The 115343-nt window shown below is 39.5% G+C and carries 100 protein-coding genes, 1 tRNA gene and 1 pseudogene (1 of these 102 running past the window's edge); 59 read left to right on the forward strand and 43 right to left on the reverse strand.

What is annotated here, in order from left to right; translation table 11 throughout:
- The 3 genes and pseudogenes from EHQ62_RS07165 to purM all read left to right on the forward strand — a co-directional run.
- Positions 1–279: pseudogene (locus EHQ62_RS07165) on the forward strand (pyridoxal phosphate-dependent aminotransferase); the annotation flags it as partial.
- A complete protein-coding gene (gene murI / locus EHQ62_RS07170; protein ID WP_135641523.1) occupies positions 280–1092 on the forward strand; it encodes a glutamate racemase in 813 nt (270 codons plus the stop codon).
- The gene (gene purM / locus EHQ62_RS07175; protein WP_135641524.1) at positions 1085–2113 is read left to right on the forward strand and encodes a phosphoribosylformylglycinamidine cyclo-ligase; all 1029 of its coding nucleotides are present in this window, start codon (positions 1085–1087) and stop codon (positions 2111–2113) included. Before murI ends, purM begins: the two co-directional genes overlap by 8 nt.
- Here purM and EHQ62_RS07180 read toward each other — a convergent pair.
- The 10 genes from EHQ62_RS07180 to EHQ62_RS07225 all read right to left on the reverse strand — a co-directional run bounded on the left by EHQ62_RS07180 (position 2103) and on the right by EHQ62_RS07225 (position 14227).
- Positions 2103–4613, reverse strand: a complete 2511-nt coding sequence (locus EHQ62_RS07180; protein WP_244241674.1) for an ATP-binding protein — start codon at positions 4611–4613, stop codon at positions 2103–2105. The two genes, purM and EHQ62_RS07180, sit on opposite strands and share 11 nt — an antisense overlap.
- Positions 4576–4956, reverse strand: coding sequence for a response regulator (locus tag EHQ62_RS07185; protein ID WP_135641526.1), 381 nt, complete (start codon positions 4954–4956; stop codon positions 4576–4578). Before EHQ62_RS07185 ends, EHQ62_RS07180 begins: the two co-directional genes overlap by 38 nt.
- A 4-nt stretch (positions 4957–4960) precedes the next feature.
- Complete coding sequence (locus tag EHQ62_RS07190) at positions 4961–5320, reverse strand: response regulator (RefSeq protein WP_015678528.1); 360 nt, start codon at positions 5318–5320, stop codon at positions 4961–4963.
- Between the two features lie 10 nt (positions 5321–5330).
- A complete protein-coding gene (locus EHQ62_RS07195) occupies positions 5331–6578 on the reverse strand; it encodes a hybrid sensor histidine kinase/response regulator (RefSeq protein WP_135641527.1) in 1248 nt (415 codons plus the stop codon).
- The gene (locus tag EHQ62_RS07200; RefSeq protein ID WP_135641528.1) at positions 6575–7618 is read right to left on the reverse strand and encodes a protein-glutamate methylesterase/protein-glutamine glutaminase; all 1044 of its coding nucleotides are present in this window, start codon (positions 7616–7618) and stop codon (positions 6575–6577) included. The genes EHQ62_RS07195 and EHQ62_RS07200 overlap by 4 nt, the downstream gene beginning before the upstream one ends.
- Positions 7615–9534, reverse strand: a complete 1920-nt coding sequence (locus EHQ62_RS07205) for a chemotaxis protein CheA (RefSeq protein WP_135641529.1) — start codon at positions 9532–9534, stop codon at positions 7615–7617. The genes EHQ62_RS07200 and EHQ62_RS07205 overlap by 4 nt, the downstream gene beginning before the upstream one ends.
- Before the next feature lie 3 nt (positions 9535–9537).
- Positions 9538–10038, reverse strand: coding sequence for a chemotaxis protein CheW (locus EHQ62_RS07210; RefSeq protein WP_135641530.1), 501 nt, complete (start codon positions 10036–10038; stop codon positions 9538–9540).
- An 8-nt stretch (positions 10039–10046) separates the two neighbouring features.
- A complete protein-coding gene (locus EHQ62_RS07215; protein ID WP_135641531.1) occupies positions 10047–11795 on the reverse strand; it encodes a HAMP domain-containing methyl-accepting chemotaxis protein in 1749 nt (582 codons plus the stop codon).
- A 124-nt stretch (positions 11796–11919) separates the two neighbouring features.
- A complete protein-coding gene (locus EHQ62_RS07220) occupies positions 11920–13191 on the reverse strand; it encodes a hypothetical protein (RefSeq protein WP_341866970.1) in 1272 nt (423 codons plus the stop codon).
- 10 nt (positions 13192–13201) lie between these two features.
- The gene (locus EHQ62_RS07225) at positions 13202–14227 is read right to left on the reverse strand and encodes a hypothetical protein (protein WP_135641533.1); all 1026 of its coding nucleotides are present in this window, start codon (positions 14225–14227) and stop codon (positions 13202–13204) included.
- A gap of 19 nt (positions 14228–14246) precedes the next feature.
- Between EHQ62_RS07225 and EHQ62_RS07230 the strand changes: the two genes are divergently transcribed.
- Genes EHQ62_RS07230 through EHQ62_RS07265 form a run of 8 tightly spaced genes read left to right on the forward strand, consistent with a single transcriptional unit; the run spans position 14247 to position 21923 of the window.
- Positions 14247–14591, forward strand: a complete 345-nt coding sequence (locus tag EHQ62_RS07230; protein ID WP_015678529.1) for a hypothetical protein — start codon at positions 14247–14249, stop codon at positions 14589–14591.
- Positions 14588–15955 (forward strand): PP2C family protein-serine/threonine phosphatase, encoded by a 1368-nt coding sequence (locus EHQ62_RS07235; RefSeq protein WP_135641534.1) that lies wholly within the window; start codon positions 14588–14590, stop codon positions 15953–15955. Before EHQ62_RS07230 ends, EHQ62_RS07235 begins: the two co-directional genes overlap by 4 nt.
- A gap of 11 nt (positions 15956–15966) precedes the next feature.
- On the forward strand, positions 15967–16731 hold the full coding sequence (locus EHQ62_RS07240) for an enoyl-CoA hydratase-related protein (RefSeq protein WP_135641535.1): 765 nt from the start codon (positions 15967–15969) through the stop codon (positions 16729–16731).
- 9 nt (positions 16732–16740) lie between these two features.
- Complete coding sequence (locus tag EHQ62_RS07245) at positions 16741–17208, forward strand: DUF192 domain-containing protein (protein ID WP_135641536.1); 468 nt, start codon at positions 16741–16743, stop codon at positions 17206–17208.
- Between the two features lie 52 nt (positions 17209–17260).
- On the forward strand, positions 17261–19774 hold the full coding sequence (locus EHQ62_RS07250; RefSeq protein WP_135641537.1) for a glycogen/starch/alpha-glucan phosphorylase: 2514 nt from the start codon (positions 17261–17263) through the stop codon (positions 19772–19774).
- Positions 19775–19823: 49 nt separating this feature from the next.
- Positions 19824–20294: a response regulator gene (locus EHQ62_RS07255; RefSeq protein WP_135641538.1), complete on the forward strand. Its 471-nt coding sequence runs from the start codon at positions 19824–19826 to the stop codon at positions 20292–20294.
- A complete protein-coding gene (locus EHQ62_RS07260) occupies positions 20275–21354 on the forward strand; it encodes a HEAT repeat domain-containing protein (protein WP_244241676.1) in 1080 nt (359 codons plus the stop codon). Before EHQ62_RS07255 ends, EHQ62_RS07260 begins: the two co-directional genes overlap by 20 nt.
- Positions 21351–21923, forward strand: coding sequence for an LIC_11959 family protein (locus tag EHQ62_RS07265; protein ID WP_244241677.1), 573 nt, complete (start codon positions 21351–21353; stop codon positions 21921–21923). The genes EHQ62_RS07260 and EHQ62_RS07265 overlap by 4 nt, the downstream gene beginning before the upstream one ends.
- Positions 21924–21931: 8 nt before the next feature.
- Here EHQ62_RS07265 and EHQ62_RS07270 read toward each other — a convergent pair whose 3' ends face one another.
- Positions 21932–23461, reverse strand: coding sequence for a hypothetical protein (locus tag EHQ62_RS07270; protein WP_208720642.1), 1530 nt, complete (start codon positions 23459–23461; stop codon positions 21932–21934).
- 303 nt (positions 23462–23764) lie between these two features.
- Here EHQ62_RS07270 and EHQ62_RS07275 point away from each other — a divergent pair, with 303 nt between their 5' ends.
- The 4 genes from EHQ62_RS07275 to EHQ62_RS07290 are packed head-to-tail and all read left to right on the forward strand — an operon-like array spanning position 23765 to position 27343.
- On the forward strand, positions 23765–23980 hold the full coding sequence (locus tag EHQ62_RS07275) for an LIC12298 family protein (RefSeq protein WP_135641540.1): 216 nt from the start codon (positions 23765–23767) through the stop codon (positions 23978–23980).
- Positions 23981–24036: 56 nt separating this feature from the next.
- The gene (locus EHQ62_RS07280; RefSeq protein WP_135641541.1) at positions 24037–24786 is read left to right on the forward strand and encodes an ABC transporter permease; all 750 of its coding nucleotides are present in this window, start codon (positions 24037–24039) and stop codon (positions 24784–24786) included.
- A 6-nt stretch (positions 24787–24792) separates the two neighbouring features.
- Complete coding sequence (locus EHQ62_RS07285; RefSeq protein WP_135641542.1) at positions 24793–25980, forward strand: ABC transporter ATP-binding protein; 1188 nt, start codon at positions 24793–24795, stop codon at positions 25978–25980.
- A gap of 58 nt (positions 25981–26038) precedes the next feature.
- The gene (locus EHQ62_RS07290) at positions 26039–27343 is read left to right on the forward strand and encodes a UDP-glucose dehydrogenase family protein (RefSeq protein ID WP_135641543.1); all 1305 of its coding nucleotides are present in this window, start codon (positions 26039–26041) and stop codon (positions 27341–27343) included.
- A 42-nt stretch (positions 27344–27385) separates the two neighbouring features.
- On the opposite strand, the gene EHQ62_RS07295 is transcribed toward EHQ62_RS07290, so the two are convergent.
- The gene (locus EHQ62_RS07295; protein ID WP_135641544.1) at positions 27386–28207 is read right to left on the reverse strand and encodes a thioredoxin fold domain-containing protein; all 822 of its coding nucleotides are present in this window, start codon (positions 28205–28207) and stop codon (positions 27386–27388) included.
- Positions 28208–28305: 98 nt separating this feature from the next.
- Between EHQ62_RS07295 and hisE the strand changes: the two genes are divergently transcribed.
- Both hisE and lpxK read left to right on the forward strand, forming a co-directional pair.
- Positions 28306–28584, forward strand: coding sequence for a phosphoribosyl-ATP diphosphatase (hisE, locus tag EHQ62_RS07300; protein WP_015678552.1), 279 nt, complete (start codon positions 28306–28308; stop codon positions 28582–28584).
- A 19-nt stretch (positions 28585–28603) separates the two neighbouring features.
- Positions 28604–29743, forward strand: a complete 1140-nt coding sequence (lpxK, locus tag EHQ62_RS07305) for a tetraacyldisaccharide 4'-kinase (RefSeq protein ID WP_135641545.1) — start codon at positions 28604–28606, stop codon at positions 29741–29743.
- Here the strand turns inward: lpxK and mnmC1 are convergent.
- The gene (gene mnmC1, locus EHQ62_RS07310; protein ID WP_135641546.1) at positions 29679–30932 is read right to left on the reverse strand and encodes an FAD-dependent 5-carboxymethylaminomethyl-2-thiouridine(34) oxidoreductase MnmC1; all 1254 of its coding nucleotides are present in this window, start codon (positions 30930–30932) and stop codon (positions 29679–29681) included. The genes lpxK and mnmC1 overlap by 65 nt on opposite strands.
- Positions 30933–31667, reverse strand: a complete 735-nt coding sequence (gene mnmC2 / locus EHQ62_RS07315; protein WP_135641547.1) for a tRNA (5-methylaminomethyl-2-thiouridine)(34)-methyltransferase MnmC2 — start codon at positions 31665–31667, stop codon at positions 30933–30935.
- Between the two features lie 334 nt (positions 31668–32001).
- Between mnmC2 and flhF the strand changes: the two genes are divergently transcribed.
- From flhF to EHQ62_RS07360, 9 genes are all read left to right on the forward strand, one after another.
- Entirely contained in the window at positions 32002–33354 is a 1353-nt protein-coding gene (gene flhF, locus EHQ62_RS07320) for a flagellar biosynthesis GTPase FlhF (protein WP_135641548.1), read from the forward strand.
- Positions 33355–33388: 34 nt separating this feature from the next.
- Complete coding sequence (locus tag EHQ62_RS07325) at positions 33389–34312, forward strand: MinD/ParA family protein (RefSeq protein WP_015678483.1); 924 nt, start codon at positions 33389–33391, stop codon at positions 34310–34312.
- The gene (locus tag EHQ62_RS07330; RefSeq protein ID WP_135641549.1) at positions 34313–34786 is read left to right on the forward strand and encodes a hypothetical protein; all 474 of its coding nucleotides are present in this window, start codon (positions 34313–34315) and stop codon (positions 34784–34786) included.
- A gap of 97 nt (positions 34787–34883) precedes the next feature.
- Complete coding sequence (gene whiG / locus EHQ62_RS07335) at positions 34884–35684, forward strand: RNA polymerase sigma factor WhiG (RefSeq protein ID WP_012387953.1); 801 nt, start codon at positions 34884–34886, stop codon at positions 35682–35684.
- Positions 35685–35690: 6 nt separating this feature from the next.
- Entirely contained in the window at positions 35691–37682 is a 1992-nt protein-coding gene (locus EHQ62_RS07340) for a FapA family protein (protein WP_135641550.1), read from the forward strand.
- Positions 37683–37694: 12 nt separating this feature from the next.
- Complete coding sequence (locus EHQ62_RS07345; RefSeq protein ID WP_135641551.1) at positions 37695–37985, forward strand: hypothetical protein; 291 nt, start codon at positions 37695–37697, stop codon at positions 37983–37985.
- Between the two features lie 45 nt (positions 37986–38030).
- Entirely contained in the window at positions 38031–38906 is an 876-nt protein-coding gene (locus EHQ62_RS07350) for a hypothetical protein (RefSeq protein WP_135641552.1), read from the forward strand.
- A gap of 12 nt (positions 38907–38918) precedes the next feature.
- Positions 38919–39203 (forward strand): DUF370 domain-containing protein, encoded by a 285-nt coding sequence (locus tag EHQ62_RS07355; RefSeq protein ID WP_015678489.1) that lies wholly within the window; start codon positions 38919–38921, stop codon positions 39201–39203.
- Positions 39200–39757 carry a guanylate kinase gene (locus EHQ62_RS07360; protein ID WP_135641553.1) on the forward strand — a complete coding sequence of 186 codons (558 nt, stop codon included), beginning with the start codon at positions 39200–39202 and terminating at the stop codon, positions 39755–39757. Before EHQ62_RS07355 ends, EHQ62_RS07360 begins: the two co-directional genes overlap by 4 nt.
- Positions 39758–39840: 83 nt before the next feature.
- On the opposite strand, the gene EHQ62_RS07365 is transcribed toward EHQ62_RS07360, so the two are convergent.
- Together EHQ62_RS07365 and fliJ are read right to left on the reverse strand one after the other, a co-directional pair.
- Positions 39841–40491, reverse strand: coding sequence for a periplasmic-type flagellar collar protein FlbB (locus tag EHQ62_RS07365; RefSeq protein ID WP_135641554.1), 651 nt, complete (start codon positions 40489–40491; stop codon positions 39841–39843).
- Positions 40491–41090, reverse strand: coding sequence for a flagellar export protein FliJ (fliJ, locus tag EHQ62_RS07370; RefSeq protein WP_135641555.1), 600 nt, complete (start codon positions 41088–41090; stop codon positions 40491–40493). Before fliJ ends, EHQ62_RS07365 begins: the two co-directional genes overlap by 1 nt.
- An 82-nt stretch (positions 41091–41172) precedes the next feature.
- On the opposite strand from fliJ, the gene EHQ62_RS07375 reads away from it, so the two are divergent.
- A complete protein-coding gene (locus EHQ62_RS07375; RefSeq protein ID WP_167482856.1) occupies positions 41173–44319 on the forward strand; it encodes a SpoIIE family protein phosphatase in 3147 nt (1048 codons plus the stop codon).
- A gap of 151 nt (positions 44320–44470) precedes the next feature.
- Here EHQ62_RS07375 and EHQ62_RS07380 read toward each other — a convergent pair whose 3' ends face one another.
- The 5 genes from EHQ62_RS07380 to murA all read right to left on the reverse strand — a co-directional run bounded on the left by EHQ62_RS07380 (position 44471) and on the right by murA (position 49335).
- A complete protein-coding gene (locus EHQ62_RS07380) occupies positions 44471–45835 on the reverse strand; it encodes a FliI/YscN family ATPase (protein ID WP_135641557.1) in 1365 nt (454 codons plus the stop codon).
- An 89-nt stretch (positions 45836–45924) separates the two neighbouring features.
- Entirely contained in the window at positions 45925–46704 is a 780-nt protein-coding gene (locus EHQ62_RS07385) for a hypothetical protein (RefSeq protein WP_135641704.1), read from the reverse strand.
- A 140-nt stretch (positions 46705–46844) separates the two neighbouring features.
- Complete coding sequence (locus EHQ62_RS07390; protein ID WP_015678495.1) at positions 46845–47159, reverse strand: LIC10235 family protein; 315 nt, start codon at positions 47157–47159, stop codon at positions 46845–46847.
- Positions 47160–47331: 172 nt separating this feature from the next.
- Entirely contained in the window at positions 47332–48030 is a 699-nt protein-coding gene (locus tag EHQ62_RS07395) for a 4Fe-4S dicluster domain-containing protein (RefSeq protein WP_135641558.1), read from the reverse strand.
- A complete protein-coding gene (murA, locus tag EHQ62_RS07400) occupies positions 48031–49335 on the reverse strand; it encodes a UDP-N-acetylglucosamine 1-carboxyvinyltransferase (RefSeq protein ID WP_135641559.1) in 1305 nt (434 codons plus the stop codon).
- 44 nt (positions 49336–49379) lie between these two features.
- Here murA and EHQ62_RS07405 point away from each other — a divergent pair, with 44 nt between their 5' ends.
- Complete coding sequence (locus EHQ62_RS07405) at positions 49380–50522, forward strand: hypothetical protein (RefSeq protein ID WP_135641560.1); 1143 nt, start codon at positions 49380–49382, stop codon at positions 50520–50522.
- 29 nt (positions 50523–50551) lie between these two features.
- Here the strand turns inward: EHQ62_RS07405 and EHQ62_RS07410 are convergent, their stop codons facing one another.
- Positions 50552–52318, reverse strand: a complete 1767-nt coding sequence (locus EHQ62_RS07410; protein WP_135641561.1) for a glycoside hydrolase family 3 protein — start codon at positions 52316–52318, stop codon at positions 50552–50554.
- Positions 52319–52409: 91 nt separating this feature from the next.
- On the opposite strand from EHQ62_RS07410, the gene EHQ62_RS07415 reads away from it, so the two are divergent.
- On the forward strand, positions 52410–53579 hold the full coding sequence (locus tag EHQ62_RS07415) for a DUF3095 domain-containing protein (protein WP_135641706.1): 1170 nt from the start codon (positions 52410–52412) through the stop codon (positions 53577–53579).
- A gap of 73 nt (positions 53580–53652) precedes the next feature.
- Here EHQ62_RS07415 and EHQ62_RS07420 read toward each other — a convergent pair whose 3' ends face one another.
- The gene (locus EHQ62_RS07420) at positions 53653–56403 is read right to left on the reverse strand and encodes a hypothetical protein (RefSeq protein WP_135641562.1); all 2751 of its coding nucleotides are present in this window, start codon (positions 56401–56403) and stop codon (positions 53653–53655) included.
- 301 nt (positions 56404–56704) lie between these two features.
- Here EHQ62_RS07420 and EHQ62_RS07425 point away from each other — a divergent pair, with 301 nt between their 5' ends.
- From EHQ62_RS07425 to bla, 9 genes are all read left to right on the forward strand, one after another.
- Positions 56705–57394, forward strand: coding sequence for an OmpA family protein (locus EHQ62_RS07425; RefSeq protein ID WP_135641563.1), 690 nt, complete (start codon positions 56705–56707; stop codon positions 57392–57394).
- Positions 57384–58688, forward strand: coding sequence for a hypothetical protein (locus EHQ62_RS07430; RefSeq protein WP_425269533.1), 1305 nt, complete (start codon positions 57384–57386; stop codon positions 58686–58688). Before EHQ62_RS07425 ends, EHQ62_RS07430 begins: the two co-directional genes overlap by 11 nt.
- 147 nt (positions 58689–58835) lie before the next feature.
- A complete protein-coding gene (locus EHQ62_RS07435; protein ID WP_135641564.1) occupies positions 58836–59498 on the forward strand; it encodes an arylesterase in 663 nt (220 codons plus the stop codon).
- A gap of 11 nt (positions 59499–59509) precedes the next feature.
- Positions 59510–60208 (forward strand): TenA family protein, encoded by a 699-nt coding sequence (locus tag EHQ62_RS07440; protein ID WP_135641565.1) that lies wholly within the window; start codon positions 59510–59512, stop codon positions 60206–60208.
- A gap of 211 nt (positions 60209–60419) precedes the next feature.
- Positions 60420–60491 (forward strand) — tRNA-Gly (locus tag EHQ62_RS07445).
- Positions 60492–60553: 62 nt separating this feature from the next.
- The gene (gene tig, locus EHQ62_RS07450; protein WP_135641566.1) at positions 60554–61900 is read left to right on the forward strand and encodes a trigger factor; all 1347 of its coding nucleotides are present in this window, start codon (positions 60554–60556) and stop codon (positions 61898–61900) included.
- A 3-nt stretch (positions 61901–61903) separates the two neighbouring features.
- Positions 61904–62506 (forward strand): ATP-dependent Clp protease proteolytic subunit, encoded by a 603-nt coding sequence (locus EHQ62_RS07455; RefSeq protein WP_015678494.1) that lies wholly within the window; start codon positions 61904–61906, stop codon positions 62504–62506.
- A 15-nt stretch (positions 62507–62521) separates the two neighbouring features.
- On the forward strand, positions 62522–63802 hold the full coding sequence (clpX, locus tag EHQ62_RS07460) for an ATP-dependent Clp protease ATP-binding subunit ClpX (protein WP_135641567.1): 1281 nt from the start codon (positions 62522–62524) through the stop codon (positions 63800–63802).
- 13 nt (positions 63803–63815) lie between these two features.
- On the forward strand, positions 63816–64592 hold the full coding sequence (gene bla, locus EHQ62_RS07465; protein ID WP_244241681.1) for a subclass B1 metallo-beta-lactamase: 777 nt from the start codon (positions 63816–63818) through the stop codon (positions 64590–64592).
- Here bla and rktP read toward each other — a convergent pair.
- The 3 genes from rktP to EHQ62_RS07480 all read right to left on the reverse strand — a co-directional run bounded on the left by rktP (position 64569) and on the right by EHQ62_RS07480 (position 66724).
- Positions 64569–65669 (reverse strand): Arg-Lys translocation region protein phosphatase RktP, encoded by a 1101-nt coding sequence (rktP, locus tag EHQ62_RS07470; RefSeq protein WP_135641569.1) that lies wholly within the window; start codon positions 65667–65669, stop codon positions 64569–64571. The two genes, bla and rktP, sit on opposite strands and share 24 nt — an antisense overlap.
- On the reverse strand, positions 65666–66382 hold the full coding sequence (tatC, locus tag EHQ62_RS07475; RefSeq protein ID WP_135641570.1) for a twin-arginine translocase subunit TatC: 717 nt from the start codon (positions 66380–66382) through the stop codon (positions 65666–65668). The genes rktP and tatC overlap by 4 nt, the downstream gene beginning before the upstream one ends.
- Before the next feature lie 72 nt (positions 66383–66454).
- Entirely contained in the window at positions 66455–66724 is a 270-nt protein-coding gene (locus EHQ62_RS07480; RefSeq protein ID WP_135641571.1) for a Sec-independent protein translocase subunit TatA/TatB, read from the reverse strand.
- A 23-nt stretch (positions 66725–66747) separates the two neighbouring features.
- Between EHQ62_RS07480 and EHQ62_RS07485 the strand changes: the two genes are divergently transcribed.
- Entirely contained in the window at positions 66748–68649 is a 1902-nt protein-coding gene (locus tag EHQ62_RS07485; protein WP_135641572.1) for a hybrid sensor histidine kinase/response regulator, read from the forward strand.
- On the opposite strand, the gene EHQ62_RS07490 is transcribed toward EHQ62_RS07485, so the two are convergent.
- Complete coding sequence (locus EHQ62_RS07490; RefSeq protein ID WP_135641573.1) at positions 68629–69648, reverse strand: alpha/beta hydrolase; 1020 nt, start codon at positions 69646–69648, stop codon at positions 68629–68631. The two genes, EHQ62_RS07485 and EHQ62_RS07490, sit on opposite strands and share 21 nt — an antisense overlap.
- Here EHQ62_RS07490 and EHQ62_RS07495 point away from each other — a divergent pair.
- Positions 69617–70093 carry a copper chaperone PCu(A)C gene (locus EHQ62_RS07495; protein WP_244241682.1) on the forward strand — a complete coding sequence of 159 codons (477 nt, stop codon included), beginning with the start codon at positions 69617–69619 and terminating at the stop codon, positions 70091–70093. The two genes, EHQ62_RS07490 and EHQ62_RS07495, sit on opposite strands and share 32 nt — an antisense overlap.
- Positions 70090–70671, forward strand: coding sequence for an SCO family protein (locus EHQ62_RS07500; RefSeq protein ID WP_135641574.1), 582 nt, complete (start codon positions 70090–70092; stop codon positions 70669–70671). The genes EHQ62_RS07495 and EHQ62_RS07500 overlap by 4 nt, the downstream gene beginning before the upstream one ends.
- Here the strand turns inward: EHQ62_RS07500 and EHQ62_RS07505 are convergent.
- Entirely contained in the window at positions 70642–72588 is a 1947-nt protein-coding gene (locus tag EHQ62_RS07505; protein ID WP_135641575.1) for a M3 family metallopeptidase, read from the reverse strand. The genes EHQ62_RS07500 and EHQ62_RS07505 overlap by 30 nt on opposite strands.
- A gap of 67 nt (positions 72589–72655) precedes the next feature.
- On the opposite strand from EHQ62_RS07505, the gene EHQ62_RS07510 reads away from it, so the two are divergent.
- A complete protein-coding gene (locus EHQ62_RS07510; RefSeq protein ID WP_135641576.1) occupies positions 72656–73060 on the forward strand; it encodes a thiol-disulfide oxidoreductase DCC family protein in 405 nt (134 codons plus the stop codon).
- Here EHQ62_RS07510 and EHQ62_RS07515 read toward each other — a convergent pair.
- The gene (locus tag EHQ62_RS07515) at positions 73057–74385 is read right to left on the reverse strand and encodes an ArnT family glycosyltransferase (RefSeq protein WP_244241683.1); all 1329 of its coding nucleotides are present in this window, start codon (positions 74383–74385) and stop codon (positions 73057–73059) included. The two genes, EHQ62_RS07510 and EHQ62_RS07515, sit on opposite strands and share 4 nt — an antisense overlap.
- Before the next feature lie 253 nt (positions 74386–74638).
- Here EHQ62_RS07515 and EHQ62_RS07520 point away from each other — a divergent pair, with 253 nt between their 5' ends.
- Complete coding sequence (locus EHQ62_RS07520) at positions 74639–75784, forward strand: phosphoesterase (protein WP_135641578.1); 1146 nt, start codon at positions 74639–74641, stop codon at positions 75782–75784.
- A 197-nt stretch (positions 75785–75981) separates the two neighbouring features.
- Here EHQ62_RS07520 and EHQ62_RS07525 read toward each other — a convergent pair whose 3' ends face one another.
- From EHQ62_RS07525 to EHQ62_RS07540, 4 genes are read right to left on the reverse strand one after another with little or no spacing between them, the layout of a single operon-like run.
- The gene (locus EHQ62_RS07525; protein ID WP_135641579.1) at positions 75982–77187 is read right to left on the reverse strand and encodes an LIC_12337 family protein; all 1206 of its coding nucleotides are present in this window, start codon (positions 77185–77187) and stop codon (positions 75982–75984) included.
- A 3-nt stretch (positions 77188–77190) separates the two neighbouring features.
- Positions 77191–77394, reverse strand: coding sequence for a hypothetical protein (locus EHQ62_RS07530; protein WP_135641580.1), 204 nt, complete (start codon positions 77392–77394; stop codon positions 77191–77193).
- A 41-nt stretch (positions 77395–77435) separates the two neighbouring features.
- A complete protein-coding gene (locus tag EHQ62_RS07535; protein ID WP_135641581.1) occupies positions 77436–78353 on the reverse strand; it encodes a DUF4384 domain-containing protein in 918 nt (305 codons plus the stop codon).
- Between the two features lies 1 nt (position 78354).
- Positions 78355–79077: a FecR family protein gene (locus EHQ62_RS07540; RefSeq protein WP_135641582.1), complete on the reverse strand. Its 723-nt coding sequence runs from the start codon at positions 79075–79077 to the stop codon at positions 78355–78357.
- Between the two features lie 224 nt (positions 79078–79301).
- Between EHQ62_RS07540 and EHQ62_RS07545 the strand changes: the two genes are divergently transcribed.
- From EHQ62_RS07545 to EHQ62_RS07590, 10 genes are read left to right on the forward strand one after another with little or no spacing between them, the layout of a single operon-like run.
- Positions 79302–80753: a TolC family protein gene (locus EHQ62_RS07545; RefSeq protein WP_244241684.1), complete on the forward strand. Its 1452-nt coding sequence runs from the start codon at positions 79302–79304 to the stop codon at positions 80751–80753.
- On the forward strand, positions 80740–82101 hold the full coding sequence (locus EHQ62_RS07550; protein WP_135641583.1) for an Ig-like domain-containing domain: 1362 nt from the start codon (positions 80740–80742) through the stop codon (positions 82099–82101). Before EHQ62_RS07545 ends, EHQ62_RS07550 begins: the two co-directional genes overlap by 14 nt.
- Entirely contained in the window at positions 82098–82625 is a 528-nt protein-coding gene (locus EHQ62_RS07555; RefSeq protein ID WP_135641584.1) for a hypothetical protein, read from the forward strand. Before EHQ62_RS07550 ends, EHQ62_RS07555 begins: the two co-directional genes overlap by 4 nt.
- Positions 82622–83131 carry a hypothetical protein gene (locus tag EHQ62_RS07560; protein WP_135641585.1) on the forward strand — a complete coding sequence of 170 codons (510 nt, stop codon included), beginning with the start codon at positions 82622–82624 and terminating at the stop codon, positions 83129–83131. The genes EHQ62_RS07555 and EHQ62_RS07560 overlap by 4 nt, the downstream gene beginning before the upstream one ends.
- On the forward strand, positions 83131–83748 hold the full coding sequence (locus tag EHQ62_RS07565) for a hypothetical protein (protein ID WP_167482857.1): 618 nt from the start codon (positions 83131–83133) through the stop codon (positions 83746–83748). Before EHQ62_RS07560 ends, EHQ62_RS07565 begins: the two co-directional genes overlap by 1 nt.
- Positions 83745–85145 carry an efflux RND transporter periplasmic adaptor subunit gene (locus EHQ62_RS07570; protein ID WP_135641587.1) on the forward strand — a complete coding sequence of 467 codons (1401 nt, stop codon included), beginning with the start codon at positions 83745–83747 and terminating at the stop codon, positions 85143–85145. The genes EHQ62_RS07565 and EHQ62_RS07570 overlap by 4 nt, the downstream gene beginning before the upstream one ends.
- Positions 85142–88114 carry an efflux RND transporter permease subunit gene (locus EHQ62_RS07575; RefSeq protein ID WP_135641588.1) on the forward strand — a complete coding sequence of 991 codons (2973 nt, stop codon included), beginning with the start codon at positions 85142–85144 and terminating at the stop codon, positions 88112–88114. Before EHQ62_RS07570 ends, EHQ62_RS07575 begins: the two co-directional genes overlap by 4 nt.
- Before the next feature lies 1 nt (position 88115).
- A complete protein-coding gene (locus EHQ62_RS07580) occupies positions 88116–90794 on the forward strand; it encodes an efflux RND transporter permease subunit (protein WP_135641589.1) in 2679 nt (892 codons plus the stop codon).
- A 29-nt stretch (positions 90795–90823) separates the two neighbouring features.
- A complete protein-coding gene (locus EHQ62_RS07585; protein WP_135641590.1) occupies positions 90824–96715 on the forward strand; it encodes a TIGR04388 family protein in 5892 nt (1963 codons plus the stop codon).
- Positions 96705–97352: a hypothetical protein gene (locus EHQ62_RS07590; protein ID WP_135641591.1), complete on the forward strand. Its 648-nt coding sequence runs from the start codon at positions 96705–96707 to the stop codon at positions 97350–97352. The genes EHQ62_RS07585 and EHQ62_RS07590 overlap by 11 nt, the downstream gene beginning before the upstream one ends.
- Positions 97353–97374: 22 nt before the next feature.
- Here the strand turns inward: EHQ62_RS07590 and EHQ62_RS07595 are convergent, their stop codons facing one another.
- Genes EHQ62_RS07595 through EHQ62_RS07605 form a run of 3 tightly spaced genes read right to left on the reverse strand, consistent with a single transcriptional unit; the run spans position 97375 to position 102537 of the window.
- The gene (locus EHQ62_RS07595) at positions 97375–99231 is read right to left on the reverse strand and encodes an adenylate/guanylate cyclase domain-containing protein (protein ID WP_135641592.1); all 1857 of its coding nucleotides are present in this window, start codon (positions 99229–99231) and stop codon (positions 97375–97377) included.
- Positions 99228–101204 (reverse strand): glycoside hydrolase family 5 protein, encoded by a 1977-nt coding sequence (locus tag EHQ62_RS07600; protein ID WP_135641593.1) that lies wholly within the window; start codon positions 101202–101204, stop codon positions 99228–99230. The genes EHQ62_RS07595 and EHQ62_RS07600 overlap by 4 nt, the downstream gene beginning before the upstream one ends.
- A gap of 4 nt (positions 101205–101208) precedes the next feature.
- A complete protein-coding gene (locus tag EHQ62_RS07605; protein WP_135641594.1) occupies positions 101209–102537 on the reverse strand; it encodes an O-antigen ligase family protein in 1329 nt (442 codons plus the stop codon).
- A gap of 49 nt (positions 102538–102586) precedes the next feature.
- On the opposite strand from EHQ62_RS07605, the gene EHQ62_RS07610 reads away from it, so the two are divergent.
- Positions 102587–103876: a glycosyltransferase gene (locus tag EHQ62_RS07610; protein ID WP_135641595.1), complete on the forward strand. Its 1290-nt coding sequence runs from the start codon at positions 102587–102589 to the stop codon at positions 103874–103876.
- Entirely contained in the window at positions 103873–104466 is a 594-nt protein-coding gene (locus EHQ62_RS07615) for a hypothetical protein (protein ID WP_135641596.1), read from the forward strand. Before EHQ62_RS07610 ends, EHQ62_RS07615 begins: the two co-directional genes overlap by 4 nt.
- Positions 104467–104488: 22 nt before the next feature.
- Here the strand turns inward: EHQ62_RS07615 and EHQ62_RS07620 are convergent, their stop codons facing one another.
- From EHQ62_RS07620 to EHQ62_RS07630, 3 genes are read right to left on the reverse strand one after another with little or no spacing between them, the layout of a single operon-like run.
- Positions 104489–105544 carry a hypothetical protein gene (locus EHQ62_RS07620; protein ID WP_135641597.1) on the reverse strand — a complete coding sequence of 352 codons (1056 nt, stop codon included), beginning with the start codon at positions 105542–105544 and terminating at the stop codon, positions 104489–104491.
- Between the two features lie 43 nt (positions 105545–105587).
- Complete coding sequence (locus EHQ62_RS07625; RefSeq protein ID WP_135641598.1) at positions 105588–106646, reverse strand: glycosyltransferase family 9 protein; 1059 nt, start codon at positions 106644–106646, stop codon at positions 105588–105590.
- A complete protein-coding gene (locus EHQ62_RS07630) occupies positions 106643–107254 on the reverse strand; it encodes a DUF4254 domain-containing protein (protein WP_135641599.1) in 612 nt (203 codons plus the stop codon). Before EHQ62_RS07630 ends, EHQ62_RS07625 begins: the two co-directional genes overlap by 4 nt.
- 104 nt (positions 107255–107358) lie before the next feature.
- Between EHQ62_RS07630 and EHQ62_RS07635 the strand changes: the two genes are divergently transcribed.
- Positions 107359–108150, forward strand: coding sequence for an NRDE family protein (locus EHQ62_RS07635; RefSeq protein ID WP_135641600.1), 792 nt, complete (start codon positions 107359–107361; stop codon positions 108148–108150).
- Between the two features lie 4 nt (positions 108151–108154).
- Here the strand turns inward: EHQ62_RS07635 and glyA are convergent, their stop codons facing one another.
- From glyA to EHQ62_RS07650, 3 genes are read right to left on the reverse strand one after another with little or no spacing between them, the layout of a single operon-like run.
- Positions 108155–109405, reverse strand: a complete 1251-nt coding sequence (gene glyA / locus EHQ62_RS07640) for a serine hydroxymethyltransferase (protein WP_135641602.1) — start codon at positions 109403–109405, stop codon at positions 108155–108157.
- Positions 109402–110271 carry a lipoate--protein ligase family protein gene (locus tag EHQ62_RS07645; RefSeq protein ID WP_135641604.1) on the reverse strand — a complete coding sequence of 290 codons (870 nt, stop codon included), beginning with the start codon at positions 110269–110271 and terminating at the stop codon, positions 109402–109404. The genes glyA and EHQ62_RS07645 overlap by 4 nt, the downstream gene beginning before the upstream one ends.
- On the reverse strand, positions 110268–111092 hold the full coding sequence (locus EHQ62_RS07650) for a rhomboid family intramembrane serine protease (protein ID WP_135641714.1): 825 nt from the start codon (positions 111090–111092) through the stop codon (positions 110268–110270). Before EHQ62_RS07650 ends, EHQ62_RS07645 begins: the two co-directional genes overlap by 4 nt.
- A gap of 58 nt (positions 111093–111150) precedes the next feature.
- On the opposite strand from EHQ62_RS07650, the gene EHQ62_RS07655 reads away from it, so the two are divergent.
- The 3 genes from EHQ62_RS07655 (at position 111151) to EHQ62_RS07665 (ending at position 115281) form a co-directional block, all read left to right on the forward strand.
- The gene (locus tag EHQ62_RS07655) at positions 111151–112104 is read left to right on the forward strand and encodes an MBL fold metallo-hydrolase (RefSeq protein WP_425269534.1); all 954 of its coding nucleotides are present in this window, start codon (positions 111151–111153) and stop codon (positions 112102–112104) included.
- A 5-nt stretch (positions 112105–112109) separates the two neighbouring features.
- The gene (locus EHQ62_RS07660) at positions 112110–114527 is read left to right on the forward strand and encodes a penicillin-binding protein 1A (protein ID WP_135641607.1); all 2418 of its coding nucleotides are present in this window, start codon (positions 112110–112112) and stop codon (positions 114525–114527) included.
- Positions 114528–114840: 313 nt separating this feature from the next.
- Positions 114841–115281 carry a tetratricopeptide repeat protein gene (locus tag EHQ62_RS07665; RefSeq protein WP_135641609.1) on the forward strand — a complete coding sequence of 147 codons (441 nt, stop codon included), beginning with the start codon at positions 114841–114843 and terminating at the stop codon, positions 115279–115281.
- Between the two features lie 58 nt (positions 115282–115339).
- Here the strand turns inward: EHQ62_RS07665 and EHQ62_RS07670 are convergent, their stop codons facing one another.
- On the reverse strand, positions 115340–115343 hold the 3' end of the coding sequence (locus tag EHQ62_RS07670; protein ID WP_208720645.1) for a hypothetical protein. The gene runs 710 nt beyond the window's last position; 4 of the gene's 714 nt are visible here — the last part of the coding sequence; the start codon falls outside the window, past its right edge; its stop codon occupies positions 115340–115342.

A 115343-nucleotide genomic window follows, 5' to 3' on the forward strand; every position in this document is an offset into this window, starting at 1 on the left:
GTTTTGTTTGAAGATGATGTTTTAAAATCTCACATGACATTGCCAATTCAAAATGAAAAGGTAAAAAACTTTGTAGCTCCCCTTATGGAGAAAGCAGCACTAGATCGCCGATTTGTATTACACCTTTTGGCATCCGCTGGAATTTGTGTGGTTCCACTGAGTTCGTTTTGTTGTAGTCGAAATGGTTTTCGGGTCACCTTACTCGAAGAAGACGACGCAAAGTATGAGTGGATCTATAAGACTTTAGCAGAGAATATTAAACAGTATTTAGCATCTTAAATGAATTCACGTGGCAGATACAAAATAGGCATCTTTGACTCAGGATTAGGTGGGTTGTCTGTATTACGTACTTTATGGAAAGAAACATCCAATATTGACTTCATCTATTTTGGAGATTTAATCCACGCACCTTATGGACAAAAATCCAAAAAAGAAGTCATAGAGTTATCAAAACACGCGTTTGAATATTTGATCGAAAAAGATTGTGAAGCTGTGTTGTTTGCGTGTAACACGGCTACTTCAGCTGCTGCCGATTTTTTGAGGAAACAACATTCAGTTCCAATTTTTGGAATGGAGCCTGCCGTAAAACCAGCGCTAGTTGAAAATCCTGGTGTTAAAATTGCAGTTTTTGCAACTGAATTAACGCTGAAAGAAGAAAAGTTCAAAAATCTAGTGTCAGGACTTGCAATTGGAACAGAAATTCTTCCCATACCTTGTGAAGGGTTAGCAAAATTGATCGATTCTGATAACTGGGAAGAAGCATGGAATTATTTAGATGCCAAGATAAAGTTTGTTTTATCTGAAACAGAAATCATAGTTCTCGGTTGTACTCATTATGTATTTTTGAGAGAAAGGATCAATTACCATTATCCAAATTTAAAAGTATATGATGGGAATTTGGGTACATCCCTTCATATGAAACGAGTTTTACAGTTACCTGATGGATGTAAGGAAAATAAAAATCAATTGGATATTCTTTTGAACACTCCTGAATCCGATTACGTTCACCTTGCAGGTAGAATTGCAAAAACAATTACTCCGAATCATACCTTATCGCTCATTAATACCACAATAGGAAAACTCCATGTCTAACCAAAACAAAGTCACATATAAAGATGCTGGAGTTGATACAGAAAAAGGACAAGAGTTTGTCCAAAGAATCAAAACGAATGTTGCTTCCACTCATAATCAAAATGTATTAGGTGGACTTGGTGGATTTGCCGCCTGTTACGATGTTAGTTTTTTAAAATCCTACCAAGAACCCATTTTATTGTCTGGAACCGATGGTGTCGGCACAAAACTTCAAATTGCCAGATTACTTGGTATCCACAATACAGTTGGGATTGATTTGGTAGCAATGTGTGTGAACGATATTTTGGTAAATGGTGGAAAACCACTTTTTTTCCAAGACTACATTGCCTGTGGCAAACTTCATTTGCCAACGATGGAAGCAATTGTATCCGGCATTGTTAAAGGTTGTACTTTAGCAGATTGTGCCCTTGTCGGCGGGGAAACAGCAGAACATCCTGGAGTCATGCCAGATGATGAATACGATTTGGCTGGCTTTGTTGTGGGTGTTGTGGAAAAAAATAAGATGATTGATGGGAAAACCATCAAATCAGGGGACACAATCATTGGTCTACAATCATCAGGTCCACATAGCAATGGTTTTTCGCTCATTCGTCGATTGTTACTTAAAGATGGTAAATTGCCAACGAGTGAAAATGATTTAAAATTTTTAAAAGAACATGTATTCCTCCCAACTCAAATTTATGTAAAATCGATATTGGCTCTCACCCAGAAAGTTTCCATTAAGGGAATGGTACATATTACTGGTGGTGGATTCTACGAAAACATTCCAAGGGTATTGCCAAAAGGAATTGGTGCTGAAATTTTTTCCCTTCCAGAGTCATATGTTTTTTCAAAGTTAGAAAAAGACCACTCATTGGATCGAAACGATATGTATGGCACTTTTAATATGGGTATTGGCTATATTTTGGTGGTTGATTCTAGTTTGGTGGATACGGCGATGTCAACTTTGGAATCACTTGGTGAAACTCCATATGTGATTGGAAAAACAAATGATTCTGGAAACGTTTCAATTACGATTTAAAGGGGAATACCACTTTAAATAAAGTCCTTCCTGGACTCGAATCAAAACTGATGTTGGCGTTGTGACGGTTTACAATTTCTTTCACTAGATAGAGTCCAAGTCCTAAACCATCTCCCGATGTTTTAGTTGAGAAAAATGGCATAAATACTTTTGGTTGTTGTTCGTAAGGAATTCCAATTCCAGAATCTTCTATTTCAACTACAACAGAATCTCCCATTTGGTAACTTCGAATCCAAATTGTACCTTTCGATGAAACAGCTTGTATGGCATTCCAAATCATCTGGCTCCAAAGTTGGACCAGGTCTCCTTGGATACAACGTATCTTACCTTCAAACTCTAAATTTAATATTAAATTGATATCACGTAAAAAGAATTCTTTATACAATGATACAGCAGAATGGATTGTATCCTTTAAAGAAAAATCAATGAGTTCTAAGTTGGATTGTAAACCTGCAAAGTTTTTTAATGTGAATGTTATTTTGGAAAGTCTTCTAATCGAATAGTGAATGTGTTCTGCAGACTGTTTCATAAGAAGGAATTTCTTTAATTTTTTAAAGTCATCAAAATCATGGACACTCGCTTTGATTTTATTTAGGATCGAAGGAGATAAATTTCGGATTCCCGAATCAACAAAAAGTTCTGCTAGTTCTTCTGGATAAATAATTTGGTTTTGTTTTAGTAATTCAGATAAAGATTTCCTTGTTTGGCGATTGGAAAGCCCAGTAAGTATCCTGAGACCCGATTCATTCGAATTGATAATTAAATTTAATATTTCAATGAGTGGTTTATTGTTTTCTTCTTCCGTTTCGTCTTCCCATTCAGATACCAATGTTTCCACAGAAGATTTGATCATTCCAATTGGATTGTTGATTTCATGGGCCAGCCCAGAGACAAGTTGTCCCAGAGATGCAAGTTTTTCATTTTGGATCAATTTTTCTTGGGCTTCTCGTAAGGCGAATAAAGCAGAGTTTAGTTCTGTATTACTCGTTTGAAGTTCAACCGTTCTCGCTTTTACTTTTTCCTCAAGAGATCTGTTTAACTCTTTTAATTCAAGTTCGGCTGTACGTTTTGATGTTTGGTCAATACCAATCCAAATGATTTTGGCGGGTTCATTTTTGTTGTCACGAATGATCCCAAGCCTCCATTCTAAATACAAAGTCTGTTTTTGTTTGTTGACAAATCGTAAGATTAGGCTTTCGGCTATGTTTTGGATTTCATTGATATCATCCAAAACTTCTTTTAAAAATTCTTTATCTTCTTGGACCAATATTACATTTTGAATGTATTCACCGATCACCTCTTCTTTGGACAATCCAAGAATTTTTAGAGCTGCAGGATTGATGTTTTCTAATAAACCTTTGGAGTTGGTCAAAAGAATTAAATTTGCCGCATTATCGAATATAGTAGAGTTTAGATTCTTTTCTTGTAGCAGTGAGATTTCAATTTTTTTTGAACTTGTGATGTCTAAAGCCACCACATCAATTCTTTTTTTGATTCCTAAAATATCATTGGATATGTTAACATAATGTTCTGTCCAAACAATTGATCCGTTTGCATGAATCATACGTAAGATGATTGGTGATTTTCCTTCATATAAATCCTTTATTTTGTGTTGGTCTTCAGGAATGACAATGTCTCGAAAAAAATCAGAATTTTCATAGAAGAAATTAATTCCATAACCTGTAATTTCTTCCATTTTTGAACTGATGTAAGATGTTCTTGGCTCAGGCAAAAACTCGATATTATAAATAATAGCTGGAAGTTGGTTGTACATGATAAGCAAACGTACGTTAACATCTTTAATGGCTTTTTGTAAGGTTTCTAATTCGAAAAGTGATAAATTGAGTTTTTTGGTTTGGACTTGGAAACTAAAGAGGATGCAGCCAACTCCGAATAAAAACATGAGCAATGTATTGATCGTGTAACCTAATGGTCGATACCAATCAATTGTGAACAAAATCGGAAAAAATAGTCTTTGTATTGAAAGTAGAAGGCAAATGGCTAAGATATAAACCCGGAAGGGGTTATCGTATTCTCTTAACCGATAGATGGTGATTCCAAATAATAAAAGTGTGAAGCTATTGAATAGTGCTGAAGGTAATGAAAAATAAAAAAATTCAGTATTGGCAAGTAATAGAGAAACAAAAGAGATATAAACAATGACAAAGGAAATGTAAATCCACTTTTTGTAATTGGGTTTGGTGAATGTCGAGTTAATTGATAATACAAGCAGGTAAGAGCTAAGTAAAGTAAGTGATTCCGAAAAGAAAAAATAAAGTTGGTTTTTGGTTGAGCCATACAAAAAGAGACTATAGTTTCGTATAACAAGTATAGCTAAAAAGAAAGATGTGTAAGTGAGTTTGATTTCGGACTTTGAATTTTTGGATAAAAAGAAAACAATGATTGCGATGACTGAATTGACAACAACAGATAGAGTAGTGACAGCGAATATAATATCGAACTCAAACGGAAACATCGGGTTCGACCAATTCAGTAACATTTTTGATTAATTCTTCGTTTTTGAAAGGTTTTACAATCCAACCATCCGCACCTTCAAATAACGCCTTTGAAATCACCTCTGGTTTTTTTTCAGATGATAAAACCAAAATTTTAAACTTTGGATTTTTGATGATTTTTTTCGATTCTTTGATGAGTTCGTTCCCACTGATGCCTGGCATGTTAAAGTCAAAAATGCCAAGATCTATGTTTGGATTTGTCTTTAATGTTTCTAAGGCAGATTCACCCGAAGAAGAGATGAGAATATTGTGACCTTGGCTACTCAAAGCAAGGCGCACAATTTTTAAAACTGCAGGTGAATCATCGACAACTAAAATTGACGCCATAGACCTAAATCAGTTGGGTGATTAACTTTGTGAGTGACTCATTTGCAAATGGTTTTACAAGCCAACCAACAGCACCGGCGGCTTTCCCTTTGTTTTTCATCTCATCACTTGACTCAGTGGTTAACATAACAATTTTCATCGTTTTTCCATTTTCAGTTTTCAGAGCTTTTTCTGTTAACTCGATCCCTGTCATACCAGGCATATTCACATCAAAAATTCCAATATCAAATTTAGAATTTTCAATTTTTTCCAATGCTTCCATGCCATTGGAGGCAGAAACAACTTCATGGCCTTCCGTTGTTAAAACCAAATTTAGAATTTTTAATACCGCGGGTGCATCATCGACGGTTAGTATCTTTGCCATTTTATTTCTCCTATTGTACTAATGGTATTCGTATCGTTAAACAGACATCTTTTGTATTTTCGTTTCTTAAATTGCTATCAATATTATAAATTTGAACATTCGCTTGGTGTTGGTCCATAATCTTTTTTACCAAAGTTAATCCTAATCCAAAGCGAAACTGTTCAAATTTCGCATAACTATCATCGACAACGGAAGAAATACGAAAAAAAGGTTCAAAAACATAGGTTTCATATTTTTCAGGGATCCCAAAACTATCATCTTCGTTTGGATAGGCGGGGTTAATGATTTTAATTTCTAAAAAATTTTCTCTATGAAAGAAGATCACATAGATTTCATCACCTAATTTGGAATATTTGATTGCGTTTAATAATATCTCTCGAATCACATAAGAAAACTTTGTTTGTTCAAACTTTATTTTGCGATCGATTGCTGAGTTTGGAATTTGGCTTAAATTTATTTTTTGTTTTTTTAGAGAAAGTGCTTCCTCTAAATTTTTGATTTCTTCATCAAAAAGCGGTAACAATTCCTGAGTTGCAGCATTTGATTCTACAATTGAGTCATCATCAATTACTGACTGCGAAATGGACATGCTATCAAACATACTTTTGGCAGCATCATAGTTTTCAGAAACTAAATCTAGAATTGGTTTTGGGACTAGGTAAACATTTTGTTCTGGATCCAGTTTACTTTTCGAGATGAGGATGCTAACAACACTCATGAGTGTACCTATCCCACTTCCCTGAAATAAACTAATATTCATTTGGTGGATGATATCGGCCGAAATATTTTCGTTTTCTTTATGGGTTAGAGATTTTTTCCAATCAAAGATATCGATCACGCGTTTGAAGAGTTGGTTTTCTGCTTCATGAATGAATTGAGATTTCATTTTCGTATTTAGATATTGAAGGGAGCGATCTAAGGTAAACTTTAAGTGTTCGGAGTCAATTGGGGATTGTAAAAAATCATAGGCATTGTGTCGTTTTAAGAGAGAAGCTGTTAATGCCCAGTTTGACGAATCAGTGATCAAGATGATCAAAACATTCGGAAAAGAAGCAGCAATTTTGGAAAGGACTGCTTCTGATCCATTTTCCTTCAGATTTGTCACATGGATGATGATGAAATGGAATTTTTGGTTTTCCAAACTGGAAAATACTTCGTTGAGTTTGGAGACACGTTCATATGTGTAATTGATTTCGTTTAAACAGGAAATCAATTCATTGGCTTCGTGGGTATCTAATAGCAAACAATGTGGAATCATTTCGTACCTATTTCTCTGATTTTGTCACAGAGGGAACCGAGTGGTAATTGGAACATCACAGCCCCCATTTCAAATGCTACTTTTGGCATTCCGTAAACAACACATGTTTCTTTGTTTTGGCCAAGTGTCATACATCCATTGTTCTTTAAATTGAGTAATCCTTTGGCACCATCACTTCCCATGCCGGTGAGGATGGCTGCAATTGAGGAGCTTGCGAGTTCATTCTGCACGGCAGATTCAAATAACACATCCACAGAAGGTCTGTGTCCATTGACCTTATCTGTTTGTGTTATTTTTGTATACAGTTCACCTGCAAATTTTTGAACATTTAAGTGGTAATTCCCTGGGGCAATATAAACTGTCCCGTTTTGTAATGGCATTTTGTCTTTTGCTTCTACCACATTTACTTTTAACTCGGAATTTAATCTGCCGGCAAATAATGCGGTGAAATTTTCTGGCATATGTTGCGCAACAAGAATTGGAGGGAACGTTTCATCAACCTCATCAAGTAACTTACGTAAAGCAGTTGTTCCTCCAGTGCTTGATCCAATTAAAATCAATTTTTTCTTAAATGGGATCTGTTTTTTCTGTAACGTAAGATCTTTGGGTATCGATTTTTTGAAACTATGTTCGTTCGAAAAATTATAATTTAATGCTTCGTTTAGTTTGCTTAATAATTCTTCTTTTGCTTCGATTAAACTTTCGGGAGTACCTGACGGTTTCGTAACATAATCAAAGGCTCCGGCATCCAATGCTTCAAGAGTAATGGATGTGCCTTCGATAGTGGATGAGCTAATCATGATGACGGGCATTGGGTGTTGGGGTAAGAGTTTTTTTAAAAACTCAATGCCATCCATTTCGGGCATATGCACATCGAGTGTCATCACATCCGGTTGTTTGTCGATGATAAGGTCCCTCGCTTCAAATGGATTGGATGCTTCTCCTACGACTTCCCAACTAGGATCGGATTCAATCCAACGTTTGATCATACTTCGAACGCTTCTTTGGTCATCAACTATGATTACTTTGTGTTTTTTCATGAGGATACAATTGCCATGTGTTGGTTGATGAGTTTTCTAACATCTAAGATAAGTCCAGCATGCCCATTTCCAAGGATTGTACACCCAGCAAGACCATTGATGTTTTTAAAAATTGGAGAGATTGGTTTGATGACAATGGATTGGTTTCCTAAAATTTCATCGAAGACGATCCCCATTTGTTTTTCATGGGATTCTGCAACGATGACATATTTTTTTTCCAACTGATTTTGTGAGTTTAATTCTGAATCTTTTCCGAATAACAAGTCTATGTCGACTACAGAAATTTGGTTCTCTCTGTATTGGAAACTGTGATTGTTTTTGTACAATTCATGAATGGGTTCTTCTTGGATGTATAATGATTCTTTTACATCAATGGAAGGGATGATGAAATAAGTTTCAGCCTTTCTTACGACGAGGCCTTCGATAATGGCAAGGGTCAATGGAACTCGGATTAAAAAAACGGTGCCTTGCCCATATACAGAACTAACATCAACAAATCCTTTGAGTGTTGATACATTTTTTCGAACCACGTCAAGGCCCACACCTCTGCCAGATAAATCTGTAACTTCTTTTGCAGTGGAAAAACCAGGATGGAACAAAAATTCCCATACGTTTTCATCACTTAAAGTTTCAATTTCACTTTGGTGGACGAGCCCTAATGATAAGGCTTTGTTAAGGATCCGATCACGATTTAAACCTTTCCCATCGTCACGAACTTCTATCCAAACTTCTTTCCCAGATTGGATTGCCGATAATTGGATTTTTCCTTTGGGCGATTTTCCGGATTCTTTTCTTTCTTCGGGAGTTTCTAATCCATGATCGATCGCATTCCGTATGATGTGTACGAGAGGATCATACATCTCTTCTATGATGGATTTGTCTATTTCTGTATCTTCACCAGATATAATGAGTTCAACTTGTTTGCCTGTTTTTTTTGCCGTGTCTCGGACAAGTCGTTCCATCCGAGAAAACACTCCTGCGATGGGAACCATTCGTAAGCTCAATGTGATTTCTTGTAAATTGCGAATGAGTTTTTTTAATTGTAGGGCTGCTTTCTGATAGTTGTCTAACTTTAGGTGTTTTAATTCAGGGTGTTCGGTGACCATTGGTTCGTTGATCACAATTTCTCCCACAATATCCAGTAGTGAATCCAGTTTGTCCGTATCGATGCGGATGTCTTTTTTTTGGATGGGTTTCTTTTCGGATTTTGTCTGTGTATTTGTGTTTGTTAGTGACTCTGGTTTGGTTGAAGATTCTCCTCTGTTAGGCGTTATGAATAATCCAAACCCTTCATTTGGTTCGGTTGTCTTTTCCGTAAACAAACCAAACTCTTCATTCGTTTCTTTTTCGTTAGATGGAGTGAAAAGGCCAAATTCTTTTTTTTCTTCCTGTGAATCAGTGGTAAACAAACCAAATTCTTCTTGTTTCGCTTCCGTATCATTGAATAAACCAAATTCAGGGGTAGTCGTGCTTTGATTGGGAGTAATTTGGTCCTGGACTTGCGAATGTTTCAGTGATTCCAATTTTTGGTTGGTGCGAGTGATGAGTTGGTGTTGTTCTTCATTGTACAAATCACCACCACTGGGTTCGTTTTCTTCATGAATAACCAGTTCATTTAAATGATCCAATGCAGTTAATAAAATTTCTAAGGTCTCTTCATCCTGTGCTTCTGGCGTTTTTCTCAGAAAGTCTAACAAGTTTTCAGCGGCATGGGCAACCTTTACAATGCCAGACAATCCAAAAAAACCAGAACTACCTTTTACTGTATGGAAATGTCGAAATAAAGTATCAAGAAGATCCCTGTCTACTAAACTACCATCTAACGTAGTTTTTTCGAAGTTGAGAAGGCCTGTTTCGATGTTCTCCAAACATTCTTTTGCTTCAATTAAGTATTCTAATACATCCTCTCTTTCCATGAATTAAGTCCCTGGAAGCTCTTGTAACATTAAATTCTCTTCTTGTGTGAGCAGGCGATCTAAGTTGATTAAAATTTTGACCGTATCACCAACGCGACCAGTTGCATAAATAAACCTAGATGATTTGGATTCTCCAATTTTAGGAGCCAGGTCAATGTTTTCCGGAGGAATTTTTACAACGTCATTTACCTTATCAACTGCAAGCCCAAGTGGATTCCCGTCGAGTTCTACAAGTAATACACAAGTCCTCTCATGGTAAGGTAGGAAAGGCATATCAAAACGGAGGCGGACATCCATGATCGGAATGATTTTGCCACGGATATTGATCACACCTTTTAAAAATGGGGCAGTGCCAGGGATGGTAGTGATCGCAGGTAAGGCTAAAATTTCTGTGAGATACCTTACTTCAAATGCATAAAAACGTTCATCTAAACTAAAACAAAGATACAAATCTTTCATTGTATCTTCTTCGATTGATTCCCATGACTTAGGTGTTGTGTTCATAGTGAGGCCTATAAAACAATTCTTGGTTTTTCAATGCGAGTGAGTGCCGTTGACTTGGATCCTTCCTCTTTTAGTTTGAAACCCATTATCACAGTACGCATAATTTCCACTTGTCGTTTTAAGGTTTCGCTAGAAGCAGCAACTTCCTCGGCAGACGCGGCGGTTGTGCTTGTAACTGTTGTTACTTGGTCAATACCTTGTGTGATTTGTAATACTGCGGATTTTTGTTCATTAATTGAAAGTGCTAAGTCTTTTGTGAGGTTACTTACATTGTCTGCACTTTCAGAAATTTGTCCAAGGACTTCTGCTGTTTTTTCCGTTGCATCATTTCCCAGTTTTACTTTTTTCATCGATGATTCGATGAGTAAGGTAGTTTCGTCAGCTGCATTGGCACTTTTTTGTGCAAGATTTCTTACTTCTTCTGCAACAACGGCAAAACCTTTTCCATGTTGGCCTGCCCGTGCTGCTTCCACTGCTGCATTTAAGGCAAGGATATTGGTTTGGAAGGCAATGTCATTGATGACCTTATTGATTTTGGAAATTTGTTCGAAGGAATTGCTGATCTCACCCATGGCAGATACTAAATCTTTCATCCTGGAATTACCTTCTATTGCTTGTTTGGCGGTAGACTCTGAGAAGACAGTCATTTGTTCTGCATTTTCAGCATTGGATAAAAAACTATTGCTAATTTCTGTTAGGGTTGCCGAGATTTCTTCGACGGCACTTGCTTGTTCACTTGCAGCTTCAGAAAGAGAGGTGCTCGCATCTGCCAATTGTTGGGCTCCAAGATCCACTTCTTGGGAAGTGAAGTAAAGTTTTTCCACAACTTCTGAAAGATTGATTAACATTCGTTTTAAGCTGAGTCCCAATTGGTCTCTATCTGATTTTAAGGTGACATCGGAACTGAGGTCTGAGTTGGCAATTCTTTCTAAGTGGTCGGCACGTTCTTTGATGAACTCAACTAACTCCATAAAGGCTTCAGAGAGTTGTTGGATTTCATTGCCAGGAAGTTGCCTTGCATTGTTTACTTGTTTTTGTTCCGTTTCTAAATTGACATTTAAGTCCCCAATGGAAATGGATTGGGCAACAGAAACAATTCGTTTCATAGGTCGGGCAATGGCATCTGAAAAATAGATCGCTATGAAAAATACCAAAACAAAAGAAGCGATGACAACGGAAGTCACGATGACAAGGGATTGTTGGAACTGTTCCTCCGATTTATGGTATTCTTCTTTGGCGACCTTCAATTGCACTCGGATCAAATCATCTAAGTGGTGGGTGAGTGGTTCAAAGATAGGATACATCTCAGTGGATACAAATTTTTCAATTTCAACTTCATTACGGGTTTCTAATAAGAGGCGGAGTTTTTTGACCCCAGCTTTTAAAGGAGGGAATTCTTTTTCCATTTCGGCAATGATGGCTTTTTCTTCCGGCACTAAGTAGGTCGACAAATACACCTTCCAAACTTCATCAGCCTTCGCTTCTGATTGCCGGATGGATTCCAATGCCTCTTCAATGGTCAATTTTCTATCTCGGACTTTGTTTGCGGAATCCACCATACCAATGAGGTAGGCATCTGATACCTCTTTGATTTGGCTAATGGGAACAACCCTGTCTTCAAAAACAGTATGCAAAGAAGCTAAAATTTGATTGGCGGAATAAAAGCTGGCAGCTGCCACAACGATCATTAAAAGGATGGTGACCATAAAGGCCAAAAGTAGTTTTGCTCGTATTTTAAGATTTTGAATCCATTTCATAATTGGTACCCTAGAGGTGGGGCAAAGTATGGATTCATTTTTTAGATAGTCAAGCCTTTCCTAATATTACGATGTAAATTCCTTCGATTCTTTGGTGGATTATGACAAAATGATTTAGAACGATTTAAAAAGATTTTGTATACCCTAAACTAACATAAAATAAATGGACTGGGATTTTTTGGAGTGTGTACGATTCACGCAAACTTGTTTTGACAAGGCTGTCATTTAGTGAATTCCCTGTATTCACTCCTTCAATCGCATTGAGGATTGCGGAATTGTACGCACCATAGATACGAGAGGGGTTTGGCACTTTGCCATCCTCTGAAGTGCGGTTCCAACTCGCTTTGTCAGGATCCCCACCTGCATACCCAAAATAATTATTGGTATCGTAGAGATAGGCATTCGGGCGGAGGATATGGGCTCCCTTCACAAAAAAATCACCAAAGAAAAAGGAAATTGCTGATGTTATGTCTTGTATCCCATTCCGGTTATTCACCATATTATTGCTCATGGTATAACCGATATTCCCTTGGGGTTGGATGCGAAAAAAATTTCCTTCAAAGAACGTGTAACTGGCACTGAGGGAAAGGTAGTTTTTCCCAGCCATAAGCCCACCGTTCTCTGTGGAGAATTGTGTGAAATAGGAAAGAGTTGGTTTGACAATCCGTACAAAAGGTAACTTCCAATGGAAAAAATACTCATGCCACGAAAGTCTTGTTTGGGCATCGGGGTTGTTTGCATTGAAGGCATTGGCAGCTCCCCCAGAAACAACTGGATTTGGTCTTTGTGTGGAGGGGAGCATAAGGGAGTTTGGTGTTTTTTGGAAGGTATTATAAAACCAAATGCCCACACTAAAGTCCCCAAGAGCACTCGGGTCAAAATGGTAAGTCATGGAAAAAAACATCCCATCGGCTCTTTTGTTTCCGTTCGGTTCTCGTTTGGGCCCATACCCGTTGTTTGGGACGAATCCAGAGCAGGCTGGGTTTGCCGCGTCTCTCCCTGAGATTTGGTTTTGGACAGATTGTACGCATGGGTCTTGGTTGTAGGGGTCATAAAAACGAGGGTCTTCCCCGAGGTAAGACGGTCCTACCGCACCTGGACTTGTTTGTAACATTCGTTTGTCGGAATCTCGGTCTTCTCTGTTTGTCAGTTGGAAATTCCCAAATAACATCCATTCAAATTTTTTATCAGCAGACCAAACATTGATCGTTGGTTGTAAGGCTGGTGCATAGGTGAAACTTTGGTAAGCCTGTCCATTCCTTCGGTTTTGTCCTTCACCGGTAAAGGAATACCCCCTCCAAATAAAATCAGACACTATTTCCGTACTTGTATCAATGGTAATCGACTTTGTTTCTTCCACTTTGGGTTCGGAGGAGACAACAGTCGGTAGGACCAAAACAAATGCATTAAGGAGAATGAGAATAGAGAATCGTTTGGAATAATTCACGGAATTTCCTTCCTCCTTCTTTATGGATTGGTTCCGACAAAAGCATCTCACGTTCTGAATTTGTCCTTAGATAAACCTTATACTCATTCTGCAAAACAGTTACGTGTATGTATTGGGCAAATGCTTCAGCAAAGGTATCATCCGCATTGGTCGCTGCATATAGGGACAGAAATTGTGTATTTGTCAATTTTTTATATAAAAACTTTCCATCTGGGAAAATGGGAATTGTCGGATTTTTTTGATAAAATTTGATCTTGGGTCTTTCTGGAAAAAAACTGTTTTCGTAAGGCGAAAAGGTTTCCGACCACCATACACCTTGGAAGTATGGATATCCTCGGAAGTCCCTTGTTGTTTCCGCATAATCGGGAACATAATGTTTGACGATGGCAAGAATGTGCCCAAGTTCATGCAATAAGATAAAGGATAAAGCGGTTTGTAAGGAATTGGAATTGTCTAAATGGACTTCGATGGACCTAGTATCCGATTTTTGGAAGGCACTATTTTCTTTTTTTGTGGCCCAATCATTCCCTCCCTCACTCAGTAATCCGGAATCTAAAAAAATAATCCCACCAATTGGGATACCTTCTTTATCTCGTATAATCCCTGTTAATCCGGTAGATCCTAAATTTGTAATAAAATAAATTCCGTATACCAATTCATCTGCTAAAGCATTCACTTCTTTTGGATAAAGATTGTGTAAGTCCAATAAACGATTTTTCCAAAGGGTAAGGTCTTTTGTCGGAGAGGGTACATCTTTGATCCCATCAATTCCATTGACCTCAAGCAATGTTTTTGTCCTTTCAACATCCATTTGGTACACGCGGTCACTCCAAACACCTGCTTTTTTTGGCATTGTTTTTTCTTGAAGGCCCATACTTGTTTTTGCCCAGTTGGCATAAGGGTTGTTCGGTAAGGTGAATTCTTTTTGTGAACAATTCACAAAAAGGCAGATTAGAAAAGATATCAAGTAAGGAATTGGTTTCATTTGCCGATGGTATTTCTATATGAAAGGATTTGTTGGTCTATGCTTTTTTTTACCAGGAATCATTTTCGCAGAGATCAATCCTTGGAATCTTAGGCCTGATGTTCGGATCTTAACTAGAAAAGAAGTTTCTCATATCGTATTTGAGAAAAGAGAAGATCATTTTCGTGTGACTCTCATCGTTTCGGAACGATTTCCCTACAATTATAAAGCTTTGTCACATCCATTTTTCTTTCGGATGGAAGATGAGAAAAAAGCAATGGAACTTGCGAATCAAATGGACAAGTTTTTGGACACAGGAAAAAGTTTCACCATCACCTTGAATGGATCTGAGATCCAAACTTTGGTATGGGGAGAACCCGATTGACGCGTTCGTTTACTATCTACTTCAAAGAAATTTTTCGCAAACCAACCAGGCAAGAATGGGATATCTTAAAACTGGCAGAACCTCGGTTTGAGAAAGAATACACGTACTCCATCTTTTTAACTCATTTCATTGTTTATAGTTTGCTTCTCGTTCCACCTTTTTCAGAGATTCGGGGTGAGATATTGCCCTACTTACTTGGTGTCACCATTTTACGGTTTATTTTATTATTACAATTTTATACCAAATCCATCCCTTTCGATAAAGTCATTTATGTTAGTGGACTACTAGCTGATGGATTGGTATATTTGGTTTTTTTTAAAGGGATCCAATCTTACCCTACACTTGGGAATTTTTATTTGTTAAATTCCTATCTCATGTCATTCATCATTCCTATTTTATTGTACAGCACGCGGCTGAGTCCTATGGGATGTATCATCAGTGCTATTTACTTATCAATCTTTCATATCTCTTATACACTCCAACTTCCGAAAGAAATCTTTTCCGATACTTCATTTTTCAGTCAGTACTTTGTATTGTTCGTTTATTCTGGGAGTGCATTCCTTGGAGTGATCTTTGTATTCAACAAACGAAAGGACACAACTAATATGTACAGTTTGTCCGAAGAAAAACGATTTATGTTACAGGAATTGGAACTTGCCAAACGAGTACAAGATGCACTTTTCCCAGGCAATATCAAAATTCCAAACCTAACGTTTACCTTTTATCGAAAAAGTCCTAACGTAATCGGTGGGGACTTTTTTGATTTTGTACAACTCAGGGAAGGAAACGTAGGAGTGTTTCTCACAGACGTTGCAGGTCATGGAATTTCATCTGCTATGGTTGCTTCCATCATGAAGGTCCTTGTATCCACAATTCCTTACCGCTTCAAAACAGCACCTGCAAGACTCATGGATTATTTGGATGATCGATTGGCCAATGATCTCAACAAATACCATGCTTCTGCGATTTATCTTTTTTTTGATTTTATCGAAAAAAAACTCATCATTGGAAATGCGGGCCATCCTTATTTGATCTTAGCAAAAAAAGATGAGGAATTTTCTGAGTTGGAAACACAAGGCGCCATTCTCGGCTTCAATATCAAAATCCCTCCCATCTCGGAAAAAACCCTTCCCATCGCCAAAGGGGACCGCTTTTTCATATATACCGATGGTCTCATTGAATCGATGGACCACGAAGGGAATTGTTTGGGAACGGAAGGTTTACTTGCCTTACTCAACCGCCATCGAAATAGTGCAAACGTCAAAGAACTGGAATCCAATCTCTTGTATGAACTGAAAACCAAGTTCGGTTTGGATACTTTTTCTGATGACACCATGTTCCTGATATTGGAAGTAGAAGAATAAGGAGAAATCATTTGTCTTTTTTAGAGATCCAAATCAAATCCAATTTTGCCCTTGTCACCATCAAAAGACCAGAGGCTCTCAATGCTTTAAACGATGTCGTCATCACTGAAATCGGTGAGATGGTGGACAGTTTAGAATCCAACTCCCAAGTAAGAGGATTTATTTTAACTGGTGAAGGTAAGGCTTTTGTCGCAGGTGCAGACATTGCCAAAATGAAAGAGTTCAATGTCAATGAAGGCCAGGCATTTTCGGAACTTGGACAAACAGTATTTCGTAAAATGGAATTATCGGGGCTGATTTCAATCGCAGCCATCAATGGATTTTGTCTTGGTGGAGGAATGGAACTCGCAATGGCTTGTGACATTCGTTATGCGTCGACTGCTGCCAAATTAGGTTTACCAGAAGTGACTTTAGGTTTATTACCTGGTTTTGGTGGTTCCCAAAGATTACCAAGACTCATTGGAGTGGGAAGGGCAACGGAACTCATTTTATCTGGGGATATGATTTCCTCCGAGGAAGGATTTCGACTTGGGCTAGTGAACAAAGTTTGTGATCCAGCCGAATTATTAAACGAATCCGAAAAAACTCTTTCTACGATTCTGTCAAGAGGGCCTAACGCAATTAAGGCGGCCAAAATGGCAATCCGACAAGGTTTAGAAACCAATATGGAACGTGGCCTTGAGTGGGAAAAACAATTGTTTGGTGGAAGATTCGCAGACAAAGAAACAAAAGAAGGGCTTTCTGCTTTTCTCGAAAAACGAAAACCCAATTTTTAAGGATAACCTATGATCATCACACGGTTTTGTATACTTTTCATCTTAATTTTAGGACTTTTTTGCAAACAGGCGGAATCTTTTCCGTCTCAAACCAATACTCCTGAAATTATCTTTGGAAGTGTGGCTGACCGTGTTTTGAAATTGGAAATTGCAAACACTCCTTCCACTCGCGCGACGGGACTTATGTACCGCACAAAACTTGGGGAAGATGAAGGTATGTTATTTGTATTTCCAAAGGCTGAATATTTAAACTTTTGGATGAAAAACACGCTCATCCCACTCTCAATTGGTTATTTTTCAGAAGATATGCGACTTTTAGAATCATTCGATATGAAACCGAATCAAACCGAAGAGATGTACAACTCAAGAAAACCAGCGATGTATGCACTTGAGGTCAACCAAGGTTGGTTTGCCAAACATAAAATTGGAAAGGATGCCGTCCTTACTTTAGAAAAGAAAGTTTCCGCAAAAGACTAAATTTTCTCTTTTTACTTGAATCCTCTTATCAGGTTGTTTACCATTTCGAAGCATGGTAGTCAACAACCCTCGTTTGATCAATTTATTATCCGAAGAACAAAAAGCCGATTTGGCTTCGATGGAAAAACAATTTGCTCACCACTTAGAATATACCATTGGAAAAAATCGTTATAATCTAAAAAACGAGGACATCTACAAGGCTCTCGGTCATACCATACGCGACTTTCTCATCGACCGACTGAATTTTACACACGAACGATATAGAGAACAAAATCCTAAAAAAGTATTTTATTTTTCCTTAGAGTTTTTAATGGGACGAACTCTAATGAATGCTCTCATCAATCTTGGTTTATATGAAACCATCCAAGAAATGTTACGTGGGATTGGCTTTGAACTAACAGATGTTTTAGAATTTGAAACAGATGCAGGCCTTGGGAATGGGGGACTTGGTCGTTTAGCCGCTTGTTTTTTAGATTCCATGGCCACTCTCAATGTACCAGGATTTGGGTATGGGATTCGTTATGATTATGGAATCTTCAACCAAATCATCGCAAATGGAAGCCAACTCGAAATGCCAGACCATTGGGATGCAGACGGTGTTCCTTATGAAGTGGTGAGGTCTGATATTTCATTTTCCGTTGGTTTTTTTGGACATACTGAAACAAGAGTTTCTGGAAAAGGAAAAATCCAACATGATTGGGTGCCAGACGAAACGGTTTTGGCTTCTGCACATGACTATCCGATTCCAGGTTTTAACACGAGTACGGTGAACTACTTAAGGCTTTGGGCTGCAAAATCATCTGAAGAATTCAATTTAGATTATTTTAACCACGGCGATTATATGAAAGCCGTACAAGACAAATCGATTTCTGAAAATATTTCAAAAGTATTGTATCCCAATGATACCACCGAACAAGGAAAGGTGTTACGCCTCAAACAACAATACTTTATGGTGTGTGCTTCCCTCCAAGACATACTCATCCAATTCCGAGAGTTTAAATACAATTTGAAAGAACTCCCGGATTATATCGCCATCCAATTGAATGATACTCACCCAAGCATTGGCATTGCAGAACTGATGAGAATCTTATTAGACAATGAAGAAATGGATTGGGAACCAGCTTGGGAAATTGTCACAAAAGTATTTTCTTACACCAACCATACCGTATTACCTGAAGCTTTAGAGTCATGGAGAGTGGAATTATTTGAAAAATTATTACCAAGGCATTTGGAAATCATCTTTGAGATCAACCATCGTTTTTTAACTGAGGTTCGTAACAAAGGGATTTTATCTGAAAACGAAATCCAACAAGTGAGTATCATCGAAGAAGGCAATGAAAAACGAGTGCGAATGGCAAACTTAGCCGTTATCGGATCCTATCGTGTGAATGGAGTTGCTGCCTTACACTCTGACCTGATCCAAAAAACGATTTTCCAAGCCTTTACCAAAGTGTTCCCTGAAAAATTTAATAACAAAACCAATGGAATCACGCCGAGGCGTTGGTTGTTACAATCCAACCCAAGTCTTGCCAACTTGATTTCCAAAAAGATTGGAAACGAATTTACAACCAATTTATACAAATTAAAGGACCTTGAGTCCTTTGTGGATGATGCTGATTTCCAAAATGATTGGAAACAGGTGAAATTCACCGCGAAAAATGAATTGGCTCGTATCATAAAAAGTGAAACGGGTATCACAATTGATCCCAATTCACTTATCGACGTACAAATCAAACGATTCCATGAATACAAACGACAACTTCTCAATATTTTACGAGTGATTGCCTTATACCGTAGAATCAAAGAAAATCCCAATACGGAAATCACACCCCGTACTGTTGTATTTGGAGGAAAAGCTGCTCCAGGTTATTATATGGCCAAACTCATCATCAAACTCATTAATAATGTTGCTTGGGTTGTGAACCGAGATAAAGATGTGGCGGAACGATTAAAAGTGGTTTTTATCCCGAACTACCGAGTGAGCCTTGCCGAAAAAATCATCCCAGGTAGCAATTTGTCCGAACAAATTTCCACTGCAGGGACAGAGGCATCTGGCACCAGTAACATGAAATTTATGTTAAACGGTGCTTTGACAATCGGAACTCTTGATGGAGCAAACGTTGAGATTTTGGAAGAAGTAGGGGCAGAAAATATTTACATCTTTGGGTTGCATACAGAAGAAGTATTTCGCATAAAAGAAGCAGGTTACAATCCAGCAGATTTCATCCATAAAAATGAAGACTTGCACCGCATCCTCCTCATGATCCGTGAAAACTTTTTTTCGATGGGGGAACCAGGGGTATTTGGTCCCATTTATGATAGTTTGTTTTACACGGACAATTACCTACTCATGGCTGATTTTACTTCTTATGACGAAACCCAAAACCGTGTGGCACATGACTTTTTGGACGAGACCACTTGGACTAAAAAATCCATCCTCAATGTGGCAAGATCGGGCAAGTTTTCCTCGGACCGAACCATCCGGGAGTATGCCAAGGAGATTTGGAAGGTCCCCCTACTTGACACAATTCCACCTCAAACTATCTACAAATTGCCACAAAACTGAATCGACAACAGAGAAGAGAAGGATTATCATTCCAAGGAAAGGGTTTCAAATGAGTAAAGGTTATATTATATGTGTCGATGATGAAGTATCAGTGTTGGAAACGCTTGCGGAGCAACTACTGGCACGGTTTGGGGAATCCCATATCATCGAAACAGCGAGTAGTGCAGAAGAAGCGCTTTCTCTCATTGATGAAATCATAGGCAGTAACGATATCGTAGAACTCATCGTTTCCGACCAAGTGATGCCAGGAATGAAAGGGGATCGATTTTTGGAACAGGTACACCAACGCCTCCCAGATGCGATCAAAATCCTTCTTACGGGACAAGCGGGACTTGATTCGGCAATTTATGCCATCAACAATGGGGGACTCAGTCGGTATGTCGAAAAACCTTGGAACATTGAAGAACTCTCCAAAGACATCAAAGACCTACTTGATAAATTTCGCCAAAATTTGGAAAACCAACACCTTATCCAAGCACTCAACCGTAGGATCCTCGAACTTGAGGCAAAACAAACGTAATCAATTTTTTGGTTCCCTTTTCCTAATCTTCCTTTCTCTTTCGCCAGTCCTTGGGAAAGAGAAAGAACTCTCTCCTGAACAAATTTCCAAAAAAAAAGATGTACTTTCCAAAATGATACGTTATGGCACAAGCCAAGAACGAAAACAGGCATTAGGTGAACTTGTTCGTTTTCCAAAAGAAAGTGCAAACGACCTTTATGTTTTAGTTGGTGAACAATTAAAAACGGAAAAGGACATGGGGATGAAGATTGTCCTACTCAAAACGGTAGGAGACCTCGATTTAAAAGAAAACCATGAGACCATCATTTCTCTTTTTGAAGATACAAATGAAGATGTGAACAAACAAGCTGTGACATCTGCCAAAAAAATGAAACTCACCGAAGCAACGAGTCCCCTCCTTGAAAAAGTAAAAAAAGAAGACTTCACTAAAAATTCCAATTCACTTGCTTTGTACATAAGCGCCCTCGGTGAATTGCCTGAAGGCAAAATGGCAGCTCCTTTTTTAGAAACAAAATTTCGGGAGAAGTTTAATAATCCTGACATTCGTGGTCAGATTGCACTTTATTTCGGAACTGTACTTTACCATGAAGCAGAATCTGCTCTCCTTGAAGTGGCGTTTGATGACATCCAACCAACAACCCTTCGTTGTTATTCAATGAATACTTTAGGTAAATTAAAATCCGACACAGCAAAACCTAAGTTATATGAGCTTCTTGATTCACTAAAAAAAACATCAGGTAAATTGGACGCAAAAAAAGCCCAATCACTCAAAATTTATGCCATTGGTGCGTTAGTGACGATGGGAGACAAAGAAGTATTCCAAGAACTAAATGAATTTGCTCGCGATGATGATAGTATGGTGAGGCTTCGTGCCATTGAATTTATGGGAAGTCTTAAAGACCCCAAAGCATTGGAACTTTTGGAATACAAACGGGATCGGGATCCAAGTCCCAAAGTTCAAAAAGCGGCTAAAAAAGCCATTGATATGATCAATGGAAAAGACAGTCCGTCAGAAGAAGAAAAACCAAATGAAGATAAGGTTGAAGAAGAACTCAAATGAAGTGGGAAGAGAACCAAAGAAAAAAAGGTTTTGATTGGCGATTCCATCACTTGAGGAATGCCTTTCCTCCTTTCCAATACAAAGTTCCTTTTTTATTGTATTTTTGCTTTTTTGTTTTTTTTACGACTGTCATCCATTCAGAAACAGATTCTAAATACACTGGACCAATTTCGAGATCCGAAAAACGCATCTTAGATGGAAAATTAGAGTATGAAAAAACAGGCAATTTCCCTTTGGAATGGAAATTGTATTTTAAGGCCAAACAAGGGGACTTTGTTGTATTTTATGATCTCAATGGGGATGAAATCCATTTCCGATACAGACGTAATAAATTTGATTCGGATGGAGAATTTTTTGTGAAGGATCTTTTTGTAGGGAATCCATACCTTGTGAAAGGGAAATGGATTGGGTATTATTTTTATGCCGTAGATGAAAGGGGAAAACGTTCCTCACTCCCCACACCCAAAAAACTTCCTGGAGAAAAAAAAGAAATCATTGAGAAACAATCGATACCCATCTTCCAATTAAAAGAATACACTGAAATCAGAACGGATGATTTGTTCTATTAACCAATTGATTATATCTCGAAACGTTGTAAAAACTGAAAATTGATAAATAAAATAGGATTTGGACTTTCTTCTTTTTTCGAATAACTCACATTCAGCGACATAAAAGAACTTACGAATTTTATTTTTAGAATCTCTTCTCTATCTGATAAATTGATATTGAAGTCTGATGCATATGTCCAGTTTTCAAACCAAGATCGTGTATAGAAGTTTCCTTCCCGAAAGAGTGCACTCAGTTCTATGAGTTGACCAGAGGAGATTGGAATGGCAATTTTCCCTTCCCACTGGCCTCTTTTTTCTCTTGCTTCAAAACCGATTGAAATAACTGTTTTTTCTTTCCTCCATTCATAAATAACAGCCCTTCCCAGTTCCTCAAACTGGTAATTCCCACGTTCACTATATTTCCGGTACCGGTACAAAAGATTCCCCCAATTTGAGGCGAACAATGGGAAAAAAACAGAAGAACCTGTTTCATAACGATGGCCTTCCAAGGAAGAAAGTCCTTCGCCACCAAATAGGTGTTTGTAACTTCCTCTCGCATATCCCAAAGTTTGTGGAATTTCAGGTCTCAATTCACCATTGGCGACATTCCCATACAGTAGAGGAGAGTCTCTGTAAATTGTAGAATCAAAAAAATAAACAGAGTCTTTGGATTCTGATTTTATGTACAAAAATCCCACAGTTTCTTTTTTATCAAAAATAGATTCGGATTGGATGCGATGGTTTCCAAAGGATTCAAATTGATATGTATCGTTCACAAACAAACTAGATTTTTGACCACCGGGTGACCAAACTCCCGCGTAACTATTATTCGGTGAATTGAAATAGAAGCCCGGATGATGAGAAAAACCATTCGCAAAAAAACTACCGAACTCTCTTTTTTTCCCTTCATAGGGGAGTTTGATCCCAAAGAAATGAGAACTTTGTAGGGGTTGGGGGAGGGGGGATCCTGGTCTGTCCAACTGCGAATAAAAATTTGGATCTTTGTCGAAGTAAAAATGTGGGATGGGTTTGTAACGACTGCCGGAAGTGAACCGGTAGGATTGTTTTGTGAAATCAACCCCATACAAAAACTGTTCATCCCGTTTTTCTAAAACATACCTGTTACCGTTTTGATTTCCACCGACGCAAACCGTAGAATGATTTTTTTCCTCAATTGGCAAATTGCGGACATCAAGGTTTTGGGTACCTAGGCCTACAAAGACTCCATCAGTCGGCGTTTCGTTCGTTTGGTTCGGATGCAGGTTTCCTTTTGTCGTTCGAGCCAATTCGTTCTTCGTAGGTTTTTTCGGCGGTGGTTCGGATTTGGGTGACTTTGGGTAACTCAAACGAAAGACTTTCCAAACTTTGGAGACAAGTTTTGCATCATTTCCCTTTAGGGAACGTTTCCAATCGAGAAAGGATTCGCGGGAAAGCTTCAGATTTTCCTTCCATTCGGCTACCAATTTGGGAGAGAGACCTTGTGTGAGTAATTCCTGAACGGAAACGTCTTTTGGAGTTTTTTCGCCAGCAAACAATGACTGTACGAAGAATAACCACAAAAAAAGCGTTTTTTTCTGCCAATCCACCAGGATGGGGGTCAGATTTTTTGGATTTTTTCCTTCATTCCGTTTGCTTTTTTTCTAAAAAGGGACATATTCCTTAGGAAGAGCGAAAAAAATTCCAACTTGGGGCGGGTTTTGTCCCATACGAATGCTAAATTGTTAATACAAACCGATAAAAGCGTGAAAAAAACATTGACTTAACTTCTCATATGTTAAGTAGTGTAAACAAGCGTTTAGTATATTATTGGTATTATTTTTTAGTTTTATGTCGTCTAACTAGATGACGGGGAGGAAAAACCTATGATCGTTCGATCCATCCAACAACCCGCTTATAACCGCCACAAGGATACTGGGCTTCCAGGCCAAGGTCCTAAAAAGGGATTTGCCCAAAACCAATCGGAGAAAACTTTCGAAGAGTACCTTATGGAAGCATTCCAAGGAGAGGTAGTCCAAAAAGGAAATTGGGTATCACCCCAACTCTCTGACTTAGGGAAAAAGAACCTAAAGAAGATGTGATTCCCATTCCCTGGTTTCTGGTCTAGAATCAGTTCCCAGGGGCCGACAATCAAAGTATGGAGAAACTTTCCATACTTTGGGCCCTCGTTCGGCGTGACTATGCTCTGCAATATGCAGGTTCCTTTTTGGGAATCTCCTGGATGTTTTTGCAGAACCTAGTACTGATTAGTTTGTACGCCCTCGTCTTCCTTGTCCTCAATCTCAAAGAACCCTCCACCCAAGAGGACTTCACCGCCTATTTACTCACAGGCCTTCTCTTTTGGATCCCCATCCAGGAACTCCTCGTCCGAGGCACAGGCATCCTCACGGACAATCGTTCTTTACTCAAACGGTCAAGCCTTGGCATCAATTTGTTTTTGTGGATACCGTATGTCCAATTTTTGATCCATAGTTTTGTCACGTCCATCCCAGTGTTTCTCTATTTGGCATATTCTGGAAAACTTAGGTTTTCAGGAGTTGTATTTGGTTATTTGGTCCTTGTGTCATCGGGATTGTATCTGATGTTACTCCTCCATTATCTTTCTCGTTTAAATATTTTATTAAAAGACATTTCGCCTTTAATTCGTTTGGTGAGCCAATTGATTTTTTGGGGTATCCCTGTATTGTACTATCCCACTGGTTATTTGAAACAATGGAATGAATGGAACCCTTTCACCATTCCCTTGGATGTATTTCGTACGTCGGTGATCTTTGGGTTTCAGGCACAATTTGATTGGTTTCACATCCTTCCGTTTCTATTTTTCTTTTTTCTTGTTTATTTACTTGCGAAAAGAAAATTCCAATCTGTGATTTTGGACCACCTCTAATCTAAGATGGTTTCCGTTTTCATTGAAAATCTTTCTAAGGATTACCATGGATTTTCAAAACCTTGGAAAAGGATCATTGCTGGACTCAGTTTTGGATATTTTGGCGTAGATTCTAAATTCACCGCCATACGTTCGTTAGACTTAAAAATCAAACCAGGCGAAATTGTTGGAATCATTGGTCGAAATGGAGCAGGGAAATCCACTCTGTTAAAACTGATCACAGGAGTGATCCAAAAAGACAAAGGTACCCTGCAAGTGAATGGAACCGTGCGCGCCCTTTTGGAACTTAGCGTGGGTTTTAATCCGGAACTTTCTGGTGAGGAGAATGTGTACTTTAATGGTCTTGTTTGGGGATACAAACCTTCCGAAATCAAATCACTTGCGGATTTTATTTTTGCTTTTTCCGAATTAGAAGAGTTTCGGAATACACCTTTAAAAAATTATAGCTCTGGGATGGCGATGCGACTCGGATTCAGTTTGGCAACAGCCAAACGCCCCGATATCCTTATCGTCGATGAAGCGTTAGCCGTTGGTGATGCCAGTTTCCAACAAAAATGTTTGAAACGGATCAAAGAATTTTCAGACAAAGGATCTTCCATTTTGGTTGTGAGCCATGACTTAGGGCTTGTCTCCTATTTTTGTACCCGCGCTGTCCTTTTGGAGAAGGGGGAACTTCTGTATGACGGACAACCAAAAGACACCATTGAAAGATACATGTTTGTCCTTTCAGGCGATGCAAAACGTATTGAGACAAACTCTAGCCATCCCAATCTCAATTTGTTTGTACAAATGCAAAATGAAACCGGTGTTCGGTCCGAGATTTTTTTCATCGGAAGAAAGGCAGAGCTCCTCGTTGCCTTCGAACCCCATTTTGATACGGAAGGGGCAACGGTTGGATTCCATATCGACAACGAAAAAGGAATTCGGATTTTCGGGACCAATACCCATCTTTTGGGGAACCGCCAATGGAGCCTGCAAAAAGGGAAACGTTATTCTGTGCGATTCCAATTCCCCATCCAATTTGGACCTGGAAAATACAGTGTGGGCATTTCGATCCACAAGGGTGAGTCTCACATCGAAGGAAGTTTTTTCTGGAGTGAGTCGATTTTAGATTTCGAAGTCGAACAAGGCCAAATCCAAAAATTTGTAGGGGTTTGCCACCTACCTACCGAATTCCAAATCCAAGAAGGTTAGAGCGAGTCAAAAGAAAAACAGTTTCCTTTTCGGTGAAAATTGAAACTCTGGAAATCCTATGAAAGTTTGTGTCGTCGGAACCGGATATGTGGGCCTCGTTGCAGGTACCTGCTTTGCTGAATATGGCAATGATGTGATTTGTATTGATAAAGATGAAAAAAAAATCAGCGATTTAAAAAAAGGGATCATTCCCATTTATGAACCGGGTCTCTCCGAACTCGTAGAACGTAATTATAAGGAAGGAAGGCTTAAGTTTTCCACATCCTTGAAAGATGGAGTGGAATCTTCGGAATTCGTTTTTATCGCGGTGGGAACTCCCACATCTGACAATGGTTCTGCGGACCTTCGATTTGTATTCGCCGTTGCTGAAGAAGTTGGAAAAACGATGAACGGTTACAAAATCATCGTAGATAAATCAACGGTTCCAGTTGGCACAGCGGATAAAGTCAAAGAAATTGTATCAAAAAACACAAAACATCCGTTTGATGTAGTTTCCAATCCAGAGTTTTTAAAAGAAGGGGCAGCAATCGAAGATTTTATGCGCCCAGAACGAGTTGTGATTGGAGCAGAATCAGAAAATGCTGCTAAAAAAATGAGTGAGTTATACTCTCCATTTGTCCTAAACGGAAACCCAATCATTACGATGAGCATTCGTTCCGCAGAACTTACTAAGTATGCATGTAATGCCTTCCTCGCGACCAAAATTTCCTTTGTGAATGAAATTGCCAATTTGTGTGATGCGTTAGGTGCGAATTATGATGACGTCAGGAAGGGAATGGGAACGGACTCAAGGATTGGTCGCCAGTTTTTATATGCAGGGATAGGTTACGGTGGGTCTTGTTTTCCAAAAGATGTGCGCGCCCTTCTCAGGACGGCAGAAGAAGTTAACGCTCCCATGCACATCATCCAATCTGTGGAAGACGTAAACGAAAAACAAAAAACTCGTCTGACAGATAAAATTTTTGAACATTTTAAATCCACTGATATGAAGGGTAAAACTTTCGGAATCTGGGGACTTTCATTTAAACCAGGAACCGATGATATGCGTGAGGCACCTTCCATTCCTTTGATTTATGAACTTCATAAAAATGGAGCAAAAATTCAAGTTTTTGATCCTGCAGCCATGGAAACTTCCAAATACTATTTTGATGGAAAGGTGGAATACAAAAAGGACGCCTATGCAACGTTAGAAGGTGCGGATGCGATGTTACTCTTAACAGAGTGGCGTGAATTTCGTGAACCAGATTTTAACAAAATTAAATCCTTATTAAAGTCCCCTCTCATCTTTGATGGAAGAAACCAATACAAACCAAGCCTGATGAACGAACTAGGATTTACCTATTATTCTATTGGCAATCGATAGGTTCAAAAATTCCGTAAATTCTTTACTAGACCTAGAGAGGATTTAAAATCCTCTCTCAATTTCAGACAAGGCTTCTTCACATAAAGATTTGTCTGCATCAGAAACCAGTTTTGGTTTGATATCAGATAAAACTTCTTTTGCTTGTTTCCTCTCCCCAGCTTCCTTTAAGGCAATCCCATAATACAGTGTCGCAGTGATGATGCGTTTGGAATTTGGATAGAGTTTGATGAATTCCTTCCAAGAAACGACTGCTGAATCCTTGGATTGATTCACTGATTTGACTAAATTTAGATTGAAATGTGAATTTTCACGAACCAAAGGTTGGTCTTTTGATTTTTGCATCGATTCCATAAATTGGATTTCAGCTTTGTCATATTCTTTATTTTGAAAATACAAAAGTCCCAAACGAAAATGGTAGTTTGGGTTTTGGATGTCCTTTCGTTGTTCTGTTTTGAGATAGGATTCTAAGTTAGGTTCTTGTAATATCCTTTTGGAGACAGTGAGTATATCTTCTTTGGTGGCAAGGCCTGCAATCTTTGTAACAAAGTTTCCTTCTCCATCTAAAAATAAAATGGTAGGATAACCTTCGATATTGTATTTTTTCCGTAGATTCGGAAACTCTTCCCCATCCAACCTAACACGTACAAACTGATCCAAAATCCGGCTGACTTCTGGGTCCGGGAAAATTTCTTTTTCCAACACCAAACAATAGGTGCACCAATCGGCAAAAACATCTACGATGAGGAACTTTTTTTCTTTTTTGGCAGTTTCAAATCCCTTTTGGATGGAGTTTCCCCACTTAGCATTGGCAGAAACTGTAGACACTTGCAGAAACAATAAAATGAATAAAATGACTCGATTCATCTGCTCCCATTCTACTGCTTTTGTCCGCTGGCAAACAACCAATTTTCGCTTTTTCGAAATGGAATAGGCCATTTCCATGGTAGTGGGAAGGCCAAAACATGGAATTTTTACTCAAATTGGAAGATTTACTCCGCAAACGAAAAGAAGAATTACCTGAAAAATCCTACACTGCGGAATTGTTTCGCGACGGGGTTGATCGGATCTTAAAAAAAATTGGAGAAGAGGCAGGGGAAGTCATCATTGCTGCAAAGAATCCAAATGAAAAAGAACTCATCCATGAAATTGCCGATTTGGTTTTCCACTTGGAAGTTTTGATGGTCGAAAAAGGAATCAGTTTATCTACCATCGCCAAAGAATTAGAAAAACGACATAGCTAACGTTTCCATTGGGAAACAAATGAAAGTCATCCTCTTACTTTTTTACCCTCTCACATGGGTGTATCGGTTTTTGTTTTGGTTGAACCAAACCAATATCACACCTTCTCGAATCCCCCAAGTGATCGTGATCAGCGTGGGAAATATTACTGTTGGTGGGACAGGGAAAACTCCCTTTGTTCAATATTTAGTTCGTTACTTCCAAGAGCATAACAAAGACTATGCGATAACAATCCTCTCTCGGGGATACAAAGCAAAAAAAACAATTGAAGGTGCCATTTTGCCAGATGGAAAATCTCCGGATCTATATGGCGATGAACCAAGCCAACATAAGGAAAGATTTCCAAACTTACAGGTGATCATTGGGAAAAATAGATGGGAAAGTTTTTTGACGCATAACCGAATCCAATCACCGAAACACATTGTGATTTTGGATGATGGTTTCCAACACAAACAAATCGTAAGAGATTTAGACATTGTCTTGTTAGATGCCAATTCTCCCTTTGGGAATGGATTTACCCTACCACTTGGTTTTTTAAGAGAACCAATCAACGAGCTGCGAAGAGCGAGTGCGGTCGTTTTCACAAAGTTAGTAGAATCAAATAAAGAAAAATTCCAAACCGCAAAAAAACTTTTAATTAAAAATGGAATCCAAGTCCCGATTTTTTCTTCCACTTTGGAGACGGATTTAATAGAAATCAATTTAGCACCAATTACAAATTTTAGCGAAATTGTTCCTAAGGCAGAACCAAAGGTTCGAGATGGAAATCCTTCTCTCTTAAAAATGCCACTAAATGCCAGTTACTTTCTCTTTACAGGAGTGGGAAATCCAAAACAAGTATTGGAAACTGCAAAAGATATTTTAGGAAATTCTGAAATCAAATACAGATTTTTTCCTGACCACTATCCCTTTACAAAACAAACTTTGTTTTCCCTTCTTTCTGATTGCCATGAAAACACTGTATTGTTAACAACGGAGAAGGATTGGGTGAAGGTGCGAATACAAACTCAATTTTTGAAGGAACTAAACGAAAGAAAGATCAAACTTTTCCTTATAAGCATTGATGTGGTTGTGGCAGAAAGTGTTGAATTCGAATCTATGTTAGCTGGTCTCGTTTCCACATACGAAGCAAAAAACGGTCTGGTTTCAAAGACTGGATGATGTGTTCAGGAATTTCCATGGTTAATTGGGAGTTGTCCAACGTTTGGTTTGTGATTTGATTCACTAAAATCTCTCCCGCAAGGAGAGCATGTGTGAGACCACGAGACCCAAGTCCATTCAAAATCCCAACGGATTCAAAATAGGGAATTTGGAAGGGTTTTCCATTTTTCCGGAATAGGTTTTGGTATTTCACAGTTGTATCTAACTCCGAGACATTTGGGAGTTTCCCAACCACAGGGTGGCGGTCTTGGGATTGTGTTCTGTAACTCACTCGGGTCCCAAAGTTTTTTAAATCAATTGCCTGGTCTTCGCTTATGACATTTGCCAAATGTTTTTGCAAGCCTTCCCACATCATGATGGTTTCTTTGGTCCGTGGTTCTTTTTCTAAATGGAACTCATCAAAACTTGCACCTAATACACGTTCTCCATTTAATTCTGCCGTGATATAATCCCCATATAAAATGGAAGTTTCGTTTTTACAGATAGAACCAGGGATATTGGCTATTTGTCCACGGACTTGTTTCATGGGAATCCATCGGAGTTTGGGATCATTTGTGAATTGGTAACCTTGGGTTAAAAAGAGATAATTCGCACTGATTGATTCTGTTTCTGTTTGGCAAATCAGGGTTCCATCATCTGGATTTTTCCCATTAGTTTCACTAGGCTGCCATCTAAGGAGAGGAGAATTGAATTTCAATTCTGGATTTGCTAATCGAAGGAGTTCTTTTGTAAGTGCAATCGGGGAAATGGCTTTGCCCTTTTGAAAATACAAAGAATCAAAATTGGAATGTTTCTCTTTTTTAATCAATACCGTATCAGCTGGAATCTGGTGCGACTTAATTGCATTCGAGTAACGGTCATAAGCGGAACTTGTTTCGAGTAAGAAGTGAATGCCATCCTTATGTGGAACATGGATTCCTAAATCCAATGCCTCCCAAAGTTCCAAAAAGTATCTGTAGGCTAAGTAGGAAAATTCCGATTCTTTCGTTTTGTGTTTTGTCAGAAACGGATATACAACTCCTATGGGATTGCCACTTGCCTGTGTTGCAGGTGAGGATTCCGATTCCAATAATATGGTTTTGATCTTACGTTGGGATAGAGCATAACAAACGCTAGCTCCTGAAATCCCACCTCCAACAACAACGGCAGTTTTCCCTTCGATTTTCCTTTTGTTAAAAGTTGTTTCCAATTAAAGGAAAACTCCTGTAAGCATTTCTCTTTTTTTACCAAAACCTTTTTGTTTTTCGATCATAAATCCGAGTCCTTCGAGATTACGACGGATGAATCCCGCTGCGGTGAAAGTGGCTAACCTTGTGCCTACATGGGAATGTGTTTTGATTTTGGAAAGGGTTTCATCAGACCACATCCTGGGATTTTTTTTGGGTGAAAATCCATCTAAGTACCAAAAGTCAATGGAAGGAAAATGATCCAAACAATCGGATACATCTCCAAATAACACTTCTAAGGTGAAATTTTTAGGGGAATGGGGGTGTGGGATCACTAATTTCCAAATTCGTTCCAATGGATTTTTTTCCCAGCGCTCGTAAGCATTCTCATACCCACCAAGTAAGTTTTCATTCCATAAAGGTTTGCCTGGAAAAGAAAGATTCAGTGACTGTAAAATTTCTCTCGGTAGAGGGAATCCTTCTAAACTATAAAAATGGAGTCCTGGAGGGTTTGGAAGATTTGACCAGAAAGCCAAGGTCACAAAAAAATTAAGACCTGTTCCAAATCCCAGTTCTCCAATCGTATATTGGGATTTTAAACCTTTTGCCAGAGACTCAGGGATTCTGTTCCCTTCCAAAAAAACGTACTTGGATTCTTCCCATCCCCCTTCCTTAGAAAAATACAGATCTCCAAATTTGAGGGAAATGGGAACTCCCTCTTTCAATTCGATTTCTGGTTGGTCTCGGTTTGGATCCATAACGTTTGTGGCAAGGCCACTCTTACCAAACTAACGAATGGCAAATCATTGGGAAACGGAATCTCGGTCCACAATTCCAAATTCGGATTCATGGCAAAGGGTGCACCACAGAACCCTTGGTTGGATTTTAGATGGGAAACTTTCTAACAAAGGCCAAAGAAGGCCGAAGTCATTTTCGAATCCATCATCCTATAAGGAACCAATCGAACCTCCAATCCTTTGCCCGCAAACCCATGTTCGATTCCCCCGAAGGTCAAATTTATTATGTCTCATAAAAAAGACTTTCCAAATAGAGGGTACAATTCATATTTTTCCCAGGTTTGGGGGAGATTCTATGGATTTTGTGAAAATCCGGGGCAAAGACTTACAAGACTGCATCATGCAGATGAAAATGAAGTATGGTCCAGAGGCTCATTTGTATGACCAACGGGTGATCACCGAAGGTGGTCTGTTTGGGACTGGCCTTATGGCACAACGTATGTATGAAATCGATGTGGGTGTGCCTGAAAAACAAAATTCCAAAGAAAGAATCGAACGAAAACTCAAAGACCTCAAAGAACTCATCAAACAAAAACAAAGGACGGAATCCCTCCCTGAACCGGGCCTTGTGGGGATTGGTGCGAACCAAAGTCTTTCGTATGTGGGGAACTCGACTCACAGTTCTTATACGGCACGTAAAAAAAATATTGAATCTGTTCGTCCTTTTTCAGAACGAAAACGAAGGCAAGGCCAGTCGGTTTATGAAATCGAATCGATTGAAGAAAGGCCGGTGGGTTTGTCGCTTGCGGAAGCAAAAGATTCCTTTTTGGAACCATCCATCGAATCACCTTCCAAACAAAAAGAAAAACACCCTCATATCCAAAAGCTCATCGATCGGCTGTTACGTGAAGGTTTTTCTGAGTCTTATTTAGAAGAAATGGCAGTCACACTGGAACAAAGGTTGTCTGCAGTGGACTTAACACGATACGCCAATGTGACAGACAAAGCCGTCACGTATTTAGAAGAACGAATCCAAGTCGATTCAGACCTTTTCAGCGGAACCCCTCGTGGAAAACGAAAGGTTGTGTTTTTTGTGGGACCCACTGGTTCAGGGAAAACAACATCAATTGCAAAGTTAGCTGCTAAGTACAGTTTGCATATGGGGAAAAAAGTTTCTCTTTATACAACAGACAATTACCGAATCGCAGCTATCGACCAATTGAAGTTTTATGCAGATGCGATGGGACTTCCGTTTTATGCAGCCAAAGACTTACGCAAATGGAAAGAGGCCATCCTTCGAGATGGATCCGAACTCATCTTAGTGGATACGGCTGGATACTCGCACCGTAAGTCGGAGAACCTCGAAAAACTTCAGGAATTCTACGAAGTATTTGGGGAAAAGGATCATATTGAAACCATCTTAGTGCTTTCCTCCACTGTTTCCAAAGACAATGCACTCGCGGTGACAAACGCGTATGAGTCGGTCGGTTATAAAAGAATTTTATTAACCAAGCTCGATGAAGCAGAATTTTTAGGTTCTGTCGTAGAATTAGCCGATACTATTCACAGGGAATTCGCATTCTTAAGTGTAGGGCAGGATGTTCCGTTTGACATCCTAAATGCCACGAAAAAAATCCTTGCCGAATGTGTAATTTTTCCTGAAAAATTGAAAGGGATAGCGGGCGAAGTCTTCGAGAAGACTGTTTAAAAGCGCATCGTTATCCTGATACCTAGGGGTAACGATGGACCAAGCAGCAAATCTTAGAAAGTTAACAGAAACTGGCACCGGATTGAAACTCGTCCAACCCCAGGATGCTGCCAAGAAAACCAAAATCATCGCGGTGGCCTCTGGTAAGGGAGGAGTGGGCAAAAGTACAGTCTCTGTCAATTTAGCCATCTCCATTGCCAAAACAGGTCTCAAGGTTCTCATCTTTGATGGAGACCTCGGCCTTGCCAATGTGAATGTCCTCCTTGGCATCATTCCGAAATACAATTTATACCATGTGGTCAAAGGCCATAAGTCGTTAAAAGACATCGTGATCTCCACTCCCGAAGGTGTGGACATCATTGCGGGAGCTTCTGGTTATTCCCAACTTGCGAACCTGAACGAAACACAACGAAACAACCTTATCAAAGGATTTGCCGAACTCGATCGTTATGATGTGATGATCATTGATACCGGTGCTGGGATTTCTGCCAATGTCATTGGTCTAGTGATGCCAGCAGATGAAGTGGTGGTCGTCACAACCCCAGAACCCACTTCCATTACGGATTCCTATGGCCTGATCAAATCCATTGTTTCCCAATCCAAAGACAAAAACCTCAAAATCATTGTGAACCGTGTGCGTTCTGCCATTGAAGGGAAAAAAGTTGCAGACCGAGTGATTGATATCTCGGGCCAATTTTTGGAAGTCCAAGTGGAAAACTTAGGCTTCATCTTCCAAGATGAAGAAGTAGAAAAATCCATTCGGGAACAAAAACCATTTATCATCGGTGCCCCACGTTCCAAAGCGGCGGCGTGCCTCACAAGAGTCACACACACCCTCTTACAAACAGAAGGTGGTTATGATGATGAAGAAGGCCTCACTGGTTTTTTTAAGAAGTTCTTTAGTTTTGTGGACTTCAAAGAAAAAGAAATGGAATCGAGAATGGAGGAAGACAACTAAGTGTTAATCGGATTTGTACTGGGATTTGCAATCCTCGGAGCCATCATTAGTTCCGTCTGCGGATTTTTAGTGGGAAACCGTATCGGTTATATCTTTTTTGTTTCTCTCATCTCAACATTTGCCTTCGGTGGGCTTGGGTTTGGAATTTTTAGTGTCCTACAAAAAAAAGTCCCTGAATTTTTAGAGTTTTTATCTACCTTCTCAATCGGTGGTTTCGGTGGGGAAGGCCATGCAGATGACTTTGACCAAGACCATACGGGAATGGAACCTTCTTCTGCGATGGGAACCTCTTCCGATGACTACGGCGTCCAACCGATGGGAGATGCGGCCATGGATGCAAAACTGGCAATGGCAAAGTCTGGAAAGTTTGGAGACCATATCATTGTGGATAAAATTGCGATCAAAAACGAGCCAAAACTCATGGCGGAAGCAATTCGCACCATGATGGCCAAGGATGACCCGCAAGAGGGCTGAAAAATTACCGTTTTTAGAGGACATAAGAAAAAATCCTCTTGTAATTTTGATTTTTTTACGATTTATAAAGTAAAGAGATCCCATACCCTGGTTCCCAATGTCAAGATTGCTAGACAAATACAATCAGTTTGATGAGACAGATCTTTGGAAACAATACCGTGTCAAAAAGGACGCGGAAATCCGAAGTTATCTTGTTGAAAAATATTCACCTCTCGTCAAACACGTGGCCGGGCGGATTGCGATCGGAATGCCACAGAATGTGGAATTTGAAGACCTCGTCAGTTATGGCGTCTTCGGTCTGTTAGATGCCATTGAGAAGTTTGACCCTTCTCGTGAAATCAAATTCAAAACTTATGCCATGACCCGTATCCGTGGGTCCATCTTTGATGAACTTAGAAGTGTGGACTGGATCCCTCGCTCCATCCGCCAAAAAGCAAAACAACTCGAAAACATCATTGCCATGCTTGAAAACAAAGAGGGCAAAAAAGTGGATGATGAAGAGATCGCCAAAGAACTCGGCGTCTCCATGGAAGAATACAATTCCCTACTTGCGAAACTCTCTGGAACATCCCTTGTTTCTCTAAATGATATTTGGTTTCTCGGTGATGAGAACGATGAAGTTTCCTTTATGGAAACTTTGGAATCTCCGATGAATATGAACCCAGACAATATCATCGAAAAAGAAGAGATTAAAAACGTCATTGTGGAAGCCATCCAATCCCTTCCAGAAAAAGAAAAAAAAGTCATCGTACTCTATTACTACGAAGACCTGACCTTAAAAGAGATTGGGGAAGTGTTAGAAGTCACTGAGTCTAGGATCTCCCAACTCCACACCAAAGCTGTCGCAAGGCTTCGTAGCAAACTCTCCAAAGTCAAATCAGCGATCCAAAAAAGGTAATCGGCAATGTCACTCACCGAATTTCTTACAGAGGAACTAAAAGAGTTCGATCGTAAGGAAAAAGAACAAGTGGAAGTCATTGCGGATACCATCGAAGAGTGTCTTGCCATTGCTTCGAGTCACCTCGGCCGCAAAGTCCACGAAATCGATTATACGGTTTTAAAACGTGGGAAAAAATCTTTATTTTTTTCTGAACCTTACCATATCCGTGCTTCTGTCATCCCAGATGACATGTTACTCGATGAACTCAGTTTATTAGATGAGCACCTAACAGGTGGTAGTGGAAAATTAGTATCCAAAGAGTTAAAGGAACTTGTCACACCGAAAAACAAAGACGGCCGAGTGGTTGTCAAAATTTACCGAACGGGTGTGTTTTTAACAGTTTATCCCCCTTCCGGCGAAGGCCTCGAGATGACAATGGCGGACGTTTCCAAAAAACTTTCGTTTCGTGGTGTCGCAGGTGTTGACCAAAACCTAATCAACAAAATCCTAAAAGAGAAAAAGGGAGAGCCCGTCCTCATCTCCAACCAAAAACCAAAAGCAGGGAATGATTCTAGTTGCAATGTGGAAATTGCCCAAGAGAATATGCGTGCTTTTGTGACAGTTTTTCCTGCAAGGCCAGGAGGACGAGATTTAGAAGTGTCTGACATCGTTGCCGCTTTAAAAGGGATGGGTGTTGCACACGGACTGAAAGAAGACGAGATCCGCAAAGCCCTTGACGAAGAAATCCATAACAAACCATTCATTGGAGCAGAAGGTGATTTCCCTGTGAATGGGAAAAATGCCGAGATCAAATACTACGTCCGCACAGAAAAGAAAATCAACTTCAAAGAAGACCAATCGGGTCGTGTGGACTACAAAGATTTGGATATGATCGAAAACGTTGTCGTAGGACAGCTGTTAGCTGAAAAGATCCCTGCTGAGAAAGGAAAATTTGGTCGCAATTTATTTGGAATGGTTTTACCAGCAAAAGACGGACTCGACACAGAACTGAAACAAGGAAAAGGAACCATCCTTTCCGAAGACAAAATGCGTCTCACTGCCGAAGTCAACGGACAGGTGTTATACGCTGCGGGTCGCCTCTCTGTGGAAACCGTATACCGCATCAATGGGGATGTGGGAGTTCGAACGGGAAATGTAACCTTCCTTGGCTCCATCATCATCACAGGGAACGTCGAAGACAATTATTCGGTCAAGGCAGCAGGCAATATTGAAATTTATGGAACCGTCCAAAAGGCCATTGTGGAAGCCGACGGTGACATCATCGTCCGCCAAGGGGTCACAGGGCGTGAGGAGGCGCGTGTGGAGTCCACAGGTGGGAACATCGTCGCCAAGTTCATCCAGAACGCAACCTGCATCACGGAAAAAGACATCATTGTACAAGAAGGGATATTGCATTCACACCTGATGGCAGGCGGAAAAATTTCCTGCAAAGGGAAACGGGGCCAAATTGTAGGGGGGACCATCCAAGCCGCCCAACTTATATCCGCAAAAATCATTGGATCCCAAGCAAACCCACAAACCGATCTCATTGTGGGAAACAATCCCAAGATTTTAAAACAGATCAGTGAGTTTGAAGAGAAGAAAAAAGAAAACCAAGACAAACTCGACCAACTCACAAAGACCATGCGCACTCTGAAAGCACGCAAAGAAGCCGACCCTGCAAGTTTCACTGCTGAACAAGATGCCCATTTGCAGAAATTGGAAGCAGGGACAAAAAAACTCGAAAAACGGATCGCAGAGGCGAGTAAAGACATCCAAACCCTTACCGAATACATGGATGAACAGGCAGCCAATGGCCGTATTTCTGTTGAAAAAACCATTTTCCCTGGGGTCACCATCCGGATCCGAAACGCTGATTTCAAACTACGACACGAAACCAAGGCCAAAACTTTCTACGAAGAAGAGTCCCAAGTGCGTAGCATGCCTTACGAAGACCCAGATGAAACAAAAAATGACTGGAGAAAAAAGAGAGGGCGTGGTAAGTCTAAGAACTAGGAGGGTTGCCAGATGATACTCAACGAAAATTTCGCAAGTATCGCCCACCACTACGATTTTGCACGTAGGGCTCAGGCTGAAAATCCCTTCACCCACCAAAACCAGGTGGTGGAATTGCAAAAGGTTGTGATCCAAACACAAAACCGAGCCCAAACGGTTCCAGAGACAAAATCAGGATACCAAGGTTCGGCCGCAAAACCGAAACAAGACAAAGAAAATTCGGTGTTTGCGTATTCCAAAGAAGGGATTATCTACAATCGTCCCAATTTGGAACGTGGGTCTCGTTTTGATTCAAAAGCTTAATTTTTTCTACGGAATGTTGTTGGAAATGTTCTTTAGGAGAAACATATGGAGCTTTTTTCTCTTGTTTTGATCAATTTATTATTCTGTGGGATGATGTATGTTTTCATCTCAGCAAAAGTCCAAAAAGCAGTCAGCGAATACTACGATAAAAAATTAAATCGAGCCATTGACATGGCCACACAAGAAACCATACGGGAGTTAGATGCAACCGTAAGCATCATCGAATCAAAGATGGTTGCCTTACGTTCCATGATGGAGAAGGGTGAGGCATTGGTAAAAGAATTCAAACACTACCAAAACCAAGGACTCTCCATGAAATCAGAGTTAGTTCCTTCTACTATCGAGACAGAGGAACCTCTCCTAGATACCAAAGAACAAAGGACAGGCATCGGTAAAATTTACCAAGCAAACCAAATCCCTGTTACCATTGATGAAGCAGAAACAACCGAAGGTGCTGTGAACCAAGCCTTTGGGAAACTAGGGAAGGCAGTGAAAGGAATGTTTGGAATGGAAGCTCAAAATACGCCTTCCAAAGAAGCGATTGAAAATTTAGAAGTTCCAACGTTTCAACCTAAGATGAATTATACGGTGGGTGGAAATCCATTCACGGAAGAAAAACCATCCGAATCCATACGAAATGAAATCAAAGAAGGTACAAAAAAAAGAGAATTCTTAAATGAAGTCTCCAAAGCAAATGACCCTGCGTTTGCTTCTTACCAAAGGATGAATCTTGATAAAGTTGAATTTTCCATCGAATCTGCATTGGAAGAGTTACCTCCATCCGCAACAAAGATTGATAAAGTCGTTCATCTCATCAAAAAGGGATACAAACACGATGAAATCTCGGAAGCGATGAATATTGGCATCCATGAAATTCATTTGATTGAAACGATTCGACTTGATCGATCCAGAAGAATCTAAAAATATGTTTCCATGTCTTCGTTTCCGGTTCTCAATGTAGGATTTTCGAATGTTGTTTTTGTATCGAAGATCCTATCAATCCTCATAGCCGATTCGGCGGGAGCCAAACGCCTTCGGACAGAAGCAAAATCCGAGAACCGTCTGATTGATGCGACCTGTGGTCGAAAAACGAGGTCTGTTCTCGTTTTGGATTCCGGCCATATCCTCCTTTCTGCCATCCGCCCTGAAAGTTTATCCAAACGTTTGGAGACTGGTGACAACCACATTGGAGAAGGGGAAGAGGAGTCAGAAGATTGAAAGCGATTCCGAATTTATACATCATTTCTTCAGTGGCAGGAGGTGGGAAATCCACCATCATCCAAGCACTTCTCAAAGAAAACCCAGAGTTTTATTTTTCCATTTCCTGTACAACAAGGGCTCCTAGGCCAGGCGATGAAGAAGGGAAAACCTATTACTTTTTAACCGTCCCAGAATTCCAAAAAAAAATAGCAGATGGTGAGTTTTATGAATGGGCGGAAGTGCATGGCAATTATTACGGAACTCCCAAGGGGCCAATCCTTGATGCCATAAGGGAACACCGCGTGGCACTTCTTGATTTAGATGTCCAAGGTGCCAAATCTGTCAAAGCCCTAAGGCCAGAATCGGTGACCATATTCATCGAACCACCAAGCCGTGAGATTTGGATTGAACGACTCATCCGGCGTGGTACAGATTCCCAAACGAGTATTGAAAAACGAATTGAAAATGGGATCAATGAATTGGATGAAGCACCTAGCTTCGATTATGTGGTTGTGAACGATATTTTAGAGGATGCAATCAAAGAAGTGAAAGCCATCCTTTGTGGCAAATAAAAAGATAATCACCATCAAATCATTGTTTGGGCTCATCCGAGTGATTCAAATGAGATAGAATCGGAATCTAACTCCTTGGGAAATTATGGTTCGTCGTTTTCTTCATCGATACTTTTACCATAGTTTGGAACATTTTTTGCTCCTGCATCCAACCATTTGTTGGAAATGACAGACCTTCTTTCCGCTGGAAACAAAGTGAGCAAATACGTTGTGATGGTTTGCCTTCCTTCTTCTTCGGCATCACGGTCCATTTGTTCAAAAACTTCGATGATATCATAATCAGGCCAGTTGATGAGCATATCTCTTGCGGATTCGGGAGGCATGTTGGCAACTTTGTTTGCGAGAACCTTTACTTTTTCTGCACGAGCATTGTCTTTTTTGGCTTTCTCCGCCATTTCTTTTTCTTTTCGTTGGATCCCTTCTTTGAGTTCTTCCAATCGTTCTTTGTCTGCATTGAGAGAAGAAGATTTTTCTTCTAACTCACGTTTCATTTGTTCCAATTCTTCTCTGTCTGCAATGAGACGTTCTTTTGCTTTTTCCATTTCCAGTTTTTCTAACTCGGTTGGAGAAAGTAGGTCTTGGTTGACTAGACCTGCTTGTTTTTTTAGGAAAGGTAAGTAGTCTTCCGCGTTAATGACTTGGAAATAGTCAAAAACAAAAAATCCAATCGCTATCAGGAAAAAAATCAATACAATCAAAAAGAAGGATCTTGTGTTGTCTGTTACACTTGCCATTATGATTTGCCTTGTCCTAAATAATATTTTTCGTAAAAATCGCGGAGAGTTTTAAAGTCGGAAGTTAGTTCGTCTCCACCATCTTCTCTATTTAAAATTTTGAATGTCCTTGGAATTTTTTTGGAAGCTTTCGGTCCAAAACTTTCTGGTGATTCGAATAATGTCTGTTTGTTTAAGTGGAAATTAAACTCTTCCACTTCTCTTCGTTCCATTCGATTCCTTTTTTTCTTCCATTCGAGAAATCGTTTGTCTTTTAATACTTCGATAACTTTTTTATTCATCCTTGCTACCATCACATCTTTCCGAACCAAATTCACTTCATGTGTTTGGTTTTCTATGCGGTGGTCGATTTCTTCATTACGGCGTATGAGACCCTTGATGTATTGTTCGATGGAGAGGTAATCAGATAAACTGGTTCCCACTTTGGCGGAAGAAAGAATGGCTTCGTAGGAAGATTGGATTTCTTTTTGATTATTTTCTTTTTCGGAAATCAATGCATTGAGTTTGGAGACAACGAGGGACAAACGCCGGATTTCTTCCTCTTCTTTGAGGCTCCGTAGCTTTAAAACCGTTTCCAAACTAAACCGAAATCGTTTCACAGCTGTCTATTTCTTCGGTTCTAAATAATTTTTGTACTCTTTTTTACTCGTCTTTTTAAAAAAATACGTAATTCTTGGAATATTGTCCCATAAATACTTACATCTTTTCCTATTCCTTTTCGGCCAGGTTTTAGGTTCCTTTTCCCCTGTTTTGGCCACCCCACTTGGTGAGCTCATAGAAAACAGTAAGGGGACCCCCATCCATTTAGAAGGAAATTGGGAGTTTTACCCCCGTGTTTTTTTGTCGGAAACCGAAGAGAGGACTAGGTCCCACGAGACCTTAAAGGTTCCTGGGATTTGGAATTCCGTCCTAGGATCGGGGGAAGGGTATGGCACGTACCGGCTTGTTTTGCAAAAACCAAAATTCGTGGAAAAAGACCAAGTCTTTGGGATTAAAATTTTGGATGTTGCCACCGCCTCACGGGTGATTTGGAACGGGACCGTACTTGGATCGTCAGGAGTTGTTGGCAAAACTAGGTCTGAATCAGACCCATCCTATGTTTTCCAATTGTACCCACTCCCTTGGAAAGAAGGTTCCAATGAACTCCTCATCGAGATTTCAAATTTCCACCATTCGAAAGGTGGGATGTGGGAACCACCTTACATGGGTGAGTGGAACAAATTGTACAAAGAAAGTGAAGCAGACCTAGCTTCTTCTTTGTTTTTGGCGGGTTCTGTTTTCATCATCGCCTTATACCATTTTGGATTATTTTATTTTAGGCGCACAGACAAAGGAAATTTGTTATTTGGATTTGCTGCACTGCTTTTGGCACTTAGGACTTTGTTTACCGGAGAACGATTTATCTTCAATGAACTCACTCCAATCTTGAGTTGGAATGTATGTTTACGCATTGAATACTTTACCTTTTATCTTTCCCCTTATTTATTCTTTGCTTTTTTTCGAGAGTTTTATCCTGATTTTTATCCGAAATGGATGCACCGTTTACTTTTAGTTCCTACACTTTTATTCATTTCTTTTTTAATCATTTTACCAACTAACGTCTACACCGAGCTAAATACTTATTTTCAAATCGTATTTTTGTTTGGGATTTTGATGATTTTGCAAGGTGTATTCCGAGCAGCCTTTCATAAAAAAGAAAGCGGGTTTTTGTTTTTGGTGGGTATTTGTACAGTTGCCAGTGCCGCCCTCGTAGATTTATTAAATGCAAATCAGATTTTTTATTCTGTGGAAGCAATCCCAATTGGTATTTTTGTATTTATCCTTGTGCAATCTCTCACACTCTCTAGAAGGTTTAGCAAAGCTTTTTCTGAAGTCGAAACCTTATCCAAACGATTGCTTGCACTCGACAAATTAAAAGATGAATTTTTAGCCAATACGTCCCATGAATTAAAAACTCCCCTCAATGGGATCATAGGAATCGCCGAATCAATGTTTGATGGGATAGGTGGGAAACTGAACCAAGAACAAAGGCAAAATTTAGGAATGATTGTAAGTTCCGGGAAACGGTTATCATCACTTGTGGATGATATTTTGGATTTTTCTAAAATGAAAAACCGAGATTTAGATTTGGACCTGAAGGCAATTGACCTGCACCAAATCTGTGATTTTGTGCTTGTGATCTCAAGACCTTTGTATGTGACTAAAAATTTAACTGTCAGAAACAATGTGCCCATCGATTTTCCCCCAATTTTAGGGGATGAAGCACGGCTCCAACAGATTCTATTTAATGTAATTGGAAACGCAATTAAGTTTACGGAGAAAGGTCGTATTGAAGTTTCTTGTGAGATTGTAGACAAAATGGCTGTCATCTCCATAAACGATACGGGGATCGGTATTCCAAAAGATAAATTTGGTGATATCTTTCGATCCTTTGAACAAGTGGATGCATCCACCACACGTAAGTTTGGTGGGACAGGGCTTGGGCTTGCCATTTCCAAAAGATTGGTGGAACTACATGGTGGTAACATCTGGGTAGAATCGACTCCTGGACAGGGCTCTAAGTTTTCGTTTTCCTTGCCCCTTGCCAGGGAAGGGGAAATCCCAATGGAAAAACCACAGATCAAAAAGAACGAGATGTGGTTTGGTGGGGATAATTTTGAATTTGAACCAATCGAAGATGCCGAGGAAGAATTTGAAGGTGAAAAATTAAAAGTCATCGTTGTAGATGATGAACCCATTAATCGTCAGGTTTTAAAAAATCATTTAACACTGATTGGCTGTGATGTGAGTGAAGCGGCAAATGGTGTGGATGCGATTCGCCTTGTTCGGGATGAAGGGCCTTTTGAACTGATGTTACTCGACATTATGATGCCAGGGATGAGTGGTTATGATGTGTGTACAGTATTACGTGAGTCCTATTCCTTATACCAACTCCCAATTTTGTTTTTAACTGCTAAAAATCAAATTGCTGATATCATTGCTGCCTTAGAAGCAGGTGGGAATGATTATCTAGCAAAACCTTTCGACAAACGTGAGTTAATCTCTCGGGCAAAAAATCTCATCACCTTAAAAAAAGCAGTCGAAGAACAAAACAAATTTATCGCCATCCAAAATGAATTGGGCCTGGCAAGAAAACTCCAATATTCCATTTTGCCGGAAGAGGCACCGAATGTTGTAGGGATCAAAACTGAGTTTTATTACGAACCGATGGATAGCATTGGGGGTGATTTTTTTGATTTCCATGCCATTTCCGAAACAGAGTTAGGTGTTCTTGTCGCTGACGTTTCTGGCCACGGGATCCCTGCGGCTCTTGTATCTGCGATGTTAAAAATCGCTTTTTCCACACAAGTGAGACTTGCGAAAGAACCAGCACAACTTCTTAACCAAATCAATTCCACCTTACTTGGAAAAATGAAAGGTGCCTTTGTCACAGCTTCCTATGTGTACATCAATTTAGAAACCAAGGAAATGATTCATGCACGCTGCGGACATCCCCCTCTCATTTTAAATCGAAAAGGTGAATCAAAAGCCAAACTCAGTATGCCACAAGGAAAACTCATTGGTTGGATTCCAGAACTTGATATCCAAGAAGACCATATGAAAATCCAATCAGGTGATCGGATTGTGTTGTATACGGATGGGATCACCGAAGCAACCAATGCGAAGAAAGAAATGATTGGCCAAGAAAACTGGGAGTCTTTGTCAAACCGTTATAGCGGTTATCCATTAACTGAATCCAAACGGTTGTTACTTGAAAAAATCAAGGAGTTTACTGGAGACCGGACGCCAGATGATGACGTCACACTTGTGATTTTAGAAATAGAGTGATTGGTTCCCTAGTTTTGATTCACATAGTCAATGATTTTCGATGAAAGAAAATGAAATATGGTACTAAACCAGTAGAAATTGAAGTAAAATCCTTTGGATTTGAAAAGTTTATTCAAATCAATGATTCATTTGAATTCAATCCTATGCGTGACTAAAATTCGTCTTCGTTTCGAGAGGAAGATTGTAATATCTGCTCTAATCGTTTGATGGCTTCGTTATACGAAGATTTTTCCTCAATCCTTTGGCGTAAATAATCATCGATTTCGGATTTTTTATCGATTGCCATATCAATTTTTTCATCAGCCCCTCTTACGTAGGCATTGAGTAAGATGATGTCTTCAGAATTTTTGTATTTGGAGATGAGTTCGCGCACAATGGATGCACGCATATAATGGTCTTCATTTACAATCTTTTGCATCAACCGCGATAAAGAAGAAGGGACATCGATGGCCGGGTAATGGCTTTGTTCTGCAAGTTTTCTTGTGAGTACAATGTGCCCATCGATAAACCCACGAACCTTATCTGCTACGATATCATCCATGTCGTCTTCGGCATCCGTTAACACGGTATAAAATCCAGTAATAGAACCACCGTTATGTGATGTTCCTGCACGTTCCACAAGTTTTGCCATTTTGGTGAACACACTAGAAGCATACCCTTTGGTGACGACGGGTTCCCCGATGGACAATTCTCGTAAAGCTTCTGCATACCTTGTAAGGGAATCCATGTACAAATTGACAGACATCCCTTTTTCTCGAAAGTATTCTGCTGCCGAACATGCCAGGTTTGCGCAACTCACTTGTTCCATTTTGGAAGAATCAGAGGTAGCAACAAAAACAACCGATCTTGCTAATGCTTCTTTCCCAAGTTCAACATGGAGAAACTCATTTACCTCACGTCCCCTTTCTCCAATGAGTGCCACTACGTTGACATCGGCGTTCGTATAACGGGCAATCATCCCGAGTAAACTTGACTTACCAACTCCAGATCCCGAAAAAATACCAATCCTTTGCCCGCGACCAACCGTTAACATCCCATCGATGGCGCGGACTCCTGTTTCTAAAATCTCCGTGATGGGTGGTCGATCGAGAGGATTTAAGAACCTTGGTTCAGATGCCCTTTCTTCTTTGGTAATGAGGATCCCTTTGCTATCAATTGGTTTCCCAAGTCCATTTAAGACTCGGCCCAATAGTTCTGGTCCAGCATTCAAAGTGATTTGTCTCCCAGAAGAAAACACAAAAGCATGAGGGAATATTTCTTGTGTATCACCTAATGGCATTAAGGTGTAGAGGTGGTCTTTAAATCCAACAAGAACACAAGGAAGATAACCTTTGTCAGAACCTCTTTCGACTTCTAAGATCTCACCCACTTTGGAATCCGGTGGGCCTTGTGAATAAATGACATTGCCCACAACAGAAACAACGACCCCACTCTTACGAATGGGTTCGATTTTTTCGACGACATTGAGATATTTCGAAATGGCATCGATCTGTTCTGTGAATTTCTTTTCGATCATGGACGATTTTCACTCATCCAATCATGTGACATAATTAAATCAAGCGAATTGAGGCCAGGAACGAATCCACATACCCCTTTCTGGATTGTTTAGCGACAAAGTTTGATTTGGTCTAGGTTTGCAATTTGTTTGGGGGAGGGGAGTTTTTTCCCGAGGACCACATTCCCACCTTCCCCCATACTTGCTGATTCATAGGCCCATTTCCCGAAATTGGTAGAAACGGTATAACAATCGGGAAAGGATTTTGCTTCTTTCAGTTCTTTTCCCGTCCAAACGAGGATTTTGTCTGGAGTGCGAAGGAATAAATTTTGTCCATCTTCCGACCATCGGATTCCGTAAAGGGGTAGGGCTGTCCAAAAACTGATGGGATAGGTTTGGACTTTTTTGTCTGAGACTTGGAGTAGGTTCAATTCAAATTCCGTAAATTCCCCTTCTCCCGTTGGGTTCGCTGTGACAAGCGCCACCAAATTTCCATTTGGTGAAGGAGCCATTTGGAAAATGATTTTTTTCTCTGGTGTGGCCGGGAAAGAAAAAGCACCCCCAGATTCCGGGTAAATGGAAAGGGTTTGGTTTAATGTTCCGTATTCATCATCTTTTCCTACGAGCACAAACAGTGATTTGGATTGGGTATGGTAAAAAATTCCATCTCCTAAGGACCAAGAAGGGAGTTCCCACTCTCGGATCACTTTCCCACCAGTTTTTTCATTTTGCACCAATTTGATTTTACTTTGGTAATTTCGTTTGTCAGTGGTTCCATTCATTGGGTTCCAAGAATCTTTCTCTTGGAAATGGACCGTTAGGACTAAATTGAAATTTGGGTCATTGCTTGGTGAAATTTCTTCTGCTAATGTTGCATCACGCCAAATCATTTGTGAACAACCAAAAGCAGCAAAAAGGACAATGGGTAACAGAGTTTTCATAGGAAATGAGGATAAGTGGTAAGAAGTGTCTGTAAACAAAAAAGGGGACCAACGTCCCCTTTCAGTTAGAAAAATAGATAGAAAAGGAATTATTTTCCTTTTTTTGCTTTCGCTTTTTCTTTATTCTTTTGGTCGATTTCTGCTCTATGAGTATCACAAAGTCTGTAAAGAATGCCTGTTACCGGGTTCTTACGAGTTACTTTTGTACCACAAACGATGCATAGACCTTGCGCTCTTCTTCTTTTGTAAAGTTGTTGAACTCTCTCCGCTCCAGATGCTTTGTACTTGGAGATTTGGATTCTGAATCCTTTGAAAAGATAATTCCCAATCGACTTCTCAGGGTCTTTTTTAAGATCATCTGCAATTTTATCGATTTGTCCTGGGCCTACTTTTTGTGGTTCCATAGCTTTCTTTTTCCTTTAAACTAATTTTATATTTTTTTTGACGAAGGGAAAACCCTTGGCCTAACAAGAGTATCTCTCTTATTTCTAAATAATTCAAGATATTTTTTTTACCGAATAACAATTTTTTGATGTTTTGCGACGTTTTTTTTCTAAAACGTTTGATAGGTGATAGTTAATTTTTGATTAATTTGATTTGGATTGCTTTCGGAAAACTGGGACATGTTTCTACACAAAGTCCACATCCGGTGCAACTTGATTGTGAGAAAACTGGCAAATTTCCCTTAAATTTAACGGTTTTTTCGATGGGGCAGGTAACAAAACAAGCATTACAGGTTGGTTCTCCCGTTTTTTCATTGATGCAAAATTCTTTTAATAGCTTCGCCTTACCAAACTTTGGTGTCGTTTCGGACATTTCGTACGGTACCAGTGCCTCTTCTGGGCAGGCAGAGATACAAGGCCAGTCCGTACACAAGTGGCAAGCCTTCGCATTTGGATCAAAATGAGGGAAGGATTGGTTTTGGTTTTCTGCTGTAACAGGGAATAAGACGGCGTAAGGGCAGGCAAAAATACACTCATTACAACCTGTACACAAAGAAAAAAATTCTGAACTTGCCCCTGGTGGTAAAGACAGGGTTTGAAACATCCTCGTCTTTCGTCTCCGAACAACTGTCGGTTTAGGATTTTTCCTACTTGGGGTAGGATTGGAGCCTTTTGGAAGTGTTTCTTTTTTAGGTTTTGTGTTTCGTTGGGGTTTTGGATCTGTTTCTTCTTGCCAAACTTCTTTAATGGCCTCAGAGATTTCGTCAGCCTTAGTAAAGGTAAACTGGAAAACGGATTTAAATCCTTCTCGGAAGAGATCCTTTCGTTTCATTTAATTTGGAATTCTTTCGATTTGAGCCCCAAGCGACCGTAGTCTTGTATCAATGGATTCAAACCCCCGATCGATTTGAACGATGTTATGGATCTCACTCTGTCCTTCTGCACAAAGGGCAGCAATGATCATCGCCATACCAGCACGGATATCAGGGCTTGCCACACGTTGTCCGTACAACCTGTTGGCTCCGATCACGATGGCACGGTGTGGGTCACAAAGGATGATTTGGGCACCCATTGCGATGATATTGTCCACAAAGAAGAGCCTGGATTCAAAAAGTTTTTCATGGATGAGAACGGTTCCCTTACATTGTGTTGCCGTGACAAGGGCCACTGAGGTCATATCAGCAGGGAAACCTGGCCAAGGAGCATCATCGATTTTTGGCGTGGCTCCATGGTAGTCTGGGATGATTTCCATTTTTTGATCCGAAGGGACAAGGATTCCTGTTTCGGTGGGCCTCACTTCAATTCCTAACCTGGAATACACCATACGGATCATACGGATGTCTTCTAAATTGACATCGGTGATATGGATTTCTCCACCTGTAACGGCTGCTAGGCTAATAAAGGAACCTACTTCTAAATAGTCGGAACCGATGCGGTGTTTGAGTCCACCTTCAGGAGAGGAAAGAGAAGTTACACCTGTGATTGTTAGGTGGTTTGTGCCAATCCCTTCAATTTTGGCACCTGCTGCCACGAGGAAACGGCAAAGTCCTTGTACGTGGGGTTCGGAAGCAGCATTGCGGATGGTGGTAGTGCCTTCCGCAAAAACAGCTGCCATCACAGCGTTTTCTGTTGCTGTGACAGACGCTTCGTCGAGAAGGATGTCTTTTCCAAAAAGTCGGTCTGCTGTGATCATGTACCCATCTGGGAACACTTCAATTTTGGCACCAAGGGCTTCTAAGGCGAGGAGGTGGGTGTCCATCCGCCGCCTACCAATTTTATCTCCACCAGGTTTTGGCAAAAAGACACGTCCAGTACGTGCAAGGATTGGGCCTGCAAGAGTTACGGCTCCACGGAGCTGGGAACAAAGTTCGTACGGTAAATCCGATTTCACTGGATTTTTTTTCTGAAAGAGGTAGGATCCTTTTGTATCGAGGGAAGTGATTTCCACGCCAATATGGCGGAGGACATCCATGAGCTTTTGGACATCGGCGATTTCAGGAAGGTTTTCTAATATGACATCTCCTTCCCATAAGAGTAGAGCCCCGAGCAGAGGTAGGGCTTCGTTTTTATTCCCTTGGGGAACAATTGTCCCGTGGAGTGGATTTTTGCCGATAATTTTGAAGTAGGAAGAACTCACCTTGCTTCCATTCGACACAACGGAGATATGAGGAAAAGTAATTTATGAATTTTATGGCACAAGTCGTTTGGATTTTTCCAAAATTTGATACAATCTACATCTTTTACATCGTGCTCATGGGACTTGCTGCCTTCATTTACGTTAAGTTCATGAATTATTTGCAAAACAAACAAGCAAGTGTGGTGAACCATTGGGTGGAGTTCCAAAGGTATGCCATTGCCAGAAAATGCAACCAAGTGGAACTCAATATCCTCCGCGATTTTTATGAACATTTAAATGAAGAAGAACGGGAAATTTACCTTTTACCAGAAAATAGAAACAAACTCAAAAATGCTCTCTATCGCTATTTTTTAAAATCAAATGCCAATACAACTGAAAAGGAAGTCAATTTATTTGATAAACTCTTTCGTTCTGGTGTTGAATTTAAAAAGGAAATTTTATCTTTGAATGATTTAACCATTGGTGAAGTTGCCGCTCTTGAAGCTGATGGAAGAGAAGAACTCACCTATGTGATGCAAAAAACCTCCGATGAATTGTTGTTATCTGCAAAAGGAATCTCAAAAGATCTGCTTGTTCCAGGAAAAGAAGCAAAATTATATGTGTTTCGTCCCAGTAGTGGAGGTTACTTGTTAGATGGCAGGGTGATTCGCACCAATGATAGTGGTGTGATCTTTCATTTTAACGGGAAAATCGAAAGGAAGGGTGAATCTCATTTGATGCTTTTGGATAAAATTTCCCTTACCGTTTCACCTTGGCCACCACCAGAACAGAAAAAGGAATTAGAATTAGATAAAAACAAGTTGATGTTAAGCGAAGAAAACATTGATAAACAGTTAGAAGTATTGAAGCGGATTGCCAAAGACCAAAAAGAAAATAATGAAAAACGATTTGATATCAAAGAAACGGCAAAACCATTCATCACTCTTTCGGAACGATTGTCTGACAGAGGGATATTGTTTACATTCCCAACGGGGATCTCGCCTGAAATTTGGAAACACCAAGACCTATGGGAAGTTGGTTTTAGTTTTGAGAAAGGCCCTGAATTTCATATCCGTGCAAAGATGATGCCCACCAAACAAAAGTCTGATTTGTACCTTTTGCGTTTTGTGGATGCAGATGATACGATGCGGAAAACTTTGTATGAAGAGATCCGCAAACGTGGTGGCGTAAGAGAAGTACTGTCTTAAAGAAGTTGGTTCGATTCTACAAATAAGTTTTATAAACTTTCAGGAAAGGCACCAATCGAAGGTGTCTTTGCTTCTTTGGTTAGCAAAATCAAATCCACTTTAGGAATTTCTTTTCCTGAGGTGAGTTTTGCGCCTAGTGCTTCCCAAGACCCAGTTGTCAGTGAAAAAGATAACAAATACTCTACATTTCGTAATTCTGGCAATTGGATGAAAGGAGTCCCTCCGTGCATCACAAGGAATCGTTTGTTTGGGTATTTTTTGGCAAGACCAACAATGGATTTGATTTCAGGTTCCGAAGTGGAATCAAAAATATAGGTTGTGTATGTTTTTTGTTTGGCGATACTCCCAAAGGATTTCGACGGGAATGATTGGATTTTTTTGTTTTTTAGGAACTCTTTTAATTTCACATTTTTGACAAAGGAAATGGTTTGTTCGGGAACAATGGTCGCCGTCACAACTGATTTTGGGTAGGCACGGATCGAGTCTTCGTTGATTTCTTTTGCAAAAAATTGGGATTGGCCGAGTTTCGTATAACGATCGTTCCTTTCTTTTTCCCAAGTTGCTAAATACTCTTTTTGTTTTTGGTTCTCTTCATACATTTGAGGAGAAATCGAATTTTTGTCGTATATCCCAAGTTCTAATTTTTTACGAATTTGTTTTTGGACGGCAGACTTCAAAATATCGTGTTCTTTTCCTTCTTTGTCCACATAACGAAACTCACCTTTTTTGTAGGCGTCCATGAGTTGTGCTTTAAATTTTTTTGCTGTTTCTCCCCAACTTGTAAGCAGTACGATGTTTGCACCTGCAAGGATCGTGAGAACCCCAGGGCGATCTTTTTCATAATTTTTGGAGATCGCGTGCATTTCCATCGCGTCGGTGATGATGATTCCATCAAATTGTAGGGATTTACGTAAAACGTCTGTTAGGATGGTTTTGGAAAGTGTGGCAGGAAAGTTCGGATCAATTTTGGGATACATGATGTGTGCTGACATGACAGCCTCTGCACCACCTAATATTGATTGTTTGAACGGTACAAGTTCCAATTTTTCCAAGTCTTGTAGGCTTTTGTTGATGATGGGTAAACCTAAATGGCTATCGACGGTTGTGTCTCCATGGCCAGGAAAATGTTTGATTACTGGCAAACACCCACCAGCTCTTGCTCCTTTTTCATAAGCAACTGCCACTTCTGAAACACGATTGACGTCTGATCCAAACGAACGTGTGTTAATGACTGGATTGAGCGGGTTGTTATTGATGTCCAATACGGGAGCAAATAAAAAATTAAGACCTAAGTTTCGTAATTCGTATGATGTAACAAACCCCACAACTTCACCCCACTCTTTTTTCCCCGTTTGGCCAACTGCCATAGCCCCTGGGTAATGTGTGATCCCATCTTGGACTCGGAATACCCTTCCTCCTTCTTGGTCAGTGGAAATGAGAAATGGTGGGAGGCCATTTTCTTTTGCAGCGAGTTGTAAGTTTTCTGTGAGGGAAAGGATTTCTTCTTTTTTGCCTAAGTTTTTGCCAAATAGGATGATGCCACCTGGTTTCGTTTGTTTGATTTCATCGAGTGCTGTTTGGTCCACAGTTTTCGAAGGAATGGCAATGTGGATGGTTTGTCCTACAAGTTCCTCTTCTGTCATCGCATTGGTGATGGACCAAGCTTTTTCATCTAACCAAACTTTTCGTTCATTGGCAGCAAGTTCTGTCAGGTAAAATCCAAAACAATAAGAAGATCCAAAAAATCCAAACAAAAGGAAAAGGGAAAACGAGGTGCGTAAGAGAACTTGGTTCATAGACTATGATTATAGGTTTTAAGATACGCTTTTCTAAGACAACTACGAAAATTCTCACCATTGTATGGGATTTCATACGTCTGACTATCTAGTGGATGATTTTTATAAAAACCTAAAAGCCAGTTCAAAGTTTCAAAATATTTTTGAGGGAACAACTGTTACAAAAGTTCCAGACGATTGGTTTGTGCTCATCACAGACATCGTTGGTTCTACAAAAGCAATAGAAGAAGGACGTTATAAGGACGTAAATACAGCAGGTGGGCTCACAGCGATTGCAGTGGCGAATGTCTATGGGCATATGGATTTCCCTTTTGTGTTTGGTGGGGATGGAGTTACTTTTTTACTGCCAATCAATTTACTTTTTCCCATTCGTTCGGCCATTGCGGATACAATTTCACAAGTAAAAGCGGCCTTTGGTTTGGAGATGCGTGCAGGGATTGTGCCAGTGCAAGAATTGTATCGAGCAGGTGCAGAATTATTTTTAAGTAAGTTCAAAGCATCCGATCACTACGTGCAATGTTCTCTCTTCGGCACCGCACTCCCACTTGCAGAACAATGGATCAAGGAAGGGAAAGACGAATCCTATTTGGTTCGTGAAAATGAAAAAATCCTCCCTGCAGACTTCACTGGGTTTACATGCCGATGGAAAGACATTCCGAGTGAAAGGGGAGAGATTGTTTCGCTCATTGTGAAACCAAACCATTCAGACTTGGAAGTCTGTAAAAAAATAGTCACAAGGGTTCTCAATTTCATTCGTTCCGAATATGGAGAGGAAAAAGATTACCATCCACTCAGTCTCAATCAAATCGAATTAGACAATGGAGATCACTTACGAAAAGAAGCCGTTGCAAAGACAGGGAAACACTCTGGAATCAAATACCGCCTAACACTCATCCAAATTTGGATTGAAAGGACAGTTATGGCCCTCGCAATGAATTGGAAACTTCCCATTAAATCAGGTCATTATTCATTGGACCGGCTAAAAGAATACCAAGTGATGTCTGCCGATTTTCGAAAGTACGATGGAACGCTTAAAATGGTGATCGATGGTTCTAAAAAACATAGATTGGCATTAGAAAGTTTTTTGGAGCAGTTAGAAAGGGAAGGATTGATCCATTTTGGATTGTTTGTTTCGAATAGGTCCCTTATGACCTGTGTTTTAAAAGTTGCATCTTCTGATGAAGTGCACTTTGTAGATGGAGCTGACGGCGGTTTTGCGATGGCCGCCAAATCCCTAAAGGAAAAATTGAAAACAAGTTAAGGCAAATTCGAAAGTGATGCCTGAATGGAATTTTGAACCTTCCATTCAGGGAACGATCGAACTTTTTTTGTGTCTATTGTTGGACACAAATCAGTTTCTTTGTCGCCGAACAAATGGACTCTTGGCTTGTAATGCTTGTAGTCGATGCCATTGTCCAAGTTTGTCCGTAAAGAAAATCTGTGGGAGTGGAAGGACAATTTTGATACGTAAATCCATTACAGTTATGAAAGTATGTGAATCCGTCTCCCGGACAAGTCGGCTGACTTACTTGGGTGGCAGGAGTTAAGGTATTTGTCATCCCTGTCCAATACTGGTCTCCAACATTAGAAAAGGATCTTAATAAAACAGTTGGATCAAACCCTGCAGAACCATTGGCAATGAATAATCGAGAAAACTCATCACTGCAGTTAGAATAACCAGACGTATTACATCTATAATAATGTCGACCTGCTGTTAATACCCAATTGGCACCATTTGGTATCCTATCGTTTGTTACACTACCACCACTGTTACTGACAATTAAAGCCTTATAAGTTCCAGCGGGTACTCCGCCAGGTTTGTTATTGTTACAGGTATCATCAGCTGCAAACACTCCTTGGGCAGTCATTTCACCATTGTAACTCGATGTGGTTACAAATATTGCCTTACCTGCCGGCTCATCGTCTTCATTTATAATGCTATGGTCACTCGGGTTTGCTGCGTTTTGGTAATTGGTATCCGTATTTGCCACCATCACAAATTGGATGTCAAAGGATTGGCTTCCATCTGCAAAGGTATCATCAAGACCAGCCACGGTGAAAGTTTGTTTTTTGAGAGAACTTGCACAACCTGCATCCGAAGCATTCCCTGGTTCCACTTCACTATTCACTGGGAAAGTGATCGGAGAGGAAGTGATTGCTCCACATTCACCAGAGGCTGCTGTGCCTGCCGAATACGATTTGCAATTGATATTGATGACCACTGGCTGGGAAGGGTTATTCCCTCCCAAACAAACTGATACTGTTGCCACATTCCCTGTATTCTCTCTCGGATTTCCTGAATGCGAAATATAAAAAGCCTTTTCGTCATCTGTTGTGGCTGCATATACATCAATGGGGTCATAAGATACGCCACCAGTGGATGAAGCAGTTGTAACAGTCCAATTTTGTGTTAAATCCACAAGGATATCATCTACATGGGTTAACACAATTTGGTTTGTCCCGCTATTCTCCATAAAATTATAGTTAGATGAAGAGACAGTGGCAGTGGCAGGGACTGTCCCTTCTGTCGTATCGGAACTCGTGAGACCAATTGTCACATCCGATCCAGGAGAAGACTGTGCAATCATCCAGATGTTGGTAGTACCACCTTCGGCGGTAGACAATCGATCTCCAATGATCCCTCTCGGAGAGCCAGAAAAATTACAAGGTTGGAGTAGGTGGGTCCCATCATTGTCACAAGAACGAATGCTAAAGGTAGGTTCAGCAACTGTTGTATTGTATGTGGTATCGGTGGATGAGGCAACAAACGAAACAGTATAGTCCGCATTTCCCGTGTTTGCTGAATCAGATTTCCCTTCCACCTGAAAGGTTTGGTAGCTATTCCAATCAGTTGGTGTAAAGGTAAGGGTAGGCGTTAGAATGGTACATTTATTTCCACAATTGGAGGAAAAGGTAAGCGTAACGTTATGAGTTGGTTTTGTCCTTAGTTTCAATTGGAAGTTTGAGTATTTGGTTCCAAACTGGTTACTTTCATCCGTGGCAAATCTGTTTACCGCACCACCTGCCGCCCCAGTTGTCCCTGTTGTAGAATCAAATCGCATATAAGCATAACCAGGTACACTTTGGTCTCTGTTATAAACGACAACGTTCCTTGGTTTGATTCCATTATAATCGGCATCGGCACTGCTTGTGTTCGAAACTTCTACAGTGTATACTTTGATCCCATCGATTTCTAAGTCATCGACAGATGAGATCGTAACTTCTTGTTCTGTCGCAAAGTTGGCATTCGTAAATGTTAACGTCTTTGGATTGGCTGTCCCTTCTCGGTTGTTTGCATTCACAGAATCAAACACTTCATTGATGGGAATGGTCACATTGGCAGTGGGTGCCGTGCGGAGTCTCACCCGAAAGGTCCCATTCGTCGCAGTTGCTGATGGACCAGGTTCTTCCATCACACGTGAGATATTGGAAACGCGCACACCTGGTCCTTCGTCATCTTCGACAGAAACAGATATATCACAGGCATCTTTTCCTGTATAGGTTCCTGCCACTTCTTCCCCACTTCCATTTTTTTGTGTCATGGTTCCAAGGGCTACAGTCATCGGATCTACCTTGGCACTTCTGTCTGTGTCTTGGACTACGCTGAAAGTAAAACACTGCCTTGCTGCGACTCCATTGCCAGTAAATGTGAGTTTGGTGGGAATGGCAACATCTGGTGCAGGAAACGTTTTAAGTGATGTAACCCTTGTTCCATAATTGGATGTGATTGTGACTGGGATCTCCAAACTTCCGCTAAATGGGGCAGTTGGGTAAATACAAGTTTGGAAGGATCGGTAACCCCAAGCAGTTCCTCCGTCAGTGTCGACATCAGTTAAACCATTTTCATTGACAGTGCTAAAACTGGAATTCACATCTCCATCTTCTACGAGGGAAACCTGTTTTGTCGAAATGGTGACATCAGTGGAACAAGCGGGTGTTCCTCGATTCCCGAACGCTTGTTCAAAACGTTCACTGAGCCCAAACAAAAATGTATCACCAGCAGAAACGGAACCACTACACCCCACTAGGAGAGCTACTAAAACTATTATGTTGGTTATCAAAGATATCTGTTTCTTGGAGTTCATACGAAATTTCCCATTAGTGGTTCTTTTATTTATAGAACTACAAAAGAAGGACAATCCGTTCATGGCAATTCTATTCTCAAAATTTGGATGAAATAATAAAATATAACATGCGTTAATTTGTGTTTAGCTTTTGAGCAAACATTGTTAGTTGTAAAAAATTTTTTGCGTGATTCTACTAATTGAATGTGGCAATCATTGGTTAATTTATTGGAGGTTTGTGGAAATAAATTGCTACTCCCGTGTGCAAAGATTTATCAATTGATTTCTATACTTGGTGCAAAAGATAAGGACAGTTTGTTTTATGTTTAGAAATTTTTTCATCCTATCCTTTTCGTTTTTATTTGTTTTCCAATGCCAAACCACCACCAAACCAGAGTGGATGGAGTCGGAAGCGTTCCAAAGATTTTGTGGATGTGTCCATATCGATGAATCGAAGCCCAGCGAACATTTGGGAAGTTTGCCAGTTGGTTCGTTGGATAAATTAGGCACCCCAGATTATTTAGAAAAATTATACAAAGGCCTGCGAAGTGATTTTGAACACACAGGCACTCCGTTTGAAGAAGTAGGTGGGAGTCTTGTTGCCAAAGGAGTGGAACTCAAACGGATCGAAGACGATGAAAAACGTCTGAGGGAACTCCTCATCATCATCGACGGAGACGTGGCCTTCCCTTCTGGCAAATCAACCCTCACACCCAAAGCAAAGGAACTCATTGCAAAAGTAGGAGATGCGATGGAAGCATACCCTGAAACCAATTGTAGGATTGGTGGTCATACGGATAGTGTGGGAGCTTTTTCAATGAACTTAAAACTCAGTAAGGAAAGATCCCAATCTGTCAAAAAAGAACTAAAACTTGTCCATAAAATTGCAGAGGAACGATTTAAGGAAGTGGATGGCTATGCAGACCAATACAAAATCGTAGATACAATGTTAGCTGAGAAAAAAAATCGTAGGACAGAAATTTACGTAGGGACAGTTCGCATTGTTTATTAATCGATTCAACTTTTTTAAATTAAAATTTAGATTCAATTTGTTTTTGCACTTTGCATTTGTAATCGTGTTTGCATTTAGATTTGGTTCTTTGTCTGCCGAAGAGTCCAAACCATTTGCGCCCAATGCCGAACCAAAAAAAATCCAAACCAGTGCAGTCGATAAAGGAAACCCAGTCCAAAATCCAAATCCAACTCCAGGTGCAAATCCAGAGTCGAATGCAAATTCTAATCCAGCACCCTCTCTTTCTGAAAGAGAAGACAACCAAACTCCCATGGAAATTTTTAACAAGGTCTATGAACACAGGTTCTTGATCCGAATGGGCTCTGGGATTGGAAAATTATCACCGGCCATCTTAAATGAAACAGGGCCTGCTTGGTTCCAAAATTCACTTTTCCGACAAGTCACAGAACCTGGTGCGCCACTTTCAGTGCCATACAAACCTGCGAAAGATTTAGGCATCAACTCTCAGTTTTTTGACATTCGGTATGGTTATAAAAACAAATATGAAATCCAATACGCAGAAGATACCTCCCTTGGGGTTTATAGTCGCGACTTACCTGCTTCCAATAATTTTATTTCACCAAGAACAGACACGTATTGGGCAAGTAGTTTTGAAGGGAACCGCTTGCTTAGGTTCGAAGGGGTAAGCCAACATTTCCGTTTTTCTTATACCCATCCCATCACAAAAATATTCATGGTAGGACCATCCATCAACTTCCATCGTTATACGGAACGAAATAATATTTCTTATGGATCTTATTCGACAAGTCGGCCAGAAGCCTCTGTTCCCAATAAGGTGACTTGGTCGATTGGTGGGGATGCCAATGCTGAATATTCCATGAAAGGGATTTTGCCTGGAATTTATTCAAAACTAAAACTTCGGGATTGGTGGGAGATTCGCGGGCGATTGGAACTCCTTGACCGAAAAGGGAACTTTTCTGTGTTAGGTTCTCAAATCATCCAAGAAGTCTATGGTGATGGAACATCTAATTTCTCTGCAGTATTACCTGCCTATGGGGGAAAGGTCAGAGACAAAGGAACCATTCTCAATTTAGAAACTTCCTTCCAATACTGCCGGTTTACTTTAGACATTGGAATGATCCGCCAAGATGTAAAACGAACTTATGATACCTATTTGGGTGATACCATTGGGAATGTGCCAAGGACAGATTATTCGGCACGAAGTGTGTATATTGGTTTTTCTGAAATGTCCGCCTCAATCAAACACACGGTGACGGAATTTTATATCATGCCGGGAGTTTCTTTTTTCTACGACGAAGATAAAATCTATTAGAGTGCGGCAAAGATACTGGTTCCTTTCGTTTCCTTCCAAAGGATCAGTTCCCTTTGCCAAACATTCGTCTGCAAAACAAAATCGAATCCATAGGAATTGATTTAAAAAAGTTTGCATTTTTTGTTTTATTTCCCTATCTAAGAAGGGATGCGTTATCTGTTTGCCCTTTTTATTTTATGTTTTTTCATCGATTGTGGAAATCCTTCCGAACCCAAAAGCGATCCAAACTCGCAAACGACTGACATAAACCAAACCAAACGAATTGTTTATTTCGGAGACTCCTTAACCGCGGGGTATGGACTTCTCAATTATGAGGATGCCTGGCCTCATATACTCACAAACAAAATCAATGCAGAAGGGTATTCCTACCAAATGACCAATGCAGGAGTGTCGGGAGATACAACGAGTGGTGGCCTCGGTCGGTTAGAGTGGGTGCTCGCGGAGAAACCAAGCATATTTTTACTTGAGTTAGGTGCGAATGATATGTTACGTGGGATCAGTCCTTCTGTGACAAAAGAAAACCTAAGGACTATGATCCGCCAAATCAAATCACAATATCCAAACACCAAAATATTGTTAGTTGGTATGGTCGCAACACCCAATATGGGTAAAAAATATGCAAATGCATTCAACTCCATTTATCCTGAACTTGCGAAGGAAGAGGGTGTCCCTCTTGTCCCATTTATTTTAGAGAAAGTGGCAAGCATTCGGAAGTTGAACCAAAAAGATGGAATCCATCCCACAGAAGAAGGGCACAGACTTGTGGCAGACACTGTGTACCCTTATTTAAAACCACTCTTAGAAAAATAGGAAATCATATCATGTTACCAAGTCCATTCCCCGTCCCTCCATTCGCGAATGAGTGCAAAACGTACGCAAAAAATTCTTTTGGAGCTTCCTTCCAACATCCCTTTGTTTTAGCATTGGCAGATGGCAGCCTTGATCCCAAACTTTTTCGGTTTTACCAGATCCAAGATGCAAAATACTTAGAATCTTTTTCCGATGCCTGTGCCATCCTTTCCACAAAAGTGACTGACCCTGAGGATAAACTTTGGCTCATTGATGCAGCGAGGATGGCCCTCGTAGTAGAAGGGCAACTCCACATTGGGTATGGGAAAACCTTGGGGTACGATGCAAAGACCATAGCGGAAACAGAACCAACACCGAATAATTTAGCCTACCAAAACCACATGGTCTCCGCTGCGATGAAGGGAACTGTGCTCGAAGGGTTTTCGGCCATTGCTCCTTGCCCTTGGCTTTACATTGAACTCGGCCAACACCTCTTACGCGAAAAAGGTTCCATCCCCGAAGACCACCCCTATGCTTCTTGGCTTAAGATGTATTCTGATCCTGGGTTCAATGACTACATGACCCACCTACTTGCAAGGCTTGAAAAGTATGCCAATCTATCGGACCAAGCGACTCGGCAGAGAGCAAAGATTGTATTCCAACAAAGTTGCAATTATGAATGGATGTTCTGGGAGCAGGCTTGGACCTTACAAAACTGGCCATCCCGATAAAGGTCTGTTAGTTGGACCGAAAGGGGATGGGTTTTCGGAATGGGTAAAGGGAGTGATCCCCATTCTTATCACCTTAGAGATCTCGACTCTCATAAGGTTTTGCCGTTTCGTATCCCGATCCCTTCACGGTTGTTTGTTTTGTTTTATCCTTTTTCGACTTTTTTCCTTGCCGATTTGTCCTGATTCCAAATGATGGTTTCACAAACCTTCTGCGGGAATAGCTCAGCGGTAGAGCATCTCCTTGCCAAGGAGAGGGTCGCGGGTTCAAGTCCCGTTTCCCGCTAATGAAGGTCTTCTTCTTTTTCTTTCCACTACACTCTCTTTATTTACACTGGATATAATACGATGGAATTTACGGCTAAAAAAAATAACAACGCAACTTGTGACCTCAGCATTCAATTTAGCGCTGAAGAAGTCCGCACTGCCTACTCTAAGGCTTACAAAAATGCAGCTGAAAAAGTAAAAATCCCTGGTTTCCGACCAGGAAAAGCTCCCCTAAACATGGTGGAAAAAGTCCTTGGTGACTCTGTGATGGACGATGCTGCCAACATAATGCTCAACCAAGCTATGGCAGACCTATTTGATAAATTGGAACACAAACCAATTCGTTTGCCACAATTCCAAATGGAAACCTTTGATAAAAATACAGGTGCCAAAGCGAAAGCAACTTACGACACAAAACCTGAAGTCACCTTACCGAAGTTAAAGAAAATCAAAATCCAACCAAAAGAAATTAAAATTTCTGATGCTGACATCCAAAAAGAATTAGAAGGCATCCAAAAGAATATGGCCCGTAATTCTTTGAAAGAAGAATCTGAGCCAGTCGAAGCAGCTGACCTACTCGAAATTAATTATAAGTTTAAAGAAACTGGGAAAGAATACCCAGAGCAAAGCCAAACAGGTAAATTCCAAATGGGAGCACCTCAAAACCCTCCAGGGTTTGAATCCAACCTACTTGGAATGAAGTTAAATGAAACAAAAGAATTTACGTTCACTTACCCAGACGTGTATCCTGCTTCCCCTGAATCCGCTGGAAAATCCATCATCTATACAGTGACGGTTACGGCGATTTACAAAGTGACTTACCCTGAAATCAACGATGACTTTGCATCAGAAGTAGATGGTTCTGCCAACTTACAAGAGTTAAAAGAAAAAACAAAAAAACAACTTGTTGAAATATTTGGAAATGCGCTCACCAAACGAGCAACCGATGATGCATACAACGAAATCATCAAAGAATCTAAATTCATCATCCCTGAATCTCTCATTTTGGAAGAAACAGAAACCGTATTCAAAAATTTTATGCGTGAATTTGGCCTTCCTGTGACCTCACTCTCCGACTACGCAAAACGTCTCGGAAAGGAAGAAAAGGAAGTGAGAGAGTCCTTCTCCAAAGCGGCAGAAAAACGCATCCAAACTTACATTTTGAAGCAAAAAATCGCAGACGACTACAAAATCCAAATTTCTGACGAAGAAGTGGAGGCAGGTTACGAAAAAGAAGCCCAAGCCCAAGGAATTCCTGCCGAAACTCTCAAAAAAGAAGTCCAAAAACAGAAGGCGGAAACCTACTACCGTGACAAATTCCTGTTTGATAAAATTGACGAGTTTGTTTACGCTGAAGTAGAGAAAAAGTCGCCGAAAGCAATTTCAACGGAAGAAGCTGAGAAAATTCTTAGCGGGAAAGAAGAGTAAACTATGTCCACATTATTACCTTATGTTTCAGAACAAACTAGCCGTGGCATCGATCGCATGGATGTCTATTCCAGACTCCTTCGGGATCGGATCATTTTTTTAGGTGCTGGGATTGACGACACCTATGCCAATGCTGTTTGTGCCCAACTTTTGTTTTTAGAAGCAGAAAACCCAGACCGTGATATCTATCTCTACATCAATAGCCCAGGTGGGTATGTGAGCTCTGGCCTTGCCATTTATGACACGATGCAGCTCATCAAACCAGAAGTGAGAACCCTTTGCATCGGACAGGCATCTTCCATGGCGGCACTTTTACTTGCAGGTGGGGCGAAAGGAAAACGTTCTGCACTTCCCAATTCTCGGATTATGATGCACCAACCTTACGGTGGAGCCGGTGGGCAAGCTTCTGATATTGAAATTTCAGCAAAAGAAATCATCAAGACGAAGAACACTTTGATCGATTTATATGGTAAACACATCGGGAAACCTGCGGCGCAGATCCAAAAAGACACGGAAAGAAATTTCTTTATGAGTGCTGAGGAAGCGAAAGAATACGGTATCATTGATAACGTGATCCTAGAACGCAAACAAATGATACAAGCCTAAGGAGGGCTAAACTCCATGACCAAACGTGCAAGCCAAACAGGGAATTCCAGAGAAAAGTTACATTGTTCTTTCTGCGGAAAGGCCCAAGACGAAGTAAGAAGGCTTGTAGCAGGTCCTGGAGTTTATATCTGCGATGAGTGTATTTCCTTATGCAATGAAATCATCGCCGAAGAACCACAATCAGGTGAAAAAACTGCGATTGTAGGGGACATTCCAAAACCTACCGAAATCAAAAAAATATTAGACCAGTATGTGATTGGACAAGAACAAGCAAAAAAAGCTTTGTCCGTTGCGGTTTACAATCACTACAAACGTATCTTCCATAACGAACGTAAGGCGGGAGACGTTGAATTGGAAAAATCCAATATCATGCTCATTGGGCCAACGGGCTCTGGAAAAACCTTACTGGCACAAACTTTGGCTCGCATTTTAAAAGTTCCTTTTGCCATTGTGGATGCAACTGCTCTTACAGAAGCAGGTTATGTGGGTGAGGACGTGGAAAACATCATCCTCAAACTCATCCAAAACGCTGACAATGATGTCAAACGTGCTGAAATGGGAATCATCTACATCGATGAGATTGATAAAATTTCTCGTAAGTCTGATTCTGCTTCCATCACTCGCGATGTGAGTGGAGAAGGGGTACAACAGGCCCTTCTCAAAATCATTGAAGGGACTGTTGCGAATGTCCCTCCACAGGGTGGGCGAAAACACCCACACCAAGAATACATCCCGGTCGAAACCAAAAACATTTTATTCATCTGTGGGGGAGCTTTTGTTGGTCTCACTGATATCATCAAACAACGAGTTGGTGTAAAATCCATTGGATTCCATTCCAATGAAGCAGTGAATGACAGAGGACGTAAAATTGAAGAAGGGGAGTCCATGGTGCACCATGTGATCCCTGATGATTTAATGAAATTTGGCCTCATTCCAGAATTCATTGGACGTCTACCGATCATAGCGACTCTCGACGAACTTACCATCGAAAGTTTAAAATCGATTTTTACAGAACCAAAGAATTCCCTTCTCAAACAATACCAAAAGATGTTTGATATCGAGAATGTAAAACTCAAGTTCACTGAATCTGCCATCGAAGCCATTGCGCAAACGGCAATCAAACGAGAAAGTGGTGCTAGGGGATTACGTGCTATCGTAGAAGAAATTATGATGGAGCTCATGTTCCAAATTCCATCTCGAAAGGATGTATTGGAAGTTGTGGTGACAGACGAAACGGTTCTCAAAAAAGAAGCACCGATTACAATTCTAAAAGGGGATATCGAAAAGATCGCATAAAGTTAGTTTGTTTGTGCAGTCTGGCATCGTTCGTTTTTTCCTTTTTCTTTCGTTTGGCATTTGGTTCGTCCATTGCCAAACGACTAACCCATTCCCCGCTGACAAAATAAACGCAAAAACGAATCCAGTTGGAACTTCGATTGAATGGATCAAAATCAAAGAGACGGTTTGGGTCCACAAAAGTTTTGGAAGTTTCCAAGGGAAAATTTTTGAGTCGAATGGCCTTGTTGTTTTAACAAATCAAGGTGTTGTTATCATTGATACCGCTTGGACAGAACCACAAACAGAAGAATTGATCTTAGGGATCCAAACTAAATTTCAGAAAGACATTTTATTTCTTATCGTGACCCATGCACATGACGACCGTATGGCGGGAGTCAACCTATTCCACAAAAGAAATATCCCAGTTTATAGTACAAATTTAACGGCGAAATTGGCTAAAGAAAAAGGACTCGGAAAAACAAATCCTATCTTAGATATACAAACAAGACTTTATTCTGGGAATCATTCCGTAGAAATCTTTTTTCCAGGCCATGGGCATTCACCTGACAACATTGTTGTATGGTTGCCCGATACCCATATCCTTTTTGGAGGTTGTCTCGTGAAGGATCTCGATGCAAAAGACTTAGGGAATGTAAAAGATGCGAATTTAGTAGAATGGGAAAATGCAGTGAAACGAGTGTTAACTAGATACCCTGATGCAGAGGTTGTGGTGCCTGGTCATGGGAACTGGGGCAAGTTAGACTTATTACGCCATACGATTCGTTTACTTGTTTCGCCGAACCACTAAGATGGAAAGTTTCTCCATTGGATTTGTTAGGTTTCTTTCACGTCCCAGGGAACTCATTTTTTTCGCAATCGCAAGTAACATTTGCCGAGAGGAACTTGGTCTTAGGTCAAGTAAGTAATCCACAAACTCTTCCATAATTTCAAAGGATGTGAGTCCAAACTGAGTGAGGGTGCGGTCACTTGCCCAAACCAAATAATCACCAATTTCAATTCCATCAGCCATGGAAATGGGATGTTTGTGGTTGGGGTACCAATGGTCATCTCCACTGCCTTCAATGACTTGGATGCCATGGTCTGAAAATTGAAAAATGGGCATGTCCATATAATGCAAAAAAGACATTTTATCATCTTTGTTTTGGATCACAAAGGCAGAGAGTTTTAATTTGAGAAATGCAAATTGGTGGAGAGCAAATTTTAATTTGGTTAATAACTCTTCAGTTGAAAACAATCCATCCCCAAAGGAAGATACGATTCCGTGGATAAAAACTTTTTCGGAAGATTCCAAAATCCCGGGTTCCATATGACCTGCGATGATACCAAATAAACCATCTTTTGCACGAACAATCCGAATGTAGTCAGCTCCCGCATAACGCATAACAGATGGGAATACAGCTACGTCAAATCCTTGGATGTTTGGGATTTTAATATCGGGGATCTGTTTGTTTACGGAAGAGGCTTGGGTTGTTTTCCAATCAAATTTGTTTTCAAATTGTTCCTCGCCGAGGCCTTCTTCCCCTTGCAAAAGGGTAAACATCACGGATTTATAAATTTTGTATTCATCTGAATTTCGGTTTAGGTTGCGAATGTCTTTTGGGACTTCGTTTTCGCTGTCTTGGATATGGAAGATGATGTGTAGGATGTATTGGTATAAAAATCCAAGAAAATAATATACGATAAAACTAATACACAATGCCAAAAGAAAAGAACTGTAAATTCCAACCAGATTGAAGTTTAAAGTGTTTTCCCCTTTGGGATTTTGCCAATGGGTGAAGGTAAACTCAGCAAATAAAAAGTGAATGAAAAAAAATAGAAAACTAATGATGCCAAGGAGGAAAGGTAGTTTGACTCGGTAACTCATTTTGAATCTGTAACTTCCAATAATTTCATCATCAGGGCAGATAAAAAGAATAAAAAACTCAGTGGAACTAGCAACATAAGCATAGAAAATACATCAGGCCCTGGAGATAGGACAGCCGATACGACTGCGATGATAAGGACTGCTTCTCTCCATCGCGAGATAAGAAAACGTGAAGATAGGATTCCAATCCTTCCAAGTAAAATAAGGACAATTGGTAGTTGGAACGAAGCCCCAAAGACTAGGTGCAAATTAAAAAACAAATCGTAATACTCATCGATGGGTAGGTAAGGGTCCACACCATCTGGCCTAAGAACCACAAGGAAAACTCGTAAAAAATTTTCAAAAACCGTAAACCAACAGAGGGCAAGTCCTGACCAAAAGAGTAAGGTAGAAAACAAGATGATGAATTTTCCCCATTTTTCCGTCCTTGGGTCCACCGCTGGAGCAATGAATCCCCAAAGGATATAAAGCAAAAAAGGAAGGGAAACAAGAACCGATAGAATGAGGGAGGTTTTCAAATAAATGAGAAACGGGGCCATCAGTTGGATCTGAAAGAAATGGGCATCAGGTCCGAGTACAGATTTGTAGGGTTGGATGAGAAAACTGTGGATCTCAGAACCAAAATACAGTGTCGCAATCATAAAAACCGAGACAACTAAAATGGAATGGATCAGCCGTTGCCGGAGCTCCTCGAGATGGTCACCCAGGGACATATACTTTTCCCTGGTTTCCGAATCCTCTGGCAGTGGCAGTGCGGTTCTATTTTTTTTTGCCAATGGGATGGACTAAGCTTTTTTCTTTTTTGTGGATTTGGAATTGGACTCGGAATTCTTTTTTGGTTCTTCTACAGGAAAACTGGTTTGTGTAGGTTCCTCGTCTTGGCCTGTGAGAGACTTTCGGAATTCTTTGATCCCCGAACCCAAGTCCTTAGCGAGACTTGGCAATCGTTTTCCACCAAAAAAAAGTAAGGCTAAAAAAACGATGAGTGCAATCTCCCATGGTCCTAAATTAAAAAAAGCAATAGGTGCTTGAAAAGAAAACGGATTGGATGGCATATTTCCCTCTTAAGGCAAGAGTTATGCAAACGAATCTGGAAGCAAGCGGAATGATAGAATTCTTTAAGGTCTTGCCAAACCTATTTTCGGGTGGAGTGTATCTCACAGACCCAAAATCCGGCCATATTTTATTTTCAAATGAATTTTTTAAGGACAACCTTGGCTGCCAAAAACCTGGGATCAATTGCCTGGAATCGGATTTACTCGCTTGGGTAATTCCTGAGGACAAAGAAACCTTTCAAGAACAAATCCTTTCCATGCAGAAATGGAACGACCGGGACCAAATCGTTGGTGACTTCAGGTTCCAAATGCCAAATGAAACTCTTGTTCGGTGGTTCCAATTTGAAAAAAGAAAAGTGAACATTCCTGGAATGGATTCATCATTACACATTGTTTTCGTTCGGGATGTAACAAACGAAAAAACCAATGAAATTAATATCGTTGAACAAATTCAATTTTTCTTGGGTCTCTTTGAAAACGCATCTGTAGGTATGGCCTTACAAGACTGGGAAGGTGGATACTTCCGGATCAACCCAAGGTTTACTGAAATCACAGGTTATAGTTTCCAAAATTTAACAGACTTAAACATCAAAAGGATCAAAGGGGAAACAATCTCTGATGAGGAGATGGAATACTTTAGTTTTTTCAAAGAAGGGGCAGAAGAATCAAGGCTCACTCGAAAAGATGGAAGGAGGATCAACGTTTACCGAAGGATCAGTGCATTTCGTAACTCACAAGGCAAACCTGATTTTTATTATGTATTTTTGGATGATGTAACAGAAAAAAAACAATTGGAATCATACCAACTCCATTCTCAAAAAATGGAAACCATCGGTAGCCTTGCGACCAATATTGCACATGATTTAAACAATTATCTGCAACCAATCCATGTGTTTTCGCAACTTGGCAAAGAACAAATAACCAGTGGAAAATTTAATGAAAACCAGGTATTGGATTATTTAGAAAAAATCCGATTGGGTGCAGATAACGCTCGTTCTATGATCCACAGAATCATCCATTATTCCAAAACAAAAAACGAACATTCTGTAACAAAAATTGATATCTCTTCCGTTGTAGAATCGACAATCCCACTCCTTGTCTCTGGTTTACCTAAGAATGTAGAAGCCCAATTTGATTTTTATAAATCTCCCCTGATTACAAAAGTGGATGCAGTCCAGTTTTCAAAAATATTATGTGAACTCACCTCTGGTGGGATTTTGGTTTGGGATGATCGGAAACGGGGGCTTGTGCAAATCCAAACAAAACCTTCCGATGAAGTGCGTTTGCTTGTAAGTTTAGAATTTACTGGTTTGTCTTTACCTAGTTTGTCTGAACTCACCACACTTGATTTAGCGAATTTTAGTGATGAAGACTTCCAATGGACTGGGATCCATTTGATCAATCGGTATGTGAAAAACTGGGGAGGAGAGTTTTATTTAGACAAACCCGATCCCATGACCTTAAAAGTTTTTATATACCTGCCTTTGGAAGAGTCATTATCGGTTCTGAATTCTTTTCCAACTGGTACGGAATCCAAACCCAAAGATGTTTGGTCAGAAATTGCAAAAAAAGAAATTTGGGTTGTGGAAGATGATGAAGCGGCCAGTGAAGCCATTAACTTTGTATTATCACAAAAACAACTCAAACCTAAGTTATTTGGGACATCATCTTCCGCACTACTAAACCTAAACCAAAAAATTCCAGATTTTGTTTTGTCTGATTATCGTTTGAGAGAAATGAGTGGCTTAGTATTGATTCGTAAAATCAAACAATTGAATCCTAATCTTGCAGCAGTATTGTACACTGGAAATTTGGATGGATTGGATGCAGAAGAACTTTTAAAAGAAGGGATATTGGTTCGATCGAAACCAATATCCATCGATGAATTGTATGAATCGATTTTGTTATCGTTTGGATTTCTTTGATTTTTTAACTTCTTCAGCACCTGTAGTGTCTTTTATGAATTGGATCATTTCTTTTTCGATCAGGGCCTTGTCTGTTTTCACATATTTAGAAAGTAGAACATGGGCTCCTTCTTCAATCTTTAAGAGACGATTTTTGGGATTGGCATTTTTCCCTGATTGGATTTTATCAAACACGGCAAACATGGCATCGATTGAGGCAACAAAGTCATGTTCTCTTTCTGATTTATAATAATACATTAGTAAAGTCGGAGCACTTACTTTTGGATATGGATTTTCTTTATCCATAAACCGTTTGAGATCTAAGATATTTTGAATGGCACCATAATACTGGTCCAAATACCAATACTTCGCAGACTCATCTTTTGGATCTGTTTTGGAAATTCGAATTTCACCTTTGATGGAATCGATAAACGATTTGCCCCAATAAAATCGGAAGAGATGAGCTGAAGGATCATCAAAATCATAAAACGGTGATGCCAAAATTAAACTATCAACAAGATCCGGATGTTTGGCAGCAAGGTAAGTGGCAATGTTTCCACCCATACTTGTTCCAATAACAACTGTTTTCTGTCCAAGTTCCTTTGAATACAGTAGACTATCTTCTGCATCTTGTAAGTATTTTTGAAACGGGGTATTGAGTTGGTCTTCGATATTGGTTCCGTGTCCTGGAAGGCGCACATAATATGTATTTGCTCCGAAGTATTCACTTAGTTTGTTTGTGACTTCTTCTCCTTCTCCACGGCTTGCTCCAAATCCATGAATGTACAAAATGGCAATGGGAGTTGGTTCTTCAGAAACTCTTAACAAAAGCTCTTCATTGTTAGGTTTTGTGTTTTCCTTTTTACTGATTTCTAATTCGTTTTGGTAAAAGGCGTCAAAATTTTCAAATTTGCGAGTGGAATCATAATTGTATTCACCAGTAGACCATTTGTAAGTGGATAGGAGAAAGGAAGATAGAATGAGAGTGATGGCAGTCACCCATTTGATAATTAATCTCATCGAGGTTCTCTTGTTACGAAAGGTAAATAATACAAATATTGGAATTCTGTTACTAATTCAAGTCAATTTGTTTGTTTTCTGTCACAAATCGAATCCAAACCTTTCGTTATGGACTTTCCCAGTCCCTGATGAGGCCAAAACAATCGCTGTGTATGGAATGATTCAAAATCCTTTTGGCAATGAGGTTTCCATTCTTTCCCTCGAAAGTAACCAATACAAAACTGTAGAATTCCATACAATGGAAATTGATAAGGAAGGAATCAAACGCATGAGAAGGATAGATTTTCCTATTTTGTTACAACCAAATGAAAGGATCCAAATGGAAAGGGGAGGAACCCATCTCATGTTACTTGATAAACAGAATGGAAACGAAAATTTGATGATCACCATTCAATATTCAAATGGGAAACTAGAAACGAAAAGAGTAGAGAAAAAATCATTATGAAACAGAACCAACACCAAATTTTATTTGCCTTTATCATTTTTGTTTTTGGTATTTTTCACTGTGGCTCGGGAGTTGAGCTCACAGAACTTCCAATAGGTGGGAATATCGAGGCCAAAGATAAATCTGGAATAAATGTAAATTTGAAATCCTTTCCTGAACCAGTGTTACTTGTTTTTTTTGGTTATACCTATTGTCCTGATTTTTGTCCCAATACTCTTGCCAAAATCAAAGCGGCAACTGAAGGTTTTACAGAGTTAGAAAAAAAACAGTTTCGGGTTGTGTTTGTTTCGATAGACCCCGAAAGAGATTCTACCGAAACAACAACAAAGTATGTGCAGTTTTACATACAAAATGCCGTTGGTTATAGTTTTGATATGGCTACAACAAACCAAATTGTAAAACAATACGCCGCCTATGTTGAAAAAACAAAAGACGGTTTATCGTTTGATCATTCTACTTATCTTTATGTTTTGGACTCCAATCGAAAGACTCGTAAACTGATTAAATCAACCGATGAAAAAGAAGTAATTTCGAAAACCATACGCGCATTAAGCGGCGATTCCGTTCAATCGAAGTAAAGCTTCAATGTCTGGGTCTTTACCGTAAAAATCACGGAAAAGGTTCATGGCATTGGCAGATCCACCTTTTTCTAAAACTGTTTTACGGAAATGGGCGGCATGCTCCAAATCAAATACACCTTTATCAACAAAAGAATAAAAAGCATTGGCAGACAGTAGTTCTGCCCATTTGTAAGAATAATACCCTGCCGCATAACCTCCAGCAAAGATATGGGTGAATGAGTTTTGGAATTTGTTGTAAGCAGGTGGAGTGACGACGGCAATTTCTTTTCTAACCTGATTCAAGATTTCTTGAACTCTTGTTTGTGAAGGTTTTTCCATATGGACTAACATATCAAATTTTGCAAATTCTAACTGTCTTACCACACCCATCGCCGACATAAAGTTTTTTGCTTTTACCATTGTTTCGATATAAGAATTAGGAATTGGTTCTTTCGTTTGGTAATGTTTTGCGAAAAGTTGTAATACCTTTGGTTCATACACAAAGTTTTCCAAAAATTGAGAAGGGAATTCCACAGCATCCCATTCCACACCATTCACACCACTGACAAAGGCTTCTTTGACTTTGGAAAGTAAGTGGTGGAGGGCATGACCCAATTCATGGAAGAGGGTGACTACATCACTTGGACGGAGTAAACTTGGTTGTGACTCTGTTGCTTTTGGAAAACTAGCAACCACAAAAGCAATGGGAAGTTCTGTTTTGCCAGTCTCATCTTGGAAATGGGGTTTCCAGTTGTGCATCCAAGCCCCACCTTTTTTTTCGCTCCGCACTTCTAAATCCAAATACAACCGGGATCGTGTTTCCCCTTCTACAACAAGATCATAACAAAGAACAGACGGTTCCCAAACATTCGTTTGAATTTGTTTGAAGGTTACTCCTAACAACTTCTCTAAAAATTGAAAGGTACCTTGTAAGACAGTCTCTTTTTCTAGATAAGGACGATAGATTTCTTCGTCGTAGGAAAAAGATTCTTTTTTTATCTTTTCGGAATAGTAGGTGAGGTCCCAAGGTTCAATTTGATTTTGGCCTAATGATTTTGCAAACGACTTGATTGCTTCGTATTCTTTTTCTGCGATGGGTTTTGCTTTTTCTGCCAAATGGTTTAGGAAGGAGATCACTTCTTCAGGAGTGTCTGCCACTTTTGTCGCCAAACTCAAATGGGCATAGGTTTCAAACCCTAAAAGTTTTGCCTCCTTGTCTCTCAATCCCAAAATTTTTTCAATGAGCTCTCCATTTTCCGGTGCCCTTGTGATATATGCATCATACAACTCTTTTCGTATGTTTCTATTTTCCCCATAAGTCATATAAGCAATGTAAGATGGAAAATGAAGAGTGAATTTGTATGTTCCGTCTGGTTGTTTTGCCGAGTTTTTATCACTTTCTGGAATTCCTATTACATCTTCTTCCTTTACTTGAAGGGCAAATGCGTTTGTTGCATTCAAAACGTTTTGAGAAAACTGATTGGTTAAATCAGACAATTGAATCCGGATGTTTTTTAGTTCTTCTTTCGTTCTTTGGTCAAGTCCAACTCCTGATAAACGAAAGTCTCTTATTTCGTTTTGCAAAACCTTTGATTGTTCTGGGTTTAAAGTTTTGTCTGTGGATTGGATTTGTAACAAGGCGGCAAAGATGGTTTCGTTTTGCCCGAGGTCCGTGTAATACTCACTTAGTTTTGGTAAAATTCTACTGTAGATGGTTTGGCTTTCTTCGCTATTTTTGACTGAGTTGAGATGAGAAAGTTCGGTAACCAGATCACCAAGTTCTGTTTGGATCCTTTGGTAAGGCTTTAAAAAGTTTTGAAAGGTAAAGTTGTTTTGTCCGAGTAGTGACTCTAAAAATTCTTTGTTAGACTCCATCTTTTCTAAAATGGACGATTCTTTTTTTAATAGATTATCTGAATGAAATTCGGGAAACATCGGCACCTCGTACGAATTAGACTCGATTTCGAATCCTTAAAAGCCAATTTGGAGTTAAGGGGAAAGTATGCCACTGGAAAAAAGTAAAATTGTATTCTTTGATGGGGTTTGCCATCTTTGTATGGGTTCTGTTCAGTTCCTACTGAAGCGTAACCCTTCGGAATCACTTTTGTTTTCCAGTATCGGATCGAAAACGTATATGGAAATTGTACCAAAGTCTTCTGAATCGACACTACCAGATAGCATTCTCTATTGGAAGCAAGGAAAACTTTTGGTTGAGTCTGACGCCATCCTCGGAATTACAAAAGAGTTAAGTTTTCCTTGGAAACTTGGTATTGTATTTTGGATAGTTCCAAAATGGATCCGCAATGCAATCTATCGATTCATCGCCAAACACCGTTACCAGTGGTTTGGCAAAGCAGAAAGTTGTATGGTGCCAACGGAAGGTGTAAAAAAACGTTTTTTAGACTAAGGGTTCGTTTTCACTAACCGAAGGATTAATGTTTTATTCCGATCATAAGCATATATGGGGATGGGATCTGAGATAGGTTCAGTTTTGATTCCAAGTGCATCTAACATCAGTCTGTCGGAATCTGTTAGTAGGATTTTTCCTTTTATCGTAACCATTTTATCGATACTAATCTCTTCTATTTTTCGATCCAAATAAAAGGCAAAACTTGGTATGCAAAGGCCACCAAACGAAAACAAGGTTTCATCGGGTAAAAGTTCTTTTTGGATTTGTTCTGCTAAAATTTTTGTCTCTTTTCTCATATCACTAAATTTGGGTACGATCACAAATCCTATCACACAGAACATTAGGATGGCAGTTGCCAAGTAGATTCTGTATAAATAGATTTGGTTGTGTTTTTTTGATAAATGTTCTGCAAGTAAAATCGAAAGAATTGGATAGGCTGAAAGTGGGTAAGAAGGAAGTTTACTGGAAATGAATTCGTAAAATACCCAAGAAAAAACTAAACCCAACATCAAAAAAGATCTAGGTGAAAGAGGGAGTAAGATTCCGTTTCGAAAGGATGAAAAAATCGTATCTTTGATTTCTTTTGCGTTTAGGTGAGAGATGAACCTCCAAAACATTTCTCTTAAAAAAGAAAGATACACTCTTGACCAAGGGAAAAATGTAATGAAAAATAAGACTAAATAGGTTCCAGGTGGCCCTGATTGTCCGAATACAGGGTGAGTGGCCCTTCGTAAGATGTACCAATCAACCATCCAACGGATGAGAGCTCCATCGTCTCTTTGCCAGGATTGATACCCCCAATATAAAATTGGTAAGATTGCCAAAGGCAAACCAAACCAAGGTTGCAGTTTCCAAATCAGCGGGCGTACCTTCGCAAAAAAAAGTAAAATAAAACATGTGCCACAAAGGAAAATAAGAATGGGTGGACCTTTGATGAGGAGTCCTAAACTCACAGAAGACCAAAAACTAAAAACATAAATCCATTTTTCAGATTGGATCAAATGGTACAAACTGACAAACCCAATCATTCCAAATAAGACTAAAGAAGAATCAACAAGTGCAATTTTACCATTTAACGGAAAGTAAAGTGAAAAACTAAGGATGCTAAATGCGTACAATGCAGTACGGCTGTTAAACATAACGGATGCTAAGTGGTAAGTCAATAAGGAAGTGCCCAAAATGCAAAGAGCCGGAAATAACCTTAACACAAATTCGTTGGTTCCAAACATCTGGAAAAAAAACGATGTGATCCAAAACTGAAGTGGTGGTTTTCTATGAGGTTCTGAGTAAGGAAAATCCAACTCCAGATAGTCCCGAGACATATGCATCGTTCGTGAAAAACCTGCGTAGGCTGCCTCGTCCTGGTCGATTAAGGGGGAGGAGTTGCCCCAAAATAAATAGAAAATGAATCCCATGAGGAGGAATGAAAAAGTCCGTTTCGGAGTGAAAAATGGCACAATCCTAGAAGGAAAGCATGCCCCTGCCTGTCAAAACCTATTTTTTTGAACGGGCTTTGTATCCATTTTGTAACAAAACTGGAATCAAAATGGAAAATAGATTTTGTAGAGTATTCCTATGTTACTGCACGTCCCAGGTCCGATTCTTGAAACAGAGGGAAATATGGTTAGGCCTTCCCTTTGGAAGTATCGTTACCCACTGTTTTTTCTCACCCTGCTTGGGATTTTGTTCGTTTACCAGTTAGCAGTTGTCATACTCCTTCGCAAATCCAAAGAAAGTTTAGAAACTTCATTCACTGGGTCCAAAATTGTGAATCCTTATGAAAATTGGGGAAATGAAAATGGAGAAAAAATTTCTCTCCACACCCACTCTGACGAAGTTTGGTTCACACCAGAACGTCATACAGTTTCGGAAATCATCAGTGAATACAAAAAAGAAGGCTTTTCAAATCTTGCCATCACAGACTACGGACAAATTTCTGATACCGACGACAAAACCTACATTCGTGGGTTTGAATGGGGACAAAATGTCAAAAAGAGGCATATCCTAGCCATCGGGATCAAAAAGGCATTTTATGATTTTTTCCCTATTTATGCATCCAGAGAAAATTTAAACTGGGTGATGGATCGTATGAAAAAGTTAGGTGGGTATGTCATCCTACCTCATCCGAAATTGAATGATTCCTATTCCAAAGAGGAGATGTTGTCCATTGAAGGATTCCAGGCAGTGGAAGTTTATTCACCTTATGGCGATGATTCAAAAATTTTAGACTCACTCCTAAGCACTGGTAAAAATGTTCATTGTATGGCTAGTGATGACTTACATTACTTTCCAGAGACAACGGTAAAACAGTTTGACCAGCCGGTATGGAAGGATCTCATCCAGACACTAGGCAACCAACGTGGTCGCAAAGGTGAAAGTTTTTTGCGTTATATTGTAACAAGTGATGGTGTGCGTGAGGAAACTTCCGTATTGCAAGCGTTACACTCAGGATCTTTTTATTGTGTTAAAAAATTCTTCCAAGGAGCCTCGGATCCCAAGGTTCCTCTCATCCAGGTGAATGCTGACCACCAAATCCAAGTGACCTCCAAAGAACGTTATTTGGAAATTCGGTTTATTGGGAAAAAGGGAGAAGTTTTACAAGTGAATCCAGATACCAATTCTGCCAAGTATCAGATTTTGGAATCGGATCCATATGTTAGAGTGGAAGTGATCGCGCTTACAGGTTCGATCTTATCCAATGCAATTGTGAGAAGCGAGTAAGGGAACAAACCTTACGTGTTTTGGTTCGAGCTTAATTCATAGAGGGCTCGTTTCAAAAAAAAGAATGATACCCTTTCGCGGACAATTTGCCTTTCGTTGGATATGATCCCCGATTTTGAATCGGTGTATCGTTTCGGAAACCTTCAAAACCAAAAGTTCCATCCAACGTAGGTTTTGTATCCTAAAGTTTATCCAATTTATTTAAACGATAAATTCTGAGCTGATCCATCAAATGCATCAAAGTATGCTTTCGAGGTTTCTTCATATTGTTTCACCGTGCCAAGGGTTGCTTGGCCTGCTATACTTGCTCCCAATGCCACATAGGTTCGGTTGAAGGCTTCATCGACTGACATAAAATCAGAGCCACCTACGGTTGGGCTTGGGTAATCAGCGGGGACTTGGTCTGCATTCAATTGGTCTGTGACATACCCATTGATATTAAAGATACCATACGAGAGTTTCGCTCCAGCAAACGAGGAGGCTGAAAGGTTGCAGATGGTTTCCGCTTTTGTTGCCAAAGTTGTAAACGTGGCTTTTGCCGTGGTTTGGAATGGCAAATCAAACTTTTGCATGTAAGCTAATACATAATAAATATTGTCACTTCCGCCGCAGGCAGCTTTCAACTGGTCGAGTCCTGTTGCATTTGATGGATTGATTTCTTTTAATTTGGTAAAACTCAATCGGACAACAGAGCGAAAGCACAGTTGCCTTCCAGAATCCACTTCCGTTAATACCACACGGCCATGTTTACTGATCCAAGACGAGTTTTCAGGTCCATTTCGCCAAGTGTAGGTTTGGAACTTGGTGCCATAAATCGATTCGTTACCAGTGTAACTTTCAGTGATCACATCCCCCACATTGGCAAACTGTGGGTTTCCGAAATCCACTAACCGGTAGTAGATGAGGGCTCCATCATTTCCAAGGGTGGTGTTTGGATCATCAAAAAACAATTGTAAGGAGGGAGTGGATGCCCCAGTCTTTTTGATTTCAAAAAAATGGTTAAAGGTTTTATTGCCTGTGTAAGCAGTGGATGCAATGTTCGCTGTGGGTGTGTTGATTTTGATGGTAAGAGTCGCAGACCCAAAACCACTTAAGTTCACATCGGTGAGAACATCGGTCCTTGTTTCCCCTGGGTTATTAAAATAGCCTGCGTTTTTCAAGGCTAAAATTAGATTGTCGATGATGCCTGAGTTCCCTCTCGCCCATGTGGCCGATTGTCTCACAAAACCCCAGTTATCCGCACTGGTTGCAGACCAAAGTTTTTCTGTTCCGATTCCTAAATGGATGGCCTCCGCAAACATTTCAGAGAGGAGAGTTTCTTTTGATTTTCTTGTTTGGTGGTGGAAGTCCGTTACCCGAAGGCTGACTGTTAAAAATAAAATGATGAGCAGGGCTTTTTTCATCACTTACTCCGCAATCCCTTTGGGGATACAGATGGTGAAACCAGACTTAGGTCCAGAACAACCAGCAGCCTGGTTGTATGCATAGACATAGAGGAGGAGGGCAGTCAGTGCATCTTCTTTTTTGTTATCTTCTTTTTCAAAGAGAGAACAAGACAGAGTGAAGCTAAGTGTGAGAATGGATGATAATGCAATTAGAAATGGTCTCATACCTGATATAACAAAAGGTATGAGATGTTTTTGCAAGAAAATTAGCGGGAAAGGATTTCGTATTCCCACTCCGTCACAAGGCTTTGTTCGATGGGAGAGGTGATACTAGGAGGTGCCACTAGGGAACGCGCTAAGGTTTTGGTTCCTGTTACCGCTGGAGGTAAGAGGTGGTAAAAAGAGTCTTCCTTTTTGCCACGGAGTTGGAACTCTTTCCATTCTTCCCTCGTTACAAAGGCGCGGATGCGGTCCTTGGAAGGTGTAGAAGGAGCGCGAAAGGAAATCCGTTTGTCAGGGATTGTCACTTTTTCCCCTTTCTTTACAAAATTATCATTTTGGATTTGGTTCGGGAAGAGGAGGACCGGTTCTCCCTTTTGGTTTTCAGGCACAAGCACAACATACACGTAATTGTCTTCCGTTGTTTCCAATTCAAAGCGAATGGGTTCACCCGCCACATAGGTTGATTTCAGCGAATTGATTTTGACTTGGGAAGATGTGTTGGCTCCCGTATGGGAAAGTGCTAGGTAGATATTTTTTTTGTCTAGGTAACTGAGGAAATCGGAGACAAGTGTTTTTGCTAAGGATTCGGGAAGTGCATTTCTGTATTCTAATGATTCGTGTAAAACATCTACAAAGGAAATCAATGCTTGTCCATCTTCCGTAGAAACCAAAACCAATTTGTCAACCTGGGTTAACTTTTGTAAGTTGGCCTTTGTTCCTTCAGTTGCTTCACCAGCTTTATCAAATTCCCAAACAAGTTTTTCTGATTCGGGAAACGTAAAACTTAAATTACCTCTGCCACTGGATTGGATTTGTTCTTTGATAAAGTCTCTTAAAATTCTACTTTCTTCTGTAGAAGGATAGGCTTCAACAGCGATTTTAAACACAGGTGTGCTAACAGTTCTATCCGCTGAAACAACGGATAAACTGGCAATGGAGAAAATTACCAAAAAACGTTTCATATTAACCTTGGCCTTTGTAATCATTCATGATTTGGTCGTTTTTTTCGTACTGCTCTTTGATGCGTTGGTAGTTTTCTTCTTTGATGGCTTTGAACTGCTCAAAGATACGCATTTTTTCTTTTACAAATTCATCTAAAATTTGTTTTTTCAACTGTTTGCCAGAGAGGACCACTTCTTCGTTCTCAGCAACTAATGTTTGTTTGCCTTTTTTATCTGGGCTAACCGCAACTGTCCCTTCATTGACATAAACTCCTGTTTCCACATCCTTCAATTCTTCGTCCTCTCCGCCTTGGTTAGGAGTGGATACTAGGAACTCTGTCCCTCTGACTCCCGCAACAAAACTGGGGTTCACAACACTAAGCCCAGTTTGGCTTGGGGCACCACCTTCCGGTTTGTGTGCTTTTACAAATAACTTACCACTCACCAGATTGAGAGTGGTGGATTTCGTTTTCGGATTTAATAGTTCATCGATTTTGACCGAGGAAAACTTGGAAAGTCGAATGGTCGCTTGGGTTGCCAATTGGATTTCGCAACTTCCGTCTTCTGAAGTGATGGTGTCTCCTTTTTTTAGGACACTCCCTAATCTGACCGTTTCCTTTGCATTTTTAAATCGTGGGCCGGATAGAAAATTCTTCCCTTGGACAAAGCTGACAACACCGACTTCATCAGCGGCTATGGCAGTCGAGAAAAGCAGTAGGAATATGAATGAGAAATTACGGGTCATGCCACTTTTATAATGGAAGAGTTTCCTCTTACAAGCCAAAAAACAGAAAAAAAAATCAAAAAAATACCTACAAAAAAAGTATTTGGGAACCAACGAATGGATTCCTTCACCTATCCCGTGATATGCGGCATTTTCTTTGGTTTTTGTTTCTAATTTTCAGTTTTGCCCAATTGCCATTGGAAGCGGAAGGGTTATTGCTTTGGGAGGATTGTCTTTGGATTGGGTTGGAACGCAATGTCCACTTAAAATTGGAAAAAACCAAGTCGGAATTATTTCCCATATTACTGAAGGAAAAATGGAAACAATACCTTCCCAAATTAGGAGTTCATTATTTTGGCATATTCTCGCGCAACAAAGAACAAATTGACCAAGAATACCGAGACGTACGAATCCAAATCCAACAAATGATATACGATGGTGGCGAAACAGAACGAGAAAAACAAAAAATTGAAATCAAACAACTCATCCAAGCAGAAGAAAAGAAAATCATAAGGGAAAAGGTCTTTAGGTCTATTTCAAATCACTATTTTAATGCCAACAAACGCTTGTTTATTGATTTGATATTCCAAATGAGAAAAGACAGGTATACATTGGAAAGGGAAAAACAAAAAACGGAAGTGGCTTCAGGGACGATTGCTCCCAAAGAAGAAAAAGTTGGTAGGATTTGGGAAGCGGAGTTTGAGTCAAAACGAATCCAAGCAAAATCACAATATTTATTAGCCAATTTAGAATTGAAGCAATCGATGTTTTTGGAACCTGACGAGGTTTTCCAATTAGAACCAGGATTTTTGGAAAGGATCCAAATCTATCCACCCATTTCCACTGTTACGGAAACCGACGAAAATCATCCCTTACGGAAAAAGAGTCGGTTGCAGTTAGAACTTGTCTCATTGGAGGAAAAATCCTTAGAGAATGATTGGAAACCAAAATTCCTTTTAGGAGGTTACGTCGGTCGGAATGGAAATTCTGGATTTCCATTGCAAAATGAAATTTATGGAATTAGTTTTGGTGTACAAGCAAACTTAGGTGGATCAAGTGTTTCATCCAATTCGCAAAACGGAACCCAGTCGGAGGGGAATGGAATCCAAAGGATTCCAGGTTATGGTCCGCAACCTGTGGGACCAGGTGAAAATTCATATCAAAGTGGATCCTTTGGACTATTTGATGAAATGGGAAGAGAGAAAAAAAGATTCGATGTCCACTTAAGCCATGAACAAGCATATTTGGAAAAATCACAAAACGAACTGATCTTAAAAAATAACAGTAAAGCAACGGAAATCAAACTTTCAGAAGCATACCAGAAGTATTTGTTATATTTAGATTGTACAAAAGCAGCCATTTCTAATCTAAAAAAAAAGAGATGGGAACGTAACTTAGCCTTAATTTCTGAATTAGAATATATGAAAATGGAAGAAGAAGTGTTCCTTCCATTTGAAATGGCCATCGATCATTATTTTACTTATTTAAGTTATGCCTTAGAGATGGCCTTGTATTTAGGGGAAGATCCTTTTTCCAATCGTTATTACCACTTAAAACAAGAGAAGTCAAATCACGAATTGGTAATGATTTTAAAGGATTGGAGTTTTTCCAATCCATTCAAAAAAAACCAATCTACGGAACCAAATCTAATGAAACCAAACCCTTTCCTCTGGGAGGAGGGTTATGAAAAACGTTAATCGTAATATCTTTTGGATTCCTATTTGTTTTTTGTTCCAACAATCTTGCGATTCCAAATTCGGTTCATCCAAAGAATGGCTCAGTATTTTGGCAACTGACGATGCTCCCAAAGTTGTATCCTTTTCACCTGCCTCAAGTAGCCAAAATGTACCTTCCCAAACAGAAATTTCCATTGTATGGAACCAACCTATGGAGATCCAATCATGTGTTTCTGCTTTTTCATTAGACCCACCTATAAAAGGGAATTTTGAAACGACAGAGTTCTCACTTACGTTTAAGCCTAATCAAAATTTGGTGGCCGGTGGTTATGTGATCCGTCTCACCAAACAATGTGAAAACAAAAAAGGAAAGGATTTGGACAGAGTGTATTCGATTCCTTTTTCGGTGGTGGAACCTGAGGATCCAAAGGTTGAGGCATTTTTTGTATCATCTGGGAATCGCGATGAATGTCTGTCAGGTGGGATTCCAATCAATAGAGTGTTAGGACTTACGGAATCTGTTTGTAATGGAACACCGGGACCACCTACATTCCAGGTTGTATTTAACAAACCCATGGACAAAGAGAATGTGGCAATGCTGCTTCGGTTTGAACCCTTCCTTACTTACCGATTGGAATGGGAAACAAGGGAATCGCTTCTCATCCAATTTGATTCTTTATTGCCAACTTCTTCACGTTTCCAATTCATTCTTCCATCCGGAGTATTGGCTTTGGATGGCAAAAAAACTTCAGAACCGATACGATTCGATTTTTTTGTTGGAGTTGGCGTAACGGATCCTTCCGTCATTGGATTTGGTTTGGAATCACAAAATTGTGGGATCGGTATACAAGAGTTAGGCTCCGCCTCTCTTTCTCGTTGGGACGCAAATACATGTTTTTGGAGTTCGGGACTTCCCATTCTCACTCCCGAAAATTATCACTTTCGTGGAGGTGATGATGGTACTGGAGATTCTGGAGAAACAGGGGCTTGTGCGGACGTGAATACCGACAATTTTAAAATTTTTTTTAATGAGTATATGGACACAACCTCTGTCATTTCTGCTTCAAGACTCACTAAAATTTCACCTCCATCATCAAATATACGTTTGTCGTCATGGGTATGGAGCCATTGCCAATCTGAATATCCGTATGGATGCAGAGAATTGACATATTCATTTGCGGAAAGTGAAGCAAGCTGTAATGGATCATTATTTGGAAATAATGTAACAGGTGGAGACTTTAATCTAACAAACTCATCCACATCTCCCAATTTTTATCCATTTTATGAGTTTCGTTTGGATTCAGATGCAAAGTCAAGTCTTGGGAAAAAAATGCAACATGCATTCGTGATCCAAATGGAGGCAAAATGAAATCCAACTGTCGGTTGTTTGTGTTATTCTTTGTTTCCTGTATTTCCTGTGGCGGGGCAGTTGGTTACTTAAAGTATCCAGTTCCTTTTGGGAGCCAATTACTTTTGGTGCCAACTGCTTCGCATATTTTTTCAGACGAATACAGTTTAGAAAAAGACATTTTATCTTTGATAGGTGAAGAATTTGAGCGAAACGGATACCAGGTCATTCCAAAAGCGGAATACAGTTTTGCCCTTCACGAATTTCCAGTTCCCAAAGACCATTTGGAACGACTTGAAGTGGAATTGGGTCAAACTTCGTTATCCTATGAGCCAAAACTCAAACATTGGATTCGCATCGCAAAAGAAAAAGGAATCCCTGAACTTGTTTTGGTTCGATTTTTAAAACCTGAGACAAAAAACGAAATCCTGATTCGGTTGTTATGGATTCATATCACAGAGAATGAAATGGAACGATTTGATTGGAAATGGGAAAATTCAAATCGTTTCCCATTTCTAAATTCAAAACAAGAGGCAAATCAATGAAATCGATATGGGTATGTTTCACGAGTATTTTGTTATTTGGCTCTCAGTTCGCTTGTCATAACGATGAAACTTTGGATCAGAAAGATTACCGAATCTTAAAAGATGCGTATTTCTCTGGCCACCTCACAGTCGTTCGTTCTATCTTAGAAGGCAAATTTAAAGAGAAAGGATTGGACCCAAAAGAAACCATTCTCTATTTAAAATCATTATTTTATCTAAAAGACTGGAAAGAGTTTTTTTTGGTATGGAAGGAATCAAAAATCCAATCTCCAGAGATGGTATTACTCTATTTTAAGGCGATGTTACTTGTCAAACAGGATGAAACAGTAAAAGAAACTGAGTTAACCCAATTGATGGATTTGGTTATGGTTTCTCCGGAAGCCATCCTTTTATACCTTCGAGTGAAAAAACACAAGATCAATACAAATGAAAAAAAACTATTTTTGGCCCAAGTGAAAGGATTTCGGAACACTTTGGATGTATTAGAGAAGGAGTTAGAAAAGTAATGATGAGTTCCATCCTACAGAAACTGCAGTCCCCAATTGGTTGGGCATATCGGATTTCTTTTTCACTTACACAATTTGAATCCAAAACTTGGTTTTATTTTGCAACCTACACTCTGTTATTTTTTCTCAATTGTTTATGGAATTGGGATGCCTTCCAAGAGGAGAACTTTAACTTACTGACAAGCCGTCATGAACCAAATACCCTGATTCCATTTTGGAAACTGTACCCATTCCAAATTTTGAGTATCTATTTTTTGGCTTTCACATTTGTAACTTTTACTTCGTTAGTATTATTCCTTCTTTCCTATGCCTTTCGTCTTGAATCAAAAAAACAAGCCTTTCCGATTGTAAACATTTCGTTTCGGTCCTTTTTTATGTTCTTTTGTATTTTGTTCCTGGGTAATAAAATTTTGGGTTTTTTCCATTCCTATTCAAATTATGGGATGGTTCTTTTTGCTTATTGGATGATTTTATTATCTTTCTTTGTGCAATTCTATGCACATTCAGTATCAAACGAATTAGCCAAAACCAATTCATGCAACCCACGTAACTTGGCGTTTATCAGTTATTTCTTACCACTCAGTTATATTCTAATGGTTTTGGTGATTTTGGGATGAAACTTGAATTATTAAAAAAAGTGGCCTACCAAAAACTGAAAAACATTTTCATTTTGGCTACAATCTACCTCTTCCTTTCGTTTTTCTACTCAAGGTTTGCACCTGAAAACCTTCGGTATCGTTTGCCAATGCTTTCAAAGATTCTTGTATTGCGATTATTTGAATCAAACACAAACGAAACAAACGAAAGCCCTCTCCCAAACAAAAATCGTCACTTCCAGAATCCTAGAGTCGTGGAAGAGAATGAAGTGATGGAATTTCCTGCGATAGTGGAGCCAACAAAAGAAATTTTTATCCAAAGCAAACAAGTAGGACGAATCAAAAAAATCCATATTGAGGAAGGCCAATCCGTCAAAAAAGGTCAATTATTACTCGAGTTAGATGATGAACTCATTCGTTTGGAAGGGGAAAGGTTACAACTCAATTTGGTTGCCGCAAAATCACAGGAAGTGATCACACGAGAAAAATGGGAACATGCTAAAAAACAAATAGAGGTGAAAGTAAGGGAGATCGATAAAAAAACAGAATGGGTGGAATTGGCCAAAAAAGAATATGACCATGCAAGTGATTTAAAATCAAAAAAAGAAATCCTTTGGAAACAGGGTTACCTCTCAAGTCCAGAATTTGAAAAACTGAAATTGGATGAGGAGACCAAACTCACTCATTTTAAAAATTTAATCCGAGAACGAGAAAATTTGTTATCGCTCGTGTCCGTACCCACAGAACCCAACATGGTTTCGTTTGATGAAAAACTAAATCATTGGAAAAACCAAAATACCGTTTTGGAAAAGACTGAGTTTGAACTCAGTGTATCAAATAGTAAAATCATCCAAAACCAAATCAAAGCAAATGAACAATTGAAAAATGATTCCAAACTGTATGCTCCAAAATCAGGGAAAATTCTAAAGTTAAATGCCAAAGAAGGTGAAATTACGAATCATCTGCCTCTATTAAGTTTGATGGAAAATAATGAAATTTCCGTATCGTTTCATGTTGGTGAACGAGAGTTACATGAGATCCAGTTGAAAAAGGAAGTGCAATATCTCCCTTCAATTTCGAATCAGACCATTGCCATTGGAATCTTGGAAAAAATGAATGGGTACTTAGATCCCAAATCACATGGAATTTTAATCAAGGCGAAACTCATTAAACATTACCAATCGCTTTTGCCAGGGATGTTTGGAATTGTGAAAATCAATTCTTCTCTTAAAAAAGAAAAAATATTAATTCCCACCAGATCCTTGTTTGGTGACTTAAATTCTGGGTTTTATATCCATTTGAAATCGGAGAACGGTATTCAAAAAAGGTTTGTCCAAATCAAAACCTATTCTGAAAGCGAATCAGAAGTCATCGCTGGACTTGGTGCTCATGAATCCTTTGAAATTTTGCCTTTATGAAGGGATTGTATGAACTGTATGTAAATCGAAATCGATTGTGTTTGGTTTTGGTTTTTTTATTCTTCATTGTATTACTCTTTCGATTGCAAGAGATTCAAATCAAACTTCTGCCTGAGTTAACGCCACTAAGGTATTTTATTGTGACCGATTTTCCAAATCATTCAGCAATTGATGTTGACCAAACGGTTAGTTTGCCTTTGTCCAATCGAATTTCATCTTTAAAATCAGTGAAACGAATCAGAACAAGTTCTGTTTATGGAGAATCTAGTGTTCAAATAGATTTACAATTTGGTTCTTCCGTTTCGGAATTCAAAGATGGGCTTTACCAGTTATTGTATGAGATAAAAGAATACCTACCTTTTGGTGTGAGAACACCAAAATTATTAGCTAGAAGTGAATACGAAAATCCATTTGTAGAGATTGTAATCCCCAAACCAGAAAATCGCAGTTTATTAGAGTTTGATTATCAATTGCAAAGGATCATGGAACAATTGGAAAGGATTTCCGGTGTCATAAGTGTGATTTGTTTTGGTGATGAGAAATCAAATGTTCTGATTTCATTGGACCAAAACCATTCCAAATTTTTCCCAATCAAACTGAGAGACTTAGAATTCCAAATCCAATCTGGATTACAAAGTGGTTCTTTAGGAAAATATTATGGAACCAAAGAAGCAACAGAAATCAAATTCCAATCCGAGATCTCAGACAGTTTCATTCTAAAACAGTTTCCAATCCATTTAGGGAATGGCGAATTTTTTCCTTTAGAGCGAATCTCTCGCATCACAAAGGTTCCATCTCGAAGGAATTTTATGACAAGATGGAATGGGGAAGAGAGCATTTACATAAGAGTCGCCGCTGACCCAAACCATAACCCGCTTCAGATTGCAAAACAAATTGATGTTGTTTTAAGCAATAACAATGGATTGCCAGGAATCAAGATTGTATCAAATTCTGTTTCGGAATTAAGGGCCCAACTTTTTCAGTTCTTTATTTTTTTTCTGATTAGTTTTGGTTTTGCCTTACTCTTCTCGTATCTTCTATACCAAAACTTACATGGAGTGATCATTTTATCATTATCAGTCTGTTTTACCCTCGTTCTATTTTTACATCTTTTGGTATTGTTTTCTATTTCCATCAATTTACTCAGTTTGAGTGGGATTTCTGTTGGGATTGGAATGTTGTTTGATGCTAATAATTTAACATATTATTCAATCGATACAGAATGGAAGAAGTCCGAGGAATGTCCGCATTTTATCAAAATGGAAAAAGGAGTTCGTTCCATTTGGACCTCACTTGTGTCATCAAGTTTCACTACCATTATCGTATTTTTACCCCTTCTTTTGTATGTGCATGAATGGAGGGAGTTCTTTTTTGGGATTGGCCTTTGTATTGTTTTGTTACTATTTTCCTCACTCTGTTCTTCTATCATTTTTGTTCCCTTGTTTTATGTAAGTTTAGAAAAATTGATTCCGAAGTCCCATCTTCCTCCGAATGCCTTTGCCTTTCTTGAAAGGTTACGAAAAAAAATCTCCTCGTGCGTAAGTGATACCTTTATTCGGAGGAGTGGTTTCCTTTTCGGATTACCAATCCTAATGATTGTCTTCCTGTATTTTCCAAAATTTCTGATTTTCCCAGAACCGCACCCGGTAGGTAAAACCATCCAATTGTTTCCAAAACAAAATATTTCTGATCAGGAATTAGGAGGGATTTTATTACAAATGTCTCATGTTTGCAAAATAAATGAACCTAACATGAATTTGCTTGTGATTCCCATTGGTGGAAAGAAGTTTCAAACTCTTACGGAAACTGCGGTTCCTTTTCAAATCAAAATCTTGGGTGAAGGAAATCATTTTGAATGTATGACAAAACTCACACAGTTGTTTCCGGAATCCAAGTGGACAATAAAGGTTCAGGACATTCCTTCTGAGATTACGAAATCATTACCCTTCCAATCAAAAGACCATCTTACCATTTTAAACGCAAATTGGGATTTACTTGTGCAATTTTATGAAATGGTAAAAAACACAAATCACTCTTTAGATGGAAAATTTTCTTATGAACCAAAACCAGTTGCCATGGAATTTTGGTCTCCCAAAAAAATTCCCATGGGAATGGAAGGTGCAGATCCAGATGAGTTCCGGAGGCAAATTTTGTATGCCAATCATGCAAAGTACTTAGGGACCATTGGACCTGGAGAGAAGGAAGAATTATTCCTCTCTACAAACTGGAAAGAAAATTCTGTATTGGGTGAGGAAAATTGGAATGAGAATCATTCCAAAGAAACAATGGCGATTCAAAAATCCATCCCAATCGAAGGTTTCTATGATAAAAAAATGGAAACTGTATATGAAGATTACAAAAGAGAGTCGGGTTTGTATTATTTAGAGTGGTTCGGTGGGAATCGTCTGATGCAAGATTCTCTCTTAGATAAAACAAATGGATTCCAATTTTTTTTACATTCAGAAAGAGATGAAATCGTAAATTTTTTTATCATACTTTCGTCTCTCCTATTACTTTCATTTTGTTTTGTATACTTATTATTGGTTGCCATTTATGAATCGTTCCTAAAGCCATTTTTACATCTATTTGTTTGTTTGGTAGTTTTTGTAACGGCCATGATCACTTTATTCTTATTAGTTTCTGAAATCCATTTTGGGCATTACATTGGGATCGTCATCCTCCTTGGAGTTTCTGTGGATAATATCTCAATTTATGATGAAAAATGGAGAGAATTTTCTTACATCCAAGGAACCGAGATTCGAAATGCCAAAGTACTCCATTGGATAGAAAAACCAGTCCTTTTGAATTCTGGAACGACTGTCTTTGGATTGTTGCCTATCATTGTTTTGAATCTTACTGGCATGGAATTTGTTCGTTCGATCGCAATATCGATGTTAATTGGAATTTTAGTATCCTTATTCTTTTTTTACTTTTTGTACCCCAAATTGTTTGGAAAGAATTGGGTTTGAAATGTTACCACCGAAGGTCATTCACAATTATCGATATCAGTTAATTTCTTTTCTGGTTTTTCTAGCGATTCTCTCAATATTTCATTCAAATCAATTTTCATTTGAAGATGGAAATAGCGAAAAGGAAACGTTCACGTTAGAGATTTCTCAACATTGGCCAGGCAAATCTGCTTTGCAAATTGAAGGACAAATTGCGAAACCCTGGGAGATGGTATTGAAAACGGTAAGCGGATACAAGGAACGTCAATTTGTATCTGATCATGGAGTTTTCAAAATCTACCTGCAAATTGAGAGAGGTAACTCTCTTTCCGAATTCATCCAAACGATTCGGAATGTTTACATTTTAAACCAAAACCGGTTTCCAAACGATGTACTTTTCCCTCGCTTCCAATCAAAAGAAGATCAGTCTTCTTTTTTCATCGTTTTAGAGAATAAAACTCGTTCCGATTTGGTATCGGAAAAGGAACTCGAAATAACATTGAGAAATTGGTATATGGTATTATCAGTCAACTTCCAATCTGGAATTGAGAAAGAATTGGTAACCATGGTAAATGGAAGTGATTTCCAAACAGACCAATTGCCGGCTTTATCAGAAGTTTTCCAAACTTTAAAACGAAGCCAATATGGGTTTGGGAAAGAGGTTGGGAGTGGTCGCATTTCCGTATCAACCATTCCAAATTCCCTTGATGGTTGGGCAGGAGGCATCCTTCTCGAAAACCAAAAAAGTCCAGAGTGGATGCGAAACTTATTGCAGTTCCGTTTAGTGGATTCGAACAAACAAACTGCTGTTCGTGTCAATGGTGAACCTAAATCAACTGTGATGGTTTACGCGAAGTCTGCATTTCACTTATTGTTATTGGAAATTCAGTTACAATCCTTACTCAAAGACCATTCCCAATGGGAAATCATTATGGTCTCGAAACAAGGTTATCTTGAAACCGCGAAAGAATTGTTATGGCTTTTTTTAGTGATCGATCTATTCTCTTTTGTTTTCCTTGGGTTCTATCAGAAAAACTGGTTTCAGTTTTTGAACTTTTTCTTCGTTTTTTACCTTACGATTTTATACTATCTATTTTTATCCTCCGCTTTCCATCTTACACTTGGTAATTTAAGTTTCATTATTTTTTTGTTTTTTAAATTGCACTTACCATATACCAAGAGACTGAGATGGAAACTTCCCCATGTTAAACTCATCCTAATTTTTATCTTTTTTGGTGTTTTTGTTTCCATGGCATGGGTTCCGTTTTTAGTTTTGAAACTTGTATTTGCCTACTATTTTCTTCTTTTTTTGTCCCAAGTCTTATTTCGTATCTGCGAATGTTTTTCGAATCAAAAAGTTTTTCGATTGGCTAGGACAAAAGAGGAAAAGTTTTTGATGGCTTTCGAAGGTTGGAGTAAAATACGAAAGCAAAAGTTAAAATTATACCAAGTGGTAGTTTCATTTTTTGTTCTGATTTTATCCGCATTTTGTTTGTTATATGATTGTATGGAACCGATTCCGATGCAGTTAGAGGATGGGTTTTTTAAATATGCAAAACTAGAGTTTCCGAATTACGTTGCAGAGGCAGAAGTCTACCGTATCACAAAACAAGTCGAATCAAAGTTGATTGATGGCAACTGGACAGATTTACTGATTGTCATCCCAAAACCCTATCGTTCTGAGTTTTATTTCCAATCGAAATCCAATGGATTGGAAATTCCATTTCAAAATTTGCCAACAGAATTGGGTTATTTTCATGTAGTCGAAGGTAATCGGTCAGACTCACAACAGATTTTGCGTTTCACACAAATGAACATGGAGAAATTGGAAAAGGATCTATTACAATTAGTTCCGTGGCTGCAATACAAAAAAGAAGTGACAGATGTAGTATTATGTTTCCAACCATCGGTTGAAGGATTAGAATTTCGCACAAATTCATTTTATCGAGCATTGCTTGGGAATTCTCAAGAAACAACGATAAAAGAAGATATGTATACTTTGCAATCCAATATAGTGGGAAAGTTTTTGTGGAAGGAAAGGTTGGTTGATATAAAATTTCAAGTGAACCACTCGGAGCATTTGGATTCTTTTTTAAAACAACAAAAGAAAATGCCTTTGAATCAGACGTTATTTGATTCTTCGATTCGGGATTACGCTCCCGTGAAAATTCTGAATCGATTTTACCAAATCAACGGAAAACCAACGTTAGAACTTATGATAAAAGGAGAAAACATAAATTGGCCGAAACTCGAATCGGAAATTCGTGAGTATCTAAAACAAACAGATTCTAATTTCTATGAGCGAATTTCTTCTGGTGCACCCGTTCCTTTGCATTCGATTTCAATTTTGGTTTTGATTTTTGCCCTTGCCAGTGTTCGTAAAAAAGAAATTTTTGATTCATTCCTTCGGATTTATTGTATTTTGTTAATCTCCAAACTCCAAATCACTTTGTTTGGAGGAAATTACATTCAATTCGTTTGGATTTTGATTTTTATAGTCACTGTAGATTTAACAAGTGGGAAAAGGAATCTATTTAAAATGATCTTTAGTTACCAGTTTCTTCTTAGTTTTATTTTTTTACTCCTATATCCAGCTAATGTCGGTAATTTTTTATTTTCTACCGTATGTTTGGTTTTGTTATATGGTACCTTCTACATATATTTTAGCCATTCCTTCCATTTTTTAAAACCAAGATTCTAATTTAAAACCTTAAGGGGCAGAGGCTCTTTATGGTGCAATTTTCCAAAAGTTTCCAATCCATGCTTTTGTTTTTTCTAATACTGTTGTGTTTTCTATTTCATTCAGTTCTTGCAGATTCGATCACTGAAACTTGGGATGTTCCCAATTACCAAAAGCAAGACTATGCAGAATTTTATGCATACCAATACTTCTCCCCTTCTTTAGAAGATTGGAATTTTAGAGTGGAAGAGATGTTGGCAGAAACTATCAATTCTTGGATAGCAGAAGCAAATGAGAGAATCGAATCTATATTGGCGAATGAAACAGACTCGGATTTTTACATTTCAAATGAAGGTTATTTGGATGAGAGGAGAAGGTCGTTAGTCTCAGAAGTTTCCATTTTGTATGCGGAGTGGGAAAGAGATCTCTTTGGTGATTACTTCGAAAACCGAGATGCCTTTTTGTTGAAACTAGAAACAGGCAAAGTTGACCAAATGTATTTGGAAAGGATTGTAAAAGAAGCAATCTATGAAGAATATACCAAAGAAGAGTTACTACTGATAGAAAATCGCGAAAAAATAATACAGTCTGCAAAAGAATGGGAATTTGAATGGGAAAAATCAAAACAAGAGGGTTTAGATGCGTTTTCCACTTCACTTGAGTTATTAAAACAAGATTACGAGAACTATCTGTTAAAAATGGAGGAGACGGAAGACCGATTCCAAACGAATTTAACTGCAATCTCTGAATACAAGGAAACTGTTAAGGGTGCTATATCCAATATGGTTTCCCAATTGAGAGATGGTTTAGAGGTCAATTGTAATCTTGGTACAGGTTGCCAATATAAAAACCTTGATGGAAGTTTGAATGAAGCAGGTAAAGTATTATCTAAACTGATCTCTGAATTGTCCGGTGAATTGATTTCATCAAATGAAAATCCTGATTCCATTTTAACTTTTATTTCAACTAAAATCCAAAACTTCCTTAGCATGGAAACAAACCAAGCTTTAGAAGAACATAATTATTTCGAGAATCGAATTTATACCTACCAAACAGGACTCAATATTAATTTAGATCAAACTAAATCTAGTTTTGATTTGGGATTTGCCGATTGGATCTTACGCACACAGTTGTACCATGCTCTCTCTCAAGACCAAAAGTATGAAAATTGGAGGATCGAAGGAGAGGGGAACGTTGGGAATTTTTCAAAGATACACGATCCGTTTTTACGAGCGATATTCCAATCAATCCATCATTCAGACGAATCCCGATTGGTGAACCTAATCAATGAGAAATTAGGACCGGGACGTAGGGTAAGTGCGATGTTAGGTTCTAATTTGTATACAGATGTACATCATTTTTTGAACAATGATGAGATTTTTGGAGTACCCATTCCTTTTGATAGCGCAAGTCATGTGAATGGAAATTTGTTATCCGATGGAAACTTTTATTATGCATATTGGAAAATGGAAAGAACCACACCAGTTTTCCCTTCGGGTACATTCTATCGACAAATGGGTGCGATTGGTTATTCCGTTTTGTATGAGATGTATGATGAAGTGTCTTCCAATTCAGCTTTATATTGGAATGACAATTATCATCAGTTAAATTCCCAAAACAATTATTTCCAAAATCGGTTATTACCAGCCATTGGAAGTTGGGAATCAAAAGTGAAACAATATGCAGATGATTTTCGGTCATGGTCAGATGCAAAAGAAAATTTAAAATATGAAGCCAAAACCAATTTAATCGCAAATATAGAACGTTTAGAAGCTTCAAAAGAGAATTGGTTAAGCCAATTAGAGAGAGAGAAAAAAGAAGGGGATGATACCTGGCTTAAATTGTATGAGAAAGGAGAAACGACTCAAGTAAATCCGATCGGAACAGTTACAAAACCAAATGAATTCCTGGTTTCTCATTATGATGAAAAAGAATTAAAATCATACGAAGAATTATCAAATTGGAAAGAGTCAAAGGAGGTTTTCATTGGTGAACAAACTTTGTTATCGGAATTCCATCGTACGATCACAGGTGTCAATCAGTATGCAAATGTATTGCAAATGAATTCTGATTTGGAGGCTTTACAAAAAAAAGAACAAACAAAACTGCTAAACCAAATGGTTTATTCAGTAAACCAAGATTTATTGCAAAGTCGATCGCTAACGAAAGATGAAAGTATATTGGTTGGGAATTATGATTATCAATCTCTCACAGTTGAAGAACAAAAGAAATTTGGTTTATGTTATGAAAACCCAAATCTTTCGGAATGTAACCACTTACTAAAAAAACAATACGAAATCCAGATCAACCATAAAAACCAAAATGTTACGATACGAAAAGAAATCTATGATGGGCATTTGGCTGGCAAAAACGAAGAGGGTGAGTACACTGCCTCTAAAATGGAGACTAATCGTCATTTTCAATTGAGCCAAATTGGGAAAATCCAGTCTTCTGATAGGAAGGATTTTTTTGTAGAGTGGTCAGATGAGGATTGGAATCTTTTGGCAAAGAAACAAAATGAAATATCAAATCAATTTTTAACTAAATCATTGGCGAATGACCAACTAACAATTGCTTCGAACATCCAATCTATCGAATTCCAAAATCAAAGGAATGTCGAAACCTTTTATGCAAATAAAGAGAAAAAAGAAAACCAAGATTCATTGGTGCAAGAAATTGTTCTCGCTTACCTAGGTGGTGGGACACAAGGGATAAAGGCTTCGATGCAAGGTAAAATTGAATCTGCGATCAATAGTGAATTGGCTAAAGTTTGGATACAGGCTTCCGGGGGAAGTGAGGCGGACATCCAAAAAGCAACGATGGCGATTGAGTTCATGCGGGGCAGATTAAAAGCAAAGAAGATCCAATCACGTGACAATTTTGTCTCCATACAAAACCCTATGAGCGCAATAGAGACAGTGATCGGAAAGTCGATATCACATGGAATGCAATTCTTAAATCATTCTACCGGAGGGATATACACCATTCCTATCAATTTAGCAATTGGAGGTGTCGTGACTCATACAAAAAGTTTAGTTGGTGAGAAACGATATGATGCATTAAAAGAACAAATTTCTGGTAGGCATGAAGGAATGGCAGAAGTGAAAGCAAACGAAGTGCAATTAGCAAAGACTGCCATTTCTAATGAGATTGCATCAATCACAGGAATTGATTTAGAGATAATGTCAAAAGTGATTGAAGACCAGTACAACCAAAAGGAAACAAAAAAAGCGAAACGGAGGAAAAGAGACAATGGTATTTCCGACCTTCAATCGAAATCAATTGGTGCCTATGGTGGGATGATTAAAACCGCAATGGTGGCAACAGGAATCAATGAAGGAGAAATTGTTTCCTTGTTGGAAGACACAAACCGATTGATCAATGCTAGGAATATAAATCCTGATTCTAAAGTCGCGACGTATTATCGTTATACAGAACAAGGATTTGGAATGGTAGCGACAGGAACACAATACCAATCTGCGTTCTTAGATTATACGAATGCAAAGACACTTGTCACTGAATTAGGGAAACAAGCCTTGGCAAAAGAAATTTCACAAGAAACAGGAATGGATGAATCTTTTTTAAACGAGGTTGTTGGCATCTCATACGGGAATCGTGAGCGTGAAAAGGCAAATCAAAAAGCAAAATCAAAAGCCACACGACAATCCGTAGTCAATGCAATTTCTTTAGCCATCACAATGGGAGCAAGTGGTGCTTTAACAGGCGTCAATTCTGCCTTATCGACGATTGGAAAAGCTGCAAGTTTTGTAACAAAAGGTGTAATCCCAGCTACTGTAAAGATGGGACAAGTGATTTCGACTACCATTGTACAAACAGTAGCTGGAAGTCATGAAGGACCGAATGGGGCAGCGGCAGGGTTCGCCAATGGTGTGCTTGGTGGAATGATAGGGGAACAAACGAAATTCCAATCGGGATTTCTGAAAGGATTAATCCCTGCCCTGGGAGTGAAATACAGCGCAGCGGAAGGCTGGGGTGGAACCATTGGGATCGGTAATTCGATAAACAATTTCAGTTTGAGTGTTTCTGAAAAAGGCAATTCATCCCTTCAGGTATCCAAATCACTTGGTGATGGAATTCAGTTTTCAGGCGATTTTACTTCTAATCAAGCCTGGAATGTGGGCATCCAATACAATCCAAAAGGTGAAGGCCCTAGGAAAGATTGGAATTATTCCATGATGTATGACTTAAAGGGATCGGGTTTCAGTGGTAGCATAGGTTATACTGATCCTGAATCAGGCATTGGATTAACTGCGAATTTTGATCAGACAGGAATGTCCACCTCTTCTGAGTTAAACGGTGTTAGCGTAGCGACTTTTGGAAACAATGGATTTCAATTGGAAGACTATGATTTTGCAAACCAAAATATCAATTTAGCACAAGATTTAAGTGATAGTAAGTCCGATTCAATCATGGCACTGGAAGATGGAGGAGAAGATACTTTTTCTGATTTACTCAGCCAATTATCAATGTTAGGTGGATTTGCAGTTGGTGGAATGGGGCTTGTCAATTTACTTCGTAATCGACAAACTTCCGATTCAAACCAATTCAATCTGAATGGAAATGATTTTGGGAATTCACCTTTTCAGGTATCCGCAAATGGTTCTGTTTTTGGCAGGATCGCTGATAAAGTCAAATCAGGATTTTTTAACTTAGGGACTTCCATTGGTCGCTTTTTTGACTCATACAAAATCCAAAAACCTCTTCCGCAAGGGAGTAATGCAACTAATACAGAATCTACTCAGGAGACAGACAGGATCACAAAGTTAAAAACGAAAATTATAGATGACTATAAAAAGGATTCAAGACTTGATACAGAAAAAAAACTTTATGAATTGAAACAAGCAGGTGTGGATACCACGGAAATTGAAGCCAAAATCAAAGCGCTACGTGGTGGCAAAGATGTTCCGATGTCAAAGGCAGTCCAAAAGTCTTTAAATGAATACAAACGTTTACGGGAATCGCGTTCCATCCAGCCAATCGGAACGGAAGCAGTGGTTTATCTCACTTCCGAAGTTGCTCTTACAGATGTAAAGGTTTCCTATGATCCGAAGGTAGAAACCAAACAAGCTTACTTTCAAAGACTTGGAGAAGAAATTTGTGAAGCGACAAAAAAAGTGGATCTTTCTAGTGACGAACTTGTCGCCTTACACACTGCAAACGTTGCAAAACTCTTAGGCGAAAACCTAAAGAGCTTAATAAATTATGGACGTTATGTATTAAAAGATGGAAAAGAAGACGTCTCCGGTGTAAATACGGTAAATGATGATGGATTCCGCCAAATAACAGAGACAGATTGTATCCGTTACATTGGAGCCGTTTTGCATGCGGCAGGCCTCACCGATAGAGGGGGCTTCGCCAATTTGAATTCGGATGTATTTTTAACTCCTGAGGAAATGGAACGAATGGATGCCGAGTATAAGGCTGGTCTTGTCCATCAAAATGGTGTGGAATTCTTTCGACAGGCTGGTGGATTTTCCAAATTGGTATCTGAAAGGCTAACCACAGAAAAAGATTTGAATGCTCATAAAGAGAAGGGAGTGATCCCTGAATTGAAAGTGGGTATGATTGGGATTACGAGGAAAATGGAATTAGTTGAGGATACAAAAAAAAAGGCGATGAAGTCCGACCATATCTACATTGTGATCGGTAAAAAATTCAATCCAGATCTAGGGGTAAATGAATACCTAATTTCGGAATCGGCGGGAGGATCTGGGATACAAAATCGATGGATCACATTGGAGACGAATGATATGTTACTGGAAAATATCAAAACAAGATTTAAAAAAGAAAATCTTTCTGAAAAAGAAATTAATAAAAAATTGAAATCAATTAAATTCCCTACAAATAATACAGATTATTTATTACGTTCTGAATTTCATGAGTTAATACCACAGACAAGGAAAAATCCAAATGAAACCTAGTATCCTTTTTTTTATTGTTTTCTATATGTTTACTTTTTGTAAAGAGAAGCAAGAAAGCGTACCACAAGCAGAAGAAGAGGATCCATTCACGATTCTTTCTGAGAGGGGTTGCGTTCCAAATCCAGAAACGAACCAATCTTGTTTGCGTAAAAAGGAAGAACTGAGCTGTTATAAAACCTTGGAAGAGGTAAAAAAATCAAAATTAGATAAAATATTTTTCAATCAAGTTTGGATGAGTGATGATAAGCAAACTTTATTTTATCATATTGATTCAATTGGGAAAATAAAAATTTTAGAAGGAGGACCGGATAAACTTCCTCATGAACACCGGTTGATTGGTTCAGGAAAATTCTTTCATGATCAAAATCAATGGTATTATGAACAGTCATGTTTAAGTGAAGTTTGTGAAAATTTTAAAATACCAATCCTATATCTAGATTGTGCGTTGACTACAAATTTCAATGATCCAGGCGTATTAAGAATAATCGAATTTGGAAATCATGATAATATTGATGAAGAAAAAATCAAAAACAAGGAAAAGTATAAAGTCATGAGAATCGTTCAAGAAAGGGCTGAGCCATCCCAAATTTTTCATTATTTTATTTCGACTCCTGTCCCTCCCATCCCTTCCAATTGATCTTCCTTCAATCTAACTTTGATTACACTTTCCATATGTAAACAAAGTCAGTGCGGTTGGCCCATGGGAGTGGGAATTCCACTTTTTTTAATTTGATTTCATTGTTTCTTAAGTAATCGCGGATCTCTTTGTCTCGGAATATCGTTTCACTAAAGGAGATTTCGCCAGAATTGGTGACAGATTGTATCTTTGCCGTATAATTGACTGTATTGCCGAAGTAGTCGATATTGCTATTGAGATTTACCGCCAAACAGTTGCCAGTGTGGATTGAAATTCGTATCCGAACCGGGGTGTGTTTGTTTTCCGGGTGAAACCACTCTTGCATTTCTTTGGCTGCTTTTAAGGCTTGGAGGGGGGACGAAAAACTTGCCATAACGGCGTCACCAATCGTTTTGACAACCACTCCTCGGAAGTTTTGGATGATTTGGTTGGTCTTGATAAAATGTTCCCTAACTTGCAAAAAGGCACCGTGGTCACCTTCCGTTTCATAGAACTTGGTTGATCCAACAATGTCCGTGAACAAAATTGTTTTGATGCCTATGTCCAATTGTAAATTGGTAGCAATTGCTTCTTCGGAAAACAGGTCTCGGAATTCCTGGTAATCAAAAATCTCTGATGGTCTTAGGCTATTCTGATCCTCACTCCTTTCTTCTAAGACAATGGTTACATCTTCTTCCGAATCATTTTCAAAAACCAAATTGGGTTTCGGGATCACCTTGATCTCTTCTTCATTTGTTTCGGGTAACCACAAAATATCAGTTTGGTTGTGCGTTTGTTTGGATTCTACCAATCGGTACTTTTTATCGCCTTTTTTCCTAAGTCGGTAAACCCCCGAACCAATGAGTAAATTGGATGAAAAGGATTTTCGCCCTCCCACTCGTTTTGTTAACAAAATATGTTGTTTGGTAGCAGGTTCTGCGGCACAATACATTTGTTTTTCGACGATTCGAACACTTGGGTGGATATGAAACGTAACCTCGATGGAGTTGACTCCTGTTGTGTCAAAATCGATTTCACAAACGTCACATTGGTCCTTCGAAGGCATATCACCTAGTTTTGTAAGTGATGTTCGAACCCCTCTACAATGTGGGCATACAATATCCCAACTGAGCGTAAAAATTCCTAATCGGCAGCCATGCAAAAACAAAAAAAGGACCTCATCAGGATTTAAATTCAAATGTCGACTAACGAATTTTATGCGAATTCGATCCAAATCGTTGTCAGGTGATTGTTTGATCCAAGAGAATACTTTTTCGATGGTCTCTTTTTGTATTCCTTTTTCGACAAGGATTTGGATTTGTTTGTCTAGTTTTTCCTGATGGATCCATTGTGCTTCTGGGAAAAAGGAATTATCTTTTCCACTAAGAGTTTGCAGTTTTGGTTTTCTTTGTTTGATTTCCTCTTCGATTTCCTTAAATCCCTTTTGGAAGGAATCTTTTAGGCGTGGGAGTGCAATCTCTAAGATTTTTTTTGTGAAAAAATTGCGAGGTATGGCTCCTAAATAAACATAAATTTTACAACGTGATTCTCCTAGAGGTTCTGCAATGATTTTGAGACGAATGTATTTTGCAAACCCTCGTTTGTAGATCCGTGCATTGCCAATCTCTTTTAGGTATTCCCATTCCCAAGGGACTTCCTCCCATTCCAATTGGAACCCAGCTTGTTTTGTTTTACCGATGAGTTTTCCGTTTTTCTCAGTATATTGGAACCGAGGCAACCCAATTCTTTTATTAAAGGAGGAAGTATCAATTAGGTAGGGCCAAACCTCTTCCCTTGTGATAGACAAATCAAATTCCCACAGGTTGTCCATGTGTTTACCCAGAGATTTCCATGGTTCCTCCCATGGGTATTTTTGCAGAATGGTACTTAGATCGATCATAATGGCCTAACTATCACAGAGGATTTGCCCCCATTTCCTTTGACTGTTAATTCTCCGTTTGATTCAGAAATTTTTTCAGCATTTGAAAGTACAATTTGTACGCCATTTGGATAAACAAATCTAGGAATTTTAATCTGGCAAGGCTCAGTTATGTTTGTATCGGAAATCCATTCCAAAACAAATTCCCTTGTATCCATTTGGAAAAACATCTTTGTAGGAGTTCCTTGGATCATGGACGCATATGGCCTACAAAATCCTTCGATGGCACGCCCCCCTCCGCCATACACATCGGGATCAGATCCGGGAATGATTTGGTCTTTGGAGAAAATACTTAAATCTTCTTGGTTCCAACCATCACCCACCATCAAATCGTTTTCATTGGAAGCGGTGTAGTTCCAAAGAGTATTTGATAAAAATAATGTATCCATTGCATTGTACATCGCATCGAGTGCCATTACATGCCGTTTCCAAATGTTTGGAGAATGATTTCCTTTTTTCCACTCCTTGTAAGCCTTTCCACCTTGTAAGTCAAAAGGAATTCCAAATTCTCCAACAAGGCTAGGAATTTTCCCTGGAACAGAATCTGCCGTGTTTTTAATGCGAGTTAGCTGGCGAACATACATCGATTCAATTCCTGATTTCCCAAAAACAGGTCGTTTGGTAAGCGTATCAATGGCGATAGGATACAAAAACGTTTTGAATAGAAGGGTGAGTATATCATACCAATGTGCAGCATTCACTGCTAGAGGGGGCACTTCACCATTAAGATGTGGATGAGTAAAAGCATCAGACGCTTCCCGTTCAATGAATACCATCCAGTCGCTACGAATGGCTTGGATGGTTTTCCCTACAGTTCGCATAAAAGGAATCAAATAATCCCGATCAAAATCAATTTCCTTACCATTTACTTTTTGGAAAAAATCATTTTTTTCGATAAAGGGTGTTCCATCTTTTGTGATGGTATATGCTCCTTCCAATTGGAATGGATCACCTGGTGATTCAGGTAACCAAATCGAAATTTGGTTTTCGTTCACGCTCACAGTTTTTGTGGGAACAAAACCTCCTTTCCAAACCTTAAGAGTGAGATATGGCAAATCCACAGAATGTCCATGCGAAGAATACAAGGCATCAATCGGTGACCAAGCAAGTCCAGGTTTAGCAGGGTCTTCCTCTTTATTGATCAGGCCTCGATCATTCATGGCTCGACCTATGAATCCTTTGCCTGGTTCATTTAAAGAATCAAATCCCAATACAAAATCAAATTGTTTCACTCTTTCGGCAATTTGTTTCATACAACTTAGATAGTGGTCTTGTAGGTAGTCTTGTACATTTTTGCCATCGATTAGAAAATGAGGGGCAAAGTCACGACCTCCAAAAAACAATGTCCATAAAATACCGTTTCCAGCATAACGATAGTTTTGTGACCAGCACATCGTTGGGTAATTGTTCTCCTGGCGAATTCCTGGGTTTGAATAATCATATGCACGTTGCATCACAATGGCAGCATCGGCTTCCGATAATTTTTTAAAATCAATTCCAAGTTTTTCGAAAATCCAACCTGGAGCACCATCTCCACCTGTCATTCTCGACCAAACATCTTGGTGGAAATCAATGAAAACGTAAAATCCATATTCTCCTGCTAAGCGGACAATCTCTGTGAAATAGTTTAAGTAAGCTTCATCATATTCACCTGGACCTTTGTGTTCAACTGCCTCCCAAGTGGTTAATAATCGTAAAACATTGAAACCCCATAATTTTAATCGAGTGAAATGAGTATCCGCTTCTTCCAATGGAAAAGGCCGACCAATGAAACTCACTTCTTTATGATCTGAAAAATCAGTGGGGAATTGTGTACCACCATTTGGGAATGGAACTTTTGTATCTCCTCCCAAATTGACCCCACGAAGGATAACTTTTCTGCCACTTGGGTCTACAAACCATTCGCCCTTTGGAGATAATTTTTTTAATGCCATACGTTTATCCTACTTTGCTCATTTTTTGTGAAGATTCTGAATTCAAATTTTCTTCCGCATAATAGTTTAAATAACCTAATAAAAAATAAAAAACAATGAGTACTTCATCGTCTTGGAAATAACATTGTAAGAGTCCAGAAGCAAAAAAACCAACTAGTCCATAAGTCATAAACCGAATCGATTTTGGAACATTCGAATTTAATAGATGATACATAATCGTTGCAAATAAAATTAAATACAAAACACTTTGAGGGAATCCAAATACGGCTGTTAAGTGAAAATAATCATTGTGTGCATGTCCTCGTTGGGTCACTTCATAAAAAAAGGCGAGTTCTCTATTTTCCTTTTCTTTGTTTTTCCTTGAGATTTCGATTTCCTTTTGGTAATTACCAGAACCAATTCCAAAAATTGGATTCTCTTGGATGAGAGGGAACGTGGAATCCCAAATGAATGTGCGACCCGAGTCTGTGTGTTTTTCACCCCCAAACAATGGATCAACAACTCTTTTCACAGCATTTGTGCTTTTATAACCAACAAATAAAAGGATTAAAAATCCAAGTAAAATGAAACTTGTACGTTTGATCATTTTTTTGGAAATGTCTTTGTCGATGAAAACTAAGATATAAAAACCAAAACTGACACTTACTAGTGCTCCGAGGAGGGATGACCTTGCATTGTTAAATAAAAATACAACTGAAACAAGTAAAAGTAAAACAGCATGGATGGTGATATTCATTTTTGGAGATTTGTTGTACCAGGAATCATAAAGACGGAAAACAAAACCTGGAAAGATAAACGCAAGTAACCCACCAAAAGTTAAATGTGTATTCATAAGACCAATTGGAAGATAGATATTCAAAGCACCAATGTTTCCGTAATGGTGTTGGTAGGGCCAAGAACTGGAGGTTTTGTATAAATCAGAGATCAGTCTTGAAAGTCTGGTCATTGAAAAAATCGAAATAAAACCTGTAAAAATAATCACAAGTGAAAAGATAAAAAATGTTTTATATAAATAAGCTTTGTCTTCTTTTTTTATGCCTTGCACGGAAACAAAAGCTGTTACAAGGAAGATATCTTTCATTTCATCACGAAACGCCTGTTTGATGGAATTTAGATCAAACCCTGCTGCTGCAAAATGATACAAAACGGTTACAATTTGCCAAAGGTAAAAAACAAAAAGGATTTTGACTAGGTTACTTGCCAGTTTGGGTTTTTCATTCAGAAATAGGAAAAATACAAAAGATAAGAGTAAAAATAGTTGGCTAAGAGAAACAGAAAGTGCACAGGAAATGATGGACAAGGCAAGAAACGAACGATAGAATCGGTAAATCATAACTTTGGATGAGACTAATCTTTTTCTCTCATTTGTAAAGAGGTAACAGTTGCGAGTTTTATATTTTTCCGATACTTTTTTGCCAAAAACCGATGGGGTAGCTGTTTCCATTAAGAATTTTTCTGAACTTTTGGCGCTCCGTGGCCACCAATTCTGCATTTGTGCTCCCAAATACGGGGATGGGGACTTTGATCGGATGACAGACAATATCCAAGTGATCCGGTTTCGCTCTGGGTATTTGCCGAGTTACCCTGATATCAAGGTCGTTTTGCCATCACCTGGAAAAATCAAACGGATCATCGAGGACTTTAAACCCGACCTCATCCACATCCACACACCAGGCCTACTCGGACTCTATGCGGTGAATGCTGCCGAACGTTTTGGTGTTCCTACCATTGGAACCTATCATACTCTCATGGCTGAACAAGAGATGTATGTTTCTTTTTATCGCCTCTTCAAACTCGATAAACTATTTTTTAAGGCAAACAAATTCAAAAAAAAATTAAATATCGAAGAACTGGACAAAATTGTAAAATTTGATAATTTCAATATTCGTAAAAAAATCATTTTAAAGATTTGTAATGATATTTATAACAGATGTGATGTGGTGATTTCACCAAGCCATCTCATCAAAGAACAACTGATCCAATATGGAATCACTCGCCCGATTACGGTTGTATCCAATGGAATGGACCTCAAACGTTTCCAAGGCAAACCGAAGGAATACGCAAATGGAGATGCTCCAAAATTTTTACATGTAGGCCGAATTTCGTACGAAAAAAACTGTGATATCGTGATCAATGCGTTTAAACTCATCCATGAACAGTTTCCTAAAGCAACTCTCACCATCATTGGAGAAGGGCCAGCAATCCCATCCTTACAACGCCAAGCAGAACACCTAAACATTGAAAATGCAGTTGAGTTCAAAGGATTTGTTCCCAATGCAGTCTTACATGATGTCTATCCGCAGTATGATGTATTTTTAACAGCGTCCACCATGGAGACACAGGGGTTGGTAGTTCTCGAGGCAATCGCATGTGGACTTCCTGCAGTGGGCGTGGATGCATTTGCACTTCCCGAACTCATCAGACACGGCGAAAATGGTTTTATTGCAAAGTCCTTTGATGCAAAGGGAATCGCCCAAGGTGCTTTGGAAATCATTCGTAATCCTACCCTCTATGCTAAGTTTTCCAAACAATCCATTCACATTGCCTCTGGCCATGAGATGGAAAAATGTGTGGATGTTATGGAAGAGGTGTATGGAAAAGTCATCGAAGCCATGAAAGGGAAGGCCAAAAAAACTACCATCTTTGATTTGTTTTTTGATTTTATGCAATGACAAATGGTTTGGGAATTGAAGTTCGATCGTTTCTCAGTGCACTTGCTGTTGGACTCACGATACTTGCGTACATTCCGTACTTAAAAGGCATCAAGTCAGGGAAAGTCCAACCCCATGTATTTTCTTGGATCATATGGGGGCTCACCACTTGTATTGTGTTTTTTGCACAACTGGTAGGCAAAGGTGGGATTGGAACTGTACCCATTGCCATCTCTGGATTTACGACCCTACTCGTCGCTCTTTATGCTTACCAAAAAAGAGGGGAGATCAAAATTACAAAATCAGATTGGTTCTTTTTTGTTTTAGCAATTTCTAGTTTGCCATTTTGGTTTTATTTTTCAAGCCCACTTGCTGCCGTGATTGTTTTATCTTTTGCTGATTCCCTGGGTTTCATTCCCACAATTCGAAAAGGGTATGGATTGCCACATTCGGAACCACTTGGTTTTTATATCATTTTTTTATTCCGGAATGCACTGGTCATCTTGGCCTTGGCTGAATGGAACTTAACAACTACACTTTTCCCAGGTTCTGCGGGACTTGCCTGTCTTGTTTTTGTTTTGGTTGTAAAATACAGACAAAACAAAATTTGAAATTTGATGATCCGCTGGAATGTTATGGTGATTCTTTATTTGGGAGTGGATAAAAGATAACGGACCGAACTTGGTTTCCTTCTTCCGTTTCTTCATACGTTACTTCGGCTTGTTTGGATCTGGCTGGCAAATACAATTGCACGGCTTCCACGAGTTCGTAAGCACTGAGAGTATAGTCTAGAGCTTTGATTGCAAGTTCTAGGCTTAAAAATCGTTCTCGTGTGACCATCTTTGTTTCTGTTCTTTTGGAAATGATCAGCCATTTGTACAATCTTGCCGAACGATTGGTATCGAGTAAATTGCCGATGTCTAGTTTTGCTTTGGGTAGAACTGCTTGTGTTTGGCCAAACCGAATTTCAATTCCCCTTTGTTTTGGCTCACTCAAACGTAAAGAAAGTTGTTTGTCGAACAATTCGTCATCCATGTATTCGATTCGATCACAGGTGGAATAAACGGTTTCACAAAGATTTCCATAATTTTTATGGAAAAAAAATACCTGTAAGATTTTTCCATTGGTTGGGTGGTATAAAACCTTTGCATTGTAATGTTCCATCCTTCCGAATTTGACAAAGGATCGAATTCGTTTGTATAAGTTATACGAAAGACCGAACAAATCTTTGACAACGGGAACATCGGTAATCCCAAGAGCCCTTGTCGCCATATAAAAAGGCTCAAAACTCACATGGCCATCTCGTTTTGCAATTTCTCTGAGGTATTCTGTGATCTCTTCCAATCCTGGTTCCGAGATTTTCATGGGTGAATCTAAGAAATTGATGACCAGTTTTCCACCGTTTTTACCAAGTTCTGCCCATACTTCGTTTAAGTAGTTTCCATCTGCAGTGTAATTGATTTGTTTGCAAGTCTCAATCGGGCATTTGATTTGTTCTTCGAAGTCTTTCTTGTTAGGTGAAGGAAGTTCGACTGTTTGGAATTCCGTACTAAAATCTTCAGCCTTTGTATGAGTGAATGAAAAACTAATGAGTAGAATTATAAGTAAGATTTTATAAACATTGGAAAGAAAAATTGTTTTGTGGAGTTTGCTTATGCACTTCATCAAAATGTTACTTTTTTGAAACATGGCAAACCTCCTTTAGAAGAATGATCCCAATGGTATTAAATTTTTACCAAAGTGTGTTTACATTTTGGATGAGGCGGATTCGTCTCACAACATCTAAGGGATCAATGAGTTCCATACAAGCATGGTCCCCTCGCCAACATTTTGTATTTCCATAAATGGAACAAGGCCTACAAGGCAGATCAACTTGTAAAACTCCTGAATCTTCTTGGGCAAAAGGTCCAAATCCAGAAACTGGGTGGGTGGTCCCATAAATTCCGATCACTGGTTTTTTTAATAAAGCGGCAATGTGAACGTTGGAACTGTCCATTCCGATCATCACATCGAGTCTGTCCATAATCCCAAGTTCACCACGGATTCCTAAATTTCCACCTTGGACGATGTGGACTTGTGTTAGGTTGTTTCGTAAAATTTCCAGTTCTTTGGCTTCATCACGACCACCAAATAAAAATACATGGCAACCAGGGAATTCTGTGACAAGTACTTCGACAAGGCGTTTGCACTTATCGAAACTCCATTCTTTTAGAGCATGTCCCGCAAAAGGAGCAAATCCAAACCACTGGCCATCTTTTTTATCGATCCCGATGGATTTAAAATAATCCTTTGCAAACATTTTTGATTCGCCATCAACATTTAACCATGGGCCTTTTCGGATGGGGGCATCATAACCAGATTTACGGAAAACATTTAGATAACGTTCGACAGTGTGTGGGAGTTGGTTTAATTTTTTATTGTATCGCCTAGTCTGTGCTAATTTTTCCCTTCTACCTTTGATGATTTTGGCATAAGGAACTCCCTTACAACGGAAAAAAAATGCAATCAGTCTCGAACGAACAGATCCATGTAGATCGATCACATTTCCAAAGGGTCCTAGTTTATCGATGTCTCTGTACATCCTCCACAAACCCAAAAGCCCTTTGTATTTTTTGAGATTGATGCCTAAAACATTTAGGTTGGGGATATTATAAAAAAATGGAGCAAAGTTTCCTCTTGTAACAACCGTTAACTGAATATTGGAGTATTTGGCTGCGATTGCGATGAGAGCTGGTGTCATCAAAGCAACATCTCCCATTGCAGAAAACCGAAGTACGAGAAGGTTTGTCATTTTTGATTCTTATAAAGAGATGGGTTTAGATTTTGGTCATTGTACATCTTCATTTGGCGGTATACTTTGACTCGTTTGGTCCCTTTCGCATAATCATCAAACAATTCTTCTAAACATTGTTTTAAGTCTTCTCTTTGGTCGAGTAAAACCGTTAACTTCGATTGGCATTTTTCGATATGTTCTTTGGTTGCAGATGAATCGTTTCTGTTTACCTGTTCTTCCATATGGAAAATTTTTAATTCTAAGATACTCATTCGGTCGAGTAACCATGCAGGAGATTCTGAATTGAGCCTTGCATCAGGTTTTGGTGTTACGGAACGAAACATCTCAATGACAAAATCATCTAACCTTTCTACCATATCGGTTCTTTCTTGGTTGAGTTTGTCAATTTTTCGTTTGAGAGCGACAACTTCTTCTAATGCGATGTCTGGTCTGCGGATTTCGTCTTCAATGTGCCACTGGATGGTATCAATGTGGTTTTTTTGGTAGAGAGTGAATTCTAATGTGCCATCCGGATAAGGATTCGGGTGAGGGGCTTCTTTTTTATGCCAATCCAAAACGGATTCTTGGAAAATAGAGACGGCTTTTGTGGCTTCCAATGCTTTCATAACGTAATGCAATTCACGTTTTCATATGGTTTTTGGGGTTCAATCCAAATATTTCCAAGGTTTTTCGCTTTCTTTTGGCAAACTGAGGAATGTTTTAGTGGGAGATGTGTTTAGTTGTGATCGCCCTTAGGATTCATCCTGAATTTCCCCTTGTCATTGCATCCAATCGTGATGAATTTTTTGAACGGCCTACGGAAGGGTTACATGTTTGGGATACAAATCCAAACATCCTTGCTGGTAAGGATTTAAAAGCAGGTGGGACCTGGCTTGGCGCGAATGCCGTTGGAAAACTTGCATTCCTTACCAATGTCCGCAATTTCCGAAAGCCCCCTCATCCCCATCCAAAATCCAGAGGAGGGCTTGTGACTCAGTTTTTAGAAGTCTGGTCCGAACCATCCATTGGGTATGCAAAACAAGTGGATTCTGAAAGAGAAAATTTTGAAGGATTCAATTTGTTTCTCTTTGATGGAAAGGAAGCAGTTGCGGTGGGCGGGGATCCCTTTTCTACGCAACTTGTGGAAACTGGATTCCATGCTGTGAGTAATGCCAGTTGGAATACAAATTGGCCCAAAACAGAAAAATTGAAATCGCAAATCATCGAAAAAATATCCGATTGGACCAATGGTAAAATGACAAAACCAGAACTCGAAGTGGGAATGTTTTCCTCCTTAAATGATTCTGAACTTGTGAAAGAAGAACATCTTTTGCCTGATACAGGCATTGGCAAAGAACGAGAAAAATACCTTTCGTCTGTGCGGATCAAAACACCTAACTACGGCACACGGGCATCAACACTTGTTTTTTATGGAAAGGATTCTGTCGAGATGGTAGAAAGGTCATTCTCCGATCCGTTATCCGATGGATATACGGAACGGAGAAATGTTTTGCAGTTTTAGGAAATTAGTTTTCCAATCGGAAGTTTTTCATTGGGAAAGCATCTGTGATTTCTTTCACTGCTTGTTTCACTTTTGATTCGTAAGACACATCACCAAAATGTTCTAGGTAATCACAAATCAAATTGCCAACGGCTTCGATTTCTTTTTCCTTCAGTCCACGGGTGGTGAGTGCGGGAGTCCCAAGTCGGATTCCCGATGCAACCGCTGGTGGATTTTTATCAAATGGAATGGCATTTTTGTTTACGGTCACACCGATATGGTCAAGTCCATCGGCAGCGTCTTTTCCAGTGAGGCCTTTTACCGATACATCTAGTAGAACGATGTGGTTGTCAGTCCCACCCGATACCACGCGGAAACCTCGTTTTTGGAAAACCTCTGCGAGTGTTTTTGCGTTTTTCACCACTTGTTTGATATAGGTTTTGAATTCAGGTTGGAGTGCTTCTCCAAAAGCAACTGCTTTTGCGGCAATCACATGCATGAGTGGGCCACCTTGGATCCCTGGGAACACTCGTGAGTTTAATACCTTTTCATTCTCTGCCGAGGAAAGGATGAGTCCACCCCTTGGCCCACGTAAGGTTTTGTGAGTTGTGGTAGTCACAAAATCACAAACACCGATTGGACTTGGGTGTTCTCCAGCGACCACCAAACCAGAGATATGTGCAATGTCAGCCATGATCTTGGCACCGATATCATTTGCAATTTCTCTGAATTTATTATAGTCAATGATACGTGGGTAAGCAGATGCGCCTACAACAATGAGTTTTGGTTTGTGTTCCTTGGCAAGTTTTGCCACTTCATCGTAATTGATGGTTTCTGTTTTTTCATCCACTCCGTAAGGGATTGGTTTGAAATACTTTCCGCTGATGTTCACTGCACTACCATGAGTTAGGTGGCCACCGTGTGCTAAATTCATCCCAAGGAAACTATCCCCAGGTTCAAGTGTAGCAAGGAAAACGGCCATATTCGCCTGTGCACCGCTATGTGGTTGCACGTTTGCATATTCAGCACCGAACATTTTTTTTGCTCTAGCGATTGCGAGTTCTTCTACTTTGTCTGCATTTTCGCAACCATTGTAGTATCGTTTTCCAGGATATCCTTCCGCATATTTATTGGTAAGTGTAGAATGATAAGCTTCGAGAACAGGACGGGAAACAAAGTTTTCACTCGCAATCATTTCGAGGGAATGTTCTTGTCTTTCGTCTTCTTTTTTTAAGGCGGCGTAAACTTCAGGATCTTGTTTTTCTAAATAACTCATGTCGGAATTTCTCTGTGGAGTGTGTAGTCTGGATTTTGGTATTTCTTCTTGCGAATAATTTCAGATTCTCTGAGCACTTGTTTCCGAAAAGTAGAAAAGTCCCTGCCAAAGAAGGAAATTTTTGAAAAATCGGTGGGTGAGGGCAAATTTAAATATAGGAAAACCTCCTGAACCAAATCAATGGCCCATTTTTCTTCGGAAAAAAACGGAGGCAGAGAGGTTAAAAAATCCTTATGTGTCCTTTCTTTGCGGTAATCTGGTTCTTCCGGAGGGTGGTGGAGTACTTCTGCAACTTTGCCAATCAAACTCTCTTCTAAAATTAAAGTTCCATGTTGGACGATGCAACTTCGTTTGCGAAACTGTGCATTACCTGAAATTTTTTTAAACACACCATCTTTTTCCAAAACAAGATCCGATTTTCCCTTCGGATACGATTGGATGTTTTGGGGTGATAATGATTTTGAGATGATACCTAGAATATGGTCGTAACTATCCTTAACCGGAAAAAGTTCCTTTCTTTCTTCTAAATTAAAATACAAAGAATAATTGATATTTCCTGACAATGAATGGAAGACTGTCCCACCACCTGAGGCCCGCCTGGCAATATAACAAAAGTTTGGTTTTGGTTTTTTGCCAAACCCATTCCTTTTCGCTTCCGTTTCGTAGGCACTTACCACATGTTCTTTGATATTTCGGTAAGGGTTTTCGGATAAACCAAGGATGATGGAATCAGGATTTTTCCATAAACGGATCCCTGCTGTGATATTTGATTTTACCATATGAACAGCAATGGATTCCTCGATCGCCAAATTGTAGTAAGGCGATCTAGGCGGGGTAGGTGGAAAGAAAAATACTTTAGAACTCACTCGTTGAAGTATTTTTGGGAAGCTTCATTTAAAAATTTTCGTTCTTTTCTAGATAAGGATTCCATTCCGTTTTTGGAAATTTTTTCTAAAAGTTCGTCCACTTTGGTTTTGGCATTTTCTCGTTTTGCCATTTCTTCTTGGTAACGCATAAACCTACGCTTTTGTAAGTATCGCGATAAAGACCAAGAGGGTAATGTTGATTTGGTCCCACGCCAACCTGTGTAGAGTTTCATTAGGATCACACCACCAATGGCACCACCCAAATGGGCAAAGTGAGCCACTCGTTCTCCTTGGGCAAAAAGAACCATAAGCATCACAATCATCACAAAGTATTTGGCGCGCATCGGAAAGATGAGAAAAACGAGAAGTTCTCTATTGGGCCAAGTCATCCCATAGGCAACAAGGAGGCCATAGATACTGGCACTGGCCCCGACAACGATTCCTTGTGGGATTCCAAAAAATTGAGCGGTGATGGTTCCAATCCCACCAAGAAATGCAGTGAAAAAATAAAATTTAAGGAAAGCACGTTCCCCCCACATTTCAGCAAGTTCGGATCCAAACATCCAAAGGCTTAACATATTAAAAAGGATGTGTAAAAAACTTCCATGTAAGAAGGCATAACTCACAAGTTGCCAAACCCAACCTCGGAATACAAGTTCTGGAGAGAGTCCGAAATAGAGTTCTGCTAAGGGAGATTGTAAGGTGAGTTTTGTCAAAAGTTGCAGAATGAAACAAATCACATTGATGAAAATGAGAGTGCGGACTACGGGAACCATGGGTGGTCCAAATCGAAGTTCATATCCTGGGGTACGAGAGGCCATAAATTCAAGATCGTAAATCTTGAGTGACAAGGAAAGTCGATTTCCTAGCATCGAGGAAGTGATTGTGCAACTCTACGGAGTCCGCGGTTCCATAGCGAGCCCACTCCGAAACCAAGACTACCGCAAAAAGATAACTGAGATTCTAGACCTCTACAAACAATCTGGGGCTGAAGGGTCTGCGGACGAGTTTTGGCAAAATCTTCCCTACCATTTGAAATTTGTCACAGGATCTGACACAACCTGTGTTTCGGTGACGGATGATGATGGGGAAACCTATGTTTTGGATATGGGAACGGGACTCCGCAATTTAGGGGATGAACTTGTTTCGGAATACTTCACAAACCAACTGAAAAAAACAGTTTCGTTTTTCATTACCCACACCCACTGGGATCACATCCAGGGCCTTCCCTTTTTCAAACCCATTTATTTTCCAGATTTCCATCTGCATTTTTACTCCCCGTATTCTGACTTAGAAAAACGCTTACAAAGGCAACAAGAACCTGAGTTTTTCCCTGTGCCCTTGGAGGGAACTGGTTCCGCCAAAGAGTTCAAATTGTTTTTCCCTGGGGACGTTTTGGAGTTTCCTTCGGGGCTAAAGGTGGAGTGTTACCCACTCAAACACCCTGGTGGTTCGTTTGCGTACAAATTCACAAACCGTGCTGGAAAAATTTTTATTTTTGCAACGGATGCTGAGTTCACCGGGGCAGACATGGACCTCATCCATGAGTGTTTGCCATTTTTTGCTGATGCTGACCTATTGATTTTAGATACACAGTATACCTTGGATGAATCATTTTCCAAATTTGATTGGGGTCATACGGCTTATACGATGTCAGTGAATTGTGCTTCGTCTTGGCGTGTTAAAAACTTAGTGCTCACCCACCACGAACCAAGTTATTCCGACGAAAAAATTTATGATATTTATGAAAGTGCCATATTGCACAAACAGCAATTAGGTGAAAAAAAATTAAAAATTCATTTAGCGAGAGAAGGACTTAGATTCCATCTATAATGACTATGAACAAAGAAAAAACATTACGTATCACCATCACAACATTCTTTAGCATTGCTTTACTTGGTGGACTATTTTTTGGTTACATCCTCTCTGAGGTGAACAAAGGAAAAGAATTACAAAAACTTGCTTCCTACCAACCCACAACGCCTACCAAACTTTATGACACAAACGGTGTGCTCATTGCAGAGTTATACCGACACAAACAAGAACTCTTAAAATACAGTGATATCCCTCCTCATGTGATCCATGCATTTTTATCTGTTGAGGATGATAACTTTTTTAATCACTTTGGAATCGACTTTTTGGCCATTGTTCGTGCTGCCATTAAAAATATTTTTGCAGGACGAATTGTCCAAGGTGGATCTACCTTAACACAACAGTTGGCAAAAACCATTTTGCAACAACGGAAAAAAACCTTTGGTCGTAAATTCTTAGAAGCACTTCTTACCTTACAAATCGAACAAGAATACACCAAAGAAGAAATCTTGGAAATTTATTTTAACTTAATTTATTTGGGACATGGAACAACAGGATTGTCATCTGCGGCCAATGTTTATTTCCAAAAAGATGTAAGGGACTTAAGTATTGCGGAAGCGGCAATGCTTGCAAGGCTTCCCAAGGCACCTGTAACGTACTCTCCTTTCAAAAATCCAAAAGAAGCCAAACAAGCCCATATGGTAGTGCTTGGCCTTATGGCAAAAAATGGATTTATCCCAAAAGACCAAGTGCAAAAGATCCATGATGATTTTTGGGACCGCTATTGGCCAGTGGTCATCACACAATCTCCATCACGTTCCACATGGGGTGCCAAACTCAACAGGGCTCCGTATTTCACGGAGTGGGTTCGCCAAATTTTAGAAAAGGAATTGGGTGAAGAAGCATTGTATACTGGTGGTCTTCGTGTTTATACCACTTTAGATGTAAGAAAACAAGAAATCGCTGATGAAGAACTCCGCAAAGGGCTTATCGAACAAGATAAATATGCCTTTGGTGCAAACTTTCGTTATGCGGGACGTGCTGACCGTGGCCTTGTTTCGTTATACAATTTGTTTGGTTCCATTTTCCCTGTTGGTGTTCCTTATGTGACAAGCCTAGATGATAGACAAGTCTTTCGTTTGCATTTAGAAAAGGAAATGGCACCTGCATTGGAACTTTTAACAGATTTTGTTCCTTCCGAAAACGAAAGTGCTGCTGTCAAAGAATTCCAAAGATCATCTCTTGTATTCTCTTCCAACTTACATGTGGAAGGTGCCGTCATCACCATTGACCACCAAACAGGGTACATCCAAACTATGGTAGGTGGGTCTAGGTTTTCACCGAAAAACCAATTCAACCGAGCCATGCAAGCAAGACGCCAAACTGGTTCTGCTTTCAAACCATTTGTATACGCAGCAGCGATCCAAAACCGAGCAGTAGGTTCGGGAACAGGGATTATGGATGCTCCACTTACCACCATTACGGAAGAAGGGGAAGGTTATTCACCGCAAGATATCTCTGGAGACTTCCGTGGGATGGTTCCCCTTTCAAGAGCCTTGTCTCTATCACTCAATATTGTTTCTGTCCAAGTTCTTATGAGAACAGGAACAGACTCTGTTATCGATTTTGCCTCCAAAGTCACGAAAACAAACAAGTCTCGTTTCCCAACAGGCCCCGCTCTTGCACTAGGTGTGGCAGAGCTCACACCTTATGAAATGGCCCTTGGTTACTCAATCCTTGCCAATAAAGGAAAAGATGTAATTCCTTTTAGCGTTCGTTATGTGTTAAACCAAAGTGGAACCGTTGTTTACAATAAAGAAAAAGAAGTGCAAGAGACTTTGGCAGAAGAAGCCAAAAATGGAACCATCCAAATCATTCCAGAAGCAACTGCTTATATTATCAAACAGATGTTAATTGGTGTGGCAATGGGTGGAACTCCAACCCAAGCACTCCGAGCTTCTGATAAAGGGAACTATAAAGGGGAATCTGGTGGTAAAACAGGATCCACTTCTTCTTACACCAATGTTTGGTATGCTGGCTTTGACCCAAAATACACATCCATAGTTTGGATGGGTTTTGATAAATCTTCCCTTTCTCTTGGGAAAGGAGTGACCGCTGCTGGGGTTGCCGCTCCCATCTGGGGGAAAATGTATTCCAGGTTTTATAACGAAGGCCCATACCCAAGTTTTTATCCAAACGGAAAATCAGAAGAAATCCCTTCCGATGTGGTGAAAGGGGCAACCTGCGCCTTCAATGGCCTTTCTCCAGGACCAAATTGCCCTCTTACAGGCAATTTATTCTTAAAACCCATCACCATAGCTGGGCGCACTTTGGCTGTTCCTGGTGGGCGCCAATGTGACGGAGATAGAGACCACTACCGTTCTATGGACCTAAATGACTTCTTACAGAGAGAATTGGAAATCACAGACGAGGAATTGAAATAAGGGAGCTCTTTCCAAAGATCCTTTCGCGATATTTCCCAACCGAAAACCAAACACCTACCTTGCCTGGATCTCAAACAGGCAAGAAAGTCTTTCCACAGAAAAACCCCTCCGGTGTTTTTTCGCCACCGCCCTTTTTGCAGTCAATTTCTTGCAAACCACTCAATTTGTATCATTTTTAAGCAATTTCCTCTTTTTTCCCTGATCCTTTTGGCAAATCCAAGTGCTAAAACCCATAGGAACCAGCTTTTGGAGGCAAATCGCGATTTGGCACGATAGTTGCATCCTTTCTCTTGAACAGCAGTTCGGAGGGAATATGAAAAAGCTACTCGTAACCATGACCATCGCTCTACTCAACTACTCTGCATTTGCAGGAGAGGCAACGCTCGCGAACGAAGAAGTGGCATCCCTAATCGAACAGTACGATAACGAAACCCTTGTCGTGATCTCAAATGAACTTGTCAAAATGGCAAACGAAGAGGAAGGAATTGGTGAATTTGATTTAGCTTCCACTCATTATGATCGTGCTCTGAAAATCAGAGAAGCCATCGGGATGAAATCTCATAAAAGTTTTGCATCCATCCAATACTTAGCAAGCCAAGCGTATTCAAAAGCCGGTAATTTTTGTGAAGCATCACTCTATGCAAAAAAAGCAAGTGAAGCATTCCGTAGCCACGGAATCGTGAAATACGAAGAAAAAGCACAAATGGAAGCAAAGGAATTTGCGAAAGCCTGTGCGGTGGTTGCTGCCCGTTAAAATCAATTGTTATGATTCTTTCTAGAGATGGTTACCCTTTTTTTGATTCTTCTTCGAATCAA

Source organism: Leptospira jelokensis (assembly GCF_004769635.1).
Lineage (GTDB): Bacteria > Spirochaetota > Leptospiria > Leptospirales > Leptospiraceae > Leptospira_A > Leptospira_A jelokensis.

Coding starts and splice junctions, on each gene's coding strand:
- murI (WP_135641523.1), top strand. CDS start 280: ATGAATTCACGTGGCAGATACAAAATAGGCATCTTTGACTCAGGATTA.
- purM (WP_135641524.1), top strand. CDS start 1,085: ATGTCTAACCAAAACAAAGTCACATATAAAGATGCTGGAGTTGATACA.
- EHQ62_RS07180 (WP_244241674.1), bottom strand. CDS start 4,613: ATGTTACTGAATTGGTCGAACCCGATGTTTCCGTTTGAGTTCGATATT.
- EHQ62_RS07185 (WP_135641526.1), bottom strand. CDS start 4,956: ATGGCGTCAATTTTAGTTGTCGATGATTCACCTGCAGTTTTAAAAATT.
- EHQ62_RS07190 (WP_015678528.1), bottom strand. CDS start 5,320: ATGGCAAAGATACTAACCGTCGATGATGCACCCGCGGTATTAAAAATT.
- EHQ62_RS07195 (WP_135641527.1), bottom strand. CDS start 6,578: ATGATTCCACATTGTTTGCTATTAGATACCCACGAAGCCAATGAATTG.
- EHQ62_RS07200 (WP_135641528.1), bottom strand. CDS start 7,618: ATGAAAAAACACAAAGTAATCATAGTTGATGACCAAAGAAGCGTTCGA.
- EHQ62_RS07205 (WP_135641529.1), bottom strand. CDS start 9,534: ATGGAAAGAGAGGATGTATTAGAATACTTAATTGAAGCAAAAGAATGT.
- EHQ62_RS07210 (WP_135641530.1), bottom strand. CDS start 10,038: ATGAACACAACACCTAAGTCATGGGAATCAATCGAAGAAGATACAATG.
- EHQ62_RS07215 (WP_135641531.1), bottom strand. CDS start 11,795: ATGAAATGGATTCAAAATCTTAAAATACGAGCAAAACTACTTTTGGCC.
- EHQ62_RS07225 (WP_135641533.1), bottom strand. CDS start 14,227: ATGAAACCAATTCCTTACTTGATATCTTTTCTAATCTGCCTTTTTGTG.
- EHQ62_RS07230 (WP_015678529.1), top strand. CDS start 14,247: ATGAAAGGATTTGTTGGTCTATGCTTTTTTTTACCAGGAATCATTTTC.
- EHQ62_RS07245 (WP_135641536.1), top strand. CDS start 16,741: ATGATCATCACACGGTTTTGTATACTTTTCATCTTAATTTTAGGACTT.
- EHQ62_RS07250 (WP_135641537.1), top strand. CDS start 17,261: ATGGTAGTCAACAACCCTCGTTTGATCAATTTATTATCCGAAGAACAA.
- EHQ62_RS07255 (WP_135641538.1), top strand. CDS start 19,824: ATGAGTAAAGGTTATATTATATGTGTCGATGATGAAGTATCAGTGTTG.
- EHQ62_RS07265 (WP_244241677.1), top strand. CDS start 21,351: ATGAAGTGGGAAGAGAACCAAAGAAAAAAAGGTTTTGATTGGCGATTC.
- EHQ62_RS07275 (WP_135641540.1), top strand. CDS start 23,765: ATGATCGTTCGATCCATCCAACAACCCGCTTATAACCGCCACAAGGAT.
- EHQ62_RS07280 (WP_135641541.1), top strand. CDS start 24,037: ATGGAGAAACTTTCCATACTTTGGGCCCTCGTTCGGCGTGACTATGCT.
- EHQ62_RS07285 (WP_135641542.1), top strand. CDS start 24,793: ATGGTTTCCGTTTTCATTGAAAATCTTTCTAAGGATTACCATGGATTT.
- EHQ62_RS07290 (WP_135641543.1), top strand. CDS start 26,039: ATGAAAGTTTGTGTCGTCGGAACCGGATATGTGGGCCTCGTTGCAGGT.
- EHQ62_RS07295 (WP_135641544.1), bottom strand. CDS start 28,207: ATGAATCGAGTCATTTTATTCATTTTATTGTTTCTGCAAGTGTCTACA.
- hisE (WP_015678552.1), top strand. CDS start 28,306: ATGGAATTTTTACTCAAATTGGAAGATTTACTCCGCAAACGAAAAGAA.
- lpxK (WP_135641545.1), top strand. CDS start 28,604: ATGAAAGTCATCCTCTTACTTTTTTACCCTCTCACATGGGTGTATCGG.
- mnmC2 (WP_135641547.1), bottom strand. CDS start 31,667: ATGGATCCAAACCGAGACCAACCAGAAATCGAATTGAAAGAGGGAGTT.
- flhF (WP_135641548.1), top strand. CDS start 32,002: ATGGATTTTGTGAAAATCCGGGGCAAAGACTTACAAGACTGCATCATG.
- EHQ62_RS07325 (WP_015678483.1), top strand. CDS start 33,389: ATGGACCAAGCAGCAAATCTTAGAAAGTTAACAGAAACTGGCACCGGA.
- whiG (WP_012387953.1), top strand. CDS start 34,884: ATGTCAAGATTGCTAGACAAATACAATCAGTTTGATGAGACAGATCTT.
- EHQ62_RS07340 (WP_135641550.1), top strand. CDS start 35,691: ATGTCACTCACCGAATTTCTTACAGAGGAACTAAAAGAGTTCGATCGT.
- EHQ62_RS07345 (WP_135641551.1), top strand. CDS start 37,695: ATGATACTCAACGAAAATTTCGCAAGTATCGCCCACCACTACGATTTT.
- EHQ62_RS07350 (WP_135641552.1), top strand. CDS start 38,031: ATGGAGCTTTTTTCTCTTGTTTTGATCAATTTATTATTCTGTGGGATG.
- EHQ62_RS07355 (WP_015678489.1), top strand. CDS start 38,919: ATGTCTTCGTTTCCGGTTCTCAATGTAGGATTTTCGAATGTTGTTTTT.
- EHQ62_RS07365 (WP_135641554.1), bottom strand. CDS start 40,491: ATGGCAAGTGTAACAGACAACACAAGATCCTTCTTTTTGATTGTATTG.
- EHQ62_RS07380 (WP_135641557.1), bottom strand. CDS start 45,835: ATGATCGAAAAGAAATTCACAGAACAGATCGATGCCATTTCGAAATAT.
- EHQ62_RS07385 (WP_135641704.1), bottom strand. CDS start 46,704: ATGATTTGGCGTGATGCAACATTAGCAGAAGAAATTTCACCAAGCAAT.
- EHQ62_RS07390 (WP_015678495.1), bottom strand. CDS start 47,159: ATGGAACCACAAAAAGTAGGCCCAGGACAAATCGATAAAATTGCAGAT.
- EHQ62_RS07395 (WP_135641558.1), bottom strand. CDS start 48,030: ATGAAACGAAAGGATCTCTTCCGAGAAGGATTTAAATCCGTTTTCCAG.
- EHQ62_RS07405 (WP_135641560.1), top strand. CDS start 49,380: ATGAATTTTATGGCACAAGTCGTTTGGATTTTTCCAAAATTTGATACA.
- EHQ62_RS07410 (WP_135641561.1), bottom strand. CDS start 52,318: ATGAACCAAGTTCTCTTACGCACCTCGTTTTCCCTTTTCCTTTTGTTT.
- EHQ62_RS07420 (WP_135641562.1), bottom strand. CDS start 56,403: ATGAACTCCAAGAAACAGATATCTTTGATAACCAACATAATAGTTTTA.
- EHQ62_RS07425 (WP_135641563.1), top strand. CDS start 56,705: ATGTTTAGAAATTTTTTCATCCTATCCTTTTCGTTTTTATTTGTTTTC.
- EHQ62_RS07435 (WP_135641564.1), top strand. CDS start 58,836: ATGCGTTATCTGTTTGCCCTTTTTATTTTATGTTTTTTCATCGATTGT.
- EHQ62_RS07440 (WP_135641565.1), top strand. CDS start 59,510: ATGTTACCAAGTCCATTCCCCGTCCCTCCATTCGCGAATGAGTGCAAA.
- tig (WP_135641566.1), top strand. CDS start 60,554: ATGGAATTTACGGCTAAAAAAAATAACAACGCAACTTGTGACCTCAGC.
- EHQ62_RS07455 (WP_015678494.1), top strand. CDS start 61,904: ATGTCCACATTATTACCTTATGTTTCAGAACAAACTAGCCGTGGCATC.
- clpX (WP_135641567.1), top strand. CDS start 62,522: ATGACCAAACGTGCAAGCCAAACAGGGAATTCCAGAGAAAAGTTACAT.
- rktP (WP_135641569.1), bottom strand. CDS start 65,669: ATGAGTTACCGAGTCAAACTACCTTTCCTCCTTGGCATCATTAGTTTT.
- tatC (WP_135641570.1), bottom strand. CDS start 66,382: ATGTCCCTGGGTGACCATCTCGAGGAGCTCCGGCAACGGCTGATCCAT.
- EHQ62_RS07480 (WP_135641571.1), bottom strand. CDS start 66,724: ATGCCATCCAATCCGTTTTCTTTTCAAGCACCTATTGCTTTTTTTAAT.
- EHQ62_RS07485 (WP_135641572.1), top strand. CDS start 66,748: ATGCAAACGAATCTGGAAGCAAGCGGAATGATAGAATTCTTTAAGGTC.
- EHQ62_RS07495 (WP_244241682.1), top strand. CDS start 69,617: ATGGCAGTCACCCATTTGATAATTAATCTCATCGAGGTTCTCTTGTTA.
- EHQ62_RS07490 (WP_135641573.1), bottom strand. CDS start 69,648: ATGAGATTAATTATCAAATGGGTGACTGCCATCACTCTCATTCTATCT.
- EHQ62_RS07500 (WP_135641574.1), top strand. CDS start 70,090: ATGAAACAGAACCAACACCAAATTTTATTTGCCTTTATCATTTTTGTT.
- EHQ62_RS07505 (WP_135641575.1), bottom strand. CDS start 72,588: ATGTTTCCCGAATTTCATTCAGATAATCTATTAAAAAAAGAATCGTCC.
- EHQ62_RS07510 (WP_135641576.1), top strand. CDS start 72,656: ATGCCACTGGAAAAAAGTAAAATTGTATTCTTTGATGGGGTTTGCCAT.
- EHQ62_RS07515 (WP_244241683.1), bottom strand. CDS start 74,385: ATGTCTCGGGACTATCTGGAGTTGGATTTTCCTTACTCAGAACCTCAT.
- EHQ62_RS07520 (WP_135641578.1), top strand. CDS start 74,639: ATGTTACTGCACGTCCCAGGTCCGATTCTTGAAACAGAGGGAAATATG.
- EHQ62_RS07525 (WP_135641579.1), bottom strand. CDS start 77,187: ATGAAAAAAGCCCTGCTCATCATTTTATTTTTAACAGTCAGCCTTCGG.
- EHQ62_RS07530 (WP_135641580.1), bottom strand. CDS start 77,394: ATGAGACCATTTCTAATTGCATTATCATCCATTCTCACACTTAGCTTC.
- EHQ62_RS07535 (WP_135641581.1), bottom strand. CDS start 78,353: ATGAAACGTTTTTTGGTAATTTTCTCCATTGCCAGTTTATCCGTTGTT.
- EHQ62_RS07540 (WP_135641582.1), bottom strand. CDS start 79,077: ATGACCCGTAATTTCTCATTCATATTCCTACTGCTTTTCTCGACTGCC.
- EHQ62_RS07550 (WP_135641583.1), top strand. CDS start 80,740: ATGAAAAACGTTAATCGTAATATCTTTTGGATTCCTATTTGTTTTTTG.
- EHQ62_RS07555 (WP_135641584.1), top strand. CDS start 82,098: ATGAAATCCAACTGTCGGTTGTTTGTGTTATTCTTTGTTTCCTGTATT.
- EHQ62_RS07560 (WP_135641585.1), top strand. CDS start 82,622: ATGAAATCGATATGGGTATGTTTCACGAGTATTTTGTTATTTGGCTCT.
- EHQ62_RS07565 (WP_167482857.1), top strand. CDS start 83,131: ATGATGAGTTCCATCCTACAGAAACTGCAGTCCCCAATTGGTTGGGCA.
- EHQ62_RS07570 (WP_135641587.1), top strand. CDS start 83,745: ATGAAACTTGAATTATTAAAAAAAGTGGCCTACCAAAAACTGAAAAAC.
- EHQ62_RS07575 (WP_135641588.1), top strand. CDS start 85,142: ATGAAGGGATTGTATGAACTGTATGTAAATCGAAATCGATTGTGTTTG.
- EHQ62_RS07580 (WP_135641589.1), top strand. CDS start 88,116: ATGTTACCACCGAAGGTCATTCACAATTATCGATATCAGTTAATTTCT.
- EHQ62_RS07585 (WP_135641590.1), top strand. CDS start 90,824: ATGGTGCAATTTTCCAAAAGTTTCCAATCCATGCTTTTGTTTTTTCTA.
- EHQ62_RS07590 (WP_135641591.1), top strand. CDS start 96,705: ATGAAACCTAGTATCCTTTTTTTTATTGTTTTCTATATGTTTACTTTT.
- EHQ62_RS07595 (WP_135641592.1), bottom strand. CDS start 99,231: ATGATCGATCTAAGTACCATTCTGCAAAAATACCCATGGGAGGAACCA.
- EHQ62_RS07600 (WP_135641593.1), bottom strand. CDS start 101,204: ATGGCATTAAAAAAATTATCTCCAAAGGGCGAATGGTTTGTAGACCCA.
- EHQ62_RS07605 (WP_135641594.1), bottom strand. CDS start 102,537: ATGATTTACCGATTCTATCGTTCGTTTCTTGCCTTGTCCATCATTTCC.
- EHQ62_RS07615 (WP_135641596.1), top strand. CDS start 103,873: ATGACAAATGGTTTGGGAATTGAAGTTCGATCGTTTCTCAGTGCACTT.
- EHQ62_RS07620 (WP_135641597.1), bottom strand. CDS start 105,544: ATGTTTCAAAAAAGTAACATTTTGATGAAGTGCATAAGCAAACTCCAC.
- EHQ62_RS07625 (WP_135641598.1), bottom strand. CDS start 106,646: ATGACAAACCTTCTCGTACTTCGGTTTTCTGCAATGGGAGATGTTGCT.
- EHQ62_RS07630 (WP_135641599.1), bottom strand. CDS start 107,254: ATGAAAGCATTGGAAGCCACAAAAGCCGTCTCTATTTTCCAAGAATCC.
- EHQ62_RS07635 (WP_135641600.1), top strand. CDS start 107,359: ATGTGTTTAGTTGTGATCGCCCTTAGGATTCATCCTGAATTTCCCCTT.
- glyA (WP_135641602.1), bottom strand. CDS start 109,405: ATGAGTTATTTAGAAAAACAAGATCCTGAAGTTTACGCCGCCTTAAAA.
- EHQ62_RS07650 (WP_135641714.1), bottom strand. CDS start 111,092: ATGGCCTCTCGTACCCCAGGATATGAACTTCGATTTGGACCACCCATG.
- EHQ62_RS07660 (WP_135641607.1), top strand. CDS start 112,110: ATGAACAAAGAAAAAACATTACGTATCACCATCACAACATTCTTTAGC.
- EHQ62_RS07665 (WP_135641609.1), top strand. CDS start 114,841: ATGAAAAAGCTACTCGTAACCATGACCATCGCTCTACTCAACTACTCT.